Source organism: Pseudomonas sp. B33.4 (genome assembly GCF_034555375.1).
Lineage (GTDB): Bacteria > Pseudomonadota > Gammaproteobacteria > Pseudomonadales > Pseudomonadaceae > Aquipseudomonas.
The window spans coordinates 574,630-689,972 of record NZ_CP140706.1 but is presented as its reverse complement, the minus strand read 5'-3'; the positions used below and the strand labels follow the sequence as shown (position 1 = coordinate 689,972).

Sequence of the window (115,343 nt, the reverse complement as noted above, 5' to 3'; positions counted from 1 at the left end):
CGGGCGATGGGCAGCTCAACCGAGTAGCACTTCGAGACGTCAAGCAGACCATTCGTGCACGAATAGAAAGCGACTCGAATTTCGCCCAGGCAATGCGAATCGAAGCCGCTACACTCATTTATAACGGCGAAATCGAGCTGGGGCGCAGGCTTCTCAAGCTCTTGCAGGAAGCGCTGCGACACCAAACCGCACGACGCTTTTTTACTTATCGGCCCTGATCAGGCTAAATAGCCGCGCCTGATCGCCCACCCAATGGATCTGTCCCATGAACCGACACCGGCTGGCAATTGCCTGGATCGCCTGCTTTGCAGTGCTGTTCAACATGCTCGCCATGCCGATGACCGGGGCGATGGCGCAGGCGGCCAGTTCACCGGCCGAACAGTTGCTCTGGAGCAGTTTCTGCACCGGCAGCGGGACGAAGATGGTGGCGATCAACATCGGCACCATCGATCAAAAAGCCCCGGCCAACGATACACATTCGAACATGCAGCATTGCTGGTGCTGCTCGGGCTCGGCGCCGTTGGTGGCGTTGCCGGGGCATTCGCCGCAGCTGTATTTCGCCCGCTATGAAAGCAATCGCAGTGTAGCGCCCGCCTTGCTGCAAACGCCCACGCCGCGCCAGCAATGGCCAAGTCTCAATCCCCGTGCATCCCCTCTGGTTTGATCTGTTCGCGCAATTGACCTGCGTTTCAAATCGTTCTGGAGAACTGCCATGTTGAACAAACTCATCGTCGTCGCTGCGCTGCTGTTGCCGGCGTGCTTTGCCCATGCTCACGAATACAAGGCCGGCGAGCTGGAAATCGCTCATCCGTGGTCGCAAGAGCTGCCGCCGAATGCGCCAACGGTTGCCGCCTACTTCGTCATTCACAACGGAGGCAAGACGGGCGACCGCCTGCTCAGCGTCGACTCGCCCATTGCCCCCGAAGCGCAACTGCACGAACACGTCATGCAGGGCGATCTGATGAAGATGCAGCAAGTGCCGAGCGTGGCCATTCCGGCCGGCGGCAACGTGACCTTTGCGCCGATGGCCTATCACGTGATGCTGCTCAACCCGACCGATCGCAGCCTGCTCAGCGACGGCAAGCGCTTCCCGCTGACGATGCATTTCGAGAAGTCCGGTGACGTCACCGTCGAAGTCTCGGTGCAGAAGAAACCGCCGGAAACCACGCAGGCCCACGCGCACGCCCAGTAAGCCTTTCGGCAGACTCCGCCCATGCGCCCGCTAAGCGCCAGGCCGCCACTGCAACGCCGTCAGACTCAACACCTGACTCGCGGCAGCTGGATCGCCCTGTTCGCCATGTTGATGATCTTCATCGGCCCACTGATTTCTCAGTCGATGCCGATGGATCAACACGCCTCGACTTCCATGCCGATGAGCATGGACCTGGCGATGGACATGCCGGGCATGGACCACAGCGGCCATGATGCAAAACCCAGCGCCGAACACTGCCCACCGCAATCTTCGCACCACGTGCTGTGGGAAAAATGCGGTTACTGCAGCCTGCTGTTCAATTGCCCGGCACTGACCGGCGGCGGCGATTTCGTCGCCTTCAATATCCCGCCGCTGAACACTTTCACCCCGCCCTCGCCACGCCTGGGTCATGCCCGGCAGACCTTTTTTCCCGGAGCGCGCAGCCGCGCCCCGCCCGTCGCAGCGTAAACACGCACCTTTGATTGCACACGGTTGAGAAGACAGCTTCAGGCTGCCGGCCGTGTCGTTTACGACTGTTTGATGGAAATTGTCATGTCCAGGTTTACTGCTGTTCCACGCTTGGGTGCTGCCCCGGCGTCCTTCGCTTTGAACGAATCGCGGATTCGTTTCAGGCACGCTACCGCCGTCCTTTGCGGCGTTCTGCTGTCCCCGCTGGTGCTGGCAGATGATCATGCCGGTCACAACGAAGAACTCAGCCCGACGGTGATCACTGCGATCGCCCCGAGTTCACCGCTGACCATCGTCACCAATCCAAAAGACCCGCGCCAACCGGTGCCGGCCAGCGACGGCGGCGATTATCTGAAGACCATTCCGGGCTTTGCGCTGGTGCGCAATGGCGGCACCAACGGCGATCCGGTGCTGCGCGGCATGTTCGGCTCACGCCTGAATATCCTCACCAACGGCAGCATGATGCTCGGTGCCTGCCCGGGGCGGATGGACGCGCCGACTTCGTACATCTCGCCGGAAACCTACGACAAACTTACGGTGATCAAAGGCCCGCAAACCGTACTTTGGGGCCCGGGCGCGTCGGCGGGTACGGTGTTGTTTGACCGTGAACCGGAGAGCTTCGGTGAACTCGGTACCCGCGTGAACGCAAGCATCCTTGCCGGCTCTCACGGACGCTTCGACAAGGTCGTCGATGCCGCTGCCGGAGGTCCGTTGGGCTACGTGCGCGTGATCGGCAATACCGCGCATTCCGACGATTACCGCGACGGCAACAACGACATCGTCGCCTCGCGCTACGACAAGTGGAACGGCGATATCGCCGTCGGCTGGACACCGGACGCCGACACCCTGATCGAACTCACCGCCGGCAAGGGCGACGGTGAAGCACGCTACGCCGGACGCGGCATGGACGGTTCGCAGTTCTTGCGTGAAAGCCTCGGCCTGCGTTTCGAAAAATCCAACATCACCGACGTGCTGGAGAAACTCGAAGCACAGGTCTACTACAACTACGCCGACCACGTGATGGACAACTACACCCTGCGCACGCCGTCCGGCACCGGCATGATGTCGGGGCCTATGGCGTCCAACGTTGATCGCCGCACCCTCGGCGCACGGATCAAGGCAACCTGGCGCTGGGCTGACATCCAACTGATCACCGGCCTCGACGCGCAGACCAACGAACACCGTCAGCGCAGCGGCATGGGCATCGACACCTACAAAGATCAGCCGTACAGCAAGGACGCCGACTTCCATAACTACGGCGTATTCAGTGAAATGACCTGGTACGCCGCCGACCGTGATCGCCTGATCACTGGTGCCCGCGTCGACCGTGCCTCGGCCAAGGATTACCGGCAGACCACTGGCTCGGGAATGATGACTCGCCCGAACCCGACCGCCGACGACACCCGCGCCGACACCCTGCCCAGCGGTTTCATCCGCTACGAGCATGATCTTGCCGACAGCCCGACCACGCTCTATGCAGGTTTGGGCCACGCGCAACGCTTCCCGGATTACTGGGAACTGTTTTCGCCCAAGTCCGGCCCGGCCGGATCGATCAATGCGTTCGATTCGATCAAACCGGAAAAGACCACCCAGTTCGACTTCGGCGTGAACTACAAGAGCGCCGACCTCGAAGCCTGGGCCTCGGGTTATGTCGGCGTGGTACGCGACTACATCCTCTTCGACTACACCCCGGTAATGATGGGCATGAGCACCTCGCGCGCCGAGAACATCGACGCGCGAATCATGGGTGGTGAGCTCGGTGCCGCCTACAGACTCACCGACCACTGGAAAGCCGATGCGACCCTGGCCTACGCCTGGGGCAAGAACAGCAGTGACGGCAAGGCTCTGCCGCAGATGCCGCCGCTGGATGCGCGGTTCGGTATGACTTATAGCGAAGACAACTGGAGCGCTGGCGCACTGTGGAGGGTGGTTGCCGCGCAGAACCGTATCGACCAGAACAAGGGCAACGTGGTCGGCAAGGATTACGACAAGAGTTCGGGCTTCGGCGTGTTCTCACTCAACGGTGCCTATCGGATCAATAAGAACTGGAAGGTCAGCAGCGGCGTCGACAACCTGTTCGGCAAGGCTTACGCCGAACACCTGAACCTGGCGGGCAACGCCGGGTTCGGCTACCCGGCCAACGACCCGCAAGCGATCAATGAGCCGGGGCGCACGCTCTGGACCAAGGTCGACATGAGTTTCTAACAAGAAAAGTCAAAAGATCGCAGGCTGCGCCGGCTCCTACATGGGAGCGCGTACACCCTGTAGGAGCTGCCGAAGGCTGCGATCTTTTGATCTAGAAAAATTCGCCCAGCGGAGCACACGTGATGAAACAGCCCAAACCGAATTTCTACAACCTGGCCTGGCGTTGGCATTTTTACGCAGGCCTCTTCGTCGCACCGTTCATGGTGATGCTGGCCCTGACCGGCATCATTTACCTGTTCAAACCGCAACTCGATTCGCTGATGTACAGCAGCCTGCTCAACGTCCCCGCCGGTCATCACACCGTCCCGGCCGATGACCTGCTGCAACGAGTAAAAAGCGCTTATCCACAAGGCCAGGTCAGCCAATACCTGCCGCCGGTCAACGCCGAGCGCAGCGCGCAGTTTGTAGTAAAGAATGCCGGACAGGAGCTCAACGTATTCGTTGATCCGTACCACGGCGACATCCTTGGCGAGCAGGATGCCAAGCAAAATCTGCAAGCCATCGCCCGCGCCATTCACGGCGAATTGATGATCGGCACCATTGGTGACCGCCTCATCGAAATGGCTGCCGGTTGGGGTGTGGTGCTGGTGGTGTCCGGCCTGTTCCTGTGGTGGCCGCGCGGTCAGGCAGCGGGCATTCTGTGGCCGCGTCTGAACAGTCGCGGCCGCGTGTTGTGGCGTGATATGCACGCGGTCACCGGGTTCTGGGGCGCAACACTGTTGCTGGTGATGTTGCTCAGCGGCATGACCTGGACCGGCTTCTGGGGCAAGCAATATGCGCAAGTGTGGAACGTGTTCCCGGCGGCGATGTGGGACAACGTACCGACCTCCGACGTCGAGGCGCGCAGCCTCAACAGCGCCACGCGTCAGACCGTGCCCTGGGCGATGGAAAACACACCGATGCCAATGTCCGGCGACCACGCCGAACACATGGCCCACGGCAGCGCCAATGCGGGCCCGGCGGCACCTGGGATCAGCCTGCAAGACGTGCAGAACATCGCCACTCAGCGCAAGGTCGAGCCGGGTTACAGCATCACCCTGCCGACCACCGCCACCGGCGTGTTCACCATCGCCGTGTTCGCCGATGACCCGCGCAACGACGCCACCCTGCACGTCGATCAGTACACCGGCAAAGTGCTCGCCGATGTGCGTTTCGAGCAATACGGCAGCGTTGCCCGCGCCACGGAAATCGGCGTGATGCTCCACGAAGGCAAGATGTTCGGCACCTTCAACCAGATTGTCGTCCTGCTGATCTGCCTGATGATTCTGCTCAGCGCCGTAAGCGGCGTGGTGATCTGGTGGAAGCGTCGGCCACAAGGCAAATTGGGTGTGCCGCCGCTGCGTCATGATTTGCCGAAGTGGAAAACCGGGGTGGTGATCATGTTGGCGCTGGCGGTGGTGTTTCCGCTGGTGGGGGCTTCGCTGGTGGTGGTGTGGTTGCTGGATCGATTGCTGCTGGCGCGGATGAACCGACCAACCGGGTCTGCCTCGACTTCTTCCTGAACCCGCACTCGATCTTCTTCAACGCCAATCCCGTGCAGGGTCGCCTGCACGGGATTTTTTTGCGCCCCAATCTGGCGCGGCGGCCTGCACCAACGCGCCATGGACGTTCCTTCGTGGTGCATGCGCCATGCAGTCAACCGCTCTAACACGACATTTTCTTGCCAAAACCCGACCGGGCACAGCCCTTGCAAAACACACCTTCAGTCGTCCGCATCTGCCAACCAAAAAAACTTCAAACGTTCACGGAGATCGCACAATGAAGCGTCGCAGTTTGATCAAGGCTTTCACACTCACGGCATCCATTGCCGCGATGGGCATGACCTGGACTGTCCAGGCCGCCGAGACCATCAAGGTCGGGATTCTGCATTCGTTGTCCGGCACCATGGCGATCTCCGAAACGTCGCTCAAAGACATGGCGCTGATGACCATCGACGAGATCAACGCCAAGGGCGGTGTGAACGGCAAGATGCTTGAACCGGTGGTGGTTGACCCGGCGTCGAACTGGCCGCTGTTCGCCGAAAAGGGCCGACAGTTGCTGACCCAGGACAAGGTTGCCGTGGTGTTCGGCTGCTGGACATCGGTGTCGCGTAAATCGGTGTTGCCGGTGTTCGAAGAGCTCAACGGTCTGCTGTTCTACCCGGTGCAATACGAAGGTGAAGAGATGTCGCCGAACGTGTTCTACACCGGCGCTGCGCCGAACCAGCAAGCGATTCCTGCCGTTGAATATCTGATGAGCGAAGAAGGCGGCAGCGCCAAGCGCTACTTCCTGCTCGGCACCGACTACGTTTACCCGCGCACCACCAACAAGATCCTGCGTTCGTTCCTGCACTCCAAAGGTGTGGCCGACAAGGACATCGAAGAGGTCTACACGCCGTTCGGTCACAGCGACTATCAAACCATCGTCGCCAACATCAAAAAATTCTCGGCTGGCGGCAAGACTGCGGTGATCTCGACGGTCAACGGCGACTCCAACGTGCCGTTCTATAAAGAGCTGGCCAACCAGGGCCTGAAAGCCACCGACGTACCGGTTGTAGCGTTCTCGGTCGGCGAAGAAGAACTGCGCGGCATCGACACCAAACCGCTGGTGGGCAACCTCGCGGCATGGAACTACTTCGAATCCGTCGAGAACCCGGTGAACAAAAAGTTCGTCGATGACTGGAAAGCCTACGCGAAGAAACACAACTTGCCGGGCGCGGACAAAGCCGTGACCAACGACCCGATGGAAGCCACTTACGTCGGCATCCACATGTGGGCGCAGGCGGTTGAGAAAGCCAAATCCACTGACGTCGACAAAGTCCGCGAAGCCCTCGCCGGGCAGACCTTTGCCGCACCGTCGGGCTACACGCTGACCATGGACAAGACCAATCACCACCTGCACAAACCGGTGATGATCGGTGAGATTCAGGCTGATGGTCAGTTCAACGTGGTGTGGCAGACCGAAGGGCCGATTCGCGCGCAACCGTGGAGCCCGTTCATTCAGGGCAACGACAAGAAGCCCGATTATGCGGTGAAGAGCAACTGAGGCGGATTCAGTTTTTGAGGTGGGCTTTAGATTTCCCCCTCACCCCAGCCCTCTCCCTCAGGGAGAGGGGAAAGGGAGCCGATCTTCATGTTTTTCAAAGCCTGAGTTCGGCTCGAATTCGCAGGTCGCAGCACATCGTCCAGACACCTCGGCCAGCCCCCTCTCCCTCCGGGAGTGGGGGAAGGGAGCAGATCTCTATGGCTTTCAGATCCTGAGTTCGACGCAGGAATGTCAGGTCGGTGTTGGATGACCTGACAACCCGGTCAGTCCCCTCTCCCTCTGGGAGAGGGTTAGGGTGAGGGGCGGATTCACAGCCGGACACCGCTCCATCGGCCACCGCAAGAAAGGGAACACTAATGCCCACTGCCATACACCGCTTTCTCATAGCCATCGCACTATTGCTGCCGATGCTGGCCCACGCCGGCGACGCCGAAGACTTCGTCGCGGCCAATCCTGTGCAGCAAGCCAAACTGCTGGAAACCTGGGCCGCGCAGCCCGATCCGGCCCGTATCGAATTGATCAACGCCCTGCAACAAGGCGAACTGACCATCGACGGCCAACCCAAAACCCTGCGCCTGAACAACCGCCTGCGGGGTCTGATCGACACAGCTCTGGCCAGCCACCAATTGCTCGCCGCCGACGCCAAAATCCGTCTGAGCGCCGCGCAGCAATTGCAGAAAAGCGCGAAACCCGCGCAGCTGAAATTCCTCGACCAGCAACTCGCTGGTGAAAAAGATGAAAACGTCCATGCCGCCCTGAGCCTGGCGCTGGCCAATCTGCAACTGGTCGATACCGATCCGGCCGTGCGCCTCGCTGCAGTACGCCTGCTCGGCGAAACCGGTGATCCGCTGGCACGCACGCGCCTCGAAGGTTTGCTCGAACCCGGCGTTGAAGCGGATGCCAACGTGCGCACCGCTGCCGAAACCAGCCTCGCCCAAGTCAAACGCAAATTGCTGATCGGCGAGATCCTCGGTCAGGCCTTTAGCGGCATGTCGCTCGGTTCGATCCTGCTGCTCGCCGCACTCGGTCTGGCGATCACTTTCGGCCTGCTCGGCGTGATCAACATGGCTCACGGCGAGATGCTGATGCTCGGCGCCTACTCGACGTATGTGGTACAGCTGATGTTCCAGCGCTACGCACCGCAAGCCATCGAGTTTTATCCATTGATCGCATTGCCGGTGGCGTTCTTCGTTACCGCCGCGATCGGCATGGCGCTGGAGCGCACGGTGATTCGTCACCTCTACGGCCGACCGCTGGAAACCCTGCTTGCCACCTGGGGCATCAGCCTGATGCTGATTCAACTGGTGCGCCTGCTGTTCGGCGCGCAGAACGTTGAGGTCGCCAACCCCGCATGGCTGTCCGGTGGCATTCAAGTGCTGCCGAATCTGGTGTTGCCGTACAACCGCATCGTCATCATCGCTTTCGCGCTGTTCGTCGTCGTGTTGACCTGGCTGCTGCTGAATAAAACCCGCCTCGGTCTCAACGTCCGCGCCGTCACCCAGAACCGCAACATGGCAGCTTGCTGCGGCGTGCCGACCGGTCGCGTGGACATGCTCGCCTTTGGCCTCGGTTCAGGCATCGCCGGCCTCGGCGGTGTAGCGCTGAGCCAGATCGGCAACGTCGGCCCGGATCTCGGCCAGAGCTACATCATCGACTCGTTCCTGGTGGTGGTGCTCGGCGGCGTCGGCCAATTGGCCGGTAGCGTGCTGGCGGCATTTGGCCTGGGTATCGCCAACAAGATTCTCGAACCGCAGATCGGTGCGGTGCTCGGCAAGATCCTGATCCTCGCGCTGATCATTCTGTTTATCCAGAAACGTCCGCAAGGCCTCTTCGCACTGAAAGGACGGGTGATCGACTGATGAACCAGCCTCTGTTAGTCACGGCCACACAAAAGGCCGGCCCAAAAGTCACCATCGCGGTCGGCGCGGTGGTTCTTGCCCTGCTGGTCGCCCTGCCGCTGCTGTCATTGTTGCCGGCGGAAAATGCCCTGTCGGTGTCGGCGTACACGCTAACGCTGGTCGGCAAGATCCTCTGCTACGCCATCGTCGCCCTGGCGCTGGACCTGGTCTGGGGTTACGCCGGTTTGCTGTCGCTGGGCCACGGGTTGTTCTTCGCTCTCGGCGGTTATGCGATGGGCATGTACCTGATGCGTCAGGCCGCCGGTGATGGTCTGCCGGCGTTCATGACCTTTCTGTCGTGGAGCGAACTGCCGTGGTACTGGACCGGCACCAGCAGCTTCGTCTGGGCCATGTGTCTGGTGGTGCTTGCGCCGGGTTTGCTGGCGCTGGTGTTTGGTTTCTTCGCCTTCCGCTCGCGGATCAAAGGCGTGTATTTCTCGATCATGACCCAGGCCTTGACCTTCGCCGGCATGCTTCTGTTTTTCCGCAACGAAACCGGGTTTGGCGGCAACAACGGCTTCACCAATTTCCGCACGATTCTCGGTTTCGGCATCACTGAACCGGGCACTCGCGCGGTGTTGTTTCTGGCCACGGTATTGTTACTGGTGGCGAGCCTGTTCATCGGCTGGCGTCTGGCGCAGAGCAAGTTCGGCCGCGTGCTGACAGCGCTGCGCGATGCGGAAAACCGCTTGATGTTCTGCGGCTACGACCCGCGCGGTTTCAAGTTGTTCGTATGGGTGTTGAGCGCGGTGCTGTGTGGTCTGGCCGGGGCGTTGTACGTGCCGCAAGTAGGCATCATCAACCCGAGCGAAATGTCGCCGACCAACTCGATCGAGGCTGCCGTGTGGGTTGCCCTTGGCGGCCGTGGCACGCTGATCGGGCCGTTGCTTGGCGCCGGAGTGGTCAACGGCATGAAGAGCTGGTTCACCGTGGCGTTCCCGGAGTACTGGCTGTTCTTTCTCGGCGCACTGTTCATCGTCGTGACGCTGTACCTGCCCAAAGGTGTGATCGGCCTGCTGAAGAAACGAGGTGAACAATGAGAGTCACGGCGAGCGCTGAATTCATGCTGGAACCGGCCTTCTTTCCCGTCGAACCGAACAAGGACGCCGGCACCAGCCGCGACTCGATTGGTCTTGGGCAACGCGTCGGCCCGGGCCTCGATACCCGCCACGGCACGATCCTCACTCTGGAAGACATCAGCGTCAGCTTCGACGGCTTCCGCGCGCTGAACAATCTCAACCTGTACATCGGCGTCGGTGAATTGCGCTGCATCATCGGCCCCAACGGCGCGGGCAAAACCACGCTGATGGACGTGATCACTGGCAAGACCCGCCCGAGTCACGGCAAGGCGTGGTTCGGCGAAACGCTGGATCTGACACAGATGAGCGAAGTGCAGATCGCCCAGGCCGGCATCGGTCGCAAGTTTCAGAAGCCGACGGTGTTTGAAGCGCTGAGCGTGTTTGAAAACCTTGAACTGGCACAGAAAACCGACAAGTCGGTGTGGGCCAGTTTGCGTGCGCGCCTCAGTGGCGAACAGAAAGACCGGATCAGCGAAGTGCTGGAGACGATTCGCCTGACCACTTCGGTCAATCGTCAGGCGGGCTTGCTCTCTCACGGTCAGAAGCAGTTTCTCGAGATCGGCATGTTGCTGATGCAGGACCCGCAATTGTTGCTGCTCGATGAGCCGGTGGCGGGGATGACTGATGCGGAAACCGAGTTCACCGCTGAACTGTTCAAGAGCCTGGCGGGCAAGCATTCGTTGATGGTGGTGGAGCATGACATGGGCTTTGTCGGCTCGATTGCCGACCACGTCACCGTGCTGCACCAGGGCAGCGTTTTGGCGGAAGGCTCGCTTGAGCAGGTGCAGGAAAACGAGTGCGTGATCGAGGTCTACCTCGGCCGCTGAACTGCAAACCCATCAAAACTGTGGGAGCTGGCTTGCCAGCGATGAGGCCGGCACATCCAGCATTAATGCCGACTGATCCACCGCTATCGCTGGCAAGCCAGCTCCCACAGGGTTCTGTGTGCAACAGAAGGAATTTGAACATGCTGCAAGTCGACAAGCTGCACCAGTACTACGGCGGTAGCCACATCCTCCGTGGCCTGAGCTTTGACGTGAAGGTCGGCGAAGTCACCTGCCTGCTTGGCCGCAACGGCGTCGGTAAAACCACCCTGCTCAAATGCCTGATGGGCTTGCTGCCGGCCAAAGAAGGTGCGGTGAATTGGGAAGGCAAAGCGATCACCACGCTTAAGCCGCACCAGCGCGTTCACGCCGGAATCGCCTACGTACCACAGGGCCGCGAGATCTTCGGACGCCTGACCGTGGAAGAGAATCTGTTGATGGGCCTGTCGCGTTTTCCCGGCAGTGAAGCGAAAGAAGTGCCAAGTTTCATCTACGAACTGTTCCCGGTGCTGCTACAAATGAAGCAGCGTCGCGGCGGTGACCTCTCCGGCGGTCAGCAACAGCAGTTGGCGATCGGCCGCGCATTGGCCAGCCGCCCTCGTTTATTGATCCTCGACGAGCCCACCGAAGGCATTCAACCCTCGGTGATCAAGGAAATCGGCGCGGTGATCAAGAAGCTCGCGGCGCGTGGTGACATGGCGATTTTGCTGGTCGAGCAATTCTACGATTTCGCCGCAGAACTGGCTGATCAATACCTGGTGATGTCCCGGGGCGAGATCGTGCAGCAGGGTCGCGGTGAAAATATGGAGGCCGAAGGTGTACGCGGGCTGGTAACGATCTAGTACAACGAACTAATCTGTAGCTTCCTAACGATAATTACAAACCATGAATTCGACTGTTGCACCTGCCCTGTTTACCCCGAGCTGGCACGCCGAGCTGGAACTCGCCTACGCCCGTTTCGGCGACTGCACGCGTCCGGTCATGCGCCGGCACCTCGGCCCGCTACGCGTGCAAAAACACCTGTACGCCGAAGGCCCCGAGGTCTGCCAGCACATCATCGTCCATCCGCCGGGCGGGATTGCCGGCGGTGATCGGCTGGACATCAGCGCGCGCGTCGAGCAACACGCTTGGGCGCAGATCACCAGCCCCGGCGCGGCCAAGTGGTATCGCGCCGGTGGGCCGGCTTATCAGAAACTCGACTTGAAGGTGGCTGCCGGGGCGACGCTGGAATGGCTGCCGCAGGAGACCATCGTCTACAGCGCCGCGCAGGCCGAGCTCAGCACTTCGATTGATCTTCAAGGTGACGCGCGACTGTTCTACTGGGACGTGGTGGCGCTGGGTCGCCCGGCCAGTGGCGAACGTTTTGACCGTGGGCATTTTCAGGCGCACCTGGATATCCGTCGCGACGGTCGACTGCTCTGGCATGAGCGCCAGCGCATTGTCGGGAACGATGGTTTGCTTGATTCGCCGATCGGGCTGGATGGTCATCCGGTGTTTGCGACGTTGTTGGTGACCGGTGAGATTGATGCTGAGCTGCTGGAGCGCTGTCGCTCGCTGGGCCATGAAGTGCGTGGGGATTTGACCCAGTTGCCTGGGCTGCTGGTGGCTCGTTGTCTGGCCAGCGAAGCGTTGCTCGCCCGTGCGTGGCTCATCGATTTATGGCGCTTGCTACGCCCGGTGCTGCTGGGTCGCGAAGCGGTATCGCCGCGAATATGGAGTACCTGAAAAAGCCCCTCACCCCCCGCCCTCTCCCGGAGGGAGAGGGAGCCTGATCGGGTCGCTTGAAAATGAATTTATCTGACTGCAAGAACACTGCTGACTGAACCGGCCATTGAAGACAACCGAGTTCAGTCCCCTCTCCCTCGGGAGAGGGCTAGGGTGAGGGGCTGCTCCAACTGACACCCCACAACCGCAAGAACCTCACAAAACCTGCCCTGACGGAACCCCACAATGGACCTGACCCCACGCGAAAAAGACAAGCTGCTGATCTTCACTGCCGGCCTCGTCGCCGAACGGCGTTTGGCGCGCGGCGTGAAACTCAATTACCCGGAAGCCATGGCCTACATCTCCGCCGCACTGCTCGAAGGTGCGCGTGACGGCCAGACCGTCGCCGAGCTGATGCACTTCGGCACTACCCTGCTCAGCCGCGAACAAGTGATGGAAGGCATCGCGGAAATGATTCCGGAAATCCAGGTCGAGGCAACGTTCCCCGACGGCACCAAACTGGTCACCGTCCACCAACCGATCGTCTGAGGCCGCGCCATGACTTACTCCATTCGCGACGCCGTTCACGCCGATCTGCCGGCAATCCGTGACATCTACAACGACGCCGTACTCAACACCACGGCGATCTGGAATGAACAAGCCGTCGACCTCGGCAACCGTCAAGCGTGGTTCAGCGCGCGTCAGGCCCAGGCTTATCCGATTCTGGTGATCGTCGACGCCGACAACAGTGTGCTCGGCTACGCTTCGTTCGGTGACTGGCGGCCCTTCGATGGTTTCCGCCACACCGTCGAACACTCGGTTTATGTTCGTAGCGACCAGCGCGGCAACGGCCTCGGCCCGCAACTGATGACGGCGCTGATCGAGCGGGCCAGAACCTGCGGCAAACACGTGATGGTCGCCGCCATTGAAAGCGGCAACGCTGCCTCGATTCGCCTGCACGAGCGTGCCGGTTTCAGCATCACCGGGCAGATGCCGCAAGTCGGCACCAAGTTCGGCCGCTGGCTCGACCTGACCTTCATGCAACTGACCCTCAACCCTGGCGCGGAGCCGCCTGACGCCAACAAGGAGTGACACCGATGAACGCCGCCCAGCTGCGCCGCGTCAACGCGGAAAGTTTTACCCACTACCGTCAGGGCCTGATCGACCTGCTGCTCGATGCCGTGGGTTACGGCGCCAGCGTCGGCTTTATGGCCGATCTCGATGCCGCGCAGGCGCGCGCTTATTTCGATGAGGTGCAGGACAACGTCAACAAGGGCAGCGTGCTGCTCTGGGTGGTGGTCAAGGACGAACAAGTGCTGGCCAGTGTGCAGCTCGGGTTGTGCCAGAAAGCCAACGGCCTCAATCGCGCCGAAGTGCAGAAGCTGCTGGTGCGCGAACACGCACGGCGTCGCGGTCTCGGTCAGCAATTGATGAGTGCGCTGGAACTCGAAGCGCCCAAGCACAAGCGCGGCATGCTTTACCTCGACACCGAGGCCGGCTCGCCCGCCGAGGATTTCTACAAGTCATTGGGTTACACCCGCGCGGGCCAGATCCCCGATTACGCCTGCGACCCGCACGGCACATACCGGGCGACCGCCCTCTATTACAAGATTCTGCAAGGAGCCCAGTGATGATTCCTGGCGAGTACCAGATTCAGCCCGGCGACATCGAACTCAACGTCGGCCGCCGCACCGTCAGCCTGAAAGTTGCCAACAGTGGCGACCGGCCGATTCAGGTCGGCTCGCACTATCACTTTTTTGAAACCAATGACGCGCTGACTTTTGATCGCGCGGCCAGCCGGGGCATGCGCCTGAATATACCGGCGGGCACGGCGGTGCGTTTTGAGCCGGGGCAGAGTCGTGAGGTGGAGCTGGTGGATTACGCCGGGCATCGGCGGGTGTTCGGGTTTGCCGGGCGGATCATGGGTGATCTCTGACATCGGCGTGCACCGCTGCCCCTCACCCCAGCCCTCTCCCGAGGGAGAGGGAGCCGATCACCGACAGCCGCCCCACCGCGATCAGTCCCCTCTGCGGAGCTGATCATCGAAAGCCGGCCCACCGCGTAAAGTCCCCTCTCCCTCTGGGAGAGGGCTAGGGTGAGGGTCAATGGCTCACCACTATTTTCTTGAAGGACGCAGCATGAAGATTTCCCGTCAAGCCTACGCCGACATGTTCGGTCCCACCGTCGGCGACAAGGTGCGCCTGGCCGACACCGAGCTGTGGATCGAAGTCGAAAAAGACTTCACCACTTACGGCGAAGAAGTGAAATTCGGTGGCGGCAAGGTCATCCGCGACGGTCAGGGCCAAAGTCAACTATTGGCCGCCGAAGTCGTCGACACGCTGATCACCAACGCGCTGATCATCGACCACTGGGGCATCGTCAAAGCCGACGTGGGTCTCAAGGACGGGCGCATCGCCGCGATCGGCAAGGCCGGCAACCCGGACGTGCAGCCCAACGTGACCATCGCCATCGGCGCCGGCACCGAAGTGATCGCCGGCGAGGGCATGATCCTCACCGCTGGCGGCATCGACACCCACATCCATTTCATCTGCCCGCAGCAGATCGAAGAAGCGCTGATGAGCGGTGTCACCACCATGATCGGCGGCGGCACGGGACCTGCCACCGGCACCAACGCCACCACTTGCACCTCGGGCCCATGGCACCTGGCGCGCATGCTTCAAGCCGCCGATGCGTTCCCGATGAACATCGGCCTCACCGGCAAGGGCAACGCCAGCCTGCCGGAGCCGCTGATCGAGCAGGTCAAGGCCGGCGCCATCGGCCTCAAGCTGCACGAAGACTGGGGCACCACGCCGGCGAGCATCGACAACTGCCTGAGCGTTGCCGACCAGTTCGACGTGCAGGTGGCAATCCACACCGACACCCTCAACGAATCCGGTTTCGTCGAAACCACCCTCGGCGCGTTCAAGGGCCGCACCATTCACACCTATCACACCGAAGGTGCCGGTGGCGGCCATGCGCCGGACATCATCAAGGCCTGCGGTTTCCCCAACGTGCTGCCGAGTTCGACCAACCCGACCCGGCCGTTCACCCGCAACACCATCGACGAACACCTCGACATGCTGATGGTCTGCCATCACCTCGACCCGAGTATCGCCGAAGACGTTGCGTTCGCCGAAAGCCGTATCCGCCGCGAAACGATTGCCGCCGAAGACATCCTTCATGACCTCGGCGCGTTCTCGATGATCAGCTCCGACAGCCAGGCCATGGGCCGTGTCGGCGAAGTCATCACGCGCACCTGGCAGACCGCCGACAAGATGAAAAAGCAGCGCGGCCCGCTGCCGCAGGATGGCGCAGGCAACGACAACTTCCGCGCCAAACGCTACATCGCCAAGTACACGATCAACCCGGCGATCACCCATGGCATCAGCCATGAAGTCGGCTCGATCGAAGTCGGCAAGTGGGCAGATCTGGTGCTCTGGCGCCCGGCATTTTTTGGCGTAAAACCGACGCTGATCCTCAAGGGCGGCGCGATTGCCGCGAGCCTGATGGGCGATGCCAACGCCTCGATCCCGACACCGCAACCGGTGCACTACCGCCCGATGTTCGCCAGTTACGGCGGCTCGTTGCATGCGACCAGCCTGACCTTTATCAGTCAGGCGGCGCAGGAAGCCGGGCTGCCTGAAGCATTGGGGCTGAAAAAGAAAATCGCCGTGGTGAAGGGTTGCCGTGACGTACAGAAAACCGACCTGATCCACAACGACTATCTGCCGAATATCGATGTCGATCCGCAGACGTATCAGGTCAAGGCGGATGGTGTGTTGCTGTGGTGTGAGCCGGCGGAAACGTTGCCGATGGCGCAGCGCTATTTCCTGTTCTGACAAGCGTCGCCGTCTGAATACGGATGTTTAAACCCGTATTCAGCAGCGATGCCAGATCAATCAGGGAAATGCCCACGACATCTGTTGTTCGGTGTAGTTGTAATCCAGGCGCAGCTCAGTGCCTGCCGGGATGTCTTGCGAAGCGAACACGGCGTTAAGGATAAAATCCTTGGTCACCAATTGCTTGCCGACCCACTGTTGCGCCTCGATGTCGAAAGGCACCGTTTCAACGTTATAGCCCCCGCGTGCCTGGCGAACGGGCTTGCCTGCAGCGTCGTACTCAAAGTTGGAATTGATTCTGGAAATGATGTTGTCGCCCAGTATGGCCAATGGGTCGGGCAGCATTTGCCCCGGACCATACTGCAAGCGCACCCCGGCCAGCATGCTGAACGTCTGTTCATATGGCTGTACGAAGCGTGCCGGGGTAATGGCACCACCGTAGACACCGATCACCTCGCCTTTGGCCAGGCGCCGGTTGGCCACCACCATGGACTGCCCGATCAACGCTTTTTCACCGGGGACTTTTACATCGGCTTCGGTGAACAGTCGCCATTGCAGTTTCTCTTCATAGAGCATCGCGACATCTTCATAACCTTCGTATTTGATGTAGGGCTTGATCTGCTCGGAGGTAAACAGGTCACCGTTTTCAAAACGTACTCTGGTCTGCAACTTTCGAATGCGGATCAGCCGGCCGGCGGTGTCGCGGAGCGGGTACTTGCCGTTGTTGGCGCGGTTGTAAGTGCCCAGCTGATTACCGAGAAACGAATAGCGCGTTTCACTGCGCATCAGATTCAGCTCTTGCGCCGTGTACGGCTTGATCGGCATGGACTCGGAGGCCAGATAAAACTGCTCCGACGCACCGTCGTCATTGCGCGGCAACTCCTCCAGCGCCAACTCGAACTCATCGTCACTTCTGCGCGGAGAACGACGGCTCTTGCGCGGCATGACAGCCTGCGGCGTGGAAGCGGAAAAGTCCTGCAAAGGAAACCAGTGATTGCTCGCAGGATCAAATGCAAGCGCCGGCCCTGACGGTTGCAGTTCGCTCGCCAGACGGGCCCTGTGCAGACCGGTTTGCGGATCGACGGCAAGCAATACCGTGCCGCCATCCTGAATATCGGCGTATTGCCGGCCCTTGAAAGTGCGAAAGCCCTCGGCATCGGCGGCGGGTAACGCGCTTGATGCGGGGATCAGGTATTGCTGCAGCCCAGGGGCATCGGTAGTACTGACATCGGTGGAAACCGACGTCGACTCGTGCACATGCACTCTCGACGTCGCCGCAGCCACCGAAGACTCAGGCGTGCCACCCGCCGTTTCAGGCGTAGTACCGGGCGTTTTGCGCAGAAAGGGGTCTGGGGCGAGATGCGCTGTCCCGGTTCCTGAAGCATCCGCATCAGCGGATGTACGCGGGCTCGTGGGCACATCGACGCGGCCCGTTGCCGGTGTTGGCGGTTTGGGTTTGACTGGCATTCTTACGTTTCCTTGTGAGCGTTACGCTGCGCCCGCCGGCATGGCTGGCGCTGCGGCGACCGGCGTCCATTGCCGATCCTTGCTCGAAACTATCAGAGAGATTCGCCGGTTAAAACCGGGGAAACACCTGCAAAAACATTAACCTTGCGCAAGCGGCTTCGCTTCACGAGCAAGGTCGATCCGGCCAGGCAAAACCGGCGGAAAACTACTCGACCACCAGGCGCCCCAGACGCTGGCGCAACATGCGGTTTTCAGCGCGCAGTTCACGCACCTCTTCCAGCAGGTCCAGCGCCAGGGCGACGCCTTCCCACTCAAGCTCCAGATCGCGCCGCAGCTTGACGGCGCGTTTGGCCAACGCCAATTCGTAATCGGTGAAACGCCATTCCCGGGGCTGCGCGCCCTGAGGTTCGAGGATGCCGTGCTCGACGATTTCGATCACGTAGACGTCCGACAAATCGGCCGCCTCACAGAATTCTGCCAGGTCCAGTTGAACGATCAGGGGGCTGCTCATGATGGGCTACTCCGTCGTCGAATTCAGAAGTTCTCTCGCGGATTGAAAGCGGCTTTCTTCGCCAGTTCCTGCCACAGCGCCTTGACCTCGTCGTCGGCCGCTTTCGGCATCACCGCTTTGAGTTGCACAAACAGATAACCGCGCTCGCCGGCCTTGTTTTTCAAGCCATGACCTTTGGCGCGCATGCGCTGACCGTTCTGACTGCCGGCCGGCACCTTGAGATTGATTTTGCCGGTCAGGGTCGGCACCGCCACCTCGGCACCCAGCGCCAGTTCCCACGGCGCCAGCGGCAAAGTGATGATGAGGTTTTCACCTTCGACATCGAATTTCGGGTGCGGCGCAAAACGAATGGTCAGGTACAGATCACCATTCGCCCCGCCACCGACGCCCGGTGCGCCCTGGCCTTTGAGGCGGATGCGCTCGCCGTCGGTCACGCCCGCCGGGATCTTCACGTTCAGGCTCTTGCTGGTATTGCTGACGTGCTGGCCGTTGGCGTTGTATTGCGGCACCTGGAAGGTGACTTTCTTCGACTCGTTCGAGAGCGTTTCTTCGAGGAAGATCGGCAGTTCCATTTCCACGTCTTGCCCTCGGCGCCCGGCACTGCGTTGTTGCCGGCCTTCGCCGCCGCCGAAACCGGGGCCGCGATTGCCGAAGATCGAACTGAAGAAGTCCGAGAAGTCGCCGGTGTCGCCACCGCCGCCGCCAAAACCGCCACGGCTCTGCCAGCCCGGTGGCCCCTGGAATGGCTGACCGTGCTGACCATAACGGCGCAGCTCGTCATATTCGGCGCGTTTGTCGGCGCTCTTCAGCGCTTCATAGGCTTCCGAGGCGTCTTTGAATTTGGCCTCGGCGTCCTTTTCCTTGCTGACATCGGGGTGGTATTTGCGCGCCAGCTTGCGATAGGCAGCCTTGATTGCCTTGTCGTCTGCCGTCGGCTCCACGCCGAGTATCTTGTAATAGTCTTTGAAGTCCATTGAAGGAATCACCATCCGTTATCGATTTCGCGCCGAGGCCAGCATGCGCCGATTCGCGCGTGCCGGCTTGACCGATCTCAAGGTTGTGACCGGGTGGCGCAGCAGAAGTTTATCGGCAGTGGACGGCGGTTCTTGTGACCGCCGGTGGTTCTGCCGGCCCATGCCAGCAAGTTTGGGGCGAAGCTGCGATTTTCAACCAGTTTAGTCGCGAAATAGCAGATGACCGGCCTTCGATTCTGGCGCGCACTGACATACACTGCGCGGCCGTTTTTTTGACCGGAACCGAAAGACATGAAAGACGCCTCTCCAGCCCGTGCCTGCGGCATCGACTTCGGCACGTCCAACTCCACCGTCGGCTGGCTGCGCCCCGGCATGGAAACGATGATCGCGCTGGAAGACGACAAGATCACCCTGCCGTCGGTGGTCTTCTTCAACATCGAGGAGCGCCGCCCAGTGTACGGTCGTCTGGCGCTGCACGAGTACCTTGAAGGCTACGAAGGCCGCCTGATGCGCTCGCTGAAAAGCCTGCTCGGTTCCAAGCTGATCAAGCACGACACCAGCGTGCTCGGCACGGCGATGCCGTTCAAGGACTTGCTTGGCCTGTTCATCGGCCAGTTGAAGAGCCGTGCGGAAACCGCCGCTGGTCGGGAATTTGAGCAAGTGGTACTCGGCCGCCCGGTGTTCTTCGTCGATGACGATCCGCTGGCTGACCAGGAAGCCGAAGACACCCTGGTCGATGTGGCGAAGAAGATCGGCTTCAAAGAGGTCTCGTTCCAGTACGAACCGATTGCGGCAGCCTTCGACTACGAGTCGACCATCGAGAAAGAAGAGCTGGTGCTGATCGTCGACATCGGCGGTGGTACCTCCGACTTCTCGCTGGTGCGCCTGTCGCCCGAGCGTCGCGGTGTCGATAACCGTCACGACGACATCCTCGCCACCGGCGGCGTGCACATCGGCGGGACCGACTTCGACAAACAGTTGAGCCTGCAAGGCCTGATGCCGCTGTTTGGTTACGGCAGCCGCATGAAGAGCGGCGCCTACATGCCGACCAGCCACCACATGAACCTGGCCACCTGGCACACCATCAACTCGGTGTACTCGCAGAAATCCAGCCTGGCGCTGGGTAGCATGCGCTACGACATCGAAGACACCGGCGGCATCGATCGCCTGTTCAAGTTGATCGAACAACGCGCCGGCCACTGGCTGGCGATGGAAGTCGAAGAAACCAAGATCCAGCTGACCCACACCGACAGCCGCCACGTGCCGCTGGACCGGATCGAGGCCGGGTTGAGTGTGGAATTGACGCGGGCGCTGTTTGAATCGGCGATTGATGCGCTGCTGGAGCGCGTGCGCGGCAGCGTTACGCAGCTGTTGAACGATGCCGGTGTCGCAGTGGATCAGGTGGATACGGTGTTCTTCACCGGTGGTTCGAGCGGGATTCCGGCGCTGCGCAACAGCGTCTCGGCGATGCTGCCGAAGGCGCGGCATGTTGAAGGGAATATCTTTGGCAGCATTGGTAGCGGTTTGGCGATTGAAGCCCGCAAACGCTATGGCGTTTAACGGCAGCTGCAAGCTTTAAGCGGCAAGCGGCAAGCGGCAAGTAAGAGCAAAAGCAAAAGCCACTGCGGCTCTCGCTTCGGCTTTTACTTGTAGCTTGAAGCTTGCAACTCGAAGCTGCTGTTAAACCATTCCTCCCAGCTTCAACTCACTCTTCAGATACGCGTAATAAATCGGCCCCGCCACCACCCCCGGCAGGCCGAACGCGGCCTCGAACACCAGCATCGCCAGCAGCAACTCCCACGACTTGGCACTGATCTGCCCGCCGACAATCCGCGCGTTGAGGAAGTATTCGAGCTTGTGGATAAAAATCAGATAACCCAGCGCCGCCAATGCCACCCAGATCGACAGCGACAGGCCGACGATGGTGATCAGCGTGTTCGACATCAGGTTGCCGATCACCGGCAGCAGGCCGAGCAGGAAAGTCAGCACGATCAGGGTTTTGGTCAGCGGCAGCTTGATGCCGAACATCGGCAGGATCACCGCAAGGAAGATCCCGGTGAAGAAGGTGTTGAGCAGGGAAATCTTGATCTGCGCGAAAACGATGTTGCGAAACGCCTGCACCAGCAGGTGCAAACGATCGAACAGCGCGGCGGCCAACGGTTTGCGTTTGGTCACGTCAGGAATGCGCTGCAAGGCGATGATCGCGCCGAGCACCATGCCGATCAGCAGCGTCACGAACATGTGCGCCGCGTCCTTGCCAACCAGTTGCAGGTCGGACAAGTGCTTGCTCATCCACTCGCCGATCGCCACGCGAAATTCCGCAGCACTGGCCGGCAGGTAGGCGTCGATGAACGGCGGCAATTGCCCACGCGCGCGGTCGACCACACCCATGAATTTATCGAGGGAAGCGCCGGGGTTTTCTGCTTCGTGCAGGAGAAAACTGATCGCGCCGGCGAAGATCAGCGCCAGCACACTCACCACCAGCGTGCCGAGCAAGGCTACCGCCAGCCAACGCGCGCGGCGGCCTTCGATCAGCCGTTGCAGTTGCGGAGTGAGCATGTTGACCAGCTCATAGACCAACAACCCGGCCAACAGACTGGGCAACAAGCGCAGCGGAAGCACCAGCAGCAAACCGCCGAAAATGATGATGCAACTGACCCAGAACACTACATGACGCTCAGAAAACGTTGGCATACAGCCTCAAAACGAACGGCGTAAAAGGATTGGCAGTCTGCCAGCGTTCCGGGGTGAGCACTAGAAATATGCGGAGCTTCAGCTTTGGTGCCCGGCTTCAGATCCAGCCCTCACCCTAGCCCTCTCCCAGAGGGAGAGGGAACCGATTGGGGGATGCTCTGGATATCCAGTGACCTGAGACAGCGCCATGGAATCCATAATCGCCCGGTTTTTTCAGGTCGACGAATGTCTTGAAACACCGCGGTCAGTTCCCTCTCCCTCTGGGAGAGGGTTAGGGTGAGGGCAAATCTCAAGCGGACGCGTCGACCAGGTACCCCACCGAATCCAGTTATTTTTTCTTCAGGCAATCACTCATGAACGTCTTGCGCGCATCGCCGGTCAGGGCTTTGGTTTTCGCGTCGGCGTTGCAGGTTTTCATTTTTTCCTGCTGCGGGGTCAGGGCCTTGGCGTCGTTGGCTGCTGGCGCTGCCTTGAGGCAAGTGCTCATGAAGGTTTTGCGCTCATCGCCTTTCAGACTCTTGGCGGTCGCATCGGCATTGCAGGTGGTCATCTTGTTCTGTTGCGCCGTGGCGGCGAAACCCTGGGAACACAGGAGCAAACCAATCATCAACAAAGGCACACGCAACATCTTCATGGAGTTTTCTCCTTGTCGCCGCACCGATGGGGGCGGCCTCTGCTGGAGTGTAGCCAAATCTTGTTACACCTTCCTGCCTTCGAGATGGCTACGGCGATACTGCTCCGGCGTACACCCGGCCTGCCGCGCGAACATGGCGATAAATGCCGAGCCGCTGCTGTAACCGAGGTCGAAGGCAATTTCCTGCACGCTGCGCGAAGACTCCAGCGCTTCGATTGCCGCGAGATAGCGCAGCCGCTGGCGCCATTCGCCAAAACTCATGCCCAACTCGCGCACAAATTGCCGCGCCAGCGTGCGCTCACTGACATGCACTTGCAGCGCCCAGTGCGCCAACGGCTGATTATTGCCCGGTTCCGCCTGCAAGGTTTCGAGGATCGCCAGCAATCCCGGACTGCTCGCGTAGGGCAGATAGCATTCGTGCACTGGCGCCTGTTGCAGCTGATCGACCAACACCTGCGCCAGTCGCTGGTCGGCATCGAGCTCAGGAATCTTCACATCGCGGGCGGCGAAGTCCTTGAGGATCGCCTTGAGAATATCGCTGATCGCCAACGTGCAGGCACGCCGGGGCAAATCGGTGCAGACCTTGGGATCAAGACACACCGCGCGATAGTTGACCGGCTGATGGCTGTAAAAACTGTGCTCGACCTGCGGCGGCACCCACACCGCGTACTGCGGCGGCGACATGAAGCGGCTGCCGTCGACGTCCATGTGCAGCACGCCGTGAGCCGCGTACTCCAGGGTGCCCCATGGATGGCGGTGCGGCGCGGCAAATTCGTGGGCGTTGAAATCGGCGTAGCGGAAGTACACCGCCGACGGCAGTTCGCTGAAATCCAGCAGATCGATGTGTTTACTGTTCATGCTGTCCGGTTTCAGAGGCAGGTTGTCCGGTTCGAAGTATAGGCCTGCATCCAGACAAGGGATAATTGCCCTTCATCAACGTACTGGTTTCAACTCATGCAATACGCGTTTCCGCTGCTGGCGATTTTTATCTGGGCCGGCAATACCGTGATCAACAAACTCGCGGTCGGGGCAATTTTCCCCGCCGAGATCGGTTTCTATCGCTGGCTGCTGGCGGGTCTGCTGTTCACGCCGTTCATGCTCAAAGCGGTGATCGCGCACTGGCCGCAGATTCGTCCCAATCTGGGCAAGATCTTCATCCTTGGCGTGCTCGGCATGGCGGTGTATCAAAGCCTCGCCTACTTCGCCGCGACCCTGACCACCGCGACCAATATGGGCATCATCCTGTCGCTGATGCCGTTGATGTCGCTGGCCATGGCGATTATCAGCCTTGGACAGCGCCTGACCGCCGGCGCGCTGGTCGGTGCCATGTTGTCGTTTGCCGGTGTGCTGGTGGTGGTCTCGTCAGGCAGCCTCGGTGCGTTGCTGCAACACGGCGTGAACATGGGTGATGCGATGATGTTGATCGCAACCCTCGCCTATGCGATCTACAGCACCCTGCTGAAAAAATGGCAGCTGCGCCTGCCGCCGCTGGTGTTGCTGTATCTGCAGGTGCTGGTGGCGATTGTCGTGTTGTTTCCGTTGTATGCGGCTTCGCCGAAGACCGGTTTGACCCTGCAGAACATTCCGCTGGTGTTGTATGCGTGCCTGCTGGCCTCGATGCTCGCGCCGCTGGCGTGGATGCAGGCTGTGCAGCGTCTGGGGCCGAGCCGCACGACTTTGTTCTTTAATTTGCTGCCGTTGATTACCGCGCTGATTGCGGCGGTGGTGTTGAAGGAGCAGTTGGCGATGTATCACCTGGTGGGTGGATTGCTGACCTTGGGCGGGGTGATTCTGTCCGAGCGATGGACCACCGTGTTGGGCCGCCGGATCAGCGTTGCCTGATAGGGCCCCATCGCTCGCAAGCCAGCTCCCACAGTGATTTGGGCGTTCACAAGATTTGTGTTCGATCCCAACCCTGTGTGAGCTGGCTTGCCAGCGATGAACGAAAACGCGGTCTGGCTGTTAAACCCCAGCTGCCTTTAGTCGCGCCGCATGCTCGACAAACAATCGCACCGGATCCGCACCTTTGCCGACCAGCCCCAGCGACTGATTGACAATGTCGAAGTGATCCAGCGGAAAGTCATCGCCAATCACCGTGCCAAGATGCGAGCTATAGCGCCCGACCATGCCGTCGCATTGCCCCGGTTCACGCACGAAGGTTTTCGCAAACAAGCGACAACTGCGATTGGTCCCGTCAAAAAAATTCCCGCCGCGATCAGTCTTGCCCGGCTGCAACGTCCCCGACCATGAGTAATAACGTACGCCATTGACCTCTTCCGGCCCGTGCCCGCCCCACGTCTCGGGCAAGCCCTGTGGATAACGCTGGTTGAACAACGCGACGCCCTCAGTCGTCAGCGACTGGTGCGAGGCGTGGATATCCACCGGCAGTTTCGGTCCGTGATAACCGGTCTCCAGTAATGCCATCAGCCAACCGACAAAACGCAACAACGCCTCAAGGATCCGCCCTTTGGCACTGTCCGCCGGGTAATGTTTCGCCAGGTAGTCAGCCAGTTCCGAGCCATGATTGGGCCCGGCCACCGAGGTCACCGACGCCACCAGATCCGGCCGCTTCGCCGCCGCATAGCGCGCCGTCAGCGAACCCTGACTGTGGCCGAACAGGTTGACCTTCTGCGCACCGGTCTCCCGCAGAATCTCATCGATACGCGCCAGCAACTGCTCGCCGCGCACCTCTGTGGAATGGAGCGGCGATACCTGCACGGCAATCACCGTCGCACCACCACGGCGCAATGCCTTGATGATGCCGTACCAATACGGATAGAGGACCAGCCGAATAAACCCGAGCATGCCGGGCACCAGCACCAGTGGATAACGCGTCGACATGGGCAAACATCCTTGTGGTCGGTGAGTGGATGCAAGGCGTGCAAAACGCCCGCCAAGCATCCTCCCTGATGATGACAACTCAACGACCAGCCTACTTCAGGCCCACCACCCCTGCCACAATCAGCCCTACCGAAAGCAGTTTGATCGGAGTCAGGCTCTCGCCCAGCAGGGCGAAACCGAGAAATACCGTGCCCAGCGAACCAATCGCCGTCCAGATCGGGTAGGCGATGCTCACCGGCAGTTCGCGCATCGCCAACGTGAGGAAGTAGATCCCGCCGACCGCTGCGACCACGGTGATCAGCGAGGGCCAGAGCCGGGTAAAGCCCTCGGCGTACTTCATGCCCATGGCGAAAGTCACTTCAAACGCGGCGGCGATCAACAGGAATAGCCAGGCCACCTAGAACTCCCGGGCCAGGTCGAGCAAACGCTGCTCCGCCTCGGCCACTGACACCGCAAAGGTGCGCTCAGCGGACTCTTCGCCCTCGGCCGCGACCACCGTGACGTCGTTGATACCGACGAAACCCAGCGCCGTGCGCAGCCATGGATCGGCGTGGTTCAAGGCTTCCAGCTCGCCACCCGGACCGAAGCCAAAACCGCCGCGACTGGTGACGATCAGCGCCTTTTTGCCCTGCAACAGCGGGGTGTATTGAGCGACGCCATTGTCCAGCGTGTGATCGAAGGTCAGGCCCAGCCGCACGATCTGATCGACCCAGGCTTTGAGGCCACTGGGCACACTGAAGTTGTACATCGGCGTGGAAATCAGCAGCAGGTCGTGGTCGAACAACTCGCCGACCAGTTGATCGCTCAGGGCCAGATCGGCCTGCATCGACAATGGACGCGCTTCAGGCTGTGGATGAAATGCAGCAGCGACAAAGGCCTCGTTGACCGCCGGAATCAGCGCTCGGCCGACCTCGCGGCGGGTCACGTGCGCCTGTGGATTACGCACCTGCCAGGCACTGAGAAAACTTTCCGCCAGCCGCCGCGAGTGCGAACGGTCACCACGTGGGCTGGCATGGATCGCAAGAATTTTGCTCATCTGAAACTCCTTGAGACTAGACTTGAGTTGCTGTGTCGTCTCAGATTGCAGGCGCTACGTCTAAGCCTCAAATGAACAAAAGTCAGTCTGGATGAGCTGATTTCATCCATGGAGATTTCAATGTTTGCCTCGCTGCCACTCACCGCTCTGCGCGCTTTTGAATCGGCCTCTCGGCTGCTCAGTTTCAAGGCTGCCGCCGAAGAACTGTCGGTCACGCCTACGGCAATATCGCACCAGATTCGCTCGCTGGAAGACTGGCTCGGCGTTGCGCTGTTCGAGCGCCTGCCACGTCAGGTGCGCCTGACCGAGGGCGGCGAACGCCTGTTTCGCAGTCTGCATGGCGCGTTGCTGGAAGTGGCGCAAAGCGTCGACACCCTGCGCCCGCAGCGCAACGCCAGCACGCTGACGCTATCGACCACCGCCGCATTCGCGGCACTGTGGCTGGTGCCGCGTCTGGGGAGGTTTTATGCGCGGCATCCGAACATCACCGTGCGCCTCGATACCCATTGCGAAGTCATCGAGCTGCACCAGGACGCCAGTGTCGATCTGGTGTTGCGCTACAGCCTCGACGATTACCCGAACCTTTATGGCCTGTGCCTGTTCGATGAATCGTTCGGCGTTTACGGCTCGCCCGAGCAAGTGGCGCTGGCCGCACGGCGCACACCGACGTTGATCAGCGTGCGCTGGCACAACTCGAAACTGTATGCCCATGGCTGGAAAGCATGGTGCGCCAAGGCCGGTGAACACTGGTTGAACCAGCAGCCAGCCAACCGCGAATACGATGAAGAACACTACGCCCTGCAAGCAGCAATCGCCGGACAAGGATTGGTGCTGGCGAGCAACATTCTGGTCTCGGAAAGCGTCGCCAGTGGTTTGCTGGTGCCATACAAGGGTGAGATTCAAGTCGATGGCGCCGGCTACAGCGCGTTGTGTGTGCCGGGTCGCGAGCGACATCCACCGGTGCGAGTTTTTTTCACCTGGTTGCGGGAGGAAGCGCAGCTCTCGGGACTGGCCCCAAGGTCGCCGCAAATCGCATAAAACTTTTTGCAACGCTCATGACTCACAGCTTAGGAAGCGACCGCGTCCGCAGAACGTGGCGCCCATCGGATTAGCCTCCAGGAGATCGAAATGAGCGACGACCTGCATCTGTCAGATGTCCAAACACTGCGCGACCGTGCGCGCCAACACGTCGAAAACGGCGCCGTCACCGAAAGCTACAGCGCCGACCGTGAAGAGGTGCTGCGCTTGCTCAATGAATCGCTGGCCACTGAACTGGTCTGCGTGTTGCGCTACAAACGCCATTACTACATGGCCACTGGCGTGAAGGCCAGCGTGGCTGCTGACGAGTTTCTCGAACACGCCACTCAGGAAGCCCAGCACGCCGACCGCCTCGCCGAGCGCATCGTGCAATTGGGCGGCGAGCCTGAGTTCAACCCCGACATGTTGTCGAAAATGTCCCACGCGCAATACGTGGCCGGTTCGACGCTAAAAGAAATGGTCTACGAAGACCTGGTGGCCGAGCGCATCGCCATCGACAGCTATCGCGAGATTATTCAGTACATCGGTGAGAAAGACCCGACGACCCGACGGATCTTCGAAGACATTCTGGCGCAGGAAGAAGAGCATGCCGATGACATGGCCGACATCCTGAAAGACCTCTAACTCTTCTAAACCGCATTCGCGAGCAGGCTCGCTCCCACATTCGACCGCATCCATCTGAAGGAATGCGGTTCCCTGTGGGAGCGAGCCTGCTCGCGAAGGGGCCCTTACGGCCACCGATTACTTGGTCGGTTTGACAGTGACAGGCGCCTTCCCCGCCTTCATCTGCTCCAGCAACGGCGCACACTGATTAGGCTCACCGCCACTCGGCGCCACCAGCGCCAACAGCCCCGCCGCCGGTGCTGCGATCACACCCAACGCCACCATCCCCGCCCCGCGCAACATCAGCGGCACGGCCTTCACGCCGGCATCCGGCTTGATGAACTTGCCGCGCACGTACAGCGGCGAACGCAGGGAAATCAAACGCCAGCCCTTGGACTCCGGCGTCACGGTCAGATCAAGCTGTTCGGTGGCCATGTTCGCCGTGCCGTCGATGTAGATGATCGCGTTCTCGGTATCGAAGACAAACAGCTGCGTGGTCGCCAGACCGCTCTTGATGTCGAAGTCCGCCGCCGCGCAGTTGATCTTCACTTCCTTGTCGCCAAAGATCTTGCCGACCACGTAGTTGCCGACGTTGAGCCCGGCCAGTTCCATCAGCTCGCGACTGATCGCGCCGTCATTGATCAACATCTTCAATTTGCCGTTGGCACCGCCCAGCAGCTTGGCCACCGAGTTGCCGCGCCCGCTGATATCGGCGTCACCGTTGAGTTCACCGAAACTGGTCTTCATCGGTTCAAAGGTCGGGAACAGCTCTTTGAGCTTGAACCGACGCGCGGTCAATTTGGCCCGGCCTTCCAGCGGCTCGGTACGACCGTTGAGGCGAATCTGTGCATCGAGATTGCCGCCCGCCACGCCAAAGCGCAGTGGCTCCAGGCTGAGTTCGCCGTCGTTGAGTTTCAGGTGGGTATAAAGGTCGTTGAACGGCAGTTTTTCGCTGTGGACGATGCGCTTGCCGGTGAACTCGACGTCAGCATCCATCGCACGCCAGCGATCGGTCTTGAACTCTTCTACCGGCAGCACTTTGTCCGCCGGTTGCTTGCTCTCGCCGCCGCGAGCCTTTTGCTTTTCATTGGAGTCAGCACCGATCAGTGGCGCAAGGTCGGCGAACAGCAGTTGATTAGAGAGCAATGCACCACTGAGTTTTGGCCGTGGCTGGCTGGCAACGTAGGTCAGGTCGCCGTGGATATCGCTGCTGCCGATCTTGCCGTTGAACTGCTCATAAGTGAACTTCGCACCGGCCTCGTCGTGCAGCTTGGCGATCAGATGGCCGTCGGTGGAGTACGGCGGCGTGTCCGGCAGGGTCACGCCGGTTAAAGGATAGAGATTGCCGAGGCTGGCACCGGCCAGCTTCAGGCGCAGATCAAGCGCGCCAAGGTTCAGTGGATCGGTCAGCGTGCCAGCCAGTTCGATGCTGGTGTCGCCGATCTTCGCCTGGGCCTGCAACGGGAACGGCTTGCTCGCGTCCTGCAACGCCAGCAGCCCGCCGATCTTGCCTTGGCCGGTGAGGTTCTGGCCGTGGTATTGGCCTTTGACCTTTAAGGCAAACGCATAATCCTGCGGTGCACCGCCCTTGTCCTGCGCAGTTTTCGCCGCTTTGGCGCCAACGATGTCGCTGTACGGGATCGGCTTGCCCAGCGGATCGATCAGCATATCGAGACTGGTTTTCAAGGTCTGATCATCAAGGGTGACGTGGCCCTTGTCGAAACCGATGGCGCCGATGTCGACCACCCAGTTCGACGGTTCGGCATTCGGGTCTTTCGGGTCGAACTTGAATGTCCAGTTGGCACGGCCATCGGCCAGACGCTGCAACTCGGCGTTCGGTTCGGTCAGGTCAATACGCGGAATCACCACCCGTTGCGCCAGCAGCGCCAGCGGCGAGATACGCAGCTCAACGCGCTTGAGCGTGACCATCTGCGGTTTTTTCGACCAGTCCGGGTTGCCCAGGCTCAAATCCTCAGCGACCACGTGCGGCCACGGCACCCAGGCGCGCCAGCCGCCCTCGTCCGGCTCGCGCTGCCAGATCACCGCGAGGTTGCCATTGATGGCAAACGGTCGGTGCAGTTCTTCCGAGACTTTGGCGTTGAGCGGCGGTTTGATCCGGTTCCAGTCGAAGAACACGATGATCAACACCAGCACCGCCAGTAGCAGCACGAGGGTGGCGAAGGTCCAGCTGAAGATTTTTCCAGTGCGCGTCATGCACAAAGCTCCTGATCACGACCGCACGCAAAGACTGCGGCGTACGGCTGAAACGGCGGACCAAAGCGGCCCTCATGAAATCTACGACTGGCAAACCAGCCGCAGGTTTAATCGAAAGGTTGATTAAGCGCAAAAACTCGCGCGAATTCTGACCGATCAGTCGAACAGTGTTACCGCGACCCGCACTTTTTCGAGGCGCGAGTGAGTCGGAAATACCCACCTCGGTGCAAAACCGCTGCTCTGAAAGGCCCGATCTAGAGCCTCCCGGCAGAACAATCAATTCTGTTGATTATTACCATTGCGTTTATGAACTTTTATATCGACTTATCGAGAGTAGCATTGCCCTCGTACCCACTTTATCGCCCCCCCAAGGAGCAACCCATCATGAAACGCCAATTACTGCTCAGCCTTACCCTGTCGATGCTAGCCAGCACTGCTTTCGCCCTGCCCGCTGCCGATCAGGCTACCCCGCAAGTGAAATCCAGCCACTCGGTGTTCAGCCAAACCGTTGCAGCTGATGGTTCCGACCGTACCCCACAAGGCCAGACCCTGGCTGAAGGCGGCCGTGATCGCCTGGAAGAGAAAGGTCTGGTGCAAGACGGCTACGACAAGACTCCACAAGGTCAGACCCTCGCCTCCGACGGTAGCGATCGCACCCCACAAGGCCAGACCTTGGCCTCCGACGGTAGCGACCGCACCCCACAAGGCCAGACTCTGGCTTCTGACGGCGGCGACCGCACTCCACAAGGCCAGACCCTTGCCGAAGGTGGTGGTGACCGTGTGATCGAACGCAACAGCGCCTTGAGCTAAGCCCATGGCGGCCTCGAAAAAAAGCCCAATCAACGGATTGGGCTTTTGACTTTTCTGGCCCGGTAAACCTTTCGCTCCACCTCCTCCCGTTCGACGCCGACAAAGCCGATTTGCTAGAGTGCGGCGCTTGTCCTGCCATAGAACACACCCTGCGATGCTGCCCCGCGCCGAACAGAAACAACAGACCCGCAACGCCCTGATGGACGCTGCCCGCCACCTTATGGAAAGCGGCCGAGGATTCGGCAGCCTGAGCCTGCGCGAAGTGACGAAAACCGCCGGCATCGTGCCCACCGGTTTCTATCGGCATTTTGCCGATATGGACGAACTCGGGCTGGTGCTGGTCAGCGAGGTCGGCCAGACCTTTCGCGAGACCATTCGCCTGGTGCGCCACAACGAATTCGTCATGGGCGGCATTATTGATGCTTCGGTGCGGATCTTTCTCGATGTGGTCAGCGCCAATCGCTCGCAATTTCTGTTTCTCGCTCGCGAGCAATACGGCGGTTCGCTGCCGGTGCGTCAGGCGATCGGGCGCTTGCGCGAGAACATCAGTTCTGACCTGGCTTCTGATCTGACGATGATGCCCAAGCTTCAGCATCTGGATGCCGCCGGCCTGAGCGTAATCGCAGACTTGATCGTCAAGTCGGTGTTTGCCACCCTTCCGGACATCATCGACCCAACCGCTGAAGCCCTGCCGGAGCATCTGACGCCACAGGCGAAGATCACCCAGCAGTTGCGCTTCATCTTCATCGGCCTCAAGCACTGGCAAGGGCTGGGCAGTACCGAGTAACAACCTCTTCCTTACTGATACATCCGGTCCCCCTACAAAGGTGCGGTGTCACAGCCTCTATTTGGTGCATTAAAAAATCTTCACGCACCAAAACCTCCCACAATTCCGCAACATCTTGAAACATCCGCTACGCTCCGACAGGGTTTTCCTACATCCCGCCCGATTGGCAAGGCCCTTGCTCTAGCCTGAGTATTGTCCATAGCTGGAAGTTTTCCGATGCTGGTGATTCACCGCAGAATCGACCCTCAACCCGTCTGGGTCGCCGAGTTGCACCTGACCTTCGAAGCGCGGAGCAAAAGCCGTTTGCGCTGTTTCAGTGCCGAGGGCGAAGACGTCGGGTTGTTTTTGGAGCGCGGTCAGCCGCCACTGTTTGATGGCGAGTGCCTGCAAGCCGAAGACGGCCGCATCGTCCGCGTCTGCGCCCGCCCCGAGCAATTGCTGCACGTCACCTGCGCCAATGCCTTCGAACTGACCCGGGCGGCTTATCACCTGGGTAATCGCCACGTTGCCTTGCAGGTAGGCGATGGCTGGTTGCGTCTGCTCGACGATTACGTGCTCAAAGCCATGCTCGAACAGCTGGGTGCACAGGTCGAAGCCATTGAAGCACCGTTCCAGCCGGAACACGGTGCCTACGGCGGCGGCCATCACCATTCCCGACACGGTGACGAAGACTTCAATTACGCGCCGAAACTCCATCAGTTCGGCGTACGCCTGTGAATCCGGCCTGGGCGCTGCTGCGCCTGGCCAGTCCGCAACTGCCGATTGGCGGCTACAGCTATTCGCAAGGCCTGGAAATGGCTGTGGATAACGGCCGCGTCAACAACCCGGACAGCGCCCGGCGCTGGATCAGCGATCAGTTGCTGCTCAACCTCGCCCGCTTCGAAGCGCCGTTGCTGCTCGCGCATTGCCAAGCCGCAGCGGACGAAAACTGGAGCGAGTTGCTGAGTCTCTGCGAAAGCCACCGCGCCAGCCGCGAGACGCGTGAACTGCATCTGGAAAGCCGGCAGATGGGCTATTCGTTGCAGCAGTTACTCAACGGCTTGCCGGAACTCGACACGCCGGCGCGCGACTTTCTTGAACAATGCAGCGAACCGCATCTGGCCCTGTGCTGGGCGCTGGCCGCGCGCGCCTGGGGCATCAGCGCGCAAGACGCCCTCGCTGCGTGGTTATGGAGCTGGCTGGAAAACCAGCTCGCCGTGTTGATGAAAACCCTTCCGCTGGGCCAGCAAGCCGCCCAGCGCCTGACCAGCGAACTGCTGCCGCTGCTGCAACAAGCGCAGCAGGACGCCAGCCGAATCAACCCCGACCACATGGGCAGCGCCGTGTTCGGCCTGTCCCTCGCGTGCATGGCCCATGAGCGCCAGTACAGCCGCCTCTTTCGCTCTTAGGAGAAACAACCATGAACACACAACCTCTGCGCGTCGGTATCGGCGGCCCGGTCGGTTCCGGCAAAACCGCGTTGACCCTGGCCCTGTGCCTGGCCTTGCGTGAGCGCTACAACCTCGCCGTGGTCACCAACGACATCTATACCCGCGAAGACGCCGATTTCCTCGTGCGCAACGAAGCCCTCGCACCGGAGCGGATCATCGGCGTGGAAACCGGTGGCTGCCCGCACACGGCGATCCGCGAAGACGCCTCGATCAACCTTGAAGCGGTCGATCAACTGAACCGGCGCTTTCCGGGCCTCGATCTGATTCTGGTGGAGTCCGGCGGTGACAACCTATCGGCGACCTTCAGCCCGGAACTGTCCGACCTGACCATCTACGTGATCGACGTATCGGCCGGCGACAAACTACCGCGCAAGGGCGGGCCGGGGATCTGCAAATCCGATCTGCTGGTGATCAACAAGATCGACCTCGCGCCGCTGGTGGGTGCGTCGCTGGAGATGATGGACAGCGACACAAAACGCATGCGTAACGGTAAGCCGTTCGTTTTCAGCAACCAAAAAACCGGTCAGGGCCTTGAGCAAATCATCGCCTTCATCGAACGCCAGGGCCTGCTGACCGCAGCCTGATTCACTGATTAACAAGGAAGCTTATCCATGACACTCAAACGTATTCTTGGCGCCGTGGCGCTGCTGCTGACGCCGGCGCTGGCTTTCGCTCACCCGGGGCATGGCGACAGCGGTTTGATCGCCGGCATAAGCCATCCGATCGGTGGCCTCGACCACTTGCTGGCGATGGTGGCGGTCGGTTTGTGGGCCGCGCAACAACAAGGGGCGGCGCGCTGGGCGCTGCCGTGCACGTTTGTCGGCACCATGCTGATTGGCGGCATGCTCGGGTTTGAAGGGCTGGAACTGCCGGCGCTGGAAAGCGGGATTGCGGCGTCGGTGTTGGCGCTGGGTCTGGCCGTGGCGCTGGCAGTGCGCCCGCCGTTAGTCATGGCGGTGGTGGCGACGGCGGTGTTTGCGCTGTTCCATGGTGTGGCGCATGGTTTGGAGCTGCCGGACATGAGCAGCCCTTGGGCGTATGCGGCGGGTTTCGTGGCTGCGACGGCTGCACTGCATGCAGCGGGTTATGCGGTGGTGCGTTTCCTGCCTCAGGCTGCGGCACCGTTGGTGCGCCTGGCGGGCGCGGCTTCGGCAGTGACTGGGGCCTGGTTGCTGGCCGGCTGATCTCTATCGCCTGAACTGCCCCTTTCGCGAGCAGGCTCGCTCCCACAGGTTTTGTGTACGCTGCAAATCCACTGTGGGAGCGAGCCTGCTCGCGAAGGCGGACTGACAGACACCACATCGCTCAGGCCGGTCTCTCTGCTACCATGTCGCGCAATCGCCCCAGCCGTGACGACGTCCGCCCATGCCCCACGCTTCCCGCTCCACCGCCCTGCCCGAATTGACCTCCCTGTTCGATGATGTGCAACAGCACTTCGTCAACGTGATCGTGCCCCTCTGGCAAGGCCCGGGCTGGAACGCCGACATGGCGCTGCCCTTTGAGGCGCTGGACGCCGAGCACCAACCGCTGCCACCGCAGCGCTACCGGGCAATGGCCTGCGCGCGGCAGTTGTATCTGTTTTCCAGTCTGATCGGGGTTGTGGATAACGCTGACGTACGCGCGGCGGCGCTGTTCCGCTCCTTGCAGCGGCACTTTCACGATGCCGAGCATGGCGGCTGGTTCTACAGCATCGACGCCCAAGGCAAACCGCTGGATCAGCGCAAGGATCTCTACACCCACGCCTTCATCCTGTTTGCCTGCGCGCATTACTGGGAAAAGTCCGGCGAACCGTTGGCTGAGTCGACGCTCAACGCGGCGCTGGAAATCATTGGCCGACGTTTTGCCACCGGCGATGGTTTGTACGAAGCGTGCCTGGAGCGCGACTGGATCACCCTGCAAACCGGTCCGCTGCAGAATCCGTTGATGCATTTGGCCGAAGCGTTTCTCGCCACCCTGGCGGTTCGCGAAGATGCCCGGACGCAGCAGGCATTGCTGGAGTTATGCACAGCCATGCACAAGCAGTTCGTCGATCCGCAATATGGCGTGTTGATGGAAAAACCGCTCGGGGCTGTGGATAACTGGTATGAGCCAGGGCATCAATTCGAATGGTATTTCCTGCTGGAATCGTCAGCGTTGCTGCGGGGTTCGAAACTGCACGCGGCGCTCGACCGGGCGTTTGCCTTCACCGAGCAATACGGTGTGGTGCAGCCATCCGGCGCGGTGCGGGCGATGCTCGATCTGGAAATGGACGGGCGCCCGCGAGACTCGACTCAGCGGATCTGGGCTCAGGCGGAATATCTACGCGCGCTGACCTTGCGTCAGGGCAGTGAAGCGGTGGTGCTGCGCCAGTTGCAGGCGTTGCAGCAGCGCTTTCTGCATACCGGTGGCTGGCATGAGTGTCGGGATGAATTGGGAGAGGTGAGCCGTAAGGACATGCCTTCGACTACGCCTTATCACTTGGCGACTTGTTACCACGGTCTGGCTGAATATCTTCGCTGACGGATAAATAGCTATCGCGAGCAGGCTCACTCCTACAGGGGAGCGCATTCCAAATGTAGGAGTGAGCCTGCTCGCGATTAGCCGTTATGCGGTCGCTAGGCGATCCACTTCTTGTCCCCGGTAAAGCTGATGGTCAACCAGCGCGCCGCATCCGGTTTGCCCAGCTTCGCCGAAATCTCTTCGCGTAACGCATCCAGCTGTCCGACATTGCTCAACGCATAATCCGCCGGCAACACCACGTGAATTTCGATAAACCGTGCCCGCCCGTGCTTCTGCACGTACGACACGTAATCGTCGAAACCATGCTCGGTTTTCGCCGCCTCCATCACTTGGCGCACCTGATCATCCAGTGTGTCCGGCGCGATCCCCAGCACATCGCGTAAGGCCGGGCCAAGGATCTTGAACGCCGGCGGCAACATGGTCAGCGCCAGCACGATCAGGATCAACGGGTCGACATACACCGCCCACTGACCATAACCCTGCGATTTCAACAGCAGCGCCGCAAGGAAACTGATCAACAAGCCCACGGATAGCATCGCGTCCACCAGCCAGCTGATGTTGTCGAACTGGATCAGGCTGGATTTGAGCTTGCGGTTACGCTGCCGGACGTAGAAGAAGTAGGCGAACTCGACAACGGTAAACACCGCCGCATAAATGATCACCAGGCCCAACTCGATCTCGCGGCCACCGTTGATGATGCCGAACACGCCGTTGAGGAACGCGTAGATCGCGATCAACATCAGGAAGCTGCCTTCGATCAGCAGCACCATCGGCTCCAGATGCCAGAAACCGAACTGGAAACGGTGATTGCTTTCCTTGGCGATCAGCTTGGCAGTGATCAGCATCAGAACTTTGATGAACGTTGCGATCAGCGAGAAAAAACCATCGAAAAGGATGGATTGCGAACCTGAAACAAAACCGGTGACGATCCCGGCAATCGCCACAGCCAACATCAGAATGGTCGATTGTTTGAGCAGTGCCTGCTCAGCTCGGTTACTCACTTTGACTCCTCGAAAACCTTGAAAACCGCGGGGTGCGGTTGGGTTGTTGCGAGGGGAGTTTACCTTATCGGGATTTATTGCCAGTTCTGGCCTCACGCTGGCAACCCAGCTCCCACAGGGTTATCGGTGCACACGAATCTTGTGAGCGACTCGGTACTTGTGGGAGCTGGCTTGCCAGCGATTGGCCGTGACGCGGTGTCAGGCCTTGTTCCGCTCAATGGCGAAACCCGCCCAAGTCTGGCTCACCGGCATCAACTCCAGGCTGTTGATGTTGATGTGCGCCGGCGCATTCATCACCCAGAAAATCGTCTCGGCAATGTCCTGCGGCTGGATCGGCTCGGCACCCGCATAAGTCGCGTTGTAACGCTCCTGATCACCAGCAAAGCGCACCAGCGAGAACTCGCTCTCACACAGACCCGGCTCGATGTTGCTGACCCGCACGCCCGTACCTTGCAAGTCGCAACGCAGGTTCAGCGAGAACTGTTTAACGAACGCCTTGGTCGCGCCATACACATGACTGCCCGGATACGGATAGTTGCCAGCGATGGAACCCAGGTTGACGATGCCGGCGCCACGGCCATGGGCGATCAGGCGCGGCAGCAGCAGGCGCGTGGCGTACATCAGGCCTTTGACGTTGGTGTCGACCATGGTGTCCCAATCGTCCAGATCGCACTTCGGCGCCGGGTCCACGCCCAGGGCTAAACCTGCGTTGTTGATCAGGCCACGCAGCTTGGCGAACGATGGTGGCAAGTTGGCAATTGCCTCCTCCATCGCCTTGCGATCACGCACATCGAGCACCAGGCCATGCACTTCGGTCTGCTTCGACAGCTCGGCGCACAGCGCATTGAGGCGTTCTTCACGACGACCGGTCAGCACCAGTTTCCAGCCAGCCTCGGCAAAACGGCGGGCACAGGCTTCACCAAATCCGGACGTCGCGCCGGTGATAAACAGGGTGTTGGACATCGTGTTCTCCTTGCTTCGGCCGCCAGGGCAGCCCTTGGAATAGAAAATCAGCAGGCAGCATGCCCGGCCCGGCACTCACGGGCAACTGCTACAAAGTGTACAAAAAACATCCAACCCCGCCGGCGCCACAGCCGCCGTGGCCTGTAGCCATGTGCACGCATGTTATCCACAGCCCCTTCCACAGTTTCCGGGGGCAACTGGAAATGCGCAAAGCCGCGCCACACAAGGCTTTGCGGGCGAAATAGAAAGTTTTTTGCTTGACCCTGAAGTGGCAGATGTGCGGGACATGGCATTTTGCACGACTGATCAGTCAGTACAGTGATTGCGCGAGGCCAGCAATTACGGCCCTCAGCGCAGTCTTTCCAGAGTTTAATCACAGACTTATCCACAGGATTGTTCACACGGAATGGCCGCTGAGGCATCACCCAGAAAAAGGTTGACAACGACGTCTTACGCTCCCGCAAAAACGCCTGATCAAAAAACAACCACACACGTGCAAGCCACGTTTTACAAGGCGTGCAGCCAGATACACCCACGTTATTCACAGCCAGCTCCACAGTAACCGGGGACAAGTCAAAACTGTGGAAAAACAGCCATTTGCAGCGTCTATATGTCGCGCTTTGACAGCTTGGGGAATTTGTTTTCCACAATTCTGGATTCTGGCGCAGATCAACTGTAGGAGTGAGCCTGCTCGCGATAGCGGTGTATCAGTCACCGGTGATGGCGAATGGGAAAACGCGATCGCGAGCAGGCTCACTCCTACAGGGAATTTGTGGTGGGTTTGAGATATAAAAAGCCCCGGGACTTGCGTCGCCGGGGCTGTGTTTGACGCTGGAAAAGTCAGTGCCCGCCCAGATAGGCGTTACGCACCTCCTCATTCACCAACAGCTCTTTACCCGTGCCCGTCAGGCGAATCTCGCCGTTGACCATCACATACGCCCGGTCAGACAGTTTCAGCGCATGGTTGGCGTTCTGCTCGACCAGAAAAATGGTCATGCCGGTTTTTGCCAGTTCGCGCAGGGTCGCGAAGATCTGCTTCACCACGATCGGCGCCAGGCCCAGGCTCGGCTCGTCGAGCAGCAACAGCTTTGGCCGGCTCATTAACGCGCGGGCAATCGCAAGCATCTGCTGCTCACCGCCGGACATGGTCATCGCCCGCTGGGTACGCCGCTCTTCCAGCCGTGGAAACAGCGTAAACATGCGCTGCATGTCCTCTTTGGCGTACTTGTCGCCAATCGGGATGGTGCCCATCAGCAGGTTTTCCTCGACGGTCATGTCGGGGAACACCCGCCGCCCTTCCGGCGACTGCGCAATGCCGTGGGAGGCGATGTAGTGAGAGGACTTCTGGGTGATGTCGACACCCTGATAAATGATCTGCCCGCCGGCCGCCCGTGGCTGGCCGAAGATCGACATGAGCAACGTTGATTTGCCGGCGCCGTTGGAGCCGATCAGGCTGACGGTTTCCCCTTCGTTGATCTGCAGCGAAACACCTTTGAGCGCCTGGATCGGCCCGTAGAACACGTCGAGGTCTTTGAGTTCGAGGATCGGTTGCGTCATACCAGCTCCTCCTCGTCGGCGCCCAGATAGGCGGCAATCACTTTCGGGTCGTTACGAATCGCTTCAGGCCCGCCTTCGGCGATGACGATGCCGTGGTCCAGCACCACGATGTGGTCGGAAATACTCATAACCATGCCCATGTCGTGTTCGATCAGCACCACGGTCAGATCGTGCTCATCGCGCAGCAGCCGGATCATCGCGCTCAGCGCTTCGGTTTCCTGAGGGTTGAGGCCAGCGGCCGGTTCGTCGAGGCAGATGATCTGCGGCCGCGTGCACATGGCCCGGGCAATCTCCAGACGGCGCTGCTGGCCGTAGGAAAGTTCACCGGCGAGACGGTTGGCACAGTCCACCAGATCGACCACTTCGAGCCAATAGAACGCAACATCCAGCGCATCGCTCTCCGCCTTGCGGTAGCCCTTGGTATTGAGGATGCCGGCGAGCATGTTGCGGTTGACCCACATGTGCTGGGCCACCAGCAGGTTTTCCAGCACCGACATTTCCTTGAACAGGCGAATGTTCTGGAAGGTCCGCGCCAGCCCCGCACGGTTCACCAGGTGCGTACCGCCGAACATCTTGTAGTACATGCGGCTGAGGAAAGATTTCGGCGAGACGAAATCGGTCGGTTTGAACGACTCGCCCAGCAACTGGATGACGTTGGTCTGCTGGCCGCGCACATTGAGTTCGATCTTGCCGCCGGTGGCTTTGTAGAACCCGGTCAGGCAGTTGAACACCGTGGTCTTGCCGGCGCCGTTGGGGCCGATCAGGGCGAAGATCGAGTTGCGTTTGACCTTCAGGCTGACATCGCTCAAGGCCTTGATGCCACCGAAATGCATCATCAGTTTTTCAACAGAGAGTACGACTTCACTCATGGCGCAGTCCTCTCATAGTGAATGGCACCTTTGCGTGGAGTGACCCCGGTACGGCTGATGCGGATCAGCCCGCGTGGTCGCCAGATCATCATCAACACCATCAGGATGCCGAACAGCAGCACGCGATATTCAGCGAAGCCGCGCAGCAGTTCCGGAGCGACGGTGAGCACGAACGCGGCGATTACCACGCCGATGGTCGAGCCCATGCCGCCGAGCACAACGATGGCAAGGATCAACGCTGATTCGAAGAAGGTAAACGAGGTCGGGTTGACAAAGCCTTGGTAGGTGGCGAAAAACACCCCGGCCAGACCTGCGGTCGATGCACCGATGGTGAACGCCGAGAGTTTGACCAGCACGTGGTTGAGCCCCATCGAGCGGCAGGCGATTTCATCTTCACGCAAGGCTTCCCAAGCGCGACCGACCGGCATTTTCACCAGCCGATGCTTGATGTACAGCACGGCCAATACCACGAGGAACAACACCGCGTAAATGAAGTAATACTTCACGTCCGGGTTGTAGGCGATGCCGAAGAACTCGTGAAACGGCACCCCGCCATCCTTCGCCCGTTTGCCGAACTCCAGACCGAAGAACGTCGGCAATGGCGCCGGCATGCCGTTCGGGCCGCCGGTCAGCGACAACCAGTTGTTGAGGACCAGGCGAATGATTTCACCAAAGCCCAGAGTCACGATTGCCAGATAGTCGCCGTGCAGACGCAACACCGGGAAACCGAGAATGCAACCGGCAAGACCGGCAGTGATCGCCGCCAGCGGCAACACCGTCCAGAAGCCCAGACCGAGGTATTGATAACCGAGCGCCAGACCGTAGGCACCGATGGCGTAAAACGCCACGTAACCCAAGTCGAGCAGACCGGCCAGACCGACCACGATGTTCAGCCCCAGCCCCAGCAACACGTAGATCAACCCAAGGATGACCACGCCGAGCAGATAGGAGTTGGAGACAAACGGAACAATGACCGCCAGCACAATCAGCAGCGGGATGATCCAGCGCAGCGAGGATTTGTGATCGGCAGGCAACACATGCACACCGGAACCGGTGCTTTCGAATCCGTCGAGAATTTTCAGGCCTTTGGGCGTTTGCAGGAACAGGCTGAGGGCAAAGCGGCCGATCATGACAATGCCGATGATCCAGGCCACGCGGGTCGGCTCGAGGTTGAAGCTGTAACCCTCGAGCACAACGCCGACAATCGGGCCGAAAACGATCAGGGCAATCAGGCCGGCAAGAATCGCCTCAACCAGGCTTTTTTTGATATCGATGGATTTTTGAGTGGTTGAAGACATCGCTTACACCTTCGACACAAGAGGACGGCCCAACAGGCCCTGCGGCCGGAAGACCAGAACAAGTACGAGCAGCGAGAAGCTGAACACGTCTTTGTAGTCGGAGTTGACCAGACCGGAGAACAGCGACTCGGAAATGCCGAGGATGATCCCGCCGAGCATGGCCCCGGGCAGCGAACCGATCCCGCCAAGCACCGCCGCGGTGAACGCCTTGATGCCGATGATGAAGCCGGCATAGAAGTCGAAAGTGCCGTAGTTCATGGTGATCAGCACGCCGGCCAGCGCCGCCATGGCTGCACCGATGATGAACACATAGGAAATGACCCGGTCGGTGTTGATGCCGAGGATCGAAGCCATCTTGCGGTCTTGCTGGGTCGCACGGCACATGCGTCCGAGCTTGGTGTACTTGATGACGTAGGTCAGCAGGCCCATGCCGACGAACGCGGCTACCAGAATGAAGACTTTGGTGTAGGTCAGTTGCACGAAGCCGGTACCGACTTCGACACGCCATGCACCGCTCAGCAGGGTTGGCACGCCCTGTTGCTTGGCGCCTTGGGCGATCTGTGCGTAGTTCTGCAGGATCAGCGAGATACCGATGGCGCTGATCAACGGGGCCAGTCGGGTGGAGTTGCGCAGGGGTTTGTAAGCGACTCGCTCAATGACCCAGCCATACACCGCCGTGATCACGATGGTGAAAATCAGGGTGCCGAGCATCAGCAGCGGGAAGGATTCGATACCGAAGTAAGCCAGCAGAGCCAGACTGATTGCCGCCAGGTAAGCAGAAATCATGTAAACCTCGCCGTGGGCGAAGTTGATCATGCCGATGATGCCATAGACCATTGTGTAGCCGATGGCGATCAGGCCATAGACCGACCCGAGGGTCAGGCCGTTGACCAGTTGCTGCAGGAAAATACCATCCATAACGCAATCTCACGCAGTGAGAACCTGCACACCTGGGGTGTGCGGTTCTTCTAGGAAAAATACAGATTTACGTCGGAGCAATGTCAGCCACGATTCACCCGTCACCACCGCCCCCTGTAGGAGTGAGCCTGCTCGCGATAGCGGATTAACATTCAACACATGTGTTGCCTGTAACTCCGTCATCGCGAGCAGGCTCACTCCTACAAAGGAACCGTGGGATCAACTGATCGCGTCAGCCCTTACTTCTGTTTTTCCAGCTGGTGATATTTGCCGTCCTTGTCCCACTGGTAAACCACGTAGTCGGAGACTTTCAGGTCGCCCTTGGAATCCCAGGTTTTTTCGCCCATCACGGTTTTCACCGGATTTTTCTTCAGCCAGGCTGCGGCCTCTTCACCCTTGTTGGACTTCGCGCCGTTGAACGCGGCAGCCAGGGTCTGCACCGAAGCGTAGGCGTACAGGGTGTAGCCCTCAGGCTCAGTACCGGCCTTGCGGAAAGCGTCCACTACGGTCTTGCTCTCAGGCAACAGACGCGGGTCGGCGCCAAAGGTCATCAGCACGCCATCGGTGAATTGCGGACCACCGGCGGTGGTCACCAGTTCGTCAGTCACGATGCCGTCATCGGACATGAACTTGACGTCTTTCAGGCCTTGTTCACGCAGTTGGCGAACCAGCGGGCCGGCCTCCGGGTGCAGACCGCCGAAGTAGACGACGTCCGCGCCAGCGCCACGGATCTTGGTGACGATGGTGCTGAAGTCTTTCTCGCCACGGGTCAGGCCTTCGTATAGCACCGGCGTCACGCCGCGCTTGACCAGTTGTGCCTTGGTGGCATCCGCCAGGCCTTGGCCGTAGGTGTCCTTGTCGTGCAGCACAACGACTTTCTTGCCCTTGAGCACATCAACGATGTAGTCGCCGGCCACGATGCCTTGCTGGTCATCACGCCCGCACATACGGAACATGGCGCTGAGGCCACGTTCAGTGACTTGCGGGTTGGTCGAACCCGGAGTGATCGCGATGATCCCGGCTTCGTCATAGATTTCCGACGCTGGAATGGTCGAAGAAGAGCAGAAGTGACCGACCACGCCGGCGACTTTCTGGTTGGTGAGGTCCTTGGCGACCGTCACGGCCTGCTTCGGTTCGCAGGCGTCATCGCCCTTGACCAGTACGATCTTTTCCCCGTTGACGCCGCCCGCCGCGTTCACCGCGTCAGCCGCTGCCTGTGCACCCTTCATGTACTGCTCGCCAAATGCCGCGTTGGCGCCAGTCATTGGACCCGCTACACCGATTTTCACATCGGCTTGAGCAAACGCAGAAACACCCAACGCAGTAGCCACTGCGAGGGCCAGAAAGCCTTTCTTGTAAAACGTCTGGGACATGAGGTGGTGCTCCAAGGTTTTTTTTAGTTGGCACTGCGACTTCACTTCACTGAATGCTGAGAGCAAGGGCCGTGCCATCGGTTTTTTATTCTTCAAAAAGTCGCTGCTTTCTTGTTATTTCGACTGTTTCGTTCCCATTTTCATTGGGCGTGCAACCGTCTAAACCGCGGAAGGTGAAACCATTTATTTTTTCAGGCGCAACCCGCACGCGCCATCATTGCAACCGCGGCGCCAAACAACGTGCAACCAGCCTGTAACAGCGCGCGTCACCGAACTGCACACTGCTGGTGCGGGACTGCTACAACCCGCACCATTACAGGCTAGTCGCTGCATCGAAAAGCGCCGCTTCCGGCAACATATTTCAACACTCAAATCACGATGCGCAGGCACTGGCCCGCGTGATACAGAGAAAAACCGGCCTCGTACAGGCAACTGCGCAAGCCGACACCCGACAAGGGCTGCATCGGTGCGAAGGGAATCGGCAGGGCTTGTGAATTGCCGTTACACAGGTAGTCGGCAAAGGCTTTGCCGACTACGGTCCCGGTGGTGACCCCGCGACCGTTGTAGCCAGTGACGGCCACCAGTCCCGGCGCCGGTTCGAACAGGCGCATGAGGTGGTCGGGGGTGAACGCAATGCGCCCGGTCCAGGTGCACTCCCATTCGACCGCCTTCAGATTGGGGAAATAGTGCTGCTGCACGCGATCGGCCCAGGCCTTGAGAAACCACGTCGGTTTCTGATTGCCGTTGCCCAGGCTACCCAGCAATAACCGCCCTTCTTTGTCGCGGCGAATGCTGCTCAGTACCTGCCGTGTATCCCACGAGCCCTGCCCGCCCGGAAGAATTTCCTGAGCGGCGTCTTCGGTCAGCGGCACCGAAGCGACCTGATAGTAATAACCGGGGAAAAAGTTGCGCTTGAGTTCGGTCCAGTCGCCTTCGGTGTAGGCGTTGGAGGCGATGACCACTTGCTCGGCCAGCACGGATCCGTGCTCAGTCTGCACCGACCATTTCGCGCCCTGACGTTCAAGGCGAGTGACCGGTGAATGATCGAACATTTGCCCGCCAAGACTGATCACGGCATTGGCCAGCCCGGTGACGTAGGCCATCGGGTTGAGCGTACCGGCGCGACGATCGAGCAATGCGGCGGCAATCTTTTGCGTGCCGGTGGCTTGCTCGCAGGCCTTGCCGGTGAGCAATTCGACCGGTGCACCCCGGCGTTTCCATTGCTGTTCACGACTGCGCAGATCTGCTTCACCCTTGGCGTTGTGCGCCATGTGCAGCGTGCCTTCGCGGCGTAACTGGCAATCGATGTTGTACTTGTCCACAAGGCTGAAGACCAGCGCCGGCGCGGCCCCGAGCATGCGGTTGAGCTGACTGCCGACCGCTTCGCCAAACCCGGCTTCGATCTCGTCCGGTGGAATCCACATGCCGGCGTTGACCAGCCCGACGTTGCGCCCGGAGCCGCCGTGACCGGCGCGATGCGCTTCCAGCACGCAGACGCTTTTGCCTTTTTCCAACAGATGCAGCGCCGCCGACAACCCGGTGAACCCGGCGCCGATCACGCAGACATCGACCTTGATTTCGCCCTTGAGCGCCGAGTTATCCGGCCTTTGCGGCGTGAGTTTTTCCCACAGACATTCTTCGCGTAACGGCATTGCCAGACTCCAACAGAAACCTGCCAAACACAGTGCTGATCCTGTGGGAGCGAGCTTGCTCCGGGCGGCGTTCCGACGAAAGCGGCGTATCAGCCAACATCTAAGTCGACTGACTCACCGCATTCGCGAGCAGGCTCGCTCCCACAGGGGATCTCCATTTGATGGGAGCAGTCAGTCGAAGGTGATGCCCTGCGCCAGCGGCAACTCCAGCGAGTAGTTCACGGTGTTGGTCTGACGGCGCATGTAAGCGCGCCATGCGTCCGAGCCGGACTCACGACCACCACCGGTCTCTTTCTCGCCACCAAACGCACCGCCAATTTCGGCACCGCTCGGGCCGATGTTGACGTTGGCAATGCCACAATCGCTGCCAACCGCCGACATGAACTGCTCGGCTTCACGCACGTCAGTGGTGAAGATGCACGACGACAGACCTTGTGGCACGGCGTTGTTCAGGCGCAGCGCTTCCTGGAAATCGCTGTAACCGACCACGTACAGAATCGGTGCGAAGGTTTCGTTGCAGACCACGTCGCTCTGCTCCGGCATTTCAACGATGGCCGGCGAGACGTAGTAGGCGTTGGGGAACTGATCTTCGAGCTGACGCTTGCCGCCGAACACCCGGCCGCCCTCGCTCAATGCCTGCTCCAGCGCGTCCTGCATGTTTTCGAAGCTGTGCTTGTCGATCAGCGGACCGACCAGATTGCCTTCCAGCGGGTTGCCGATGCGCACTTTCGAGTACGCGGCTTTAAGGCGGGTGACGATCTCTTCCTTGACCGACTCATGGGCGATCAGACGACGTAACGTGGTGCAGCGCTGACCGGCAGTGCCGACGGCGCTGAACAGAATTGCACGCACCGCCATGTCGAGGTCGGCGCTTGGGCCGAGGATCATCGCGTTGTTGCCGCCCAGTTCCAGAATGCTGCGGGCAAAACGCGCGGCGACTTTCGGCGCCACTTCGCGGCCCATGCGCGTGCTGCCAGTGGCACTGATCAGCGCGACACGCGGGTCATCGACCAACGCTTCGCCGGCATCGCGGCCACCAATAATCACTTGGCAAAGGTTCGCCGGGGCATCGGTGAAGTTCTTCACCACGCGGTCGAACAGTGCCTGACAGGCCAGTGCGGTCAGCGGGGTTTTCTCCGACGGTTTCCACACCACCGGGTTGCCGCAGACCAGCGCCAGCGTGGTGTTCCACGCCCACACCGCCACCGGGAAGTTGAACGCGCTGATCACCCCGACCACGCCCAGCGGATGCCAGGTTTCACGCATGTGGTGGCCCGGACGCTCGGAGGCAATGGTCAAACCGTACAGCTGGCGGGACAAGCCGACGGCGAAATCGCAGATGTCGATCATCTCCTGCACTTCACCCAAGCCTTCCTGAGTGATCTTGCCGGCCTCCCAGGAAACCAGCTCGCCAAGATCAGCCTTGTATTCGCGCAGCACTTCACCGAATTGACGCACCAGCTCGCCGCGACGCGGGGCCGGCACCTTGCGCCACTGCTCGAACGCATGATCTGCGCGACTGATGTGCTGCTCGACTTCGGCCGGGCCTTCCCAGTTGACCGCGGCGATGCGGCTGCCGTCGATCGGCGAGTGCACCGGCACTTTGCCGTTCTGATAAAGGGCCGGGGTCACACCTAGACGATCAAGCAATGCGGCAACCATGGGTCACTCCTCAAACAAAAAACTGAATGTGTGCGGACGCTTTTTCGCGACCGGGCAGGCCTTTAGTTGTAGCGTCACAATGACGAGGCAACAAACGACCTTTACGCGAGATATCATTCCGTTTATTCATGCTGCGCACAGAAAGACAAGAAAAGGATCGGCCATGCTGAACAAACGCCACTTGCCCTCGATCACCGCGTTGCAGTGCTTCGAGGCCGTGACCCGGCACCTGAGTTTCACTCGCGCCGCTGAGGAGCTGAACCTGACCCAGAGTGCGGTGAGCAAACAGGTCGCGCAGCTTGAAGAGTTGTTGCAACACTTGTTGTTCCGCCGGGTGCGGCGGCGCTTGCAGATGACCCCGGCCGGGGATTTGTACCTGGTTGAAGTACGAAAAATCCTCTCGCAAGTGGAGATGTCGACGCATTACCTGCGTTCCTACGGCGGCGAAACCGAAGTCCTGCGTGTTTCTACACCCTCGACCTTCGGCGCCCGCTGGCTGGTGCCGCGCCTGAAAGGCTGGCGCTTGCGCCATCCGTCGATCCATCTGGATTTGTGCAACGAACAGGAGGCGGATGATCTGCTGCAAGGGCGCAGTGATCTGGCGTTCTACTTCGGTCAGGGCTCACGGCCCGGCACTGAATGCCTGAAGTTGTTCGGCGAAGAGCTGGTGCCGGTCTGCGCCCCGGGCAGCCTGCCGGACACGCCGTTCACTGATCCGACGCAACTCACCGATCTGGTGCTGCTGCAAAATGCCTCGCGCCCGCAGGCCTGGCACGACTGGTTCGACAGCCAGGGTTACCAGACCGAGCACAGCTACCACGGGCCGCGCTTCGAAACCTTTTATATGTGCATCCGTGCCGCGCAGGTCGGCTGTGGCGTGGCGTTGTTGCCGCGATTTCTGGTGGAAGAGGAATTGGCCGACGGCAAACTGGTCATTCCCTTTGAGCATGCCATGCCCAGCACTGATGCCTATTACCTGGCGTACCCGGAGCATGCGGCGGAAGTGCCGAAGGTGCGTGATTTTGTGAAGTGGATGCTCGAACAGATCGACAGCCCGGAAATTTGACTCGATTGAAAAATGTGGGAGCGAGCCTGCTCGCGAAGAGGCCGGCACATTCAGTATCAATGTTGACTGAAATGACGCCTTCGCGAGCAGGCTCGCTCCCACAAGGGTTCTGCGGTGATTTAAAAAACTGCTGGCAATCTTCGTCCCGGATATGCGCCACTAGCGCCATTGATTGAGACCGCGCCAGCGCGCGGCGCACCTGGAGACCCCGTTATGAGCGAGAGTGTGTTTGCCGATCGCATCGTGCAGAACCTGCTCGACACCGACTTCTACAAACTGACAATGATGCAGGCGGTGCTGCACAACTACCCCAACGTTGAAGTCGAATGGGAGTTTCGTTGCCGTAACAGCGAGGATCTGCGCCCGTATCTGGCCGAGATCCGCTACCAGATCGAGCGTCTGGCCGAGTTGAGCCTGAGCGCCGACCAACTGAGTTTCCTTGAGCGGATCAGTTTCCTCAAACCAGACTTCCTGCGTTTCCTCGGATTGTTCCGCTTCAACCTGCGCTATGTGCATACCGGTATCGAAAACGGCGAGTTGTTCATCCGCCTGCGTGGACCATGGCTGCACGTAATCCTCTACGAAGTGCCGTTGCTGGCGATCGTCAGCGAAGTACGCAACCGCTATCGCTATCGTGAAACAGTGCTTGAACAGGCCCGCGAGCAGCTCTATCGCAAATTCGACTGGCTGACCGCCAACGCTTCGGCCGATGAGTTATCGCAACTGCAAGTCGCCGATTTCGGCACCCGTCGACGCTTTTCGTATGGCGTGCAGGCTGAAGTGGTGAATGTACTCAAGCACGATTTCCCCGGACGTTTTGTCGGTACCAGCAACGTGCACCTGTCCCGCGAACTGGACATGAAACCGCTGGGTACCATGGCCCACGAATGGATCATGGCCCATCAACAACTCGGTCCACGGCTGATCGACAGCCAGATCGCCGCACTCGATTGCTGGGTCCGTGAATATCGCGGTTTACTGGGGATCGCGCTCACCGATTGCATCACCACCGATGCCTTCCTCGGCGATTTTGATCTGTTCTTCGCCAAGCTGTTCGATGGCCTGCGCCATGACTCCGGCGATCCTGTGGTGTGGGGCGAAAAATGCATCGCGCACTATCACAGGCTTGGCATCGACCCGATGAGCAAGACCCTGGTGTTCTCCGACAGCCTGACCCTGCCCAAGTCGCTGGAGATCTTCCGCGCGCTGCACGGTCGGATCAACGTCAGCTTCGGCATCGGCACCAACCTCACCTGTGACATTCCGGGTGTCGAACCGATGAGCATCGTGCTTAAAATGACTGCCTGCAACGGCCAACCGGTGGCGAAGATCTCCGACGAGCCAGGCAAGTCCCACTGCAAAGACCCGAATTTCGTCGCCTATTTGCGACACGTGTTCCAGGTTCCTGCCGATTCCAGTCTATCTAGCAAGGAGTGAATTCATGCAAGCCGTACAGCGTGAGATTGCGCAGCAGCTCAAGGTGCAACCGCCGTTCGCCGACTACAAGGCTCTGCAGGCCGAAGTCGCCCGGCGCATTACCTTTATTCAGGATTGCCTGGTCAATTCGGGGCTCAAGACACTGGTGCTGGGCATCAGCGGCGGCGTCGACTCGCTGACCGCAGGTCTCTTGGCCCAGCGCGCGATGCGTGAGCTGCGCGACAAGACCGGCGACAACAGCTACACATTCATCGCCGTGCGCCTGCCTTACGAAACCCAGTTCGACGAGCACGACGCCCAGGCTTCGGTGGATTTCATTGCCCCGGACGAACGCCACACGGTCAACATCGGCCCGGCGGTGAAATCGCTGGCCAGTGAAGTGGCGGCGTTTGAAGGCAAGCACGCGGTGTCGGTGGACTTTGTGCTCGGCAATACCAAGGCACGCATGCGCATGGTCGCCCAGTACACCATCGCCGGCGCGGCGCATGGTCTGGTGATCGGCACCGATCATGCGGCGGAAGCGGTGATGGGTTTCTTCACCAAGTTCGGTGACGGCGCCTGCGATCTGGCACCGCTCAGCGGTCTGGTGAAAAACCAGGTTCGGGCGATTGCGCGCAGCTTTGGTGCGCCGGAGTCGCTGGTCGAGAAAATCCCGACGGCGGATCTGGAAGACCTGTCGCCAGGGAAACCAGACGAAGCGTCCCACGGCGTGACCTATGCCGAGATCGATGCGTTCCTGCACGGCGAACCGGTGCGTCAGGAAGCGTTCGACATCATCGTTGCGACCTACAACAAAACTCATCACAAGCGTGTGATGCCGTTTGCGCCGTAAGTGCTGATGGCATGAAAAAGCCCGCTGAGGAGTGGTCCTCAGCGGGCTTTTCTTTGGCCCAGACATCAGTTGATGTCGATGGCCCCTTCGCGAGCAAGCTCGCTCCCACATTGACGGCGCGAACCTGTGGGAGCGAGCTTGCTCGCGAAGAACGATGACGCGATTGGCGTACTTACTTAACGGTAATCGTGCCTTTCATCATCGAGATGTGGCCAGGGAACGAGCAGAAGAAGCCGTATTTTTCAGCGGCGTTCAGCTTCGACACGTCGAAGGTCAGCGAATCGGTTTCTTTGGCGCCGATGATTTTGGTGTGGGCGATCACGCGAGCGTCGCCGTCTTTCAGGTAGTTCTTGTCGATGCCAGCGGCCAGACCGTCGGTAGCGATCGGCTGCATGTCAGCTTCTTTGCTGATCACCAGGTTATGGCCCATCACGTTCTTCGGCAGGCTGCCGGAGTGGGTCAGTTCGACGGTGAAGGTCTTGCAGCTCTTGTCGATCACGATTTCCTTGGTGTTGAAGGACATCTGATCGGTGGAGTCAACGGTGGTTTTGCACTCGGCAGCCATCAATTGGCTGCTGGCCAGCGCCAGCAGGGATACCGCAACAACTTTGGAAAACATGGTGAATCTCCAAGGCAGGGTTAACAAAAACACGAATGGTGGAAAGACTGCCTGAAATCTTCGCAAGTTCCTATGACTTGAGTCAAAAATTGTATACAACTTTCAGGCTATGACACTCATCGACACAATCTAACGGCCAGATTCCCCGGCCGGCCCTATGATCGGCGCATCTACTGAGACGGAGTGCCTGTCATGTTCTTTAACGGTCTGTTGTACAGTTTGCTCGCCGCCTACGCCTGTGGCGCCAGCGGTACCTTTGAATCGCCTGAACGCGAAGTTTAGGCCTTGGATCACGGCGTGCCAGCCATTACCCTGTGACGGATTGACCCAGGAGGAAGGCATGTCTCTGAAATCCGTATGTGTATTTTGCGGTGCCAATGCTGGCACTGATCCGGCTTACACCGAAGCCGCCATCGCCCTTGGCCGGGCCTTGGCTGAACGCAAGTTGACCCTGGTCTACGGCGGTGGTGCTGTGGGCTTGATGGGCATTGTCGCCGACGCCGCGCTGGCCGCTGGCGGTGAAGTGATCGGCATCATTCCGCAGAGCCTGATGGACAAGGAAATCGGTCACAAAAGCCTGACGCGCCTGGAAGTGGTCGATGGCATGCACGCGCGCAAGGCGCGCATGGCTGAGCTGAGTGATGCGTTTATCGCTCTGCCCGGTGGTCTCGGTACGCTGGAAGAGCTGTTCGAAGTCTGGACCTGGGGCCAGCTCGGCTACCACGGCAAACCACTGGGCCTGCTCGAAGTGAACGGTTTCTACAGCAAACTCACTGCATTTCTTGACCATATCGTCGGCGAAGGCTTCGTTCGCGCGCCACACCGTGACATGCTGCAAGTGAGCGAATCGCCGCAAACACTGCTCGATGCCTTGGATAACTGGAAGCCGACCGTCACGCCCAAGTGGGTCGACCAAAAACCCGGCTAACTGCCGGGCACCGATACAGGGCAGAATACGCGCCGCTCAACCTCACCTTCGACCAAGAGGAACGCCCATGGCCAAACCCAATTACTCCTTCGCCAAACGTCAACGAGACCTGGCAAAGGAACAGAAGAAAGAGGAAAAGCTTCAGCGCAAGAAACAAACCGCTGAAGAAGCAGCACTGAACCCTGAGGGTGAAGTGGCAACGGAAGATGATGTTGATGCAACCCAAGCAACTGAAACACCGAAAGATCAGGCGCCCGACGCCTGAACCCCACCGGGTTTGATCATCGAATCAGACCCTGCGGATTTGTGACGGGGCTGGCGGTTTCACTGCCGGCCCTCGCAGCCTTCCATTCCCAAGTGCACCCAATTCCCATGTGGGAGCGAGCCTGCTCGCGAAAGCGGTGTATCAGCCACATGTAAGTTGACTGACCTGACGCTATCGCGAGCAGGCTCACTCCTACAGTTTGATCTGCGTTAATCCAGGGGCATCACGGTAACGCGGACTTCCGGGTCGTGATTGCCACCGCCAAGAATCACCCCGCGCAGCGGCGAAACATCCGAGAAGTCCCGCCCCCACGCCAGCGTGATGTGTTCCAGCGCCGGCCGCACATTGTTGGTCGGATCAAAATCCACCCAGCCCAGCACCGGACAAAAAACTGAAACCCAGGCATGCGAAGCATCAGCACCGATCAAGCGTGGTTGTCCTGGTGGCGGCTGCGTCAGCAGGTAACCACTGATATATCGCGCCGCCAGCCCTCGCGAACGCACGCAGGCCAACAGCAAGTGCGCGAAGTCCTGACACACCCCGCGTCGCCGCTCCAGCACTTCCACCAAGGGCGTCGCCACTTGGGTCGCCTCGGCATCGAAGGTGAATTCGCTGAAGATCTTCTGCATCAAGTCCTGCACACCCAACAGCAACGGGCGGCCCGCCGGGAAGCAGCTTTGCGAGAACTCGACGAAGCTGCGCTTCAAATGCACGTAGGGTGACTGGAACCGGTAACGGCAGGCTTCGAGCAACTCAGCGGCCAACGGCTGACTGCTGTAGCTCAGCGCATCGCGGGTCAACTCCCAGGCGGGTGACTGATTGAAATCCAGCGTCGGCCGCGCCAGCACTTCAACGGTGAGTTGTGCATTGACCTGCAATTCGTCATGCGGCCGCTCAAAGGCCAGTCGGGTCAACGGATTGCCGAATACATCCAGCTCATCGCGCCGCGCTGTCGGGTCCGGGCTGATGAGCAATTGCTGTTCGGTACAGCGCTGCCAGGCACATTCACGCGGCCACAAGTGCGCCAGTTGTTGCGCCAGGGATACCGGGCTGTCGTAGTGGTAACAGGTGTCGTGGAAGATCTGGTATCGAGCATTCATCAGACGGACACCGTGCGTTGGCTGACGTCATCGACATGGGCGAAATGGCGCAGGGCCAGACGATCCGAGACCTGACCACTGGCGTCGGCAATGTCCTGCAGGAGATCCGCCAGACCATTGAGCGCCGCTCGTACGCTGGTCTCACCGAACAACGGATTCTCCAGACAGCCCAGATCGAATCGCGCCAGACGCTCGACCAGTTGTGGCAGCCACGCTTCCCGTGGCACACCGAAATCATCGTTCAAACGCTTCAACGTGCGGGTCACCAGTTTCAATTGAAACAACACCGCGTGCGGGTTTTGCTCATCAAGCAACAACAGGTCGAGCACCGGAATCAGCTGCGCCACCGCCAGATAACGTGAGCGATAGGTGATGCTGCTGTTGCCCAGCTCCAGCAGCCACTCCAGACCCGCCTGATCGAACGCTCCGGCGCCACGCAGAAAAGCCGCAAGGCTGCTGCTGAGAAACTGCAGCCGCTCGATGCGTCGGCCGATCATCAGAAAGCGCCAGCCCTCGTCCCGGGTCATGTCGTCGAGGGCAAAACCTGACAGCGCCGCCAGCGACATCACCAAGCGGTTGAGGAAATCCAGCAGTTCGCCGAAGTCGGGTTCCTCCGTGTCCAGCTCCATTGCTTCACGCTGCAACTCCACCAGCGCCTGCCAGTTCTCCCGCGAGAGCTTGCCGCGTACCTGCGAGGCCGCCCACTGCAAGCGTTGCAGGTTGGATCGCAGACTGAACGACCAGTCCTCGCCGAGCAGTGCTGCGAGCAAGCGCTCCGGCAATTCGCCTTCGTCCGGTAACAGCGTCAGTCGCTCACCGAGATCGACCGCCGCCTGTAGCGCTTGCGGGTCATCGCCATCGACATACCGCGCGAGCACGATCCGCAGCAGCCGTGCACTGTCATCACAGCGTTCGCAGTAACGGCCGAACCAGAACAGGTTTTCCACTACCCGTGAGGGCAGGTACGGGTCGCGCCGTACCAGATCGTGGACGCCGACGTTGCGTTGAGTCTTCCACTGTTCGCCGCTGGGCGGACGATCGCCCAATACCCAAGTGTCTTTGCTCGCCCCGCCGCGCTGCATCGACACCACTTCGGCATCGGCATCGGCGGCCACCCGGGTCAGGCCACCGGGCAGCACGCGATAATCCTCGCCACTGGCCACCGCGTACATGCGCATGCCGATCGCACGCGGTTGCAGTTGACCGTTTTCGGCCTGCCAGATGGGCGCATGCGACAGCTGCGCCAATTCTTGCGCGACGTAGGCGTAAGGGCGCGCCTGCATGCGCTCGGCAAGCGCCTGACGCTGCTTTTCACTCAGATCACGGCCAAACACAGGTGTGAAGCTTTGTGAGGGGAAGGCTGGCTTGATCAGCAGCTCGGGAAGTTTTTCCAGGGCTTGCGCCAATACCGGCGCCTCGCCGCACCACCACGTCGCGATCGACGGCAGAAGCAGGTCTTCGCCGAACAGGAATTGATTGATCTTCGGCAGAAACCCGAGCAGTCCCGGTGACTCCAGCACGCCACTGCCCAGCGCGTTGGCGACCAGTACGCGGCCCTGACGCACCGCTTCGAGCAGCCCGGGCACGCCGAGCGCAGAGTCTGTGCGCAGCTCCAGAGGATCACAGAAGTCGTCGTCGAGACGGCGCATGATCGCGTGTACCCGACGCAGGCCACTGAGGGTTTTCAGATAGACCGTGGCGTCGCGCACCGTCAGGTCTCCGCCCTCGACCAACGGGTAACCGAGCTGGCGAGCCAGATACAAATGCTCGAAATAGCTTTCGTTGAAACGCCCCGGCGTGAGCAGCACCACCAGCGGTGCGTCATCGTCACACGGTGCCTGTCGCGCGAGGGTTTCCTGCAACGTGCGGAAAAACCCGGCCAGATGCTGCACCTTCAGATCCCGGTACAACTCGGGAAAGGCGCGCGACACAATGGTGCGGTTTTCCAGGGCATACCCGGCGCCCGAAGGCGCTTGTGTGCGATCGGCGGTCACCCACCAACGCCCATCCGGCGTGCGCGCCAGATCCACCGCGTACAGATGCAGGAAGGCGTTTTCCGGGGGAACGATGCCCTGACAGGGCCAGAGAAAATTGTTGTGCCCGAAGACCAGTTCAGCCGGCAACAGGCCTTCGCTGATCAAGCGCTGCGGCCCGTACAAATCCGCCAGCACGGCGTTGAGCAGTCGCGCGCGCTGAGCGATGCCTGCCGACAATTGCCGCCATTCATCCGCCGCAATCACATGCGGCAGCAGATCCAGCTCCCACGGGCGATCCGCGCCTTTCGGGTCGGCATAAACGTTATAAGTAACGCCGTTTTCCTGAATCTGCCGCGCCAGCAAGGCTTGCCGCTGCACCAGTTGTGCCGGCGTGCTGCGCTGCAACTGATCGAACAGCCGCTGCCAATGCGGGCGCACCGCGCCACTGCCGTCGAGCAGTTCGTGATAAGTGCCCGCCGTAAGCGGGTAGCGGTCTAGCAGGTCAGGCATGGAAAGCTCGGCAGACAGCAAGGAACGGTCAGACTAACGCAGGCACATGACGCGCGGATATACGAAAAATCCGCGTGTCGCGTAGGCCTTAGAAACGTCGCAAATCGATTGTCATCGGTAGCTCGTCACTGATTTCTACGTTCGGTATCGGAAGTTTCCCCGGCGTGTGTCCGACGCGGAAGAACCGCGCCATCCGCCTGCTCTCCGCTTCGTTGGCGTTGACCGGCAACGTCTCGTAATTGCGCCCGCCCGGATGCGCGACATGGTACTGACAACCGCCCAGCGAGCGGCCCATCCAGGTGTCGAGCAAGTCGAACACCAGCGGTGCGTGCACGGGTATGGTCGGTTGCAGGCAGTTGGCCGGTTGCCACGCGCGATAACGCACACCGGCAACGAACTCGCCCACCCGCCCGGTAGGGTGCAACGGTACCGCGACACCATTGCAGGTCAGCAGATAGCGCTGCGGCGGCAGCCCTTTGAGTTTGACCTGCAAGCGCTCCAGCGATGAATCGACGTAACGCACTGTGCCGCCTGCCGCACCCTCCTCGCCCAGAACATGCCACGGTTCCAGCGCCTGACGCAGCTCCAGTTCGATGCCATTGACGGCGTAATCGCCAACCTTGGGAAAACGAAACTCCATATGCGCGGCAAACCATTCCGCGCGCAGCGGGTAACCGGCGTTGTTGAGTTCGACGATGACGTCAGCGAAATCCTGCTCGATAAAGTGCGGCAGCAGGAAACGATCGTGCAGTTCGGTGCCCCAGCGCGCCAGTTTCGGTGGCGCATAAGGTTCGCGCCAGAACCGTGCGACCAGCGCCCGCAGCAACAACTGCTGAGCCAGGCTCATGCGCGCGTGGGGTGGCATTTCAAAGGCGCGCAGTTCCAGCAAGCCAAGACGCCCGGTGGCGCCGTCCGGCGAATAGAGTTTGTCGATGCAGAATTCGGCGCGGTGCGTGTTGCCGGTGACGTCGATCAGCAGGTTGCGCAGCAGTCGATCGACCAGCCATGGCGCGCACTCCTCGCCCGGTTCGGGCATCTGCGCAAAAGCGATTTCCAGTTCGTACAGCGCGTCATTGCGCGCCTCGTCGACACGCGGCGCCTGAGACGTCGGGCCGATAAAAAGTCCGGAAAACAGATAGGACAACGACGGATGGTTGTGCCAGTAACTGATCAGGCTGCGCAGCAGATCGGGGCGACGCAGAAACGGGGAGTCCGCCGGCGTCGCGCCACCGAGAACAAAATGGTTCCCGCCGCCGGTGCCAGTGTGCCGACCATCGATCATGAATTTCTCGGTGGTCAGCCGCGTCTGGCGCGCCTGTTCATAAAGAAACTCGGTGCGCTCGACCAGTTCGTCCCATGTCGCCGATGGCTGCACGTTGACCTCGATCACCCCCGGATCCGGAGTGATGCGCAAGTTGCTCAGGCGTGGATCGCTCGGCGGCTCGTAGCCTTCGAGCAACACCGGGCAATGCAGTTCTTCGGCGGTGGCCTCGATGGCCGCCACCAGTTCCAGATAATCCTCCACCCGCTCCAGCGGCGGCATGAACAGGTACAAACGCCCTTCACGCGCCTCGGCGCAGAACGCAGTGCGGGTCAGCCAATCGGCAGATTCGTCGATTTTCGGCACGCGCTCGTCAGTCGTCGCCGCTTCGCCCGGGCTGTTGAGCTGCGCGGGGTGTGGCAGCTCGGGGAAATCCTGATTCGGATCCTGTGGATGAATAAACGGATACTCGGCGGCCTTCACCCATGGCTGCGACCCCAGTGGCAGGCGATAGCCCAGCGGCGAATCCCCCGGGATCAAACGGCAATGCTCCTCACGCAGATACCAGCGCCCGCTCTGCCATTGGTCGCCCTTGGCCGTGCGCGCCAGCGGCAGCACCTGGCCGATCACCTTGTTCAGGCCCTGACTGAAGACCTTGCGCAGGCGTGCGCGCTCAAGCGGTTCTTCCAGACGCGAATCTTCGGCGCTGACATTGCTCGGCAATGTGCCCTCGCGCCAGAGGTAATAGAAATTGTCTTCGTAGGCCGGAAAGACAAAGCGTGCAGGCAGTTTCAGGCGTTCGGCGACACTGCCCAGAAAACGCCCGGCCAGTTCGCCATTGGCGCCGTAATCCTGCTGCTCATCGGCGATCAGCGCGTCGTTGTGCCAGATCGGCACGCCATCGCGCCGCCAATAGCAATTGAGCGACCAGCGCGGCAGTTGCTCGCCGGGATACCACTTGCCCTGACCAAAATGCACGAGGCCTTTCGGCGCGTAGTGCTTGCGCATGCGCTGGAACAGTTCGGCGGACAGTCGACGTTTATCGTCACCCAACGCAGCGGTGTTCCACTCGGCGCCGTCCGGGTCATCGATGGACACGAAAGTCGGCTCGCCGCCCATGGTCAGGCGCACATCATCCGCCAACAGGTCGGCATCGATCTGCCGACCGAGCGCCTGAATCGCCAGCCATTGCTCATCGGTATAGGGCTTGGTGACGCGCGGCGCCTCCCAGATCCGCTCCACCGACATTTCGTGGCTGAACTCACACTCGCAAGGCTCGACCAAGCCACTGATCGGCGCCGCCGAGGACGGATCGGGACTACACGCCAACGGGATATGCCCTTCGCCGGCAAACAGCCCTGACGTCGCATCCAGACCGATCCAGCCGGCGCCCGGCAGATACACCTCGCACCAGGCGTGCAGGTCGGTGAAATCCACTTCGGTGCCGGACGGGCCATCGAGGCTTTTCACATCGGCGGTCAGTTGAATCAGGTAGCCGGAGACGAATCGTGCTGCCAGGCCGAGGTTACGCAGCAGTTGCACCAGCAACCACGCCGAATCCCGGCAGGAACCCGAGGCGTGTTCGAGGGTGTGTTCCGGGGTCTGCACGCCCGGCTCCATGCGGATCAGATAGCCGATGTCTTCGCTCAGACGCTGATTGAGCGCCACCAGAAAATCCACCGCAGGCAATGGCGTGCGGTCGATGGCGTCCAGATAGGCTTTGAATTTGGGTGTCAGTGGCAGGGTTTCGAGGTACGGCGCCAGTTCCTTGCGCTCATCGGCTGCATAGGAGAAAGGGATTTTCTCGGCGTAGGGTTCGAGGAAAAAATCGAAGGGGTTGAACACGGCCATTTCGGCGAGCAGATCGACTTCGATGCGCAATTCATTGGTTTTCTCGGGGAACACCAGCCGCGCGAGATAGTTGCCCTGCGGGTCCTGCTGCCAGTTGATGAAATGCTGCTCGGGCGAGACTTTCAGCGCATACGACAGAATCCGCGTGCGGCTGTGGGCAGCCGGGCGCAGGCGAACGATCTGCGGGCCGAGTTCGACAGCGCGGTCGTAGCGGTAATGCGTGACGTGATGCAATGCGACATGAATCGACACGGCGTGCCTCCTGCGAGCCTAAGCGTATTCGAAAGCGCGCAAGACTTATGCCATGCAGAGGACTTGGGCGCTTTCCCGGAATGCTTAAGGCAGTACAGCACCAAAATCGGGCGGCGCGAGGAAATGGTTTGGCGAAGTTGCGCCTAAATGTGGCGAGCAGGTGTTGATAACGTGTTTGAGCTGGCCCCATCGCTGGCAAGCCAGCTCCCACAGGTTTCTCTGTCGCTCAGAGATCGGTGGCCACTAAAAAACCCTGTGGGAGCTGGCTTGCCAGCGATGTGGCCAGTTGAATCACCACATTTCCTGAGGCCTGAAATGCAAAACGCCAACCCGAAGGTTGGCGTTCTGTTCAACTAAAAAGCAACTTAGCGAGGTACGACCGGCTTGCGGGTCGGCTTCGGCCCTTTGCCTTTCGCGGCGTCCTTGCGTTCCTTGGCAGCCTGCTGGTTACGGGCAAACGCCGCAGCCTTGGCCTGTTCACGCTTGTCCCAGGGATTACCGCCATCACTGGCACGCGGCGGCAGGCCGGTGTGCTGAGTGAGAATCTTGGTGGTCTTCTCTTTGCCTTCCTTCGCCACTTTATGGCTGCCGGCTGGCGTCGAGTTCTTGCGACGGGCGCTCTGGTAGCTGTCGGTGGACGGCTGGTGGGTCGGAATCAATTGATCCTTACCCGAACCAATCAGATCAGCACGCCCCATGCGGATCAGCGCCTCACGCAGCATCGGCCAGCCTTTCGGATCGTGGTAACGCAAGAACGCCTTGTGCAGACGACGCTGCTCCTCGCTCTTGACGATGGTCACGCCGTCACTCTTGTAAGTGACCTTGCGCAGCGGGTTCTTGCCCGAGTGATACATGGCGGTGGCGGTGGCCATCGGCGACGGGTAGAACGCCTGCACCTGGTCGGCGCGGAAGCCGTTACCCTTGAGCCACAGCGCGAGGTTCATCATGTCTTCGTCGGTGGTGCCCGGGTGGGCGGCGATGAAGTACGGAATCAGGTACTGCTCTTTGCCCGCTTCCTTGGTGTACTTCTCGAACATGCGCTTGAACTTGTCATAGCTGCCAATGCCCGGTTTCATCATCTGGTTGAGCGGACCTTCCTCGGTGTGTTCCGGGGCGATCTTCAGGTAGCCACCGACGTGGTGGGTCACCAGCTCCTTGACGTACTCCGGCGACTCGACCGCGAGGTCGTAGCGCAGACCGGAGGCAATCAGAATCTTCTTCACACCCGGCAACGCACGGGCGCTGCGGTACAGCTGAATCAGCGACGAGTGGTCGGTATTCAGGTTCGGGCAGATGCCCGGGAACACGCAGGACGGCTTGCGGCACGCGGATTCGATTTCCGGCGTTTTGCAGGCGATGCGGTACATGTTCGCGGTCGGGCCGCCGAGGTCGGAAATGACGCCGGTGAAGCCTGGCACCTTGTCGCGGATCTCTTCGATTTCGCGAATGATCGACTCTTCGGAACGGTTCTGGATGATCCGGCCTTCGTGCTCGGTAATCGAGCAGAAAGTGCAGCCGCCGAAGCAGCCACGCATGATGTTCACGGAGAAACGGATCATGTCGTAGGCCGGGATCTTCTCCTTGCCATACGCCGGGTGCGGAACGCGCGCGTAGGGCATGCCGAACACGTAATCCATTTCTTCAGTGGTCATCGGAATCGGCGGCGGATTGAACCAGACGTCGACTTCGCCGTGCTTCTGCACCAGCGCGCGGGCGTTGCCCGGGTTGGTTTCGAGGTGCAGCACGCGGTTGGCGTGAGCATACAGAACGGCGTCGCCACGGACCTTTTCAACCGATGGCAGGCGGATCACGGTCTTGTCACGGGTCATGCGCGGGCTGGCCAGGATTTGTACGACCTTGGCTTCCTGCGGATCTTCGACCGGCCCCTTCTCCTGCTCGATGGCGCAGGCCTGGGTGTCCTGAGTGTTCACGTACGGGTTGATGATCTTGTCGACCTTGCCCGGACGGTCGATACGCGTCGAGTCGACTTCGTACCAGTCTTTCGGCGTGTCACGACGGATGAAGGCGGTACCGCGCACGTCGGTGATGTCTTCGATCTTGTGACCATAGGACAGACGCTGGGCGACTTCGACGATCGCGCGCTCGGCGTTGCCGTAGAGCAGGATGTCGGCGCTGGCGTCGATCAGGATCGAGTTACGCACGCGATCCTGCCAGTAATCGTAGTGGGCGATGCGGCGCAGCGAGGCTTCGATGCCGCCAAGTACGATCGGCACGTGCTTGTAGGCTTCCTTGCAGCGCTGGCTGTAAACCAGGCTCGCGCGGTCCGGACGCTTGCCGGCCATGCCGCCTGGCGTATAGGCGTCGTCGGAACGGATTTTCTTGTCCGCGGTGTAGCGGTTGATCATCGAGTCCATGTTGCCCGCTGCAACGCCGAAGAACAGGTTCGGCTCGCCGAGCTTCATGAAGTCGTCTTTGGACTGCCAGTTCGGCTGCGCAATGATCCCGACGCGGAAGCCCTGGGACTCCAGCAGCCGGCCAATGATCGCCATGCCGAACGACGGGTGATCGACGTAGGCATCACCGGTAACAATGATGATGTCGCACGAATCCCAGCCAAGCTGATCCATCTCCTCCCTGCTCATCGGCAGGAATGGCGCTGGTCCGAAACATTCGGCCCAATATTTTGGATAGTCAAATAACGGCTTGGCTGCTTGCATGTCGACGACCGGTGTTGAAGTGAAAAATCGCGGGCGCGGAATATAGCACAAATTTTGACCAATTCCGACGGCAATGGTCGGTTTCTCTTTCAGCCTTCGCGGTACACGGTTTACCCGACAACCGGCCACGAAAAATCGCCATTCAAATCACATACTCATCGGCCAGTGTTGACGCTGGCTGATGTGACAACCCTTCAAGGATGAAGAAATGTCACCAAAATTGCCCGCCAAAGGCACCGTTAAAAGCAATACCTCCACCCGTCTGCCTCACCCACCCGACGCGAGCAGACGCCCAGGCAATGCCTCACTTCATGATGTGGATGTGTCGACCCTGAGCCTGGGAGAACCAATAGATAGCACACACGGAGGCGGCGCCAGACACAGTGCCGTCTTTATCAGCCAGACAACGTCCGACTCCGCGACAGCTCTCCCGACTGAACGGCGGCCACTCGAGGATTTCTGGATAACCAGCAAAGCTGCGCTCCCTGCTCCAGACCCTCAAGGTTTTCGAACCGTCAAAGGCCGCCACTACGTCGATTTACCCGATGGACACAGCGTTCAAGTGGTACTCGACTCACAATCCGGCTTTCATCGGGCCCGGTTGGCGAGCGAACGGGATCCGTCAGGACCCTGGCTCGTACGCGACCACGACAGCAAACTCTGGAAACCGCTGGACGACTCGCCGGAAAAACTGCGAATTCGTTCAGCAGCGGATCTGGATCTGGAAATCGAAAGACTGACCAAGGTGCTGGATGAGTCTGATGAATACCTGAACAAGCTGAAGCACGATTGGCGCGCGCTCAAAGGAACAGAGGACGAAAGAAGCGCGATCGTGCGATACGAAGTCCAGGGCCACAAGCACCTGGCTCATCTGGAGAAGCTGGTTGCGTTTTACGCAACGGAGCAGCGGTCACTCGTCCGATACAAAGGCGTCCGCGCATACGAGATAGCTTGGCTCGATTTGCATAAAGACCAGCTCAAGACCTATTACAAAATCTCTACGATCAGTGAGTCGCGATGGCGATTGAGTGCACCGGCCAACACAATGCTCACCGATGAGCATTACCGAGCGATGGCAACTTATCTGAAGAATCGGCTGGTACTTTTGCGAAAGCGACAGATTGTCGGCGACGAAGTGCAGAAACTTTCAAGGAACCCGATAGCGGTACTTGAGCAACTGGGTTACCACCCAGCGGATATCCACAAAACCACCGCCGATTGGGTATTCGCAAAAAGCCAGGCAATGTCCGCGGCTCACTTTGCGCGTATACCTCAGTTGCTTTCGATGTCATTTCTAGAATTGGTGGACGCATTTGGCAATGTCGACAGCATTCCATCCGGAGTCCGTCTTTGCGCTTTGAGCCATTTAATCGATAAGTGCGGTTTGATCAAAAAGTCTTATGAAACGCTCGACATACAGCGCGACGCCATCCACTCCGCATCCCGTGAGGAAATAGTCGAAGTGATCAACACCTTCGAAATCGCTCTCGAAGAACGCTTCGATTTTTATTACCGAAAACTGCAAAGCGCCGCCTCCATACCGCGGTTGACGACGGCGATTGATTTCGACTTCCGTGCGGACCAACGCATGAGCGGGCGCCCGGCGATACCCGCAAAAATGTTTCAAAGCCCCGACGACCCGGGAGAAATACGCATCGGCCAAAAGCGGCGCACTGCCGAAGGCGAAGAGTTGATCGATGTGATGCACCCGCGTAACCCCGAAATGCTGCAGAAGACTTATCAACGTCGGAACGCGGAGTGGCGACATTTCGTGGTCAGCGAAGAAAAAAGCCTGGCGAAGCTGACACTCGAAGCGCGCCTGCTACTGGCAAGTACCGATGAACATTTGCGTACGGCCCATCACGCGAGAACGGTCGAGGATCTTCACTACAGCGCCCGCGAAGTCGATGACCTGCGCCTGCAGATCGAGCGCGCATCGAATCCGCTCACTGGCGATACAGCATTGCTCGTCCAACGGCTCAGTCAGGTCAGTGAGCGTCTGCGCAAAGCAGCTGTTGAAGTCCGCATTCACCGTTACAAGAACCAGTCCGTCCTCAGCGCCGATCAGGTTGCCTATCTGTTCGACCATAATCATCTGAGTGCCAAGCGGGTGCATACCCGACTAGAGCGAGGGGAAGGTCAACATAAAGAGTTTGTCGACGTCTATGCGCTGAATGACACGCTGACGGGCAAGCCGTTTTGCATCGCGCATTTCCACTATGAAAAAAAGAACAGCCCCGAGCTGGATTTCAAGCCACATGGGGGGCACCTGGAAACCATTGAACAAGCCGGGCCGGACGTTTTGTTCCTGCGCCAGGATGGGCAGCCCGGGCGTCCCCTCAAGGAGATCTGGCGCCTTACCCTCGACCAGCAAACAGCCGACAGCATTTTCTCGTTTGCCGTCTGAAGCTTTCGCAAAAAGTGTCTTTCCATAGCTTCTTCAAGGATGAAGAAATGTCACCGAAATCGCCCATCAGAGGCATCGTCACCGTCGATGTCCATCCACGCCACGGCACGCCCGTCATCAGGCGTTCACCGCATCAGATCGATCCTTCTGCGATCATGCCTGCGCGTGCAATACCGACGCCTGGCAGAACCACCACGGGCTCTGACCTGGACGTCATCGCCACGGCGCCACCGATTACGATCACCCCGTCTGCGGCCGTTGCTCCGACGCGCTTCGTGATCCAGGAACAATCACTCGAGCATTACCGGGTCAGTGCGCACGTCACACTGCCGGAACCTGATGTCGAGGGTTTCAGGACATTCAAAGGACGCCGCTATGTCGATGTGCCGGGCGGCGGGATCGTACAAGTCGTGGTGGACGCGCAAACGGGTCAGTACCGGGCAAGGCTGCCGAACGAGCTGAATGCTTCCGGGCCGACGCTTGTGCGCGATGCCGAAAGCCGTCTCTGGCATGCACCGAAGGCCTTCGAATCCATCACCTTTCCCTTGTCCGCCAGTCGCCTGCAAACCTTCGCGATCGACCTGGACTTCAGCACAGCAGAACCTGGCCAGGATGGGTTGCACCGGTACAACGGCAAACTCTATGTCGTTATGGCAGAACAGACTTATCAGGCCCTGCATGATCTTGACGCTTCCTCGCCGGCAACCGCGGTGATGCGCATCGTCCACCCCGAAGATCCGGTGGCAGCCGATCCCGCCAATATTTATATCGGCACCCGTCCGGGCAGATCGGAGCCCATCGTCTTTGACGAGCGTCACGGTTGGCTGGGAACGCTTGTGGGCGGTGCGGGGGGTATGCGCCGAACAACGAAACCGACAGAAGCCATGCGCGCAGCTGACCTGATTTTCGAGCTACAGACACTGGATCTGGAATTCGATCATGCGATGGCAACCGGTGAACAGCTGCAAGCACGCTGGCGAGCCCTGAAAGACACCGATGGCGAGCGAGACGTACTGGAACAGCTCGAACGACACCATCAATGGGAGCTGTCGATACTCGAAAAAACACTCAACCTGCACACCGAACAAAAGGAGCGGATCATTGCAGTCAGAGGCCGCGCAGCATACCGCGACAAGATCATCATGCTGCACAAAGGGCGATTGCTGACGTACAACCAGTTCATGATCGCCAATGACTCGCGCAAGTTGCTCGACGGGCCGATATTCGGCGGCCCGGACTCCGACCATGCATCGGTTGCCGAGCACCTGTCGAGCAAACTGGTGCTCATGCGACAGCGTCAGGTCATTGCCGATGAACTGGCGAACACCTGGCGCTTGCCGCAGAGCGAGTTGAATGACATCGCGTTCGAGCCGATGGATCTGCACGACACTGTAGCCTTCTGGGTCTACGCGAAAAGCAGACTGTTCGTCGATACGGAGGCTGAAGTCGACGTCAATAATGCCAATGCCCGATACCTCGCGTTCTGTTTCGGTGAAGTCACGTTTGCCTTCCGTGCGCTCGACCGTATTCCTGTGCAGGCGCGCATCCCGGTACTGAGCGACCTGCTCGATCAGGCGTCCGCAATCAGGGTGTCATATGAACATCTGCAACTGCCGCCCGGCGCGCAACATAGCCGTTCACGCGCAGAAATCCTCGAAGCCATCCGCACCTTCGAGGGAACGCTGGACGAGCACTTGAACCGCTTTCACCGTGAGCAGGAAAACACCTCGGCGCTACCGCCCCATGAGCAACCGATTGATTTCGATTTTATCCCTGCGCAAAGCAAGAACCAGCCGGCCGCTGCACCGCGCAAAATGTTTCGCAGCAAACACCACGGGGTCTACAAGATCCGCGTCGGCCGGCCACGTCGAACGGCGGCGGGCGAAGATCTGATCGACGTGATGAACCCTCATGACCCCACAAAAATCGTGCAAACCTACGAGCGCAGGGAAGGCGAGTGGCGCCGCCAGATTGCCCGACAGGAAAGAAATCTGACGACATTGGTCACTCAGGCCGGGCAATTACAGGAACAAACCGAAGCCCATTTGAATACCGCCTGGAGCGATGAGAGAGCGAAACGCAACGCCACCAGCATCGTCGAATTCCTCACCGAACGGGCAGACGACCTCGACGACTTCGCCCGCCAGATTGAACAGGCGCCGAATCCCGGCGCCAGCGATACGGCCACTCTGCTTCAGCGCCTGAAACGCGACAGTCAGCGCCTGCTCAATGAAAGCGAAGCCATTCGCGTGCGGCTCTACAAGGACCCTGCCTTTCTGAGTGTTGATCGGGTGGCGTACCTGATCAGCCACGGACATCTCAGTGCCGTCAAAACCCATACCCGACTGCCATTGGGCAAAGGCAACAACAAAGACTTCCTCGACGTCTACACGCTGAACGACAGGCAAACCGGTACGACGCTGTGGCATGCCCATTTTCACTACGCGGAAAAACACAGCCCGGCGCTGAGCTTCACTGACAAGCGCGGCCACCTCAAGACCCTGGAGCAAAGCAGGCTCGGCACCTCTTCCCAACGCCGGGATGAGCAGGCTGGCCGGGCGCATGTCCGTATCTGGCGTGAAGACATCGACAGCAGGACGGCACAGCGAATTTTCGACCTAGCCTCATAACCTCGCCTGTCCCTGGCGGGCAGCGATATCGCGTGCGCAAGCACGCAAACCGACACCCGGCAAAAAATCACTTCGCGCAATTGCCGGGAACTCATTTTTCATGGATGAAAAAGCATGCCATTAAAACCGCCTGTGAAAGGCACTCATACCGTCGATGTCCACGTTCACCCGGACACCCCGCCGCACGGCAATGCATCGCGTCCGGCTCTCGGGACTCGTGCGGGTTTCGATTCGTCGACCTCTTTCGGCCATCCCTCGCACCCGGGCAGAATGTTCGCAGAGCCCGACCCCGATGCAATCAGACTCGCCCCGACCGTCACAGTGCACCGGGCCATTTCACCCGTTGCAACCCGTTCCCCCGACTTACAGCCGCTGGAGCACTACTGGCTCACGGCATCAGCACGATTGCCGGACGCCGACGCCGAAGGTTTCAGGACGCACAAGGGACGCCGATACGTTGACGTGCCAAAAGGTGGCATCGTCCTCGTAGGAGTGGATCCGGACACAGGCCTGCCTCGGGCCAGACTTGCCGGCGAATTGGTCGCCTCCGGGCCAATATTGATACGCGACACCGACAGCGGGTTATGGCATCCATCCAATGACGCTGACGTCTTTGCCGCACCATTGACCGAGGCCAGCCTTCAAGCTTTTCGCACCGAACTGGATTTCACCGCAGTCGAACCCGACAGTGACGGCATGTTTAACCACCATGGCAAACGCTATGTGGTCATCGACAACCATGCGTATCAGGCAATGCTTGATCCCGATGCTTCTACGCCGGGGCAGAAGGTGTGGCGCATCGTCAACTCCAACGACCCCGTGGCGAGCGATCCCGCCAACCTCTATCGCTCCAGCCGCAGCGGTGTCAGCCGTGCCATCACCCGTAATGAGGAGAACAACTGGGTGTTGGTCTCCACAGGCCTGAGAGGAGGCATGCGTCGGCGCGACCTGATTCAAGCCAACATGGCCATCCTGATGCAACGGTATGAGCCCTTTCAGCAAGCTCACGCAGCGCTGTCCGAATCGTCCGAGCGCTACAACACGCTGTGGGGTCAGGCACGCCCGCTACCTGATGGGAGTGCTGAAAAAAACGCGGCCCTGGTGGCTGTGGAGGTTCATCTTCTCAGGCACATAAAAAAGCAGACGGACTTTGTGCAGTCGATGATCGATGCCAGGGATTGGCTGCCCCTCGTGAAAGCCACCGGGTTATACAAGCAGGAATTACTCACGTTCCAGATTGAGCGCGTGGAGTATCTGAACAGGCTCATGGCTGTCATGGACTTACGTATCAGGCCCACGGCATCGGGGTTGGACGCCGAAAACTGTAAAAAAATAATCACCCATATGAACAAAAAACTGAAGCTTCTGGACGACCGCCAGGCGGTCATGGAACAGATCAGGAAAACCGACCCGGGCGCAGCCCCCGAACTCCTTGAACTCAGCCAACAGGTGCCTGGAACCGAGCGCATCAACTTCAACAAGCTGACGCTTTATGTCCATCTGTTCGCGGACACACCCGAGCACTCCCCCAGCATGACCATGCACTCGCTGGGGGCCATCGACCTGATCACGGGGGACCTGAAAAACGTTCCGGAGCGCGAACACCCGATGGCACTGGTGTTGGCCTTTGATCAAATCAGACATGACAGATACCGCTTTGAAACGCTGCTGGCTTCCGACCACCCGAAAGCGCAGTACATCAAAGAAATCATCGCCCTGATCGAGCCGATCGAGAAGCGGATCGAAAACCGCCTGACCGAGATCTATGAAACCTACGAACGCAATAACGAACTGCCCAGCCTCGATCAGGACATCGATTTCGATTTCATTCCCCCGCAGCCTGTCGATACCGAGACTGATCGACCCGCGTCGTCGAGAAAAATGTTCCGCACTCGCCAGCACGGCACATACCGGGTACTGGTCGGCGACACAGAAACCGCCGTGGACGGCAGCGTCACCATCAAGGTTCCTGACGTATTGCGCCCCGAGGCGCCACCCAAACACTACGAAAAAAGACAAGGTGAATGGCTACCCGTTCGTCCCGCCATTGCCAAAAAACCCAGGCACCAACTTATCAACAAGGCCAACCGGCTGTTAACCGGGGTTGATAAACACCTTGCCGAAGCAAGGATGAGAGAGCTCAAAAAAGATAATCCGACGGAAATTCTAGAGGACCTCGGAACCGCAACAGATAAGCTCGTCGAGCAGGCGCGACGCCTGGAAAACCATGAAACAACCGCCGGGGATATGGAGATCCAAGGCTTGGTCGACCGCCTGCGAACTGCGGCCGACACATTGACCAGGCAAGGCCAGACGGTGCTGGTGCGGATGTACAAGAACAGAGAGGTGCTGGACCTCATGCGCGTGAATTATCTGATGGATCAAGCCGAGCTCACGGTAAGCAAGACCGTTGATCGCAAGCCGTTGGGCAAAGGCAGGAGCAAGTCATTTCTGGACGTTTATTCGATCAGGGATCGCGCCAGTGGTGCGCCCTTGTGGGAAGCCCATTTTCACTATGACGACACTGCGTCCCTGAGCTTCAAAGTCGACGGCGGTCATTTGAAAACACTCGAACAGGGCCGGCGCGGCATCGAGTCCCAGCGCCGTGATGAACAGGCCGGATTGCCTCATGTGAAAATCTGGCGGGCAACCTTTGACGGCAAAACGGCGAGCAAAATATTCACACTCGCCAACGAGGTTGCCGTGCCCCCCGAGTAACCGCCACCGAGCACCGTTTTTATTGTTACGGATACATCAGGCAATGACGCCGAATCAGCCATCAGCTCCGGTTTATGGGGGCTGCTGAGCAAACTCAACAAGGATGGAAAGACATGCCCGTTAAATCGCCTCCCAAAGGCAGTGCCTCCGGTAATACCCACGTCCGACACCCTCTGTCGCCAGACGTGAACACCGTGCGCCCCGATGCGCCGCCGCGCTTAGGCTTCGAACTCCTACCCTCTGCCGACAATCCGCTGCGGTCGCTCGGCACCGCCACTGATTTGGATATCGAGGCGATCAGGCCGGCGCCGATCATCACGGTGCAACCCACCACCTTCACCGCTGACGCACTGCGGCCTGTTTATCAGCCGCTGGAGGATTACCGGCTTTCGCCAGCGCTCGGATTGTCGGCTGTCGACGCCGAGGGACTGCGGACTCACAAAGGGCGCCAATACGTCGATGTGGCCGGCGAGCGCATCGTACTGATCGGCAAAGACCCGGACACCGGCCTCTACCGGGCAAGGCTGCCGAGCGAGTCGAAGCCCTCCGGGCCGGTGATGTTGCGCGACCCGGGCACCGGTCTGTGGCATGAGCTGGACGACTTCGCGCCGGTCACCTTTGCATTGTCCAGCACACGTCTGGAAGACTTTCGTACAGCGCTGGACTTCGGCGACGCCGTACCCGACAGCGACGGCCTTCACCGATTCAACGATAAACTCTATGCGGTAATCGGCCACCACGGCTATCAGGTGCTGCACGATCTCGATGCATCGAGCCCACTGGCCGATGTGATGCGCATCGTCCGCTCCGAGGATCCCGTGGCCAGCGACAGTGACAACGTTTATGTCGCATCGCGCCCCGGCCGGTCAGAGCCGATTGTCTTCAATGCACAGGAAGGCTGGAGGGGCACCGAGGTTGGTGGTACGGGCGGGATGCTGCGCGGAGAGTCTGCGAGCTCTGCTCATCCGGGTCTGCTGGAGCGACTTTCCCACGCGGTCAATCAATTGAGGCCCCCGGAATCCCGCGCGCGAAAATTGTTCCCATCCCTCAACAACGAGGAGATCGCCACGCTTTTGCGTTCGCAGGGTGATGATGTACGCAGCTATTTGACCCGCCGCGAGGCCGAGTACAAGCATCTGAAGGTTGAACTCCTCGCTTGGCTCAAAAAGACTGCCTTACCCGGCGAAACCGAAAACCCTTCGGTGGTGCGCGCCGTGGAAGAAATAAAACGCTGCTGGAGACGGCAGACCGGGACGACGCTGAAGCTCGAACTTGGAGGAGCGATCATTGCGCCCCTCACCGCCGATTTCAGCCATGTGCGATCACTGCAGTTGACCGCCGTCACCTGGTCGGACACCGCCGACACATTCCTCGGTGGTTTTTCCGCGATCGAGCGTCTGGCGGTGACCCATTCAACGCTGGAAAAACTGCCTGCCCACGTCGCGCAGATGCCTGATCTGAGCGCGCTGGATCTGAGCGCTAACCGTATTCAACTCAATGCACCAATGGCCGCAATACTGAGCACGCTCGGCAAACTCCAAAGCCTTGACCTGTCCGGCAATCCGCTGGGCAAAACACCGGATTTCAGCAGCCTGTCCGAACTCAAGGAAGTGAATCTGAGCAACACGCAACTGGATCACTGGCCCGTCGGTTTACAGGATCAGACAGGGCTGGACATCATCGATTTGCGCAACAATCAGTTGCGTGAGATTGCGCCGGCCAATCTCAACCCGCCGAGCGATCAGCTCCTGAGCGTCGCACGCATCAACGCGGTCACGCTGATTGAAGGCAACCCCTTTCCGGCCAGCTACTGGCGCACACTCGAGGTGTACTGGCGACGTGTGATTGCCCAATACCCGGCAATGCGCACGGGCAATCGTGCCGACGCGTTCAGGCTCTACGGTGACATACCCGAAGTCGCGATGGTGCGGCGTATGTATCCCGACAAAGACCTGCAAGCCGCCAGAGAGTATCTGATTGGTCTGGGTGATGATGCAGAAACCGATATAGCCCGGCGCATACAGGATTTCGACGTGCTCGAAACGCAGCTGGCAACCTACATCGCCGACAGCCAACCCGGCACGTCCAGTGTCGTCGGTCCGCAAAAAATGAAGGCCGAGCTCGTCGCCAGAATAATCAAGGGCTGCTGGCTTCGCGAATCCGCAGGAGAACTGAAGCTGCCACCCATGTACGGACCCCTTCCAGCCGTGACAGTGGACTTCAGTCACGTCAGATTGCTCACTCTCGACTCAGTTGTCTGGACCGACACCGCTGACACACTACTGTCCAACTGCGCCAATCTGGAAAGCCTGACCATCGTCCGCTCCGGCATCGAGACGTTACCTGGCAAGGTTGCCGAAATGGACAAGCTGAGCCAGCTGAATCTGAACGCGAACCGACTGAAGCTGGATGAGCAAAGCGCTGCGGCACTGAGTGCGCTGCACCGTCTGAGCCAGATCGACTTATCCGACAACCCGCTGCAACTGCTGCCTGATTTCAGCCGCATGTCCGGGTTGCAAACCTTGAACTTGAAAAACACCGGGATCACTCAGTGGCCGACAGGTCTGCTCGACAAGGCCGAATTGACGCGCCTGGATTTACGCAACAATCGCTTGCGTGAAGTGCCGCAGGCCAACCTCAACCCAGCGCCCGAGGCGCTGTCAGTGGTCGCCCGGATCAACAATGTCACTCGCCTTGATGACAACGACTTCCCTTCCGCGTACTGGAGAAAATTCGACGCCTACTGGCGGCGCCTGAAGGAAACTCACCCCGAATTGATGGACCCGGCCGATGCCGCCGTATTCGATAGCGAGAACTCCCGAGCGCAGCGCTATCGAAACCTGTATCCGGCCAAAAGCATCAAAGAATGCAGGGATTTCATCTGGAATCATGACAAGGCGACCGTCGTACCCCACTTGCTCGCTCTGGAACAAGAATTTGATCTGCTGAAAAGTCAGCTCGACGACTGGGTGTTTTCCGGGGGAGGCAATCGGCTACGGTATGTTCGCGCCAATCAGCTACAGATCAACGCCATGACCCGCAATGACCGTACCGCCGCGCGGGATCGCATCATCCATTGCTGGCGGCGCGAAACGGCGCAGAAGCACGCCAACGACGGCACACCGATCGGTCTGGAACTGGACTTGAGCGGCCTGACTTTACCGACCCTGCCGGATCTGAGCATCGACTTCAGCCATGTCGGCTCACTCCGCTTGAGTGGCATGAACCTGACAGCTTCTCCGGAAGGTTTCCTCACCCGCTTTCGTCATGTGCGCTGGCTGGACATGTCGAACAACCGACTCAGGGATTTGCCTCCGGCCGTGGGCGAAATGCACGGGATGACACGCCTGTTTTTGCAGCACAACCAACTTGAACTCAACGCAGAAGCAGCACGGATACTGGCCGGGCGCACAACGCTCAGAGCGCTCTGGATAGACAACAACCCGCAACTCGGCGTGATACCGGATTTCAGTCAGATCACCGACATGCGCGAGGTCAATCTGGCGAACACCGGTATCAGCCAATGGCCAACCGGTCTGTTTGATCAACCCTTGCTGACCGGGATTGATCTGAGCAACAACCGGATCACGACGATTCCTGAGTTTGTGGCTGCACCGCCCCCTGAACGTCTGGCCCATTCGGTCCAGGTCAACAGTGGCACGCTGGTGAGTAACAATCCGTTGTCGGACGCCACGCCCCTACAGTTGCTCGCCTACCAGGAGCGACTGAGATTGGCCGGGACGCCTCTCAACCGAAGACCCAACCTGATCACAACGTCTGTCTCCGCGGTACGGCGCACCATGGCGACAGGAATCCTGGAACCGGACCCCCGCTGGACCGCTGGACTAACCGTCGAGCAGGCAACCGCCCGCACAGCTCAATGGCGCGCATTGCGTGAGCAGGAGGGCTCGGAAGGCTTTTTCAACATTCTCGCGAACCGCATCCACCACCGTGATTTCCGCCGCCAAGCCTGGGACGTGATCGACGTCATCAGCGAAAACAATCCGCAGTCGCGCAGCTTGCGCAGGGAGCTGTTCGATCGTGCGTGCGAAGCCGGCTGCACTGACCTCGCCGCTGCGACCTTCACCGACCTGCAAGTGCTGGCCATGACTCACAAGGCTCGCGTGCAGGCCAGACAAGATATGAATGGCGCGCCACTGGTGGAACTGTCCAACGGGTTGTTTCGGTTGAAGCACGTAGACGCCATCGCAGCGGCAGAGATCGCATCAAGCAGGGCAATCGTCAACGATTCCGCTACATCGCCGCAGCTGCAGAATACTCATCGCCTGCGGATACGCGATCCGCATGAAATGACCATGGCCTACCGTTTTGGTCTCAAGGATCGGCTGCAATTGCCGTTTCAGCCGCAGTCACTTTCCTTTATCGGCATGGCCGGCGTGACTCCGGCCATGCTGGATGTGGCTTATCAAAAGGTCATTGCATTGAATGGTTCGCCCGAAGAGTTTCAGGCGCTGGTATCGATGGATTTCTGGCAGGACTTCATCATTCACAAATACCAGGCGCAATTCGATGCGAGCCGCCAGCCGTTTCAGGACCGTCAGGAGGTTCTGGACGGTCAGTCGGCGCAACGCCTGCTGAGCGAGGCTCAATACAATTCACAAACCGATGATGTGACCGCGCAACTGGCGATTGTCGAAGCGACGTTGATTCAGACGCTGACGCGTCAGGAACTGCAGCCGCGAACATCCATTGAGGCGTCTTCTGCCAACTTCACGCCTGCGGATGAAACTCCGGGAGCGAGCGGCGCAACGGTGTAATCGATACAGCGTGATCGCAGGCCGAGCGACTTCGGCCTGCGGTCACTCGTCGTCGTCGAAGTTATAACTGCCCGGCGCGAGGTTTTCGAAGCGGGTGTACTTGCCGATGAACGCCAGACGGATAAAACCGATCGGGCCGTTACGCTGCTTGCCGATGATGATTTCGGCGATGCCCTTGTGCTCGGTTTCCGGGTGATACACCTCGTCGCGATAGACGAACATGATCACGTCGGCGTCCTGCTCGATCGCTCCGGATTCCCGGAGGTCGGAGTTGATCGGACGTTTGTTCGGCCGTTGCTCGAGGGAACGGTTGAGCTGGGACAGTGCCACCACCGGGCAGTTGAATTCCTTGGCCAGCGCTTTCAGGGAACGCGAGATTTCAGAAATCTCATTCGTTCGGTTGTCGCCGCCAGAACCTGGAATCTGCATCAGTTGCAGGTAGTCGATCATGATCAGACCGATCTCACCGTGTTCCCGCGCCAGACGCCGGGTACGCGCACGCATCTCAGACGGACTGATACCGGCGGTGTCGTCGATGAACAGCTTGCGGTCATTGAGCAGGTTGACCGCCGAGGTCAGGCGCGGCCAGTCGTCATCCTCCAACTGACCGGAACGCACCTTGGTCTGGTCGATCCGGCCGAGCGAGGAGAGCATACGCATGACCAGCGATTCGCCTGGCATTTCGAGGGAATACACCAGCACCGCCTTGTCGCTGCGCAGTACGGCGTTTTCCACCAGGTTCATCGCGAAGGTGGTTTTACCCATCGACGGACGACCGGCAACGATGATCAGGTCGGCCGGTTGCAGGCCGCTGGTTTTCTCGTCGAGGTCGGTGTAACCGGTAGACAGGCCGGTGATGGCGTTGTCGGTGTTGAACAAGGTGTCGATGCGGTCGATGGCCTTGGTCAGCAAGTCATTCACACCGACAGGGCCACCGGTTTTCGGCCGGGCCTCGGCAATCGCGAAGATCTGCCGCTCGGCTTCATCGAGGATCTCCTCGGCGGTGCGCCCTTCCGGGTTGAAAGCGCTGTCGGCAATCTCGGTGCTGATGCCGATCAGTTGGCGCAACGTCGCACGCTGGCGGACGATCTGCGCATAGGCCTTGATGTTGGCGACGGATGGCGTGTTTTTCGCCAGCTCGCCGAGGTAACCGAGGCCGCCGACTTGCGAGGTCTGACCTTCCTTGTCCAATTGCTCGGCAAGGGTCACGACATCGATCGGGGAGTTCTGATCGGCCAGTTTGGCGATCGCACGGAAGATCAGACGGTGGTCATGTCGATAGAAATCGCCGTCGGAGACTTGATCGAGCACACGTTCCCAGGCGTTGTTGTCCAGCATCAGACCACCGAGTACAGCCTGTTCGGCCTCGATGGAATGCGGCGGCACCTTCAGGGCAGCGGTTTGCAGATCGTATTGCTCGGGAGCGGAGATATCGTTCATGGCCACTTGTGTTGTTTGGAAAAACGAGGAGTTCAGAAAGACAAAGGGCACGACCTGTAAACAGGATCGTGCCCGATGTTAACCGTCTGGCGGACAAGCCGCCAGCCGATCAGTGTTGCTTAAGCTGCTACCACAACAACGCGTACGGTGGCTTCAACTTCGGCGTGCAGGTGCACAGCCACGTCGAATTCACCCACGTTGCGGATGGTGCCGTTCGGCAGACGAACTTCGCTTTTCGCAACTTCAACGCCGGAGGCGGTCAGTGCGTCAGCGATGTCGTGAGTACCGATCGAACCGAACAGCTTGCCTTCGTCGCCAGCGGTGGCAGTGATGGTCACTTCCAGCTCGGCCAGTTGGGCAGCACGGCTTTCAGCCGATGCTTTACGGTCTGCAGCAGCTTTTTCCAGCTCGGCACGACGCTCTTCGAACGCAGCGATGTTCGCTGGGGTCGCGGCGGTAGCTTTGCCGTAAGGCAGCAGGTAGTTACGACCGTAACCGGCCTTAACGTTTACTTTGTCACCCAGGTTGCCCAGGTTGGTGACTTTTTCCAGAAGGATCAGTTGCATGTGAAAATCCTCTAACTTTTAACCTTCACCGTTCGCGTTATCGGTGTCTTTCGACACGTGACGACCGCGAAAATCAATCAGGCTGTCGACAATGGCCAAAACCACGAGCAACGGATAGATCAGCTGCATGAACAACAGCAGCGTGACGTACAACCCCACCAGCCAGAAACCGGCCAGTCGCTTTTGCCCGACCAGCCCGTGAATCAGGGCAAGTCCGGCGAACACCAGCGGTACACTGCACAACGGCGTCAACATGGCCATCTGTGCACCGAGATTCGGGCCCAGAAGCATCAACGCCAGCAGCAACATCGCTGGCCCCAGCGGGATCCGGATGGCGCGAAACTCGCGACCAAAACCACCCGGGTTGTACAACAACGCCTGCCAATGCCGCCCGACAATCAGGCTCAGCACGCTGACGATCTGTAACAATGCCGCAATCAGTCCGGTCAGGACTGGTGCAATCAGGGACGCGAAACGCGCTTGCTCATCGACCGACAATTGCTTGTAGGTCTCACCGAGAAGCGCCGGCATGACCTTTATCAAGGCCTGCGCGAGCATCTCGATCTGGGCCGCAAACGCAGCCCCGAGCACCACTGAAAACACCACTCCAATCACTACGCTGACCAGCAGCGTGCGAACCCAGGACTCACTTGCACGCAAAACCAGCGCAAGTCCCGAAGACCCCAACAGCACCAGAAGCGCGCGTGGGTCATCGGCATACAGCCACCAGATCAAAGCCGGCAGCAGCCCCAGAGACAGAACACCCAGGGCGTCCGTCAGTCCGCGCCGCAGCAGCACAAGGCTCCCCGCGGCAGCACCCAACCAATACAACAACGGCAATGTTGCACATCCGGCCACCACGAGAGTGGCCTGCATACGGCCTCGCATGATGAACTCAGCTAAGGCACGCATGCATTCAATCCTTTGCTACTTGTCGACTGCCCGGTCTCAGCGGCCGTGGCTGTCGGTGTAGGCCAGCAGGGCCAGGAAGCGGGCGCGCTTGATAGCGGTGGCCAGCTGACGCTGATAACGAGCTTTGGTACCGGTGATGCGGCTTGGAACGATTTTGCCGGTCTCGGATACGTAGGCTTTCAGAGTGTTGAGATCTTTGTAATCGATCTCTTTCACGTCTTCAGCGGTGAAGCGGCAGAATTTACGACGACGGAAGAAACGTGCCATTTGATAGGCTCCTTAATAAGGTCCGTGGATTACTCGTCAGCGTTATCGCTGTTGTCGCTGTCATCACTATCGGTGCCTTCGGCGCCTTCGTGCTCAGGACGGTCGCGACGCTCACGGCGCTCACTGCGGTTTTCTTCAGCCTTGAGCATCTCGGACTGGCCGGTAACGGCTTCGTCGCGACGGATGACCAGGTTACGGATCACTGCATCGTTGTAGCGGAAGTTGTCTTCCAGCTCGGCCAGGGCCTTGCCAGTGCACTCAACGTTCAGCATCACGTAGTGAGCCTTGTGAACATTGTTGATTGCGTAGGCCAGTTGACGACGGCCCCAATCTTCCAGACGGTGGATTTTGCCGCCGTCTTCTTCGATCAGCTTGGTGTAACGCTCAACCATGCCGCCGACTTGCTCGCTCTGATCCGGGTGGACCAGAAAGATGATTTCGTAATGACGCATGAATGCTCCTTACGGGTTGTAGCCTGCCGCTCAAAAACGGTCAGACAAGGAGTGAATGACACTTATGGACTTGCTGGCGCGGGGCACATGCGTGCCTGCCGTCACAGCAAGGGGCGCAATTGTAGAGAAGGGATAGAAGAGGTGCAAGGCAATTGGTGATTATTTGAACAATCACCGATCTTCGCCTTCCCACAAAACAATGTAGGAGTGAGCCTGCTCGCGATGAGGGGGTAACATTCAACTTTGATGCTGAATGTTGCACCGCTATCGCGAGCAGGCTCACTCCTACAGGGGATTTGCAGCAGATCAGGATTTCTTGGTGGCTGCCTTGGCTTTGGCACCGCGCTGACGCTGGGCTTCGAACAGACACACGCCCGTCGCAACCGACACGTTCAGACTGCTGACGCTACCGGCCATCGGCAGCTTCACCAGATAGTCGCAGTGTTCGCGAGTCAGGCGACGCATGCCTTTGCCTTCGGCGCCCATGATCAGGATGGTCGGGCCAGTCAGATCCTGGTCGTAGATGCTGACCTCAGCCTCCCCCGCAGTACCGACAATCCACAGACCGCGCTGCTGAAGTTTTTCCAGGGTGCGAGCGAGGTTAGTCACGGCAACCAATGGAATTACTTCTGCCGCGCCGCAAGCGACTTTACGCACCACAGGCGTCAGAGTCGCCGACTTGTCTTTCGGCACAATCACCGCCAGCGCACCGGCGGCATCGGCCGAGCGCAGGCAAGCGCCGAGGTTGTGCGGATCGGTCACGCCGTCGAGCACCAGCAACAGTGGCGCGCCGTCAGTGCGATCAAGCAGCTCGTCGAGCATTGCTTCGCCCCAGACCTGACTCGGACTGACTTCCGCGACCACGCCCTGGTGAACACCTTCAACCCAGGCGTCCATTTCGCGACGTTCGGCCTGGCCGACCTGAACGCGATTTTCGTTAGCCAGTTCAACCAGGGTCTGCACGCGCGGATCGTTGCGGCTTTCCGCTAGCCAGATCTGCTTGACGCGCTTTGGATGGTGACGCAGCAACGCTTCTACCGCGTGAACGCCGTAGATTTTTTCCAACTGACTCATGACTTCGCCTTCGGTTTACGTGCCCCGCCACTTTTGGCTGGAGCCGAACCCGCTTTTGGCGGGCCTTTACGGTGTTTGCTCGGTTTGGCTGGCTTGCCGCCGGAGGCCTTTTCAGGCGCCGACCGTCCGGTCTTTCCCCCGGACGCCGCTTTACCACCGTTTTTGGCATCGGAAAGCAGCGCTTTCTTCATTTCACGGCTTTTGCGCAACTCGGCGTTTTTCGCCACGGCGTCGCTTGGGCGATAGGCTTCGGCAGCCTTTTCCTTGGCCGGACGGCGACCAGCAGTTTTCGCTGGAGCCGCTTCGGCTTTTTCCTTGGCGGCTGGCGCGGCGGTTTCAGCACCACGCTTTTTCCGACCGATCGGCGCACTGATGGTTTTTTCAGCCATCTCGAAGTCGATCTTGCGCTCGTCGAGGTCAACGCGCATCACGCGCACTTCAACGGTATCGCCAAGGCGGAAGCTGCGACCGGTGCGCTCGCCCGCCAGGCGGTGATGCACAGGATCGAAGTGGTAGTAGTCACCCGGTAGCGCAGTGACGTGCACCAGGCCTTCGACGTAGATATCGGTCAGCTCGACGAACAGGCCAAAACCGGTAACCGCGGTGATCACGCCCGGGAACGACTCGCCCACGCGGTCCTTCATGAACTCGCACTTGAGCCAGTTCACCACGTCGCGGGTCGCTTCGTCAGCACGGCGCTCGCTCATCGAGCACTGCTCGCCGAGTTGCTCCAGTGCTGCCTCGTCGTACGGATAGATGCGCGCCTTCGGAATGGTCATCGCGCCGGCACGACGAACGTGCGGGGTGTCCTGCTTCGAATGGATCACGCTGCGGATCGCGCGGTGCGTCAGCAGGTCCGGATAACGACGGATCGGCGAAGTGAAGTGGGTATACGCTTCGTAATTCAGACCGAAGTGGCCCTGATTGTCAGCGCTGTACACCGCTTGACTCAGCGAACGCAGCATCACGGTCTGGATCAGGTGGAAATCCGGACGATCCTTGATGCTCGCCAGCAGTGCCTGGTAGTCCTTCGGCGACGGGCCGTCCTTACCTTTGTGCAGGGACAGACCGAGCTCGCCGAGGAAGGCACGAAGTTTTTCCAGACGCTCCGGCGGCGGACCATCGTGGACGCGGTACAGCGCAGGAATTTCGTGCTTCTTGAGGAATTCGGCGGTGGCTACGTTGGCCGCCAGCATGCATTCCTCGATCAGCTTGTGCGCATCGTTGCGGGTGGTCGGACGGATTTCGGCGATCTTGCGCTCGGTACCGAAGATGATCCGGGTTTCCTGCGTTTCGAAATCGATCGCGCCACGTACGTGACGGGCAGCCAGCAGCACCTTGTACAGCGCATAAAGCTGTTTGAGGTGCGGCAGAACATCGTTGTATTCTCCACGAAGCTGACGCGCCTCGGTGATTTTCGGCGTTTCCAGCATCGCGCTGACTTTGTTGTACGTCAGACGAGCGTGGGAATGGATCACCGCTTCATAGAAGCAGTAGTCGGTCATTTCGCCAGACTTGGAGATGGTCATCTCGCAAACCATGGCCAGACGATCAACGTGCGGGTTCAGCGAGCACAGGCCGTTGGACAGTTGCTCAGGCAGCATCGGCACCACGCGCTCGGGGAAATACACCGAGTTGCCGCGTACTTGCGCTTCGTTGTCGAGTGCCGAACCGATCTTCACGTAGCTGGAAACGTCGGCAATCGCCACGTACAACTTCCAGCCGCCGGAGAACAGGCGCAGCTTGCCAGGTTTGGCTTCGCAATAAACTGCGTCATCGAAGTCGCGGGCATCTTCGCCGTCAATGGTGACGAACGGCAGATGGCGCAGGTCGACGCGCTTCTCTTTGTCTTTTTCTTCGACTTCCGGCTTGAGCTTGGCCGCCTCTTTCAGAACAGCCTCAGGCCAGACGTGCGGAATATCGTAGGTGCGCAGGGCAACGTCGATTTCCATGCCCGGCGCCATGTAGTTGCCGACCACTTCAACCACGTCGCCTTGCGGCTGGAAGCGCGGCGTCGGCCAGTGGGTGATTTTCACCTCGACGAACTGACCGATCTGCGCGTTGGCGTTGCGGCCCGGGGTGACCAGCACTTCTTGCTGAATCTTCGGATTGTCGGCAACGACGAAGCCGATGCCGCCTTCTTCAAAGTAGCGACCGACGATGGTTTCGTGAGCACGCGAGACAACTTCGACGATCACGCCTTCGCGGCGACCGCGACGGTCGAGACCGGAAACACGGGCCAGCGCACGGTCACCGTCGAATACCAGACGCATTTGCGCCGGGCTCATGAACAGGTCATCGCTGCCGTCGTCCGGCACCAGGAAGCCGAAACCGTCACGGTGACCGCTGATGCGACCGAGGATAAGGTCGAGCTTGTCGACCGGCGCGTACGTGCCACGACGGGTGTAGATCAGTTGAGCGTCGCGCTCCATGGCGCGCAGACGGCGGCGCAGGGCTTCGATCTGGTCTTCTGTGGTCAGACCAAACTCTTCGACCAGTTGCTCGCGGGCAGCAGGCGAACCCCGATCGGCGAGGTGCGCCAGGATCAGTTCGCGGCTAGGAATAGGGTTTTCATATTTTTCCGCTTCACGAGCGGCCTCGGGATCGAGGGACTGCCAATCGGCCATTAGAGAGTTTTCACCTTGTCTATATGCGGGTTAGTTTGGCATAGGCGCCATGAAACGGGAAATTTCCGAATCTATAAGGCCCAACAGAGGCCCTGTAGTGACGCTGGAAAGCCGTTTTGACCACCGCCGGTAAAAAAAATCATATTTTTTGCTGACAGGGGTTTACAGTTAAAAAGACGCTCCGTATAGTGCGCGCCATCGACGACGCACAGCGTTGCCGATACTGCCCAGATGGTGAAATTGGTAGACACGCCAGCTTCAGGTGCTGGTGACCTTACGGTCGTGGAAGTTCGAGTCTTCTTCTGGGCACCAATTTCGAGCTTGAGACTAGATCAGTTTCAAGGCTCACACAAAACCCGCGAAAGCGGGTTTTTTGCATTCTAAGCCCGGGTTTTCTTAAAACTGATTTATTAAAATTAAATCAGGGGTTTACAGATCAAAAGGCGCTCCGTATAGTGCGCCACATCAACAGCGGCAACGCTAGCGATGATTGCCCAGATGGTGAAATTGGTAGACACGCCAGCTTCAGGTGCTGGTGACCGCAAGGTCGTGGAAGTTCGAGTCTTCTTCTGGGCACCAATTCAAATTCAAGGTTACGGCCTTGAGTTTCACAGAAACCCGCGAAAGCGGGTTTTTGCGTTTCTGGCTTCCAGAAATTTATCCCTGCCCCGCCTATCAAAACGCCAACCCCACCGCAAGGCGCACTTGAGAAACAATATCGTTTATCATTGTTGCAAGTTTTTGCAATGCGACAGTGAGGAACCCTGCGAATGACGTTTCGAAATACCCTGCGCCGAGGCTTGACCATTACTCTCCTCGGCCTGGCGCTCGCCACTCCCCTCACCCAGGCTGCCGATGCGGTTTCCCTGACTCTCTACAATGGCCAGCACAAGGAAGTCGGCGACGCGATCGCCAAAGCCTTCGAAGCCAAGACCGGCATTCACGTCAACGTACGCAAAGGCAGCAGCAATCAGCTGGCCAGCCAGGTCATCGAAGAAGGCGATCGCTCTCCCGCCGACGTGATCTACACCGAAGAGTCGCCACCGCTGAACAATCTCGGCGAACTGGGCCTGCTGGCCAAGACCGATGACGCGACGCTGGCCGTTCTGCCGGAAAAATATGTCGCCGGTAACGGCACCTGGATCGGTGTGACAGCGCGGGTTCGCGTGGTCGCCTACAACCCGAAACTGGTCAATGAAAAAGACCTGCCGAAATCGGTGATGGAGTTCTCCGATCCGCAATGGCAAGGCAAAGTCGGTTTCGTACCAACCAGCGGCGCTTTCCAGGAACAAGCCGTCGCCATTATCAAGATGCACGGTCGCGATGCCGCCGAGGAATGGCTGACCGGCCTGCGCGCCTTCGGCAAGACCTACAGCAACAACATGGTCGCCCTTAAAGCTGTGGAAAACGGCGAAGTCGCTACCGTGCTGGTGAACAACTACTACTGGTTCGCACTGCAACGCGAGAAAGGCAAACTGGATTCGAAACTGCATTACTTCACCGGCGGCGACGTCGGCGGCTTGATCACCGTATCCAGCGCTGCCGTGCTGAAATCCAGCAAACATCCAAAAGAAGCCCAGCAATTCCTCGCCTACATGGCCAGCGAAGAAGGTCAGCGCGTGATCACTCAGACCACCGCCGAATACCCACTGCACAAAGGCATGGAGTCGGATCGCGGGCTCAAGCCGTTCAGCGAACTGGAAGCGCCGAACGTCACGCCAGCCGATCTGGGCAATGCCGAAGAAGCACTGGAACTGGAACGTGAAGTTGGCTTGAACTGATGGCCGCATCGTTATCCGCCCCCGCCGCGCGCGGGGGTTACGTACCAAAGCGCAAGCGACCATCGATCTGGCTGGTGCTGCCGGTATTGCTTTTGGTGGTGATGAGCCTGTTGCCGCTGGCCTACGTCGGACTGAAAGCCTGGCAGGCCGGTTGGGCCGAAGCGCTGCACTTGTTGTGGCGCCCGTATGTGTTCGGCCTGCTGCGCAACACCTTGGCGTTGATGGTCGGCGTGACCCTTACGTGTGGCGTGATCGGTCTGTCGCTGGCCTGGCTGCTGGAGCGGAGCAATTTGCCGGGACGACGTCTGTGGGGCGTGATTCTGTGCCTGCCGTTCGCGGTGCCGGCGTTTGTCAGCAGCTTCACCTGGGTTTCTTTGAGCGCGCAGTTCGAAGGCCTAGGCGGGGCGATTCTGGTGATGAGCCTGTCGAAATATCCGTTGATCTTCCTGCCTGTGGCGGCAACCCTGCGCAATCTTGATCCGTCCCTTGAAGAATCCGCCCGCACCCTCGGGCAGAATCGCTGGGGCGTGTTTTTTCGGGTTACGCTGCCGCTGCTCTGGCCATCACTGCTGGCCGGTTCGCTGTTGATTGCTTTGCACATGCTGGTGGAATTCGGCGCACTGTCGATCATCGGCCTGCAAACCTTCACCACAGCGATCTATCAGCAATTCGAACTGGAATTCAGCAACGCCAACGCGGCGATGCTTTCGGCCGTTTTGCTGGCGTTGTGTCTGGTGTTGTTGTGGCTGGAATTACACGTGCGCGGCAAGGGTCGACATGTGCGCACAGGTCAAGGCGCAGCGCGTCAGGCCGAGCAAGTTCGACTGGGGCCATGGGCCACGGCCGGTCAGTTGTATTGCCTGATGCTGGCGATTGTCGGCAGCGGGATTCCGCTGGGGATGTTGGCGTATTGGCTGGCTGTCGGTTCATCGGCAGCATTCCCGGTCGCAGCAATCACTGAAGCGCTGCTTTCTTCCTTGGCACTTTCTCTTGGCGGTGCGGCGCTGTGCCTGGTGCTGGCCGTGCCGGTCGGCTTGCTGGTGGTGCGCTACAAAGGCCAACTGGCGATTTGGGCCGAGCGCTTGCCGTATCTGCTGCATGCACTGCCAGGATTGGTGATTGCGTTGACGCTGGTGTATTTCGCCCTGCACTACGTGCCGGCGCTGTACCAGACGTCGGGGTTGCTGCTGATCGCTTATGCGCTGCTGTTTCTGCCACTGGCGCAGGCGCCGATCCGCACGGCTCTGAACAAAGCTGCGCCACAGCTGGAAGAGGCTGCGCGCACGCTGGGCGCTTCGTCGTTCACGGCGTTTTGCCGGGTGACGCTGCCGATCATCTTCCCGGCATTGGGCGCGGCGTTTGCGCTGGTGTTTCTGGATGCGATGAAGGAGTTGACGGCGACGTTGCTATTGAGCCCGACCGGGCTTAATACGCTGGCGACCGAGGTGTGGGCGCATACGGCGAACGTCGAGTTTGCGGCGGCGGCACCTTATGCAGCGTTGTTGATTCTGGTTTCAGGGCTGCCTGTATATCTGCTGACGACGCGGATGTATCTGAGCCGCTGATACCGCTTTCGCGAGCAGACTCGCTCCCACAATGATTGTTGGCGAACACAAAATTTGTGTACACCCTCAAAGCTGTGGGAGCGAGCCTGCTCGCGAAGAGGACCGATCAGACAACATCAAGCCCTGAACTGCCCCAGGCTCGCCTTGAGTTGCGCAGCCAATCCATCCAGCACCTTACCACTGGCCGTGGTTTCCACCACCGCCTGCGCCGCTTTCTCGGCCTGGGCATGAATCGTCTCGACCCGCCCGCGCACCGCTTGTGCACCTTGCGCTTGATGGGCCGCAGCCTGCGTCGCCAGGCCAATCGCCGCATGCACCTGCTCGACCGACGTCTGCACCGATTGCTGCAACCGCGCACTGTCGCGCAACACCAGCAAACCTTCGCTGGCCTGGCGCCCGGCCTGACCGATCGCCTCGACAGCCTCACGTGCGCCCTGCTGTAGAGCGACGATGTGCGCCTGAATGTCGCCGGTAGAGCTTTGTGTCTTGCTCGCCAGTGCACGTACTTCGTCGGCCACCACGGCGAATCCACGCCCGGTCTCGCCGGCACGCGCTGCTTCAATGGCAGCGTTTAGCGCCAGCAGATTGGTTTGTTCGGCGATCCCGTGAATCACCGTCAACACCACTTCAATCTGTTCACTTTGCTGCGCCAGCCGCTCAATGACTTTCGCCCCGGTATCGACCTGCCCGGCCAACGCTTCGATCAGGCTGCCGACCTTGGCTGACGTGCGAGTGTTTTCGTCAGTGGCCTGACGGATATCCACCACCTGCTTCAACGCGGCTTGCATCGCGTGACTTTCCGACTGCGCCTCATCAGCCATTTGCGACAACGCGCGCAGACTTTCCGCCACTTCATCACGCTGCATGCCCGCCGCCGCATCGGCACCGGCATTGCGCAGGGTCATCGCGCCGATTTCTACGCCGGTACGCTGCGCGACATCGCCCGCCTCGCGCACGATCGGCTGCAACTTATCCACAAAGCGGTTGACCGCCGAAGCCATGTCGCCGATTTCGTCCTTGCTGTTGATCTGCACACGCTTGGTCAGATCGCCCTCGCCCGCCGCCAGGTCATCCATGGCTGCGTTGAGCATCTTCAGGCGATTGACCACACGATGACCAAGCACAACGGCGAGCAACAGCAGTACGCCGCAGCCGACCAGTGCCAGACCCAGGCCAATGCGCCAGCGCAAGGTAGCTGCCGCCTCCTGAACGGTATTGGCGGTATTGGATTTCATCTCGGTCGCGGTGGATTGCGCCGATTGCAGGCGCGACTGCATGGCTTTGGCACTGTCTGCGGCGGCGCCCTTGAGACTGTCGCCGACCAACTGATCACTGCTGGCGATCAACGCCGAGAAGCGCTTGTCCAGCGCCGCCAGATCGGTTTCCACCGAGGCCGTGGACACGCCCATCAGTACTTTGCCGATTTCCACGCCGTTGGGATTGATCGAGGCTTCGAGGTAGTAAACCGACGGATCGTTCTTGGCCGCATCCAGCACTTTATCCAGCGCACGCTCGCCCTGGCCTTTTTCCAGCAAGGCCTTGTTGATCGGGTTTTCGCGATTGAGATAGCGAGTCAGGTGCTGGCCGGTAGCGTCGTCGTAGACCACGAACAACACATTGGGATTGCGCTGGGCCCGGCGGGCGAACTCGGACAGGGTCGGCACGTCGCTGTCCCACATGGCGCGCGGCGCAACCGAGGCCAGCAACTGGGCCATGTCATTGGCCGAATCCTTCAGATCCTTTTCCAGCGTCGCACGCAACTGCGCCTGCTCGTCCTTCAAACGCGCTGACAAACCAGCAGTCAGGCGCTGACGGGTACTGGCAGACAAAGCATCAAGGCTCGACGTGACCTCACGCCCAGCCTGCTCCAGTTCGCCCGAGAGTTTCTGGCTGTCGGCGCCGAGGCGCACTGCCAGATCAGCTTCCAGCGCCGTGACGGTGCTCCGCGTCAGGGCAACGGCCACCAGCACCTGCACCAAAAGGGCGATACCAAGGGTAACGAACACGGGCCGCAACAAACGGCTTTGTAACAGTGAGAGAACGGCCGACACTGTGAATACCTCTACTTCTGACGCCATTAATTTGATGGCACTCTTGTAGACAGATTCACAGCAAAGGTCATGCCGTCCAACAGGCATAAACGACAAAGGCCCCGATTAAGGGGCCTTTGTGTTTTTACATCAACGACTTATCAAGCAAACGGATGACGCAGAACGATGGTTTCGTTGCGGTCCGGGCCCGTCGAAATAATGTCGATCGGCGCGCCGATCAACTCTTCAACGCGCTTGATGTAGGCACGAGCGTTAGCGGGCAGCTCTTCCAGGGTTTTTGCACCCACGGTCGATTCGGTCCAGCCCGGTACTTCTTCGTACACAGGCTGCAGGCCTACGTAGCTGTCAGCGTCGGTCGGAGCAACGGCGTTGCCTTCGGCATCTTTGTAGCCGACGCAGATGTTGATGGTTTCCAGGCCGTCGAGTACGTCCAGCTTGGTCAGGCAGATACCCGAGATGCTGTTCACATCGATAGCGCGACGCAGGATAACGGCGTCGAACCAGCCGCAACGACGGGCCCGGCCGGTGGTGGCGCCGAACTCGTGACCTTGCTTGGCAAGGTGCGCACCAACGTCGTCGAACAGCTCAGTCGGGAACGGGCCCGAACCGACGCGAGTGGTGTAAGCCTTGGTGATGCCCAGGATGTAATCGAGGAACATCGGGCCAACGCCCGAACCAGTCGCAACGCCACCGGCGGTGGTGTTGGAGCTGGTCACGTACGGGTAAGTACCGTGGTCGATGTCGAGCAACGAACCTTGGGCGCCTTCGAACATGATGTCTTTGCCGGCGCGACGCAGGTCGTGCAGCTCGGCAGTGACGTCGAGCATCAGCGGCTTCAGCAGCTCAGCGTATTCCTTGCACTCGGCCAGGGTTTTCTCGAACTCGATGGCCGGCTCTTTGTAGTAACCAACCAGCATGAAGTTGTGGTAATCCACCAGTTCACGCAGCTTGTCTTCGAAGCGCGGCATGTTCAGCAGGTCGCCAACACGCAGGCCACGACGAGCAACCTTGTCTTCGTAAGCCGGGCCGATGCCGCGACCGGTAGTACCGATCTTCAGCTCGCCACGGGCCTTTTCACGGGCCTGGTCCAGCGCCACGTGGAAAGACAGGATCAGCGGGCAGGACGGGCTGATACGCAGACGCTCGCGCACCGGTACGCCTTTTTCTTCCAGCTTGGTGATCTCGCGCAGCAGGGCGTCAGGTGCAACCACCACGCCGTTGCCGATCAGGCACTGCACGCCTTCGCGCAGCACGCCCGACGGAATCAGGTGCAAAACGGTTTTTTCGCCGTCGATCACCAGGGTGTGGCCAGCGTTGTGGCCACCTTGGTAGCGCACTACGGCGGCAGCATGTTCGGTCAGCAGATCAACGATCTTGCCTTTGCCCTCATCACCCCATTGGGTGCCCAGGACTACGACATTCTTACCCATAACACTTGTCCTCATTCGCGCAAACTTGGTGCCGGCGATGGCCGGCAGGAAAACTCAAGAAGCCAGTGGCGATACTTGCCATAGCCCGTTCTGCTGAATCAATTGCCGGTCGCAGTCCGCATCACGGGCGGCGGCCAAAGGTTGTCCAGGCAAAGCCTGAACGACACGCTGACCCTCACTGCGCAACTGGCAAACCTGCTGCCAGAGTGCCGCATCCGTACTGTCAGGCATCCAGATACCGCCAGACGGTAGCTCGATCTCAGCACGCCCCAGGGTCACCAGGGTTTTCAAATCGGTGGAGAAGCCCGTTGCCGGACGCGCGCGACCAAAATCGGCGCCGATGTCGTCGTAGCGACCGCCCTGAGCGATGGACTGGCCAACGCCCGGCACGAACACCGCGAACACCACACCGGTGTGGTAGTGGTAGCCGCGCAGCTCACCCAGGTCGAAGTACAGCGGCAGCTCCGGGAAGCGCGCCGACAGACGCTCGGCGATCGCCAGCAAGTCTTCCAGTGCCGCCAGAACCGGCGCCGGCGCATTGGCCAGACGCTCGCGAGCGGCGCTCAACACTTCACGGCCGCCGCACAGATCAACCAGCGCCCGCAGCATGCCGGACAGGTCGGCCGGCAAGCCTTCGGTCAAGGTAATGACCTCGTCGATGGCCTTGCGTTGCAACGCATCAAACAACTGCTGCTCGACTTCACCGGACAGACCGGCGGCACGCGCCAGACCACGGTAGATGCCGACATGACCAAGATCCATGTGCACATCCGGCACGTCGGCCAGTTGCAGCATGGCCAGCATCAGGCTGATCACTTCAACGTCGCTGCTCGGGCTGGCGTCGCCGTACAACTCGGCGCCCAACTGGATCGGGCTGCGCGAGGACGACAGTGCACGCGGCTGCGCATGCAGCACGCTGCCGGCGTAGCACAGACGGCTCGGGCCTTCGCGACGCAGGGTGTGCGCATCGATGCGCGCCACTTGCGGCGTGATGTCGGCACGGAAACCCATCTGCCGGCCCGATTGCGGGTCGATGACCTTGAAGGTACGCAGATCCAGGTCCTGGCCCGCGCCGGTCAGCAGGGATTCCAGGTACTCGATATGGGGAGTCACGACAAACTCGTAACCCCAGCTCTGGAACAGATCCAACACCTGACGACGCGCGACTTCAATGCGCGCCGCTTCCGGTGGCAGTACTTCTTCGATGCCATCTGGCAGCAGCCAGCGGTCTACCGTTGCCATTACGCCATTCCCCTTTGATCCGGGCGGCCAGCCTGCGGGCGAGCCTTGAGTGAAGCAGAAAATGATCGGTCCGTTCAAAACGCACGCGCATGAACGACGCGGCGAAAGGCCTGTTACCGGCTTCGCCCATCACTTTCCTCGAAATACTCTCGGGCCATTCAACCCGATGCCTGCAACAAAAAACAGCAATCAAACGTGCAGACGCAAAAAAGCCGGGAATTTCCCGGCTGCCGCATCATACACACGTTTTCCCAAAGGATCACCCCGCCCGAGGTATTAGCCGCCGGGCGGAATGATTCAGGTCAACGCCGTATCAAGGTTTGGCCTTTTCCAGGTAACGGAAAAAGTCGCTGCTCGGGTCGAGGACCAACACGTCGGATTTGTTCGCGAAGCTTTCACGGTAGGCACGCAGGCTACGGTAGAAACCGTAGAACTCCTGATCCTGGCCGTAGGCCTTGGAGTAGATCGCAGCCGCCTGGGCGTCGCCATCACCGCGAACCTCTTCAGATTCACGATAGGCTTCAGCCAGCAACACGCGGCGTTGACGATCGGCGTCGGCACGGATGCCTTCAGCCAGTTCGTTACCCTTGGCGCGGTGCTCGCGAGCTTCACGCTCACGCTCGGTGCTCATACGTTCGAACACGCTGCGGTTTACTTCTTTCGGCAGATCGATGGCTTTGACCCGGACATCGACAACTTCGATACCCAACTCTTTTTCCGCCATCTTGTTCAGCGATGCAGTGATGTCAGCCATCAGTGCGTCACGCTCACCCGACACTACTTCGTGCAGGGTGCGCTTGCCGAACTGGTCACGCAGACCGGATTCCAGACGACGGGACAGACGCTCGTCGGCGATCTGCTTGAGGCCGGAAGTCGCGGTGTAGAAGCGCTCGGCATCTTTCACGCGCCACTTGGCGTAGGCATCGACCATCACGGCTTTCTTTTCCAGGGTCAGGAAACGCTGTGTCGGTGCATCCAGCGTCATCAGACGTGCGTCGAATTTACGCACCTGGTTAACGTAAGGCACTTTCACATGCAGACCCGGCTGAACATCGGCCTGAACCACACGACCGAATTGCAGCAGCACCGCACGCTCGGTCTGAGCGACGATGTAGAAGCAGTTCCAGCCAACCAGCACGACAACGACGCCAACAATAAGGGCGATCAGCGATTTATTGCTCATCAGCGGGTCTCCCTTGTACGCGACTGCGGCAGGTCAGTGACATGCGGCGTGACGTCCGTGTTGTTGCTGGCGGCAGCCGAACCGGTGACCGGTGCATTGCTGCCCGAACTGTTCTGAATCATTTTGTCCAGCGGCAGGTAGAGCAGGTTGCTCTGGCCGTTCTTGTTGCCGGTCACGAGTACCTTGCTGGTGCTGCTGAAGACTTCCTGCATGGTGTCCAGGTACAGACGCTGGCGGGTAACCTCAGGTGCCTTGCGGTACTCGGCGACCAACTTGGTAAAGCGATCCGCTTCACCCTTGGCGCGCGATACCGTTTCGTCGCGGTAACCGTTGGCATCTTCAAGGATGCGCTGGGCCTGACCACGGGCTTCCGGCACAACGCCGTTGGCATAGGTTTCAGCCTGGTTGCGCGAACGCTGCTCGTCTTCACGGGCGCGGATCACGTCGTCAAAGGCTTCCTGCACTTCACGCGGTGCCGCTGCGCTCTGTACGTTGACCTGAGTGACGGTGATACCGGTGCGATAGGTATCGAGGAAGCGTTGCAGACGCTCCTTGATTTCGCTGGCCATCAACTCACGACCTTCGGTCAATACCTGGTCCATCGCGGTGGAACCCACCACGTGGCGCAGGGCACTGTCGGTCGCGTGCTGCAGACTGATTTCCGGTTGATCAACGTTCAGCACGAAATCCTGCAGGTTGCTGATCTTGTACTGCACGGTCAGCGGCACTTCGACGATGTTCTCGTCTTCAGTCAGCATCTGGCCCTGTTTGGTGTAGGCACGCTCACGCGTGACGTTCTCCATGTACTTCTTGTCGATCGGCGGGAAGTAGATGTTCAGGCCCGGGCCGACAGTCTCGTAGTACTTGCCGAAGCGCAGCACCACGGCTTGCTCCTGCTCGTCGACCACGTAAACCGCGCTGTACAGCCAGACAGCCGCCAGCACGACGAGGCCGATGCCGAGCAGACCGCCGAAGCCGCCACTGCTCTTGCCCGAACCACCGCCGTCATCACCACGTTTCTTACCACCACCGAACAACCCGTTCAGGCTTTCCTGCAGCTTTCGGAAGGCCTCGTCGAGATCCGGTGGCCCCTTGCGGTCGCCGTTATTGCGGCGTTTGCCACCCCAAGGATCCTGATTATTCGAGTTGCCACCCGGCTCATTCCAAGCCATAGCGCTCTCCATCTGATAAAGCAAAGACGCACCCACGGCGCGCCGACCAATGCTACAGAATGCCTGCCGTTGCGGCACAACCGCTTTTTCAGGCTTTTATTGCAAAGTGTGTTGCTCGATGAATTCCATCGGCTGCAATCCTTCGCGGCTTACCAGTCGATTCAACTCGACACGGGGCAAACGAACGGCCAGCAGACTGATGCCTTCTTCGTCATGCTCTTCTTTCTGCACCGCACCGAGTTCGAAAAACTGCGCACGCAGTCGCGCGAATCGTTGCGGCAAGCGCAGGGTACCGACAAACAAATCACTGCCGAGTAATTCGGCAATGGCTTGTTCAAGCAATTCCAGACCACTGCCATCACGCGCCGAAAGCCAGACCCGCTGGGGCTTGCCGTTTTCGTCGCGCTGGATTTGTGGCTCAACGCCTTCAAGCAAATCGAGTTTGTTATAGACCTCGAGGATCGGCAAGTCCTGGGCACCAATCTCGCCCAGCACTACCATCACCTGCTCGATCTGCAACATGCGATCCGGTTCGGCCGCATCGATCACGTGCAACAGTAGATCGGAATTGCTCGACTCTTCGAGGGTAGACCGAAATGCTTCGACCAGCTTGTGCGGCAAGTGACGAATGAAGCCCACCGTGTCCGCCAGAACGATCGGCCCCAGGTCGTCAATATCGAGACGGCGCAGGGTCGGATCCAGCGTGGCGAACAATTGGTCAGCCGCGTAGACATCGGATTTCGTCACGTTGTTGAAGAGTGTGGATTTGCCGGCGTTGGTGTATCCCACCAGAGAAACGGTAGGAATGTCCGCACGGGAGCGACCACGTCGCGATTGCTCGCGCTGGCTGCGCACCTTCTCCAGACGACCCTTGATCTGCCGCAGACGGACCCGCAGCAAACGACGGTCGGTTTCGAGCTGGGTTTCACCCGGACCGCGCATGCCGATGCCACCACCCTGACGCTCAAGGTGAGTCCAGCCGCGAACCAGCCGCGTGCTCATGTGGTCAAGCTGGGCCAGTTCGACCTGGAGCTTGCCTTCATGGGTACGGGCGCGTTGGGCGAAAATATCGAGAATCAGGCCGGTACGGTCGATCACGCGACACTCGAAAACACGTTCGAGGTTACGTTCCTGACTGGGCGTGAGGATGTGATTGAAAATCACCAGATCGGCTTCTTCAGCTTTGACCAGGTCGCGCAGTTCCTCGACCTTGCCGCTGCCGATCAGGTATTTGGCGGTTGGCCGATGACGCGGCACGTTAAAAAACGCAACGGTCTCGGCGCCGGCCGAATTAGCCAATTCCTGAAACTCCTGCGGATCTTCGCGCGCCTCAGGGTCCTGTCCATCCAAGTGAACGAGGATCACTCGCTCACCACCACCGTGGCGCTCAAAGAACAAAGGAGACTCCTATCAGGCGTTACCTGGCTCAGCGTCACCTGCTTCGGATTCGGTTGCGCTAGGCAGACGAATTGGACGAACCGGCACTACTGTCGAGATAGCGTGTTTGTAAACCATCTGGCTCACGGTGTTTTTCAGCAGGATCACGAACTGGTCGAACGACTCGATCGTGCCTTGCAGTTTGATACCGTTGACCAGGTAGATGGAAACCCCAACTTTCTCTTTACGTAAAGTATTCAAGTAAGGGTCTTGTAGCGAATGCCCTTTTGACATGTGCCGCACTCCTTTAAGGATTCAATAATAAAAAATAGGTAATTCAGATGGCTTTGGCCGTCACACCCCCAAGGATAGACGGCAATTGCAAGGACTCAGCTCAATATGGAGATGGTCCCAAGGTATTTCAAGGCGCGTGGCAGATTGTCGCAATCAAGACTGTCCAGCCAGTGTATATCTTCCCAGCTGCGCAGCCAGGTGAACTGGCGTTTGGCCAATTGGCGCGTGGCGATGATGCCGCGCTCCTGCATTTCGGCCAACGTCAGCTTGCCATCCAGGTAGTCCCAGACTTGGCGGTAGCCTACCGCACGTATAGACGGCAACCCCGAATGAAGGTCACTTCTTTTACGCAGGGCTACGACCTCGTCGATGAACCCCTGTTCCAACATATTTGTGAATCTTTGTTTAATGCGCTCGTGCAATACCTGACGATTTGCCGGGGCAATGGCCAAGTTCGCGACAGTATAGGGCAATTGTTGCAGTCCCGAAGCGGCTGCTTCAGTACTTTGCGCAGATTGTTGCTGGCGCAGTTCGGTCATGCTCTGACCACTGACCCGATAAACTTCCAGCGCGCGACTCAGGCGCTGCGGATCGTTCGGATGAATCCGCGCCGCTGACACCGGGTCGATGATTGCCAGTTGGTCGTGCAAGGCTTGCCAGCCAAGGCGTGCAGCCTCTTCTTCGATCTGCGCGCGGACTTCGGGGTCGGCGGCTGGCATGTCCGCCAGGCCTTCGACCAAAGCCTTGTAATAGAGCATCGTGCCGCCGACCAGCAGCGGAATTTTTCCGCGCGCGGTGATCTCGGCCATGGCTTGCAGGGCATCGCGACGGAAATCTGCAGCCGAATAAGCTTCAGCCGGATCGAGAATATCGATCAAACGGTGCGGATATTCGGCCAGCAGTTCTTTCGAAGGCTTGGCAGTGCCGATGTCCATGCCGCGATAGACCAGTGCCGAATCGACACTGATCAGCTCGCACGGCAGCACCTTGGTCAGTTCGATGGCCAGGTCGGTCTTGCCCGCAGCGGTCGGGCCCATCAGGAAAATCGCTGGAGGGAGCTGACTCATCAACGACCGCGCAGGAAAAGTTTGTCGAGATCGTCCAGGCCCAGTTGGGTCCAGGTCGGTCGGCCATGGTTACATTGACCGCTGCGCTCGGTGTTTTCCATGTCACGCAGCAGGCCGTTCATTTCCGGCAGGGCCAGGCGCCGGTTGGCGCGAATCGCGCCGTGGCAGGCCATGGTGCCGAGCAATTCGTTGAGGTGCGCCTGAATCCGGTCGCTGGTGCCGTACTCCATCAGGTCCGACAGCACGTCGCCGACCAGACGGTTCGCTTCGGCCTGCTTCAACAACGCCGGAATTTGACGAATCGCCAGGGTTTCCGGGCCCAGACGCTGCAATTCGAAGCCCAGACGCTGGAACCATGCCGCGTGCTCTTCAGCACAATCGGCTTCGCGCTGACTGACCGCCAGCGACTCCGGTACCAGCAACGGCTGACCACTGAGACCTTCGCTGGCCATGGCGATTTTCAGGCGCTCATACATGATCCGCTCGTGGGCGGCATGCATATCGACCAGCACCAGACCTTGAGCATTCTCCGACAGGATGTAGATGCCCTTGAGCTGCGCCAGCGCGTAACCGAGTGGCGGAATGTCTTCCTGACCGGCCGGCAATGCGTTGGCATTGGCCTCAGGCAGCGGCGCGAAGAACTCACGATACGCGGCTTGCGCCTCGGCGGCCGGCGGCATGCCTGACTGCGGGCGCGGCGTGTACTGATACTGGTAAGCGCCGCCGGCACTGGCGCCGGACGAGGTATTGAACGCCGGTTGCGCCTGCGGTTGCTCCAGCAGCGCATTGGCCGCCAGACGCATCTCGCCCTGTGGGCCGAACTCACCGGCATCAAGCCCGGTTGGGCGGACGATGGCTGTGGTCACCGAACCGGCAAGCTGATCTTCCGGACGCACATCGCCCAACGCGCGGTGCAAGGTGCCGTAAAGGAAGTCATGCACCATGCGCCCGTCACGAAAGCGCACTTCGTGTTTGGTCGGGTGCACGTTGACGTCGACTGCCGCCGGATCAACCTCGAAAAACAGCGCGAAGGTCGGGTGGCGACCATTGAACAACACGTCGCGATAAGCCTGACGCACCGCGTGGGCCACCAGTTTGTCGCGCACCGCCCGGCCATTCACGAAGAAATACTGCAAATCCGCCTGACTGCGATTGAAGGTCGGCAGACCGACCCAACCCCACAGGTGCAAGCCGTTGCGCTCGATCTCGATCGGCAACGCCTGTTCGAGGAAACCCGAGCCGCAGATTGCTGCCACACGCCGCGCGCGGGCCGCATCATCGTGGGCCTCGTGCAGGCTGAGGATGGTTTTGCCGTTGTGGCGCAGATGGAATGCGACGTCGAAACGCGCCAGCGCCAGCCGTTTGATCACTTCTTGCAGGTGATCGAATTCGGTTTTTTCGGTTTTGAGGAATTTGCGTCGCGCGGGGGTGTTGAAGAACAGGTCACGGACTTCCACCGAGGTGCCGACCGGATGCGCTGCCGGTTGAACCCGAGGCGCCATGTCACGGCCTTCGGTTTCCACCTGCCAGGCTTGATCGGCATCGCGAGTACGCGAGGTCAGGGTCAGGCGCGCCACGGAGCTGATCGACGCCAGTGCCTCGCCACGGAACCCAAGGCTCATCACCTGCTCAAGGTCTTCCAGATTGCGAATCTTGCTGGTGGCGTGACGGGCCAGAGCCAACGGCAGGTCGTCGGCGGAGATACCGCTACCATCGTCGCGTACGCGCAGCAGCTTGACGCCACCCTGCTCGACGTCGACATCAATGCGTTTGGCGCCGGAATCGAGGCTGTTTTCCAACAGCTCCTTGATCACCGAAGCCGGGCGTTCAACCACCTCACCGGCGGCAATCTGGTTCGCCAGCCGAGGGCTGAGCAGTTCGATGCGCGCGGCAGCGTTCAGCATTTCGTTCATTCTTTGGACGCCAGTTCGGTGCCAGGAATGGTCAGGTGCTGACCGACTTTCAACTCATCGCTTTTCAGATTATTCGCGCTGCGCAGCGTTGCCGGCGACACCTGATAGCGCACACCGATCATCGCCAGCGTTTCGCCCGGACCAACACGGTGATCACGCGGGCCTTGAGCGATCTTGCCGGAATCACGCAGCCAGGCAATGTAGGTGCCCGGTGGCGGGTTCTGCTGGAAGAACTGACGAACGCCGCTGCTGATCGAACGCGCCAGCGCTTGCTGGTGGCTTGAGGCGGAGAGCTTGTTTGCTTCGTTAGCGTTGGAGATGAAGCCGGTTTCGACCAGGATCGACGGGATGTCCGGCGACTTCAGCACCATGAACCCGGCCTGTTCCACGCGCTGTTTGTGCAGCGGCGTGACGCGGCCGATGTTGGTCAGGACCTTCTGACCGACGTTGAGGCTGGAGGTCAGCGAGGCCGTCATCGACAGATCGAGCAGTACGCCTGCAAGCATGCGGTCCTTGTCGTCGAGGCTGACATTGCCGGCACCACCGATCAAGTCAGAACGGTTTTCGCTGTCGGCCAGCCAACGCGCGGTCTCTGACGTCGCGCCGCGATCGGACAGGGCAAACACCGAGGCACCGAAAGCGGCGGCAGATGGCGCGGCGTCGGCGTGAATCGAGACGAACAGGTCGGCGCCCTTCTTGCGGGCGATTTCGGTACGGCCGCGCAGCGGGATGAAATAGTCGCCGGTACGGGTCAGTTCGGCGCGGAAACCTTTCATGCCGTTGACCTGACGCTGCAGTTCGCGGGCAATCTGCAGTACCACATCTTTCTCACGCTGGCCGCGCGAGCCGGACGCGCCAGGGTCTTCGCCACCGTGGCCGGCGTCGATCACGACAATAATGTCGCGCTTGCCGGCCGGTGCCGGCGGCAATTTGATCGCAGGTTCGGTCGGGGTTACCGGCACCGCGGGCACGGTCGCGACCTGCGGGGTTGGCGCAGGCGGCGGTGCGGCATCGGCCGGATTATCGAACAGGTCGACCACCAGACGATTGCCGTACTGCGCGTTCGGCGCCAGCGAGAAACTTTTCGGGGTGACGGCTTTCTTCAGGTCGATGACCACGCGCAGATCAGTCGGCGTACGTTGGGCCGAACGCATCGCAGTGATCGGCGTGTTCGCGGTCTGCACATTCAGCGGCGCACCGAGGGTGGCGCCGTTGATGTCGATCACCAGCCGGTCCGGTGAGGTCAGGGTGAAGACGCTGTGCTGCACCGGGCCACTCAGGTCGAAGACCAGTCGCGTGTTGTCCGGCGCCCGCCACAGGCGCACGCTGTTGACCTTTGAATCGGCCACAGCGTTGACGGTTACTGCCATCAACAACAGTCCAGCGGCAGCCACCAACGCGCGAAAGCGCATACCTAACCCCATCATCTAATTGGATTCCAATGCCAAAGCGGCACACCAGGCCTCGCCACGCGAGCCCTGGGATAAAATTTTCAGCGAACGCCCGCTGTCTTGCGGGCTAATGGTAATGGTCAGGTCAGGCTTTGGCAAAAAGCCTGCACCTTTATCGGGCCACTCGATCAGGCACAGGGCATCGTCTTCGAAGTAGTCGCGGATGCCGAGAAACTCCAGCTCTTCCGGATCGACCAGTCGATACAGGTCGAAGTGGAAGGCACGGATGTCACCGATTTCGTAAGGTTCGACCAAGGTGAAGGTCGGACTTTTTACCGCGCCGACATGGCCCAAGCCGCGAATGATGCCCCGCGACAGGGTGGTTTTTCCCATCCCCAGGTTGCCTTCGAGAAAAATCAGGCCATGGCCTTGGGTCACGCGGGCGATCCGTGCGCCAAAGTCGCTCATGGCCTGTTCATCGGCCAGGTACAGGGTTACTTCAGACACGGTACTTGCTCCTCCAACAACTGACGAATGGCTGGGATCAGATCACTGGCCGCCAGCCCACGGCCGAATTTCCCTTGTTGCATCCCCGCATTGGCGTGCAGCCAGACCGCCAGACAGGCAGCATCGAAGCCGTCCATGCCTTGAGCCAGCAGCGCACCGGTCAAACCAGCCAGCACATCGCCAAGTCCAGCGGTAGCCATGGCCGGATGCCCCTGATGACACAGCGCCAGACGCCCATCGGGATGCGCAATCAGGCTGCCAGCGCCTTTCAACACGACCACCGCTGTATGTTTTTTGCTCAACGCCAGCGCCGCCGCTGGACGATCTGCCTGCACTTCGGCGGTACTGATCCCCAGCAAACGCGCGGCTTCGCCCGGGTGCGGGGTGATCACGCAATCTTTGGGCAACTCAACGAAACCGCTCGCCAGCAGGTTCAATGCGTCGGCGTCCCATACTTGTGGCAGTGCTGCGTTGGCGGCCGCCGACAACAGTGCGCGGCCCCAACTGGCCTGCCCAAGTCCCGGGCCGACCACCAGCACAGAAACTTTCTCCAGCAAACCCATCAACTGATTGGCAGAAGACGCGCCGAGCGCCATGGCCTCCGGCACGCGAGTCAGCGCCGCCGGTACATGTTCGGGGCGAGTCGCCAGCGAAACCATGCCCGCGCCGCTGCGCAGTGCCGTTTCGGTGCTGAGCAGAATCGCTCCGCCAAAACCGTGATCGCCACCGATCAGCAGCACATGGCCAAAACGGCCCTTGTGCGAAGTCGGTGCACGCGCCGCCAATCGTGGAAGATTAGCGGTGTTGAGCCGTTGGGCGATAACAGGAATGTCACGATAAATGTCGGCGCTGGCCTGCAGATCATTAAACAGCAACGAGCCGATGTGATCCGCCGCGTCTCCGGTGAACAGGCCGAGTTTCAGACCGATAAAGGTCACGGTCAGATCGGCTCGCACGGCGACACCCAGCACATGTCCGGTATCGGCACACAACCCGGAAGGGATATCGACGGCTGTCACCGGCAGACCGCTGGCGTTGATTGCCTTGATCGCCGAGACATAAGGCTCGCGCACATCCCCGCTCAGACCCGTGCCGAGCAAGGCATCGAGAATGACCCCGCGCAGTTCACTTTGAACCTGCCAGCCCTGCACCGCGACGCCTTCGGACAGAGCCTCGGCATGGGCTTGCGCGGCATCGCCCTGCAAGCGCTGCGGATCGCCGACCGCCAACACCCGCACCTGCCACCCGGCTCGCTGCGCCATCGCCGCGACCAGATAACCATCACCGGCATTGTTGCCGTGCCCGGCCAGCACCGTCAGTTCAGTTGCCGACGGCCATTGCCGCACCAGCGCGCGCCACGTCGCATGAGCCGCGCGCAGCATCAATTCGAAGCCCGGCGTACCGGCGGCAATCAGCCGTGCATCGAGTTCGCGCACCTGTGCAGCGCCATACAGCGCGTCGGGTAATTGATCTTTCGTGTGCGGCATGCGTCTTCGGGCTCCGATGTCTGGCAGAATTATACGCACCTCAGCTCCGGTTTCTCTCGCCTCATGTCCGCCATCACCACAGACCTGCCCGCCCTCGCCCAATCAATCAAGGATTGGGGCCGCGAGCTGGGCTTTCAGCAAGTCGGCATCAGCGGGCTGGATCTGGCCGAGCATGAGCAGCACCTCGCGCGCTGGCTCGAGGCCGGCTACCACGGTGAAATGGATTACATGGGCGCCCATGGCAGCAAACGTTCGCACCCGGAGGAGCTGGTGCCGGGTACTTTGCGTGTGGTGTCGCTGCGAATGGACTACCTGCCCGGCGACACACAAATGGCGCAAATGCTCGCGCAACCGGAAAAAGCTTACGTGTCGCGTTATGCCTTGGGCCGCGATTACCACAAATTGATCCGTAAACGTGTGCAGCAATTGGCCGACAAGATTCAGGCGCAGATCGGCCCGTTCGGTTTCCGTGCGTTTGTCGACAGCGCTCCGGTGCTGGAAAAAGCCATCGCCGAACAGGCCGGGCTGGGCTGGATCGGCAAGAACACCTTGGTACTGAATCGCAAGGCCGGCAGCTATTTCTTCTTGAGCGAACTGTTCGTCGACCTGCCGTTGCCGGTGGATGAACCGCACAGCAGCGAACACTGCGGCCGCTGCACTGCGTGCCTCGATATCTGCCCGACCAATGCCTTCGTCGGCCCGTATGTGCTGGACGCGCGACGTTGCATTTCCTATCTGACCATCGAGCTGAAAACCGCAATACCTGAGGATCTGCGTCCGCTGATCGGCAATCGCGTGTTCGGCTGTGATGACTGCCAGATCGTCTGCCCGTGGAATCGTTTCGCCAAGCCCTCCGGGGAAAGCGATTTCAAGCCACGGCACAACCTCGACAACGCCGAACTGGCCGAGCTGTTTTTGTGGGACGAAGAGAAGTTTTTGAGCAGTACCGAAGGCTCGCCATTGCGGCGGGCGGGGTATGAGCGCTGGTTGCGGAATCTGGCGGTGGGGCTGGGCAATGCGCCTTCAACGATTCCGGTGCTGGAAGCGTTGAAGGCGCGACGGGATTATCCGTCAGAGTTGGTCAGGGAGCATGTGGAGTGGGCACTGGAACGGCACTCCAGACCTTCAAACCCATAAAGGGCAAGCAAAGTACTCAGGCTGCTCACACGCGCGTTGTATCCATACTTCTGGCCGATCTGATTATTGCGTTGGTCTGCCCGTCGGACCAATGGCCGCCCGCCTGGATAACTTTGCAGACTCTCTGTTTAGTGTCCTCCAGAAGGTAAATACGCTCCCCACGTCCTCCATGGCTCGAAAAAAAGACATGCGATACTGTTTTTCCATCGCCCACGCTTCCGAATTCCTCGTACTTCATGGCGAGTTCCACCGCTGCTTGTCTGGGGGACTTATTGCTTTCCACGCCTTTGTAGAAATCTTCAGCCATTTCCTGCCTGGCTTTAGTCGAGATCAAGTTTTCCTTGGCTTTCTGCAATTGCCAAGGCTCTTGCGCTACTTTCTCAACGGGAGCATTGGCTTTTTTGGCCGCAGCCTTGGCGCCTTTTCCACCCTTCTTCAAATATTGTCCTGCTTTGCCTGCCCCCTTGCCACTGAGTCCCTCGCTAAAGGCTGAAGCCATTTTCCTGCCGGTATTCACGGCAGCTTTTGCACCCGCCGCCAAACCTGCACCGAGCGAAGCCAGCCCAAGACCGAAACTGATCCAGCCCAGTATCTCGCCTGCTTGAGAACCCGGTGCCAACTCATTGACCACCTCACTGGCAATACCCGCCAAGCCTGAAGTCACTGCCAGTCCCAACGCCGCCGCTGCCCATGGCGTCGCCGCGCCCATCGTCAGCACGCTGGCAACAACCCCGAGGATACTCAGGCCGATGCCGAGGATCGATTGCCAGGAGATATGCCCGGTCGGGTCGACACGATTGACCGGGTCGCCCAAGCAATAACTGTAGGCGTTCAACCCGCCTGCGCCGAACGGACTCATGCTGTCGGGGGCGAGAAAACGCATCAGTGTCGGACTATAGGCTCTGTAACCGTTACCCAGCAGATACAGCCCGGTAACCGGATCCAGCTGCTCGCCGTTGAACCCCGCCAGACTGAACAAACCACCTTCAGCCGGCCGATGCCCGTAAGGGCTGTAGGCGCAATCGGTGAGCTGTTCCTTGCCCAGCGTTGCCAGCACACTTTGCTGCTGATCGGTTCCAAACAGTTGCGCGCCAGCGTTCAAACCGAGCTGCTGTTGCCCCACAAGCGCGCCACCGTGACGCACAACACTGGATGAATTTTCACCACTCACCTCGTTGGCGACCCGGCCTGCGTAGTAGTAACGCTGCGCAGTTACCTTATCGGGTTGCGATAGCTCAACCAGATCGTCGAAACCGTCGTAGTGGTAGCCACGAATGATTGATCCCCCTTTGCTGGACAACTGTTCAAGACGTCCGAACGCGTCATAGGCCAGAGTTCGCGCCTGGTCGTCCTTGATCATCCTGCCGTTGGCGTCGTACTCCAGCGTCACCGCCGGTGGATAGTCGACATGGGAATGCTTGACTGCACTGAGCTGTACAGGATCAGGATTGGCATAACTGAAGGTGGTCATATTCAAGCCCAGCGGGAACTTCGTCTGCACGGTAAGCATGTTATCCAGCGCATCGAAGGTGAAAATCTGCTGAATTATTTCCTTGCCATACGGATCGCGTGGCTTTTGAGTGCCGGCACAGTCGTATTGGATCAGACGCCCGCGCACATCGTAGGCAAATTGCTCATCGCGCAATACTTGCGTGCCACGCCTGGACACTTTCTGCGCCAGTTTGCCAGCAAGCGTGTAAGTCGATTCCAGCGTCTGGTCGGGCTGGCCCTGAATCTCGAATGTACGGCAGGTTTCACGACCGATATCGTCATAGGCAAACCGGGTGATCATCTGCCGCTTGATCGACGTTTCTTCGGTTTTCGTCCAGCCCAGCATCCCCGTCTGGATGTCATAGTGGAATTCGGTTTTCAACGTCCCCTGCGACGTGGATAGCAGGCGGCCGTGCTTATCGTATGCGGATCTGCTTTCGGCTCCGAGTACATCGACATGGGTGATCGGTCGCCCCTGCAGGGACCAGGTACTGGACGTTGCTTTCGTGATAGCGCCGAAGGTCGTCGTTTCGGACTTGATGCGTCCGGAAGGGTAATAGGTAAAACTGCGCGTCCTATCGTGTTCGGTACAGGTCAAGGGATTGCCACTGACCGGGTCGTAAGTCATGGCCGTGAGCAATGCACCTGCCTTGCGCTCGGTCAGTAACCCGCCCAGAGCGCGCAAATAAGTGAATTCGGTTTTTTTGCCATCAGCACTCTTGTACCACTGCGGCGGAGTGAAGCCGTCTTCATAACCAGCCTCGGATTTTCGTCCGCCCACGGTACTTTGTATCAAACGACCCAAACCATCATAAGTTTGCTGCCCCAACACTTTGTCACCGACCTTGATACCGATCGATAGCCCTTCATCGCTATGTTCGGCGTAGTCGGTGACTACCGCACTGGTGTCAGGCAGGACAGTGCGAATTATCCGGTCAAAGACGTCGTACTCATATCGAGTGGTATTGCCGACCGGATCTGTCTTGCCGGTTGTGCGCCCGAACCCGTCATAGCTGTAAACGGTTTTGCCCAGACTCTTGCTCTTCAGATTGAAGCTCTCGACGCTGACCGGTTTACCGAATTCATTGACGAGGGTAAGTGTCTTGCCCATCCCCTGGAACCAATGGGTTTGCTGGCGAAGGACCGGATCCGCCTCGCTGTGTTCTATACGCCCATCGGCATGCAGCGTTGTGCTGACCTGGCCCCAGGAATCGAATTCGTAGCGGTTGCTGACCGGATAAGGCTGGCCATCACACCAATCAGTCAGCGTCACTTTCACCTTATGACCGACCGAATCATGCAGGGCAGAATAAATCTCGCGAGTCGGGATGAGCCCGTCCTTGTCGGGATGGTCGCAGTCCTTTTCCTGAACGGTGAGCACCCGCTCCAGGCCGTCATAGGTCATTCTTTGCTCGCCCCCGGCGGGGTCGGTGGTCACCATTGTCGCCGGCTGCTGTCTGCTGGCGGCCAGGTAGGCCCACTGGGTAGCAGCCGCATAAGGGGTGCCGGAAGCAACCGTTTTGCACACCACCCGGCCGATCGCATCGTATTCATACTGGATGCGCTCACCATCAACACCGACTTCCGACACCTGTAATCCGGTTAGCGTCGAAAGCACTTTCTCACTGGTCTGTAGCGCGCCGTCAAATCCGCGAGTGCTGGACTTGATCCGCAACCTGTCACCCTCAAGCTCGTAGGAAAATGCGGTAGCGGTTTTTTTATCATTCAGGGTGATACTTTGCTGTGCCGTGGCCCCGTGCTTGAGGGGGTCCTTGGGCGTATTCAGGTAGCTGCGTTCGGTTTTCGACCGTAACACCTCAACACGTTTCACAACTTCAACAAGTTCAACAACTTCCACAAGCTCTATAACTTCGTAAAAACACTCCTCGACCGGTAACACGGATGCCAGTTCCGCACCGTCCAACGCAGTGTGCAGGGCATAGTTGTAGTAAGTAACAGTCGAAGCATTCCCCAACGCGGCAGCGGTGACCGTCCTCTTTCTCGGGAACCTGGAGAAACCCAGCGGATCCTCCGGGCACTTTTCTCCACCACTTGTCGGATAAAATTCCGTCAAGGTCGTCACCCCACTTGGCTCAACGTGCTTGAGCAAATTGCCTTCGCCATCGAACTCGGTGACGGTGGTTTCCACACGTTCCTGTTGGGTGCGCCGATCAAGGTAAGTCACCGTCTGGACTTTCGGCAGGCGGAACTGAGCCACCTGCTCATTGAATGGCTTTGTGACGGAACCGTGATATTCGGTGGCGGCGGTGATCTGGGCGTCGCCACAGGTTGTAACCTCAGCCACCAACAGATGGAACTTGTTGTAGGTGCGCTTGATACGCGTATGTACTTTGCCGCTGACTATCAACTGCTCGTCCGAGGTGTAGACATAGTGGTTGGGCGCGAGATAGAGGGGATCAAGGTCATTGTCCTTGGCCGGGGTGAGGCTCTGCCCAAGGAAGTTATGGTCGGAGTACCTGTATACCTTGCAGAGTCGGGGCTGGCCGCGCCCCGGGTAGATATCGTGAGCGATCACGAACGGCAGTGTCCGTTCCACGCCATTCAAGAAGCTATGCCCTTGCCGCTTGTAGCGAATGATTTCTACACCGCGCAATGGATTAACAACGCGGTGCAAATAGCTGGCCTCATCGATGACTTCATATTCCAGATCCCAACCTTTACCGACCGGAAGCTCGATTGCCGTTACCCGAGCGTTTTTCAGGATCAATTTGTAATCGGAGCTGGTCGAGGTATCGGGATGCCGGGTCAATGTCACCTGACCGCTGTTGCGCGTAATCTTCAACAGGGACCGCTTGCCATCACGGACTTCGCTCAACCTGGGAAACTGGTTAAACAACTCGTGCTTCAGCGAGATACTTACGCCGTTCGCCGCGACTATTTTTTCCACTACAGCGACCTGAGTGCCGGTCAGGACTTTGAGCAGTTCACGCCGACCATCCTTGTACCGAACTTCATAGCGCTCTTTCCCGGTCACCAATACCCTCGCGGTCTGCAGTTTCATTTCCTTGAACTTCAGACCGGTAGACGTCTCGACAGCCCTGTAACGCTCACCGTTGGACAACGTCATGACTTTGCTGCGCAAGTCGTAGTTCGTCATGGGCAAAGACCAGCCAACGCCGAAACCGATATCTGCCTGATTGAGCGGATTAAAACCCAGTGAAAGCGCTAGCTCTGGGCCATTGAGATCCGCCGAGTGCAACTTGCCCAAAGAAAAGGCGCAGTTGTACATACCCGTGCGAGGATCAACACCTCCGGAAACAAATTCACCGAAGTTGAAAGCATTTGAATGAACCACGGAAGATGAATTACTTCCCATTGAAAAACGTCCTTTTATTTCCAGATTTAGATATTGGAGGATCAAGTTGACCAGCGAGAACTCGCCGACCACAAAACAAAATCAGACAAGCTGTTTCATTGATCGCCTCGACTCACCCAAAATAAAAGTCCGCTGTTCCTTATCACCATCGATGCACAGCCGGTGCTCAGAACCAAATTCATCGATCACTGCAAACTCAAATGCGCTTTCACTTTCCCTCGCCACTTGCAAGTCAGCGGAAATATATTGAACAAGCGTCAACTGCCCCAGCACTTCGTTAATCGGCACGGTGGTGTAACCCAAGGGGCTGCGAAAGGTTGCCTTTAGACCATATATCGGCGCCATGTAACCGTAAAAACACCTGCGACCATCCTGTGTCCCGGGAATATTTCCGGACACATAGACCTGCACCGCATCTTCTGGATCATGAGGATCGAGTTTCACCTCACTGCTGTACCAGTCCAGCAGGTGAACCTGTCGGCCATCTGCGTGCAGGCCAATATGATAGTGCTGAATCCAGTCATATTGGACCCTCTGTTGTTTCTTATCATATTTGTTAAACGAAAAGCTGCTCAGCGGATACTGTTTCGGCGGAATCGCCTCCAGCGTAACACTGCTGTCAAAGCCAACTCCGTTACTTCGCAACACCACGTTGTCCATTTCAATTTCGGCGGCTACTTCCATGATTCCTGGCCTGGTGGCTGAAACCCAAAGCTGAAAAATTTGCACCGGATCAGAATCGTCGCTTATCCGATTGTCCATGGCACGTGGAACTTCTTCGACCCGCGGTGCACCACCCGACATTTCATGAGCATAACGATTTTCCTGCAGCGATACGCTCCAGTCTCCCTCCAGAGGCCGCGCGCCGTTATAGGCGATTAACCGCAGTGATTTCAGTGCGGGATGCCCATACAGTGAGGCGCCGTCGCCATTGTTATCGATCCCGTGCAGAAGCACCAACACTCGCACCTGCATGCGCCCGTTGGCATAAAGCACTTTGTGCTGGCCAGACCTTGTGGAGTCGAGTTTTACCTCGATACGGGAGATACCAACTTGATCATCAAACATTTAACAATACCTTGCTGATTAATAGATTTCGCCCTCTGAGGACTCAGCAAACTATTGACGATCGATTTAAATAAGAACAGCCGCGACATTAGACAAATTGTGAGGAGGCAACATCTAATCATCTCCGCCAACAACTCACACAAATATTAATAAGTTCGAAAAAGGCAGATTTCACGACATAGAATTCAACAACACTCTTCCTGCCCCGTCTTTTCCTGCACTCAACGAATTGTCTCCCCTCCTGACCTCAATCGCACAGAACCAGAAGGGAAGCTACAAGCACTTTTTTCTTGTCAGATTATTTTAGGGAAACAAATAAGCCGTCACTTTTCACCAATATTCAGTCACTCTCTGAACCTGTCGAGATGCCGCTCTCTGAGGACTCACTATCGGTGTCAGATTCTGAAAAGACCTCCTCAGTCTGGATTTCCAATTTCCGATCCAGACTGGAATTTTCCAGGTACTGATCAATCCGTTGCCTGGAAACGTCACTCAGCGGGTTGCCCAATAAACCAATGAACAGATCCCGGGTATCCGGAATTTCGAACAATTCATCTCCAACGTCGGAAATATTATTATTGTGTAATGCCATGACCTGAAGTTCCGGGAGCCTGTCTATACCTGAGGGAAGACTGGAAAGGTTCGTTTTATATACCATCAAGGCGGTCAGACCCGTCATGTAGCCTACATGCGGAGCAACTGTCAGAGGGTTGTTGGCCAGATTCAACCGGGTCAGCGTTTCGATTCTGGCCAATCCTTCAACTGTGACCTCGGATAGCTCCAGCGAACACCCGTCCAGCGTAAGCTCGCTTAACTGGCGCATTTGAAATATTCCTGAGGCGAATTCCTCCATTTTTATGCCAACGATTCCTAAACATTGAATATTCGGAAAGCTGTCAAGAAACGCACCTATCCGTGCGCCCGGTTCATTGGCGGTCAATATCAACTCTGTCACATACTCAAATCGGCTGGACAGCCTTGGTAACTCGCCCGAAAAATCAACATAGTGAGAAAATTGATAGTCTCCCTCCCCCCACTTCGAAACCGACTTGCGCTGCCAGATATCTTGCAGCTTTGTGCTGAACTGCTCGCGAGCCTGGCGTCGTTTGGCATTTGTTGGCACGCCTTCTGGAGCTGATGTCGGCGCATCAGGTGACGCCCCGTCGGCAGTCCAAACTGCCAATTCATCACGCAATGTCGCAAACTCGTTTTCCAGGCGATTCAATACGGCGAAGGCATCACTCTTCAAACGCTCGCGGGTAAACGTCGTCACCTCCTCCTCCGAAAGCTGCGGATAGAGATTACGAACACGGTCCAAGACGGACTTTGTCGACGCCGGGTTGTTATCGCCACCACCTCGCAACTGCCCCGCTTGCCGGAGTTGCGCAGTAACAGGATCGACGTTAACCGGAAGCGGTGCGAACTCCAGCAATTCGTTCACGGCCTGTCGCGACGGCAACGGCTGTACACGGATCAACTGCTGCAACGCCGGACCACCGCCTTCTGTCACACCGAGCAGCTGACGATGCCCGGGCAATAACAGGAGCCAGACGGCTGAATACAGATCCTCGGATCTTTGAGGTAATGGGACGTCGCTACTTCGGATGACATAGCCATCATCCTGGCGAATCAGTATGTGACGAACCGGCGAACCGGCCTCGCCGATAGCGCTCAGAACCTCCCCTTCCATCGTCCCCTGGCGAATCTCGATACGGGTCTGTTGCGGCCACCCCGCAAGACGCCCGATCATCTTCAACGCCAAACGGTCACTGTCAGGGCTGGACACCGAATCCAGATATATTCCTTCACACGCTCTTGTCAGGCGAACATCGCGCAACGCCAGCAGCACCTCTTTTGCCAGTTGCCGTGGCATTCCCGATTGATTGTGCATGTGCAAACGGTCGGCGGCACTTGCCTCCTGCCACAACGCCTGGGCCGTCGTTTTCGGCAGCAGAGGAAAAATCCGCCGCATCTGCACCGTGTTGTCATCACAGTCGAGTTCGAACGCACGCTCAATCTCCTGAAAGAGAAAAGCGCGGTGCTGTTGGACACGGGATTCGATCAGATCATTTTCGCGTAACGCCAGCAAAACCTGCATTTGTGGATCGGCCTGCGCACGCACGCACGGATCGGAATGTTGCATTTTTGTGATGAACAGTTCGATGTTTCGATCGAGGGAGAAACGCCTGAGCGTGTCCTGCAGCAAGGCCATAGGCGTGGGATGAATGTGAGAGTCGTGCGCTAGTATTTCACCCACGCCACTCACCGCAAGAATACGTTCAATAGTGAGAGGGGAGAAATCGTCCACTGAATGGCCCGATCGCAGAAACAGTTGTGCCTTGTGCCGGTGTTTCGAATTGAGGCTCACAGAACGATTGTGCGGTTCGCTGTTTTCGATCGGGAGCCAGAACCGGCCCTCGCTGTCCGGCTTCAGCAGCGGGCCGGAGGGGTCGAGCTCACTGGCCTGCGTGGCGCGAAACAGGCCACTGTCGGCGTCCAGCACCACTTGCACCATATGGTCATTGTCTACGGCGACATACTGACGCTGCCTCGAAACCCGGATGCCCTGCGCATCGGCCTCGCCGAGACTTTTGGGGATGGGTATCGAGTAATCTGCCAGTGAGAATTTTTTGGCATGTATCGCCAATTCATCGATCGCTGAAGACCTCAGGTTCACGCTCACACTGATCGCTGGCGTCACTCCGACCGAATCTGGCCAAGAGGATGGGGGTAAGGGCTTCTGACGATGCGCGCTGGTCAGAGGCGGTGCTGCCGAAGACGAGAACGACGGCCGATGAGAGCCGTCCACGCTGGAATCGAACGGTTTGGTTGGGACAGTTACAGGTTTTATCCTTGGCGGTTTGCCAGTCATGAATGCTCATCCTTGAGGAGTGATTGCGTTGGCCCCCCCATAGCTGAAGGACCAACGCGAGACTTCAGAAAACGCACTTTCAGTGCGATACCTGAGTTGAACATCACAGTTTATCGGCAGTCGCAATGCCAAAAATATATACATCTACTACATCCACCGACATTGCATCGATGGAGATAAGATTCAACCTCGTTCCAGATATAGATTACGCTCGTAAAAATTCACGCGAATCGCCAACTTATGCTCCGTGCCGTATTCATCAATGGCGAGGAAGTAGAGTACCTTTCCGTATTTGCTTGCCTTCGTACTTTCCGAGTATTCGGACAGGGCTTGCACGACGGTCAGCTCTCCGTCGCTTTGGATCCGTACGTGATAGTGCTCATGACTCCATGTCTGGGCATCAGCAGTAAACGCAAATACAAAGGGATCTCCATTAATTGGCAAGGTCACGGTTACTTCGGATTTTTCGGGGCGAACAAGAATACACTCCATATAATTGGTTTTTGTTTCATTAAGTCTATTCCCTCCCGCAAACCTGTAGTTGACGCGATCATTCAATCCGTCTACAACCCAATCAACCAGTTTGATCTGATCGCCCCGCGGATACAGCCCCAGTCGATATGTCCAGATACGATTGCCAGGCAATTCATCGCCGCGCCGGGTTTGATACCAACGAAACGCGTCTATGGAATACGCCGCAGGAGATTGTGCTTCGATAGTTACGCTGCTGTCCTGGACACTGGAAAGCGTGGTGCCGTTACTGAGAATTCTCTCCCCGTTCAAAGACAGACGAGCACCGATCTGAGTCGTCCCGGCGCCCGATGAGGATACCCAGAACGTGCGAACCTGAGGATGAACGCTGTCACTTTCCAGATCATCGTCGTGAACCTCTCCGGCAGTCGGGGAAGGTCGCGACTCAAGGGTAAACCGCCCTTGCACGGTGCTCGCGGCCCAGCCGTCGCCCAACGTCTTGCCCGTGCTGTAATGAATCAGTTCGATACTTTCCATGACGTCTGCTGGTACGTGCATGGCGTTGCCGTCGGTGTCTACCCCGGACACCAGAACCTGTACTTTCACCTGCATTCGGCCATTACCGAACAGCGTTTTACTGCGGGTACTATCGCTGGCATCAAACTTGACCTTGAAACTGGTCAGGCCTTTCAGAATGGGTGGAGTGATTTGCTGATTGTTTGTCGCGTCCATGCTTTCACTCATGATGCATTCCTTGGAAGAGATATATTTAATATTGACATCGAAACCTGCCAACAGAAAAATTACATTTCTTTCAAATAAACAGCAAAGTGAAAAATGTAAGAAATATACATTTGCGAGCCATCAGTAAATACTGGCCGTTACCCCGCAAATAATCACATACCAGCAACATCCATTAATGTTCGTCGTTATAAACGAATTTTGGCATTTCCCAATGAAAACGAATGGCCAGCAGACGTAATAAAAACCCGCCGAACAGGGTAATCAGAATGGCTTGCTCACTGGGCAGATTCAGGTAAAGACACAGCATGTAGCACCAGGCTGCGGCGAAAGAAACACTCGCATAGAGTTCGCGACGAAAGATCAATGGAATATCGTTGCAGAAGATATCGCGCAAGATGCCGCCAAATACCCCGGTTATCACGCCGCTGACTGAGGCCACCAGCATACCGTGGCCCATTTCCAGTGCGGTCATGCAGCCTATAAGGGTGAACGCCACCAGTCCGACAGCGTCGAGTACCAGAAACAACGAGCGCAGGTGGCGCATCCAGCGCGCCGTGAACACTGTGAACATTGCCGCGACCGAGGTCAGTACCAGATATTCCGGGTGTTTGACCCATGTCAGCGGGTAATGCCCCAACAGCACATCACGCACCGAACCACCGCCCAAGGCTGTAACGCAGGCGATCAGCACCACGCCAAACCAGTCCATGCCGCGTCGCCCGGCAGACAGGGCGCCGGTCATGGCTTCAGCAGTGATGGCGATCAGATAGAGCATCAGCAACATGGTGGCAGTCCAGGCAGGAAGGCGCGCAGTCTAGCCATTTCAGTGCGGCACCAAAAGGGGGCAGTGCCATCACAGAACTCTTTGCTGAACAAAGATCCTGTGGTGAGGCACCCGCCACCCAGACAGGTATCGCTCCGAGCTTAGAACTTGATGAAGTGCTTACGGTAATGCTGCAACTCGGCAATCGATTCGCGGATGTCGTCCAGTGCCAGGTGCGTGCTGCCCTTCTTGAAGCTGTCACGCACGTCCGGCGCCCAGCGCGCCGCCAGTTCCTTGAGCGTGGAGACGTCGAGGTTGCGGTAGTGGAAGTAGCTTTCCAGCGCCTTCATGTGCGTATAAAGGAAGCGGCGGTCCTGGCAGATGCTGTTGCCGCAGATCGGCGACTTGCCCTTCGGCACCCACTTTTCCAGGAAAGCGATGGTTTCGGCTTCCGCTTCGGCCATGCTGATGCGGCTGTCGCGTACACGCTGGGTCAGGCCGGAGTTGCCGTGGGTGCGGGTGTTCCACTCGTCCATGCGCGCGAGCACTTCGTCGCTGTGGTGAATGGCGATCACCGGGCCTTCGGCCAACGTGTTCAGATCACTGTCGGTGACGATGGTGGCCATCTCGATGATGACGTCGTTTTCCGGATCCAGACCGGTCATTTCCAGGTCGATCCAGATCAGGTTCTGCGGGTTTGGCATATTTCGGCTCCTAAGCAATGCTGCGCAGTTTAGCCTAGGCCGGTGGCCGGGCGTGCTAAACTCGCCGCCGTTTTACCTAATCGCTGCATTCTTCAGACGGAACACCCATGGCCAAACGCCAACTCAATCGTCGTCAAAACTGGCGCATCGAAAAGATTCAGGGCGAACGCGCTGCGCGCGCCGCCAAACGCGAGTCCTCGGCGGTCGAAGCCCTTGAGGGCGGCGACCTGGGCCCGGAACAAACCGGTCTGGTGATCGCCCACTTCGGTGTGCAGGTCGAGGTCGAAGCGGTTGACGGTGATCAGGCCGGCCAAGTGTTCCGCTGCCACTTGCGCGCTAACCTGCCAGCACTGGTGACCGGCGACACCGTCGTCTGGCGCGCCGGCAATCAGGGCATCGGTGTGATCGTCGCGCAATTGCCGCGTACCACCGAACTGTGCCGCCCGGACAGCCGTGGCCAACTCAAACCGGTAGCCGCCAACGTCGACATGATCGTCATCGTCTTCGCGCCGCTGCCTGAGCCTCACGCCAACCTGATCGACCGTTATCTGGTCGCGGCCGAACACGCCGGCATCCGCCCGTTGCTGCTGCTGAACAAATTCGACCTGATCGACGAACAGAACGCCCCGGCGCTCAACGCGCTGCTGGCGGTGTATCGCACCCTCGGTTATCCGGTGCTGGAAGTGTCGGCGCACCACGGCAACGGCATGGAACAGTTGCAAGAGCAACTTGATGGCCGCATCAGTGTGTTCGTCGGTCAGTCCGGTGTCGGCAAGTCGTCGCTGGTCAACAGCCTGCTGCCTGAAGTTGAAACCCGTGTCGGGCCGTTGTCCGAACTGTCCGGCCAGGGCACGCACACAACGACTACCGCGCGACTGTTCCACTTCCCTGGCGGCGGTGAACTGATCGACTCCCCGGGTATCCGTGAATTCGGCCTCGGCCACGTCAGCCGTGCCGATGTCGAAGCCGGTTTCATCGAGTTCGATGACTTGCTCGGCACCTGTCGCTTCCGCGACTGCAAGCATGATCGCGAACCGGGTTGCGCGCTGCTCAAGGCACTCGAAGACGGACGCATCCAGCAGCAGCGGATGAACAGCTACCGCTCGATCATCGCCAGTCTGCCTGAAAACGGCTATTAAGTAGCCGGACACAAAAAAGCCGCGATCATCTCGCGGCTTTTTTTTGCCTCAAACGCTGGCCGGCGGTTTTGGCACAACCACCTTTGGCTCAGGCTTGCGAAACGCATACAGATGCTGGCGCACAATCCCGCCCGGCAATTCCTTGCCGAACACGCCGTAACGTACCGGCCACTCCTTCGGCGGCAGCTTGAACGTGCCGAACAGCATGTCCACCAGCGGCGTGTGGATCGCGTAGTTTTTGTAGATGTAATCCTTGTGCCGGGCGTGGTGCCAATGATGGTAGCGCGGCAACACGATCAGGTAGTTCAGCCAGCCGCCATTGATCCGCACGTTGGCGTGCGCCAGTACCGCCTGAACACCGACCAGAATCACGTAGGCATTCAATGCTTGCGGCGCGAAGCCCAGCAGCATCAATGGCACCAGCACACCGGTGCGGGTCAGCAGGATTTCAATGAAGTGCACGCGCGAACCGGCAAGCCAGTCCATGTGGGTGCTGGAGTGATGCACCGCGTGGATGCGCCACAGAAATGGCACCACGTGATAGAGACGGTGCAGCCAGTACTGACCGAGATCGGCGACCAGGATCGCCAGCACAAACTGCACAACGAGCGGCAGGCTTTGCACACTCGCCTGCAAGCCGGGCGACACCGCCCAACCGGCGATATAGCTTGAGGACGCGGTGATGAAGATCAGGATGAACTGCACCAGCATGTGGCTGACGAAAAAGTAGGTCAGGTCGGTGCGCCAGTGCGGGCGCAGGATGTTTTGCTCAGGGTCCTTGGAATAGAGCTTTTCCAAGGGAATGAACACGATCGCCGACACCAGCAGCGCCAGCACAAACCAGTCCAGACCGAGCGAGTACGGGGTCTGCCCGATCGAGCTGACTTGAACATTGGTGCCACCGAGAAACACCGCCAGCCCCGAAGCCACCAGACCGGTAATCCCCAGACGCTTGCGCTTGTTGAGCAGGATATTCAGGGTGCCGAGGCTGAACGAAACCACCAGACCGAGCAACAGCGTGGTGCGCGCAAACTGCTCGTCATAGACCTTGCGCAATTCGGCCGTGGTCAGCCATTCCGGAAAGAGGAAGCAGAACACCGCCAACAGGCTCAACAGCCCGAGGGTGGCCGAAATATAGCCACTGACCCGCCCTTCGCCAAACTTGAAGGGTGCGTTGCCATGCCGTTGAAAATAGGCTTTGAGTCTTTCCATAACTGATCTTCCGTGATTGCGAAAACTGCGACTGGTGATTGCGACGCAGGCAGAAACAAAAAAGCCACGGTGTCCGTGGCTTTTTGTGAATCACTGCTTGGGCGCGGGCGCCGGAGCAGTCGTTGGGGCCGTGGTTGGTGGCGCCGCACTCCCCGGCTCGGCCGGTTTAGGTGCAGCGTCGTCGAACAGGTTCAGGCGTTCGCGCAGTTCGTGCGCCGGCACCGGTTGCTGATCC

General features: G+C 59.2%; 92 protein-coding genes and 2 tRNA genes (2 of these 94 only partly in view). 43 read left to right on the top strand and 51 right to left on the bottom strand.

What is annotated here, in order from left to right:
• The 17 genes from U6037_RS02965 to ureC form a co-directional block, all read left to right on the top strand.
• Window positions 1-218, top strand: the 3' portion of a protein-coding gene (locus U6037_RS02965) for a hypothetical protein (RefSeq protein ID WP_064388729.1). Its footprint begins 94 nt before the window's first position; 218 of the gene's 312 nt are visible here — the last part of the coding sequence; its start codon lies off the left edge, out of view; it ends in the stop codon at window positions 216-218.
• A 47-nt stretch (window positions 219-265) separates the two neighbouring features.
• Complete coding sequence (locus U6037_RS02960) at window positions 266-664, top strand: DUF2946 domain-containing protein (protein WP_322845748.1); 399 nt, start codon at window positions 266-268, stop codon at window positions 662-664.
• A 48-nt stretch (window positions 665-712) separates the two neighbouring features.
• Complete coding sequence (locus U6037_RS02955) at window positions 713-1,192, top strand: copper chaperone PCu(A)C (protein WP_322845747.1); 480 nt, start codon at window positions 713-715, stop codon at window positions 1,190-1,192.
• 21 nt (window positions 1,193-1,213) lie between these two features.
• Complete coding sequence (locus U6037_RS02950) at window positions 1,214-1,660, top strand: DUF2946 domain-containing protein (RefSeq protein ID WP_322845746.1); 447 nt, start codon at window positions 1,214-1,216, stop codon at window positions 1,658-1,660.
• An 84-nt stretch (window positions 1,661-1,744) separates the two neighbouring features.
• Window positions 1,745-3,865, top strand: a complete 2,121-nt coding sequence (locus tag U6037_RS02945; RefSeq protein WP_322845745.1) for a TonB-dependent copper receptor — start codon at window positions 1,745-1,747, stop codon at window positions 3,863-3,865.
• A gap of 122 nt (window positions 3,866-3,987) precedes the next feature.
• Window positions 3,988-5,367 (top strand): PepSY domain-containing protein, encoded by a 1,380-nt coding sequence (locus tag U6037_RS02940; RefSeq protein ID WP_322845744.1) that lies wholly within the window; start codon window positions 3,988-3,990, stop codon window positions 5,365-5,367.
• Window positions 5,368-5,623: 256 nt separating this feature from the next.
• Window positions 5,624-6,889, top strand: coding sequence for an urea ABC transporter substrate-binding protein (urtA, locus tag U6037_RS02935; protein WP_064117243.1), 1,266 nt, complete (start codon window positions 5,624-5,626; stop codon window positions 6,887-6,889).
• A gap of 356 nt (window positions 6,890-7,245) precedes the next feature.
• Window positions 7,246-8,748: an urea ABC transporter permease subunit UrtB gene (gene urtB / locus U6037_RS02930; RefSeq protein ID WP_322845743.1), complete on the top strand. Its 1,503-nt coding sequence runs from the start codon at window positions 7,246-7,248 to the stop codon at window positions 8,746-8,748.
• On the top strand, window positions 8,748-9,827 hold the full coding sequence (gene urtC, locus U6037_RS02925) for an urea ABC transporter permease subunit UrtC (protein ID WP_322845742.1): 1,080 nt from the start codon (window positions 8,748-8,750) through the stop codon (window positions 9,825-9,827). Before urtB ends, urtC begins: the two co-directional genes overlap by 1 nt.
• Entirely contained in the window at window positions 9,824-10,693 is an 870-nt protein-coding gene (urtD, locus tag U6037_RS02920; protein ID WP_322845741.1) for an urea ABC transporter ATP-binding protein UrtD, read from the top strand. Before urtC ends, urtD begins: the two co-directional genes overlap by 4 nt.
• Before the next feature lie 140 nt (window positions 10,694-10,833).
• The gene (gene urtE, locus U6037_RS02915) at window positions 10,834-11,532 is read left to right on the top strand and encodes an urea ABC transporter ATP-binding subunit UrtE (protein WP_016984897.1); all 699 of its coding nucleotides are present in this window, start codon (window positions 10,834-10,836) and stop codon (window positions 11,530-11,532) included.
• 43 nt (window positions 11,533-11,575) lie between these two features.
• A complete protein-coding gene (locus U6037_RS02910) occupies window positions 11,576-12,415 on the top strand; it encodes an urease accessory protein UreD (protein ID WP_322845740.1) in 840 nt (279 codons plus the stop codon).
• A gap of 225 nt (window positions 12,416-12,640) precedes the next feature.
• Window positions 12,641-12,943: an urease subunit gamma gene (gene ureA / locus U6037_RS02905; RefSeq protein ID WP_016984788.1), complete on the top strand. Its 303-nt coding sequence runs from the start codon at window positions 12,641-12,643 to the stop codon at window positions 12,941-12,943.
• A 9-nt stretch (window positions 12,944-12,952) separates the two neighbouring features.
• The gene (locus U6037_RS02900) at window positions 12,953-13,486 is read left to right on the top strand and encodes an N-acetyltransferase family protein (RefSeq protein WP_322845739.1); all 534 of its coding nucleotides are present in this window, start codon (window positions 12,953-12,955) and stop codon (window positions 13,484-13,486) included.
• A gap of 5 nt (window positions 13,487-13,491) precedes the next feature.
• The gene (locus tag U6037_RS02895) at window positions 13,492-14,025 is read left to right on the top strand and encodes a GNAT family N-acetyltransferase (protein ID WP_322845738.1); all 534 of its coding nucleotides are present in this window, start codon (window positions 13,492-13,494) and stop codon (window positions 14,023-14,025) included.
• Entirely contained in the window at window positions 14,025-14,330 is a 306-nt protein-coding gene (locus tag U6037_RS02890; RefSeq protein ID WP_016984791.1) for an urease subunit beta, read from the top strand. Before U6037_RS02895 ends, U6037_RS02890 begins: the two co-directional genes overlap by 1 nt.
• A 202-nt stretch (window positions 14,331-14,532) precedes the next feature.
• Window positions 14,533-16,233 (top strand): urease subunit alpha, encoded by a 1,701-nt coding sequence (ureC, locus tag U6037_RS02885; protein ID WP_141125769.1) that lies wholly within the window; start codon window positions 14,533-14,535, stop codon window positions 16,231-16,233.
• A gap of 60 nt (window positions 16,234-16,293) precedes the next feature.
• Here ureC and U6037_RS02880 read toward each other — a convergent pair whose 3' ends face one another.
• The 3 genes from U6037_RS02880 to U6037_RS02870 all read right to left on the bottom strand — a co-directional run bounded on the left by U6037_RS02880 (window position 16,294) and on the right by U6037_RS02870 (window position 19,185).
• Window positions 16,294-17,700 (bottom strand): SET domain-containing protein, encoded by a 1,407-nt coding sequence (locus tag U6037_RS02880; RefSeq protein WP_322845737.1) that lies wholly within the window; start codon window positions 17,698-17,700, stop codon window positions 16,294-16,296.
• Window positions 17,701-17,905: 205 nt separating this feature from the next.
• Window positions 17,906-18,211, bottom strand: coding sequence for a chaperone modulator CbpM (locus U6037_RS02875; RefSeq protein ID WP_102899419.1), 306 nt, complete (start codon window positions 18,209-18,211; stop codon window positions 17,906-17,908).
• Between the two features lie 23 nt (window positions 18,212-18,234).
• Window positions 18,235-19,185, bottom strand: a complete 951-nt coding sequence (locus U6037_RS02870; RefSeq protein ID WP_095126127.1) for a DnaJ C-terminal domain-containing protein — start codon at window positions 19,183-19,185, stop codon at window positions 18,235-18,237.
• 291 nt (window positions 19,186-19,476) lie between these two features.
• Here U6037_RS02870 and U6037_RS02865 point away from each other — a divergent pair, with 291 nt between their 5' ends.
• On the top strand, window positions 19,477-20,745 hold the full coding sequence (locus U6037_RS02865; RefSeq protein WP_322845736.1) for an Hsp70 family protein: 1,269 nt from the start codon (window positions 19,477-19,479) through the stop codon (window positions 20,743-20,745).
• Between the two features lie 120 nt (window positions 20,746-20,865).
• Here U6037_RS02865 and U6037_RS02860 read toward each other — a convergent pair whose 3' ends face one another.
• The 3 genes from U6037_RS02860 to U6037_RS02850 all read right to left on the bottom strand — a co-directional run bounded on the left by U6037_RS02860 (window position 20,866) and on the right by U6037_RS02850 (window position 23,371).
• Window positions 20,866-21,879 carry an AI-2E family transporter gene (locus tag U6037_RS02860; protein ID WP_016984798.1) on the bottom strand — a complete coding sequence of 338 codons (1,014 nt, stop codon included), beginning with the start codon at window positions 21,877-21,879 and terminating at the stop codon, window positions 20,866-20,868.
• A gap of 328 nt (window positions 21,880-22,207) precedes the next feature.
• Window positions 22,208-22,513 carry a PsiF family protein gene (locus U6037_RS02855; RefSeq protein ID WP_007950613.1) on the bottom strand — a complete coding sequence of 102 codons (306 nt, stop codon included), beginning with the start codon at window positions 22,511-22,513 and terminating at the stop codon, window positions 22,208-22,210.
• Window positions 22,514-22,576: 63 nt separating this feature from the next.
• Entirely contained in the window at window positions 22,577-23,371 is a 795-nt protein-coding gene (locus tag U6037_RS02850; protein ID WP_322845735.1) for a helix-turn-helix transcriptional regulator, read from the bottom strand.
• Between the two features lie 96 nt (window positions 23,372-23,467).
• On the opposite strand from U6037_RS02850, the gene U6037_RS02845 reads away from it, so the two are divergent.
• Window positions 23,468-24,355, top strand: a complete 888-nt coding sequence (locus U6037_RS02845) for a DMT family transporter (RefSeq protein WP_322845734.1) — start codon at window positions 23,468-23,470, stop codon at window positions 24,353-24,355.
• A 120-nt stretch (window positions 24,356-24,475) separates the two neighbouring features.
• Here the strand turns inward: U6037_RS02845 and U6037_RS02840 are convergent, their stop codons facing one another.
• From U6037_RS02840 to U6037_RS02830, 3 genes are all read right to left on the bottom strand, one after another.
• A complete protein-coding gene (locus tag U6037_RS02840) occupies window positions 24,476-25,354 on the bottom strand; it encodes a triacylglycerol lipase (protein ID WP_322845733.1) in 879 nt (292 codons plus the stop codon).
• Between the two features lie 91 nt (window positions 25,355-25,445).
• Complete coding sequence (locus tag U6037_RS02835) at window positions 25,446-25,751, bottom strand: multidrug efflux SMR transporter (protein WP_322845732.1); 306 nt, start codon at window positions 25,749-25,751, stop codon at window positions 25,446-25,448.
• Entirely contained in the window at window positions 25,752-26,390 is a 639-nt protein-coding gene (locus U6037_RS02830; RefSeq protein WP_322845731.1) for an FMN-dependent NADH-azoreductase, read from the bottom strand.
• Window positions 26,391-26,498: 108 nt separating this feature from the next.
• Here U6037_RS02830 and U6037_RS02825 point away from each other — a divergent pair, with 108 nt between their 5' ends.
• Window positions 26,499-27,428 (top strand): LysR substrate-binding domain-containing protein, encoded by a 930-nt coding sequence (locus U6037_RS02825; protein ID WP_322845730.1) that lies wholly within the window; start codon window positions 26,499-26,501, stop codon window positions 27,426-27,428.
• Window positions 27,429-27,518: 90 nt separating this feature from the next.
• Entirely contained in the window at window positions 27,519-28,052 is a 534-nt protein-coding gene (locus tag U6037_RS02820) for a ferritin-like domain-containing protein (RefSeq protein ID WP_322845729.1), read from the top strand.
• A gap of 117 nt (window positions 28,053-28,169) precedes the next feature.
• Here the strand turns inward: U6037_RS02820 and U6037_RS02815 are convergent, their stop codons facing one another.
• Window positions 28,170-30,245, bottom strand: a complete 2,076-nt coding sequence (locus U6037_RS02815; protein ID WP_322845728.1) for an AsmA family protein — start codon at window positions 30,243-30,245, stop codon at window positions 28,170-28,172.
• Between the two features lie 384 nt (window positions 30,246-30,629).
• Here U6037_RS02815 and U6037_RS02810 point away from each other — a divergent pair, with 384 nt between their 5' ends.
• The 7 genes from U6037_RS02810 to U6037_RS02780 all read left to right on the top strand — a co-directional run bounded on the left by U6037_RS02810 (window position 30,630) and on the right by U6037_RS02780 (window position 35,771).
• Entirely contained in the window at window positions 30,630-31,055 is a 426-nt protein-coding gene (locus U6037_RS02810; protein ID WP_322845727.1) for a hypothetical protein, read from the top strand.
• A 154-nt stretch (window positions 31,056-31,209) separates the two neighbouring features.
• Window positions 31,210-31,842, top strand: coding sequence for a TetR family transcriptional regulator (locus U6037_RS02805; protein WP_242208479.1), 633 nt, complete (start codon window positions 31,210-31,212; stop codon window positions 31,840-31,842).
• A 216-nt stretch (window positions 31,843-32,058) separates the two neighbouring features.
• A complete protein-coding gene (ureE, locus tag U6037_RS02800; protein ID WP_322845726.1) occupies window positions 32,059-32,559 on the top strand; it encodes an urease accessory protein UreE in 501 nt (166 codons plus the stop codon).
• On the top strand, window positions 32,556-33,230 hold the full coding sequence (locus tag U6037_RS02795) for an urease accessory protein UreF (protein WP_322845725.1): 675 nt from the start codon (window positions 32,556-32,558) through the stop codon (window positions 33,228-33,230). The genes ureE and U6037_RS02795 overlap by 4 nt, the downstream gene beginning before the upstream one ends.
• 11 nt (window positions 33,231-33,241) lie before the next feature.
• Window positions 33,242-33,856, top strand: coding sequence for an urease accessory protein UreG (gene ureG / locus U6037_RS02790; protein WP_007915910.1), 615 nt, complete (start codon window positions 33,242-33,244; stop codon window positions 33,854-33,856).
• Between the two features lie 27 nt (window positions 33,857-33,883).
• Window positions 33,884-34,456 carry a HupE/UreJ family protein gene (locus tag U6037_RS02785; RefSeq protein WP_322845724.1) on the top strand — a complete coding sequence of 191 codons (573 nt, stop codon included), beginning with the start codon at window positions 33,884-33,886 and terminating at the stop codon, window positions 34,454-34,456.
• A gap of 181 nt (window positions 34,457-34,637) precedes the next feature.
• Complete coding sequence (locus U6037_RS02780) at window positions 34,638-35,771, top strand: AGE family epimerase/isomerase (protein WP_322845723.1); 1,134 nt, start codon at window positions 34,638-34,640, stop codon at window positions 35,769-35,771.
• Window positions 35,772-35,866: 95 nt separating this feature from the next.
• On the opposite strand, the gene U6037_RS02775 is transcribed toward U6037_RS02780, so the two are convergent.
• The 9 genes from U6037_RS02775 to U6037_RS02735 form a co-directional block, all read right to left on the bottom strand.
• The gene (locus U6037_RS02775) at window positions 35,867-36,772 is read right to left on the bottom strand and encodes a cation diffusion facilitator family transporter (RefSeq protein WP_322845722.1); all 906 of its coding nucleotides are present in this window, start codon (window positions 36,770-36,772) and stop codon (window positions 35,867-35,869) included.
• A 198-nt stretch (window positions 36,773-36,970) separates the two neighbouring features.
• Window positions 36,971-37,735, bottom strand: a complete 765-nt coding sequence (locus U6037_RS02770) for an SDR family oxidoreductase (RefSeq protein ID WP_007915905.1) — start codon at window positions 37,733-37,735, stop codon at window positions 36,971-36,973.
• 840 nt (window positions 37,736-38,575) lie between these two features.
• Window positions 38,576-39,292, bottom strand: coding sequence for an ABC transporter ATP-binding protein (locus tag U6037_RS02765; protein WP_008078275.1), 717 nt, complete (start codon window positions 39,290-39,292; stop codon window positions 38,576-38,578).
• Window positions 39,289-40,161, bottom strand: coding sequence for an ABC transporter ATP-binding protein (locus tag U6037_RS02760; protein WP_016771916.1), 873 nt, complete (start codon window positions 40,159-40,161; stop codon window positions 39,289-39,291). Before U6037_RS02760 ends, U6037_RS02765 begins: the two co-directional genes overlap by 4 nt.
• Window positions 40,158-41,459, bottom strand: coding sequence for a high-affinity branched-chain amino acid ABC transporter permease LivM (gene livM, locus U6037_RS02755; RefSeq protein WP_095047315.1), 1,302 nt, complete (start codon window positions 41,457-41,459; stop codon window positions 40,158-40,160). The genes U6037_RS02760 and livM overlap by 4 nt, the downstream gene beginning before the upstream one ends.
• A 3-nt stretch (window positions 41,460-41,462) precedes the next feature.
• On the bottom strand, window positions 41,463-42,377 hold the full coding sequence (locus U6037_RS02750) for an ABC transporter permease subunit (protein WP_034151619.1): 915 nt from the start codon (window positions 42,375-42,377) through the stop codon (window positions 41,463-41,465).
• 239 nt (window positions 42,378-42,616) lie between these two features.
• On the bottom strand, window positions 42,617-43,750 hold the full coding sequence (locus U6037_RS02745; protein WP_038360427.1) for an ABC transporter substrate-binding protein: 1,134 nt from the start codon (window positions 43,748-43,750) through the stop codon (window positions 42,617-42,619).
• A 368-nt stretch (window positions 43,751-44,118) separates the two neighbouring features.
• Window positions 44,119-45,402 carry an FAD-binding oxidoreductase gene (locus tag U6037_RS02740; RefSeq protein WP_322845721.1) on the bottom strand — a complete coding sequence of 428 codons (1,284 nt, stop codon included), beginning with the start codon at window positions 45,400-45,402 and terminating at the stop codon, window positions 44,119-44,121.
• Between the two features lie 171 nt (window positions 45,403-45,573).
• Entirely contained in the window at window positions 45,574-47,064 is a 1,491-nt protein-coding gene (locus tag U6037_RS02735; protein ID WP_322845720.1) for an aldehyde dehydrogenase family protein, read from the bottom strand.
• Between the two features lie 163 nt (window positions 47,065-47,227).
• Here U6037_RS02735 and U6037_RS02730 point away from each other — a divergent pair, with 163 nt between their 5' ends.
• From U6037_RS02730 to nadE, 3 genes are all read left to right on the top strand, one after another.
• The gene (locus tag U6037_RS02730) at window positions 47,228-48,130 is read left to right on the top strand and encodes a LysR family transcriptional regulator (RefSeq protein ID WP_322845719.1); all 903 of its coding nucleotides are present in this window, start codon (window positions 47,228-47,230) and stop codon (window positions 48,128-48,130) included.
• A 213-nt stretch (window positions 48,131-48,343) separates the two neighbouring features.
• Window positions 48,344-49,567 (top strand): nicotinate phosphoribosyltransferase, encoded by a 1,224-nt coding sequence (gene pncB / locus U6037_RS02725; RefSeq protein ID WP_322845718.1) that lies wholly within the window; start codon window positions 48,344-48,346, stop codon window positions 49,565-49,567.
• 4 nt (window positions 49,568-49,571) lie between these two features.
• Window positions 49,572-50,399 (top strand): ammonia-dependent NAD(+) synthetase, encoded by an 828-nt coding sequence (gene nadE / locus U6037_RS02720; RefSeq protein WP_322845717.1) that lies wholly within the window; start codon window positions 49,572-49,574, stop codon window positions 50,397-50,399.
• Window positions 50,400-50,571: 172 nt separating this feature from the next.
• Here the strand turns inward: nadE and azu are convergent, their stop codons facing one another.
• Entirely contained in the window at window positions 50,572-51,018 is a 447-nt protein-coding gene (gene azu, locus U6037_RS02715) for an azurin (RefSeq protein WP_123470942.1), read from the bottom strand.
• Between the two features lie 340 nt (window positions 51,019-51,358).
• Between azu and U6037_RS02710 the strand changes: the two genes are divergently transcribed.
• On the top strand, window positions 51,359-51,946 hold the full coding sequence (locus U6037_RS02710; protein WP_064117208.1) for a TIGR00730 family Rossman fold protein: 588 nt from the start codon (window positions 51,359-51,361) through the stop codon (window positions 51,944-51,946).
• Between the two features lie 67 nt (window positions 51,947-52,013).
• Window positions 52,014-52,211, top strand: a complete 198-nt coding sequence (locus U6037_RS02705) for a hypothetical protein (protein ID WP_322845716.1) — start codon at window positions 52,014-52,016, stop codon at window positions 52,209-52,211.
• 209 nt (window positions 52,212-52,420) lie between these two features.
• Here the strand turns inward: U6037_RS02705 and U6037_RS02700 are convergent, their stop codons facing one another.
• The 4 genes from U6037_RS02700 to U6037_RS02685 form a co-directional block, all read right to left on the bottom strand.
• Window positions 52,421-53,311: a transglutaminase family protein gene (locus U6037_RS02700; protein ID WP_322845715.1), complete on the bottom strand. Its 891-nt coding sequence runs from the start codon at window positions 53,309-53,311 to the stop codon at window positions 52,421-52,423.
• Window positions 53,311-55,797 (bottom strand): circularly permuted type 2 ATP-grasp protein, encoded by a 2,487-nt coding sequence (locus U6037_RS02695; protein WP_322845714.1) that lies wholly within the window; start codon window positions 55,795-55,797, stop codon window positions 53,311-53,313. The genes U6037_RS02700 and U6037_RS02695 overlap by 1 nt, the downstream gene beginning before the upstream one ends.
• 88 nt (window positions 55,798-55,885) lie before the next feature.
• The gene (locus U6037_RS02690) at window positions 55,886-59,161 is read right to left on the bottom strand and encodes a transglutaminase family protein (RefSeq protein ID WP_322845713.1); all 3,276 of its coding nucleotides are present in this window, start codon (window positions 59,159-59,161) and stop codon (window positions 55,886-55,888) included.
• Between the two features lie 365 nt (window positions 59,162-59,526).
• The gene (locus U6037_RS02685) at window positions 59,527-61,839 is read right to left on the bottom strand and encodes a YgiQ family radical SAM protein (protein ID WP_322845712.1); all 2,313 of its coding nucleotides are present in this window, start codon (window positions 61,837-61,839) and stop codon (window positions 59,527-59,529) included.
• A 208-nt stretch (window positions 61,840-62,047) separates the two neighbouring features.
• Between U6037_RS02685 and U6037_RS02680 the strand changes: the two genes are divergently transcribed.
• The 4 genes from U6037_RS02680 to U6037_RS02665 all read left to right on the top strand — a co-directional run bounded on the left by U6037_RS02680 (window position 62,048) and on the right by U6037_RS02665 (window position 74,372).
• Complete coding sequence (locus U6037_RS02680; protein WP_322845711.1) at window positions 62,048-64,246, top strand: hypothetical protein; 2,199 nt, start codon at window positions 62,048-62,050, stop codon at window positions 64,244-64,246.
• 47 nt (window positions 64,247-64,293) lie between these two features.
• The gene (locus tag U6037_RS02675; RefSeq protein ID WP_322845710.1) at window positions 64,294-66,876 is read left to right on the top strand and encodes a hypothetical protein; all 2,583 of its coding nucleotides are present in this window, start codon (window positions 64,294-64,296) and stop codon (window positions 66,874-66,876) included.
• Window positions 66,877-66,990: 114 nt separating this feature from the next.
• A complete protein-coding gene (locus U6037_RS02670; RefSeq protein WP_322845709.1) occupies window positions 66,991-69,594 on the top strand; it encodes a hypothetical protein in 2,604 nt (867 codons plus the stop codon).
• A gap of 113 nt (window positions 69,595-69,707) precedes the next feature.
• On the top strand, window positions 69,708-74,372 hold the full coding sequence (locus tag U6037_RS02665; protein ID WP_322845708.1) for an NEL-type E3 ubiquitin ligase domain-containing protein: 4,665 nt from the start codon (window positions 69,708-69,710) through the stop codon (window positions 74,370-74,372).
• A gap of 42 nt (window positions 74,373-74,414) precedes the next feature.
• Here U6037_RS02665 and dnaB read toward each other — a convergent pair whose 3' ends face one another.
• The 7 genes from dnaB to rnr form a co-directional block, all read right to left on the bottom strand.
• The gene (dnaB, locus tag U6037_RS02660) at window positions 74,415-75,812 is read right to left on the bottom strand and encodes a replicative DNA helicase (RefSeq protein ID WP_008078305.1); all 1,398 of its coding nucleotides are present in this window, start codon (window positions 75,810-75,812) and stop codon (window positions 74,415-74,417) included.
• A 119-nt stretch (window positions 75,813-75,931) separates the two neighbouring features.
• Complete coding sequence (rplI, locus tag U6037_RS02655) at window positions 75,932-76,378, bottom strand: 50S ribosomal protein L9 (protein ID WP_008078307.1); 447 nt, start codon at window positions 76,376-76,378, stop codon at window positions 75,932-75,934.
• Window positions 76,379-76,396: 18 nt separating this feature from the next.
• Window positions 76,397-77,290: a hypothetical protein gene (locus U6037_RS02650; protein WP_016983782.1), complete on the bottom strand. Its 894-nt coding sequence runs from the start codon at window positions 77,288-77,290 to the stop codon at window positions 76,397-76,399.
• A 36-nt stretch (window positions 77,291-77,326) separates the two neighbouring features.
• Window positions 77,327-77,557 carry a 30S ribosomal protein S18 gene (gene rpsR, locus U6037_RS02645; protein ID WP_002551829.1) on the bottom strand — a complete coding sequence of 77 codons (231 nt, stop codon included), beginning with the start codon at window positions 77,555-77,557 and terminating at the stop codon, window positions 77,327-77,329.
• A gap of 29 nt (window positions 77,558-77,586) precedes the next feature.
• A complete protein-coding gene (rpsF, locus tag U6037_RS02640; RefSeq protein ID WP_016771938.1) occupies window positions 77,587-78,009 on the bottom strand; it encodes a 30S ribosomal protein S6 in 423 nt (140 codons plus the stop codon).
• Between the two features lie 306 nt (window positions 78,010-78,315).
• Window positions 78,316-79,083 carry a 23S rRNA (guanosine(2251)-2'-O)-methyltransferase RlmB gene (rlmB, locus tag U6037_RS02635; protein WP_322845707.1) on the bottom strand — a complete coding sequence of 256 codons (768 nt, stop codon included), beginning with the start codon at window positions 79,081-79,083 and terminating at the stop codon, window positions 78,316-78,318.
• Window positions 79,080-81,710, bottom strand: a complete 2,631-nt coding sequence (gene rnr, locus U6037_RS02630; RefSeq protein WP_095120626.1) for a ribonuclease R — start codon at window positions 81,708-81,710, stop codon at window positions 79,080-79,082. The genes rlmB and rnr overlap by 4 nt, the downstream gene beginning before the upstream one ends.
• 225 nt (window positions 81,711-81,935) lie before the next feature.
• Between rnr and U6037_RS02625 the strand changes: the two genes are divergently transcribed.
• The 4 genes from U6037_RS02625 (at window position 81,936) to U6037_RS02610 (ending at window position 85,056) form a co-directional block, all read left to right on the top strand.
• A tRNA-Leu gene (locus U6037_RS02625) sits at window positions 81,936-82,022 on the top strand.
• 180 nt (window positions 82,023-82,202) lie between these two features.
• Window positions 82,203-82,289 (top strand) — tRNA-Leu (locus U6037_RS02620).
• A 191-nt stretch (window positions 82,290-82,480) separates the two neighbouring features.
• Window positions 82,481-83,491: an extracellular solute-binding protein gene (locus U6037_RS02615; RefSeq protein ID WP_322845706.1), complete on the top strand. Its 1,011-nt coding sequence runs from the start codon at window positions 82,481-82,483 to the stop codon at window positions 83,489-83,491.
• Window positions 83,491-85,056 (top strand): iron ABC transporter permease, encoded by a 1,566-nt coding sequence (locus U6037_RS02610; protein WP_322845705.1) that lies wholly within the window; start codon window positions 83,491-83,493, stop codon window positions 85,054-85,056. The genes U6037_RS02615 and U6037_RS02610 overlap by 1 nt, the downstream gene beginning before the upstream one ends.
• Window positions 85,057-85,172: 116 nt before the next feature.
• Here the strand turns inward: U6037_RS02610 and U6037_RS02605 are convergent, their stop codons facing one another.
• The 12 genes from U6037_RS02605 to U6037_RS02550 all read right to left on the bottom strand — a co-directional run bounded on the left by U6037_RS02605 (window position 85,173) and on the right by U6037_RS02550 (window position 100,170).
• On the bottom strand, window positions 85,173-87,107 hold the full coding sequence (locus U6037_RS02605) for a methyl-accepting chemotaxis protein (protein WP_242208808.1): 1,935 nt from the start codon (window positions 87,105-87,107) through the stop codon (window positions 85,173-85,175).
• A gap of 140 nt (window positions 87,108-87,247) precedes the next feature.
• Complete coding sequence (locus U6037_RS02600; protein ID WP_007915835.1) at window positions 87,248-88,537, bottom strand: adenylosuccinate synthase; 1,290 nt, start codon at window positions 88,535-88,537, stop codon at window positions 87,248-87,250.
• 54 nt (window positions 88,538-88,591) lie between these two features.
• A complete protein-coding gene (locus tag U6037_RS02595) occupies window positions 88,592-89,779 on the bottom strand; it encodes an ATP phosphoribosyltransferase regulatory subunit (RefSeq protein WP_007915833.1) in 1,188 nt (395 codons plus the stop codon).
• A gap of 313 nt (window positions 89,780-90,092) precedes the next feature.
• Window positions 90,093-90,962 carry a protease modulator HflC gene (gene hflC / locus U6037_RS02590; RefSeq protein WP_242208810.1) on the bottom strand — a complete coding sequence of 290 codons (870 nt, stop codon included), beginning with the start codon at window positions 90,960-90,962 and terminating at the stop codon, window positions 90,093-90,095.
• The gene (hflK, locus tag U6037_RS02585; RefSeq protein ID WP_277760362.1) at window positions 90,962-92,134 is read right to left on the bottom strand and encodes an FtsH protease activity modulator HflK; all 1,173 of its coding nucleotides are present in this window, start codon (window positions 92,132-92,134) and stop codon (window positions 90,962-90,964) included. Before hflK ends, hflC begins: the two co-directional genes overlap by 1 nt.
• A 96-nt stretch (window positions 92,135-92,230) precedes the next feature.
• On the bottom strand, window positions 92,231-93,532 hold the full coding sequence (gene hflX, locus U6037_RS02580) for a ribosome rescue GTPase HflX (RefSeq protein ID WP_053116772.1): 1,302 nt from the start codon (window positions 93,530-93,532) through the stop codon (window positions 92,231-92,233).
• 12 nt (window positions 93,533-93,544) lie between these two features.
• A complete protein-coding gene (gene hfq / locus U6037_RS02575) occupies window positions 93,545-93,805 on the bottom strand; it encodes an RNA chaperone Hfq (protein ID WP_007902656.1) in 261 nt (86 codons plus the stop codon).
• A gap of 95 nt (window positions 93,806-93,900) precedes the next feature.
• On the bottom strand, window positions 93,901-94,872 hold the full coding sequence (miaA, locus tag U6037_RS02570) for a tRNA (adenosine(37)-N6)-dimethylallyltransferase MiaA (protein ID WP_322845704.1): 972 nt from the start codon (window positions 94,870-94,872) through the stop codon (window positions 93,901-93,903).
• Window positions 94,872-96,773 (bottom strand): DNA mismatch repair endonuclease MutL, encoded by a 1,902-nt coding sequence (gene mutL / locus U6037_RS02565; protein WP_322847276.1) that lies wholly within the window; start codon window positions 96,771-96,773, stop codon window positions 94,872-94,874. The genes miaA and mutL overlap by 1 nt, the downstream gene beginning before the upstream one ends.
• Window positions 96,774-96,781: 8 nt before the next feature.
• The gene (locus U6037_RS02560) at window positions 96,782-98,155 is read right to left on the bottom strand and encodes an N-acetylmuramoyl-L-alanine amidase (RefSeq protein ID WP_371850959.1); all 1,374 of its coding nucleotides are present in this window, start codon (window positions 98,153-98,155) and stop codon (window positions 96,782-96,784) included.
• A gap of 57 nt (window positions 98,156-98,212) precedes the next feature.
• Complete coding sequence (gene tsaE / locus U6037_RS02555; RefSeq protein ID WP_016985707.1) at window positions 98,213-98,683, bottom strand: tRNA (adenosine(37)-N6)-threonylcarbamoyltransferase complex ATPase subunit type 1 TsaE; 471 nt, start codon at window positions 98,681-98,683, stop codon at window positions 98,213-98,215.
• Window positions 98,671-100,170, bottom strand: a complete 1,500-nt coding sequence (locus tag U6037_RS02550; protein ID WP_322845703.1) for an NAD(P)H-hydrate dehydratase — start codon at window positions 100,168-100,170, stop codon at window positions 98,671-98,673. Before U6037_RS02550 ends, tsaE begins: the two co-directional genes overlap by 13 nt.
• A gap of 63 nt (window positions 100,171-100,233) precedes the next feature.
• Here U6037_RS02550 and queG point away from each other — a divergent pair, with 63 nt between their 5' ends.
• Entirely contained in the window at window positions 100,234-101,307 is a 1,074-nt protein-coding gene (gene queG / locus U6037_RS02545) for a tRNA epoxyqueuosine(34) reductase QueG (protein ID WP_322845702.1), read from the top strand.
• 25 nt (window positions 101,308-101,332) lie between these two features.
• Here the strand turns inward: queG and U6037_RS02540 are convergent, their stop codons facing one another.
• The 6 genes from U6037_RS02540 to orn all read right to left on the bottom strand — a co-directional run bounded on the left by U6037_RS02540 (window position 101,333) and on the right by orn (window position 112,757).
• Complete coding sequence (locus U6037_RS02540; RefSeq protein ID WP_322845701.1) at window positions 101,333-106,207, bottom strand: RHS repeat-associated core domain-containing protein; 4,875 nt, start codon at window positions 106,205-106,207, stop codon at window positions 101,333-101,335.
• 9 nt (window positions 106,208-106,216) lie between these two features.
• Window positions 106,217-107,203 carry a hypothetical protein gene (locus tag U6037_RS02535; RefSeq protein WP_322845700.1) on the bottom strand — a complete coding sequence of 329 codons (987 nt, stop codon included), beginning with the start codon at window positions 107,201-107,203 and terminating at the stop codon, window positions 106,217-106,219.
• A 340-nt stretch (window positions 107,204-107,543) separates the two neighbouring features.
• The gene (locus tag U6037_RS02530) at window positions 107,544-110,075 is read right to left on the bottom strand and encodes a DUF6543 domain-containing protein (RefSeq protein WP_322845699.1); all 2,532 of its coding nucleotides are present in this window, start codon (window positions 110,073-110,075) and stop codon (window positions 107,544-107,546) included.
• 183 nt (window positions 110,076-110,258) lie between these two features.
• On the bottom strand, window positions 110,259-111,290 hold the full coding sequence (locus tag U6037_RS02525; protein WP_322845698.1) for a hypothetical protein: 1,032 nt from the start codon (window positions 111,288-111,290) through the stop codon (window positions 110,259-110,261).
• A gap of 172 nt (window positions 111,291-111,462) precedes the next feature.
• On the bottom strand, window positions 111,463-112,074 hold the full coding sequence (locus U6037_RS02520; protein ID WP_322845697.1) for a trimeric intracellular cation channel family protein: 612 nt from the start codon (window positions 112,072-112,074) through the stop codon (window positions 111,463-111,465).
• A 140-nt stretch (window positions 112,075-112,214) separates the two neighbouring features.
• Window positions 112,215-112,757, bottom strand: coding sequence for an oligoribonuclease (gene orn / locus U6037_RS02515; RefSeq protein ID WP_034151653.1), 543 nt, complete (start codon window positions 112,755-112,757; stop codon window positions 112,215-112,217).
• Window positions 112,758-112,864: 107 nt separating this feature from the next.
• Between orn and rsgA the strand changes: the two genes are divergently transcribed.
• Entirely contained in the window at window positions 112,865-113,896 is a 1,032-nt protein-coding gene (gene rsgA, locus U6037_RS02510; RefSeq protein ID WP_322845696.1) for a small ribosomal subunit biogenesis GTPase RsgA, read from the top strand.
• Between the two features lie 48 nt (window positions 113,897-113,944).
• Here the strand turns inward: rsgA and U6037_RS02505 are convergent, their stop codons facing one another.
• Window positions 113,945-115,108, bottom strand: a complete 1,164-nt coding sequence (locus U6037_RS02505) for a sterol desaturase family protein (protein WP_322845695.1) — start codon at window positions 115,106-115,108, stop codon at window positions 113,945-113,947.
• 90 nt (window positions 115,109-115,198) lie between these two features.
• Window positions 115,199-115,343 carry the 3' portion of a flagellar motor protein MotB gene (gene motB, locus U6037_RS02500; RefSeq protein WP_322845694.1) on the bottom strand. The gene runs 929 nt beyond the window's last position, so the window shows 145 of its 1,074 coding nt (coding positions 930-1,074); its start codon lies off the right edge, out of view; the stop codon is at window positions 115,199-115,201.

Bases quoted from the DNA above. Each gene is read 5' to 3' on its own strand.
- rsgA (WP_322845696.1), top strand. From the start codon at position 112,865: ATGGCCAAACGCCAACTCAATCGTCGTCAAAACTGGCGCATCGAAAAG.
- ureG (WP_007915910.1), top strand. From the start codon at position 33,242: ATGAACACACAACCTCTGCGCGTCGGTATCGGCGGCCCGGTCGGTTCC.
- U6037_RS02505 (WP_322845695.1), bottom strand. From the start codon at position 115,108: ATGGAAAGACTCAAAGCCTATTTTCAACGGCATGGCAACGCACCCTTC.
- U6037_RS02770 (WP_007915905.1), bottom strand. From the start codon at position 37,735: ATGTCCAACACCCTGTTTATCACCGGCGCGACGTCCGGATTTGGTGAA.
- U6037_RS02680 (WP_322845711.1), top strand. From the start codon at position 62,048: ATGTCACCAAAATTGCCCGCCAAAGGCACCGTTAAAAGCAATACCTCC.
- U6037_RS02550 (WP_322845703.1), bottom strand. From the start codon at position 100,170: ATGCCGCACACGAAAGATCAATTACCCGACGCGCTGTATGGCGCTGCA.
- U6037_RS02950 (WP_322845746.1), top strand. From the start codon at position 1,214: ATGCGCCCGCTAAGCGCCAGGCCGCCACTGCAACGCCGTCAGACTCAA.
- pncB (WP_322845718.1), top strand. From the start codon at position 48,344: ATGAGCGAGAGTGTGTTTGCCGATCGCATCGTGCAGAACCTGCTCGAC.
- U6037_RS02675 (WP_322845710.1), top strand. From the start codon at position 64,294: ATGTCACCGAAATCGCCCATCAGAGGCATCGTCACCGTCGATGTCCAT.
- azu (WP_123470942.1), bottom strand. From the start codon at position 51,018: ATGTTTTCCAAAGTTGTTGCGGTATCCCTGCTGGCGCTGGCCAGCAGC.
- urtE (WP_016984897.1), top strand. From the start codon at position 10,834: ATGCTGCAAGTCGACAAGCTGCACCAGTACTACGGCGGTAGCCACATC.
- U6037_RS02865 (WP_322845736.1), top strand. From the start codon at position 19,477: ATGAAAGACGCCTCTCCAGCCCGTGCCTGCGGCATCGACTTCGGCACG.
- U6037_RS02810 (WP_322845727.1), top strand. From the start codon at position 30,630: ATGAAACGCCAATTACTGCTCAGCCTTACCCTGTCGATGCTAGCCAGC.
- U6037_RS02960 (WP_322845748.1), top strand. From the start codon at position 266: ATGAACCGACACCGGCTGGCAATTGCCTGGATCGCCTGCTTTGCAGTG.
- U6037_RS02850 (WP_322845735.1), bottom strand. From the start codon at position 23,371: ATGAACAGTAAACACATCGATCTGCTGGATTTCAGCGAACTGCCGTCG.
- U6037_RS02895 (WP_322845738.1), top strand. From the start codon at position 13,492: ATGAACGCCGCCCAGCTGCGCCGCGTCAACGCGGAAAGTTTTACCCAC.
- U6037_RS02845 (WP_322845734.1), top strand. From the start codon at position 23,468: ATGCAATACGCGTTTCCGCTGCTGGCGATTTTTATCTGGGCCGGCAAT.
- U6037_RS02600 (WP_007915835.1), bottom strand. From the start codon at position 88,537: ATGGGTAAGAATGTCGTAGTCCTGGGCACCCAATGGGGTGATGAGGGC.
- U6037_RS02530 (WP_322845699.1), bottom strand. From the start codon at position 110,075: ATGACTGGCAAACCGCCAAGGATAAAACCTGTAACTGTCCCAACCAAA.
- U6037_RS02610 (WP_322845705.1), top strand. From the start codon at position 83,491: ATGGCCGCATCGTTATCCGCCCCCGCCGCGCGCGGGGGTTACGTACCA.
- U6037_RS02820 (WP_322845729.1), top strand. From the start codon at position 27,519: ATGAGCGACGACCTGCATCTGTCAGATGTCCAAACACTGCGCGACCGT.
- U6037_RS02745 (WP_038360427.1), bottom strand. From the start codon at position 43,750: ATGTCCCAGACGTTTTACAAGAAAGGCTTTCTGGCCCTCGCAGTGGCT.
- rpsR (WP_002551829.1), bottom strand. From the start codon at position 77,557: ATGGCACGTTTCTTCCGTCGTCGTAAATTCTGCCGCTTCACCGCTGAA.
- U6037_RS02735 (WP_322845720.1), bottom strand. From the start codon at position 47,064: ATGGTTGCCGCATTGCTTGATCGTCTAGGTGTGACCCCGGCCCTTTAT.
- U6037_RS02535 (WP_322845700.1), bottom strand. From the start codon at position 107,203: ATGTTTGATGATCAAGTTGGTATCTCCCGTATCGAGGTAAAACTCGAC.
- U6037_RS02740 (WP_322845721.1), bottom strand. From the start codon at position 45,402: ATGCCGTTACGCGAAGAATGTCTGTGGGAAAAACTCACGCCGCAAAGG.
- U6037_RS02910 (WP_322845740.1), top strand. From the start codon at position 11,576: ATGAATTCGACTGTTGCACCTGCCCTGTTTACCCCGAGCTGGCACGCC.
- ureE (WP_322845726.1), top strand. From the start codon at position 32,059: ATGCTGGTGATTCACCGCAGAATCGACCCTCAACCCGTCTGGGTCGCC.
- U6037_RS02700 (WP_322845715.1), bottom strand. From the start codon at position 53,311: ATGAATGCTCGATACCAGATCTTCCACGACACCTGTTACCACTACGAC.
- urtA (WP_064117243.1), top strand. From the start codon at position 5,624: ATGAAGCGTCGCAGTTTGATCAAGGCTTTCACACTCACGGCATCCATT.
- U6037_RS02955 (WP_322845747.1), top strand. From the start codon at position 713: ATGTTGAACAAACTCATCGTCGTCGCTGCGCTGCTGTTGCCGGCGTGC.
- U6037_RS02860 (WP_016984798.1), bottom strand. From the start codon at position 21,879: ATGCCAACGTTTTCTGAGCGTCATGTAGTGTTCTGGGTCAGTTGCATC.
- U6037_RS02855 (WP_007950613.1), bottom strand. From the start codon at position 22,513: ATGAAGATGTTGCGTGTGCCTTTGTTGATGATTGGTTTGCTCCTGTGT.
- livM (WP_095047315.1), bottom strand. From the start codon at position 41,459: ATGTCTTCAACCACTCAAAAATCCATCGATATCAAAAAAAGCCTGGTT.
- U6037_RS02815 (WP_322845728.1), bottom strand. From the start codon at position 30,245: ATGACGCGCACTGGAAAAATCTTCAGCTGGACCTTCGCCACCCTCGTG.
- U6037_RS02750 (WP_034151619.1), bottom strand. From the start codon at position 42,377: ATGGATGGTATTTTCCTGCAGCAACTGGTCAACGGCCTGACCCTCGGG.
- rpsF (WP_016771938.1), bottom strand. From the start codon at position 78,009: ATGCGTCATTACGAAATCATCTTTCTGGTCCACCCGGATCAGAGCGAG.
- hflC (WP_242208810.1), bottom strand. From the start codon at position 90,962: ATGAGCAATAAATCGCTGATCGCCCTTATTGTTGGCGTCGTTGTCGTG.
- U6037_RS02945 (WP_322845745.1), top strand. From the start codon at position 1,745: ATGTCCAGGTTTACTGCTGTTCCACGCTTGGGTGCTGCCCCGGCGTCC.
- urtC (WP_322845742.1), top strand. From the start codon at position 8,748: ATGAACCAGCCTCTGTTAGTCACGGCCACACAAAAGGCCGGCCCAAAA.
- U6037_RS02685 (WP_322845712.1), bottom strand. From the start codon at position 61,839: ATGCAAGCAGCCAAGCCGTTATTTGACTATCCAAAATATTGGGCCGAA.
- U6037_RS02525 (WP_322845698.1), bottom strand. From the start codon at position 111,290: ATGAGTGAAAGCATGGACGCGACAAACAATCAGCAAATCACTCCACCC.
- U6037_RS02730 (WP_322845719.1), top strand. From the start codon at position 47,228: ATGCTGAACAAACGCCACTTGCCCTCGATCACCGCGTTGCAGTGCTTC.
- U6037_RS02880 (WP_322845737.1), bottom strand. From the start codon at position 17,700: ATGCCAGTCAAACCCAAACCGCCAACACCGGCAACGGGCCGCGTCGAT.
- U6037_RS02615 (WP_322845706.1), top strand. From the start codon at position 82,481: ATGACGTTTCGAAATACCCTGCGCCGAGGCTTGACCATTACTCTCCTC.
- U6037_RS02765 (WP_008078275.1), bottom strand. From the start codon at position 39,292: ATGACGCAACCGATCCTCGAACTCAAAGACCTCGACGTGTTCTACGGG.
- nadE (WP_322845717.1), top strand. From the start codon at position 49,572: ATGCAAGCCGTACAGCGTGAGATTGCGCAGCAGCTCAAGGTGCAACCG.
- U6037_RS02760 (WP_016771916.1), bottom strand. From the start codon at position 40,161: ATGAGTGAAGTCGTACTCTCTGTTGAAAAACTGATGATGCATTTCGGT.
- U6037_RS02940 (WP_322845744.1), top strand. From the start codon at position 3,988: ATGAAACAGCCCAAACCGAATTTCTACAACCTGGCCTGGCGTTGGCAT.
- U6037_RS02520 (WP_322845697.1), bottom strand. From the start codon at position 112,074: ATGTTGCTGATGCTCTATCTGATCGCCATCACTGCTGAAGCCATGACC.
- queG (WP_322845702.1), top strand. From the start codon at position 100,234: ATGTCCGCCATCACCACAGACCTGCCCGCCCTCGCCCAATCAATCAAG.
- U6037_RS02870 (WP_095126127.1), bottom strand. From the start codon at position 19,185: ATGGACTTCAAAGACTATTACAAGATACTCGGCGTGGAGCCGACGGCA.
- U6037_RS02875 (WP_102899419.1), bottom strand. From the start codon at position 18,211: ATGAGCAGCCCCCTGATCGTTCAACTGGACCTGGCAGAATTCTGTGAG.
- dnaB (WP_008078305.1), bottom strand. From the start codon at position 75,812: ATGAACGATATCTCCGCTCCCGAGCAATACGATCTGCAAACCGCTGCC.
- orn (WP_034151653.1), bottom strand. From the start codon at position 112,757: ATGCCAAACCCGCAGAACCTGATCTGGATCGACCTGGAAATGACCGGT.
- U6037_RS02670 (WP_322845709.1), top strand. From the start codon at position 66,991: ATGCCATTAAAACCGCCTGTGAAAGGCACTCATACCGTCGATGTCCAC.
- miaA (WP_322845704.1), bottom strand. From the start codon at position 94,872: ATGAGTCAGCTCCCTCCAGCGATTTTCCTGATGGGCCCGACCGCTGCG.
- U6037_RS02780 (WP_322845723.1), top strand. From the start codon at position 34,638: ATGCCCCACGCTTCCCGCTCCACCGCCCTGCCCGAATTGACCTCCCTG.
- rlmB (WP_322845707.1), bottom strand. From the start codon at position 79,083: ATGAGTCAGTTGGAAAAAATCTACGGCGTTCACGCGGTAGAAGCGTTG.
- ureA (WP_016984788.1), top strand. From the start codon at position 12,641: ATGGACCTGACCCCACGCGAAAAAGACAAGCTGCTGATCTTCACTGCC.
- U6037_RS02710 (WP_064117208.1), top strand. From the start codon at position 51,359: ATGTCTCTGAAATCCGTATGTGTATTTTGCGGTGCCAATGCTGGCACT.
- hflK (WP_277760362.1), bottom strand. From the start codon at position 92,134: ATGGCTTGGAATGAGCCGGGTGGCAACTCGAATAATCAGGATCCTTGG.
- urtB (WP_322845743.1), top strand. From the start codon at position 7,246: ATGCCCACTGCCATACACCGCTTTCTCATAGCCATCGCACTATTGCTG.
- U6037_RS02650 (WP_016983782.1), bottom strand. From the start codon at position 77,290: ATGCGTGCCTTAGCTGAGTTCATCATGCGAGGCCGTATGCAGGCCACT.
- U6037_RS02665 (WP_322845708.1), top strand. From the start codon at position 69,708: ATGCCCGTTAAATCGCCTCCCAAAGGCAGTGCCTCCGGTAATACCCAC.
- U6037_RS02840 (WP_322845733.1), bottom strand. From the start codon at position 25,354: ATGTCGACGCGTTATCCACTGGTGCTGGTGCCCGGCATGCTCGGGTTT.
- ureC (WP_141125769.1), top strand. From the start codon at position 14,533: ATGAAGATTTCCCGTCAAGCCTACGCCGACATGTTCGGTCCCACCGTC.
- U6037_RS02705 (WP_322845716.1), top strand. From the start codon at position 52,014: ATGGCCAAACCCAATTACTCCTTCGCCAAACGTCAACGAGACCTGGCA.
- U6037_RS02560 (WP_371850959.1), bottom strand. From the start codon at position 98,155: ATGGCAGTAACCGTCAACGCTGTGGCCGATTCAAAGGTCAACAGCGTG.
- U6037_RS02830 (WP_322845731.1), bottom strand. From the start codon at position 26,390: ATGAGCAAAATTCTTGCGATCCATGCCAGCCCACGTGGTGACCGTTCG.
- U6037_RS02595 (WP_007915833.1), bottom strand. From the start codon at position 89,779: ATGGCAACGGTAGACCGCTGGCTGCTGCCAGATGGCATCGAAGAAGTA.
- rplI (WP_008078307.1), bottom strand. From the start codon at position 76,378: ATGCAACTGATCCTTCTGGAAAAAGTCACCAACCTGGGCAACCTGGGT.
- U6037_RS02825 (WP_322845730.1), top strand. From the start codon at position 26,499: ATGGAGATTTCAATGTTTGCCTCGCTGCCACTCACCGCTCTGCGCGCT.
- hfq (WP_007902656.1), bottom strand. From the start codon at position 93,805: ATGTCAAAAGGGCATTCGCTACAAGACCCTTACTTGAATACTTTACGT.
- U6037_RS02785 (WP_322845724.1), top strand. From the start codon at position 33,884: ATGACACTCAAACGTATTCTTGGCGCCGTGGCGCTGCTGCTGACGCCG.
- urtD (WP_322845741.1), top strand. From the start codon at position 9,824: ATGAGAGTCACGGCGAGCGCTGAATTCATGCTGGAACCGGCCTTCTTT.
- U6037_RS02890 (WP_016984791.1), top strand. From the start codon at position 14,025: ATGATTCCTGGCGAGTACCAGATTCAGCCCGGCGACATCGAACTCAAC.
- rnr (WP_095120626.1), bottom strand. From the start codon at position 81,710: ATGGCCGATTGGCAGTCCCTCGATCCCGAGGCCGCTCGTGAAGCGGAA.
- U6037_RS02695 (WP_322845714.1), bottom strand. From the start codon at position 55,797: ATGCCTGACCTGCTAGACCGCTACCCGCTTACGGCGGGCACTTATCAC.
- U6037_RS02805 (WP_242208479.1), top strand. From the start codon at position 31,210: ATGCTGCCCCGCGCCGAACAGAAACAACAGACCCGCAACGCCCTGATG.
- U6037_RS02900 (WP_322845739.1), top strand. From the start codon at position 12,953: ATGACTTACTCCATTCGCGACGCCGTTCACGCCGATCTGCCGGCAATC.